Annotated in this window: 98 protein-coding genes and 3 tRNA genes (2 of these 101 only partly in view); 57 read left to right on the top strand and 44 right to left on the bottom strand. The window is 67.2% G+C overall.

The window, feature by feature from the left end; genetic code table 11:
* Together BM115_RS01845 and BM115_RS27430 are read left to right on the top strand one after the other, a co-directional pair.
* Positions 1-275 carry the 3' portion of a hypothetical protein gene (locus BM115_RS01845; RefSeq protein WP_092289945.1) on the top strand. Its footprint begins 271 nt before the window's first position, so the window shows 275 of its 546 coding nt (coding positions 272-546); its start codon lies beyond the left edge, outside the window; the stop codon is at positions 273-275.
* Positions 276-297: 22 nt separating this feature from the next.
* Positions 298-426, top strand: a complete 129-nt coding sequence (locus tag BM115_RS27430) for a hypothetical protein (protein ID WP_255370660.1) — start codon at positions 298-300, stop codon at positions 424-426.
* Between the two features lie 11 nt (positions 427-437).
* On the opposite strand, the gene BM115_RS01840 is transcribed toward BM115_RS27430, so the two are convergent.
* The 14 genes from BM115_RS01840 to bcsB all read right to left on the bottom strand — a co-directional run bounded on the left by BM115_RS01840 (position 438) and on the right by bcsB (position 18,465).
* Positions 438-671 carry a hypothetical protein gene (locus BM115_RS01840; RefSeq protein WP_092289943.1) on the bottom strand — a complete coding sequence of 78 codons (234 nt, stop codon included), beginning with the start codon at positions 669-671 and terminating at the stop codon, positions 438-440.
* 167 nt (positions 672-838) lie between these two features.
* Positions 839-1,552: a GGDEF domain-containing protein gene (locus BM115_RS01835; protein WP_092290843.1), complete on the bottom strand. Its 714-nt coding sequence runs from the start codon at positions 1,550-1,552 to the stop codon at positions 839-841.
* Positions 1,553-1,569: 17 nt separating this feature from the next.
* The gene (locus BM115_RS01830) at positions 1,570-1,959 is read right to left on the bottom strand and encodes a DUF1987 domain-containing protein (RefSeq protein ID WP_092289941.1); all 390 of its coding nucleotides are present in this window, start codon (positions 1,957-1,959) and stop codon (positions 1,570-1,572) included.
* A gap of 22 nt (positions 1,960-1,981) precedes the next feature.
* Positions 1,982-2,566, bottom strand: coding sequence for a SiaB family protein kinase (locus BM115_RS01825; protein WP_092289939.1), 585 nt, complete (start codon positions 2,564-2,566; stop codon positions 1,982-1,984).
* A gap of 43 nt (positions 2,567-2,609) precedes the next feature.
* A complete protein-coding gene (locus BM115_RS01820; protein WP_092289937.1) occupies positions 2,610-3,875 on the bottom strand; it encodes a SpoIIE family protein phosphatase in 1,266 nt (421 codons plus the stop codon).
* Between the two features lie 118 nt (positions 3,876-3,993).
* A complete protein-coding gene (bcsR, locus tag BM115_RS01815; RefSeq protein WP_092445137.1) occupies positions 3,994-4,263 on the bottom strand; it encodes a BcsR/BcsP family cellulose biosynthesis protein in 270 nt (89 codons plus the stop codon).
* Positions 4,260-5,822, bottom strand: coding sequence for a cellulose biosynthesis protein BcsG (gene bcsG, locus BM115_RS01810; RefSeq protein WP_092289933.1), 1,563 nt, complete (start codon positions 5,820-5,822; stop codon positions 4,260-4,262). The genes bcsR and bcsG overlap by 4 nt, the downstream gene beginning before the upstream one ends.
* Positions 5,823-5,869: 47 nt before the next feature.
* Entirely contained in the window at positions 5,870-8,443 is a 2,574-nt protein-coding gene (bcsA, locus tag BM115_RS01805) for a UDP-forming cellulose synthase catalytic subunit (RefSeq protein ID WP_092289931.1), read from the bottom strand.
* Positions 8,440-9,213, bottom strand: a complete 774-nt coding sequence (gene bcsQ, locus BM115_RS01800) for a cellulose biosynthesis protein BcsQ (protein ID WP_092289930.1) — start codon at positions 9,211-9,213, stop codon at positions 8,440-8,442. The genes bcsA and bcsQ overlap by 4 nt, the downstream gene beginning before the upstream one ends.
* A complete protein-coding gene (locus BM115_RS01795; protein ID WP_092289928.1) occupies positions 9,210-9,410 on the bottom strand; it encodes a hypothetical protein in 201 nt (66 codons plus the stop codon). The genes bcsQ and BM115_RS01795 overlap by 4 nt, the downstream gene beginning before the upstream one ends.
* 6 nt (positions 9,411-9,416) lie before the next feature.
* On the bottom strand, positions 9,417-11,195 hold the full coding sequence (gene bcsE, locus BM115_RS01790) for a cellulose biosynthesis protein BcsE (RefSeq protein ID WP_092289926.1): 1,779 nt from the start codon (positions 11,193-11,195) through the stop codon (positions 9,417-9,419).
* A gap of 10 nt (positions 11,196-11,205) precedes the next feature.
* Positions 11,206-15,033 (bottom strand): cellulose synthase subunit BcsC-related outer membrane protein, encoded by a 3,828-nt coding sequence (locus tag BM115_RS01785; protein ID WP_255370659.1) that lies wholly within the window; start codon positions 15,031-15,033, stop codon positions 11,206-11,208.
* Positions 15,003-16,178, bottom strand: a complete 1,176-nt coding sequence (gene bcsZ, locus BM115_RS01780; protein WP_092289922.1) for a cellulose synthase complex periplasmic endoglucanase BcsZ — start codon at positions 16,176-16,178, stop codon at positions 15,003-15,005. Before bcsZ ends, BM115_RS01785 begins: the two co-directional genes overlap by 31 nt.
* A gap of 1 nt (position 16,179) precedes the next feature.
* Positions 16,180-18,465: a cellulose biosynthesis cyclic di-GMP-binding regulatory protein BcsB gene (bcsB, locus tag BM115_RS01775; protein WP_092289920.1), complete on the bottom strand. Its 2,286-nt coding sequence runs from the start codon at positions 18,463-18,465 to the stop codon at positions 16,180-16,182.
* A 338-nt stretch (positions 18,466-18,803) separates the two neighbouring features.
* Here bcsB and BM115_RS01770 point away from each other — a divergent pair, with 338 nt between their 5' ends.
* Both BM115_RS01770 and BM115_RS01765 read left to right on the top strand, forming a co-directional pair.
* Entirely contained in the window at positions 18,804-19,655 is an 852-nt protein-coding gene (locus BM115_RS01770) for a D-amino acid aminotransferase (protein WP_092289907.1), read from the top strand.
* 57 nt (positions 19,656-19,712) lie between these two features.
* Positions 19,713-19,988: a hypothetical protein gene (locus BM115_RS01765; RefSeq protein ID WP_092289905.1), complete on the top strand. Its 276-nt coding sequence runs from the start codon at positions 19,713-19,715 to the stop codon at positions 19,986-19,988.
* A 26-nt stretch (positions 19,989-20,014) separates the two neighbouring features.
* On the opposite strand, the gene BM115_RS01760 is transcribed toward BM115_RS01765, so the two are convergent.
* Positions 20,015-21,253 carry a diguanylate cyclase DgcN/YfiN gene (locus tag BM115_RS01760; RefSeq protein ID WP_092289903.1) on the bottom strand — a complete coding sequence of 413 codons (1,239 nt, stop codon included), beginning with the start codon at positions 21,251-21,253 and terminating at the stop codon, positions 20,015-20,017.
* Positions 21,250-21,771 carry a regulatory sequestration protein YfiR gene (locus BM115_RS01755; protein ID WP_092289901.1) on the bottom strand — a complete coding sequence of 174 codons (522 nt, stop codon included), beginning with the start codon at positions 21,769-21,771 and terminating at the stop codon, positions 21,250-21,252. The genes BM115_RS01760 and BM115_RS01755 overlap by 4 nt, the downstream gene beginning before the upstream one ends.
* A 177-nt stretch (positions 21,772-21,948) precedes the next feature.
* Between BM115_RS01755 and BM115_RS01750 the strand changes: the two genes are divergently transcribed.
* The 4 genes from BM115_RS01750 to BM115_RS01735 all read left to right on the top strand — a co-directional run bounded on the left by BM115_RS01750 (position 21,949) and on the right by BM115_RS01735 (position 23,381).
* The gene (locus tag BM115_RS01750) at positions 21,949-22,164 is read left to right on the top strand and encodes a hypothetical protein (RefSeq protein WP_092289892.1); all 216 of its coding nucleotides are present in this window, start codon (positions 21,949-21,951) and stop codon (positions 22,162-22,164) included.
* 139 nt (positions 22,165-22,303) lie between these two features.
* The gene (locus BM115_RS01745) at positions 22,304-22,726 is read left to right on the top strand and encodes a YXWGXW repeat-containing protein (RefSeq protein WP_092289890.1); all 423 of its coding nucleotides are present in this window, start codon (positions 22,304-22,306) and stop codon (positions 22,724-22,726) included.
* 87 nt (positions 22,727-22,813) lie between these two features.
* A complete protein-coding gene (locus BM115_RS01740; RefSeq protein ID WP_092289888.1) occupies positions 22,814-23,038 on the top strand; it encodes a hypothetical protein in 225 nt (74 codons plus the stop codon).
* Between the two features lie 64 nt (positions 23,039-23,102).
* Positions 23,103-23,381 carry a hypothetical protein gene (locus BM115_RS01735; RefSeq protein WP_092289887.1) on the top strand — a complete coding sequence of 93 codons (279 nt, stop codon included), beginning with the start codon at positions 23,103-23,105 and terminating at the stop codon, positions 23,379-23,381.
* Positions 23,382-23,426: 45 nt separating this feature from the next.
* On the opposite strand, the gene BM115_RS01730 is transcribed toward BM115_RS01735, so the two are convergent.
* The 3 genes from BM115_RS01730 to glpK all read right to left on the bottom strand — a co-directional run bounded on the left by BM115_RS01730 (position 23,427) and on the right by glpK (position 27,098).
* Positions 23,427-23,810, bottom strand: a complete 384-nt coding sequence (locus BM115_RS01730; RefSeq protein WP_092289886.1) for a hypothetical protein — start codon at positions 23,808-23,810, stop codon at positions 23,427-23,429.
* Positions 23,811-23,870: 60 nt separating this feature from the next.
* Entirely contained in the window at positions 23,871-25,499 is a 1,629-nt protein-coding gene (locus tag BM115_RS01725) for a glycerol-3-phosphate dehydrogenase/oxidase (RefSeq protein WP_092289884.1), read from the bottom strand.
* A gap of 66 nt (positions 25,500-25,565) precedes the next feature.
* The gene (gene glpK, locus BM115_RS01720; RefSeq protein WP_369823366.1) at positions 25,566-27,098 is read right to left on the bottom strand and encodes a glycerol kinase GlpK; all 1,533 of its coding nucleotides are present in this window, start codon (positions 27,096-27,098) and stop codon (positions 25,566-25,568) included.
* A 54-nt stretch (positions 27,099-27,152) separates the two neighbouring features.
* On the opposite strand from glpK, the gene BM115_RS01715 reads away from it, so the two are divergent.
* Positions 27,153-28,007, top strand: coding sequence for an NUDIX hydrolase (locus tag BM115_RS01715; RefSeq protein WP_092289880.1), 855 nt, complete (start codon positions 27,153-27,155; stop codon positions 28,005-28,007).
* A gap of 68 nt (positions 28,008-28,075) precedes the next feature.
* Complete coding sequence (gene purU / locus BM115_RS01710) at positions 28,076-28,942, top strand: formyltetrahydrofolate deformylase (protein ID WP_092289875.1); 867 nt, start codon at positions 28,076-28,078, stop codon at positions 28,940-28,942.
* A 172-nt stretch (positions 28,943-29,114) separates the two neighbouring features.
* Here purU and BM115_RS01705 read toward each other — a convergent pair whose 3' ends face one another.
* On the bottom strand, positions 29,115-29,885 hold the full coding sequence (locus BM115_RS01705) for a DeoR/GlpR family DNA-binding transcription regulator (RefSeq protein WP_177219831.1): 771 nt from the start codon (positions 29,883-29,885) through the stop codon (positions 29,115-29,117).
* 181 nt (positions 29,886-30,066) lie between these two features.
* Between BM115_RS01705 and BM115_RS01700 the strand changes: the two genes are divergently transcribed.
* The 6 genes from BM115_RS01700 to BM115_RS01675 all read left to right on the top strand — a co-directional run bounded on the left by BM115_RS01700 (position 30,067) and on the right by BM115_RS01675 (position 36,139).
* The gene (locus BM115_RS01700; protein ID WP_092289872.1) at positions 30,067-31,185 is read left to right on the top strand and encodes an ABC transporter ATP-binding protein; all 1,119 of its coding nucleotides are present in this window, start codon (positions 30,067-30,069) and stop codon (positions 31,183-31,185) included.
* Position 31,186: 1 nt separating this feature from the next.
* Complete coding sequence (locus BM115_RS01695) at positions 31,187-32,296, top strand: ABC transporter ATP-binding protein (protein WP_092289870.1); 1,110 nt, start codon at positions 31,187-31,189, stop codon at positions 32,294-32,296.
* Entirely contained in the window at positions 32,293-33,177 is an 885-nt protein-coding gene (locus tag BM115_RS01690) for a carbohydrate ABC transporter permease (protein WP_092289868.1), read from the top strand. Before BM115_RS01695 ends, BM115_RS01690 begins: the two co-directional genes overlap by 4 nt.
* Positions 33,170-33,997, top strand: a complete 828-nt coding sequence (locus BM115_RS01685) for a carbohydrate ABC transporter permease (protein WP_092289866.1) — start codon at positions 33,170-33,172, stop codon at positions 33,995-33,997. Before BM115_RS01690 ends, BM115_RS01685 begins: the two co-directional genes overlap by 8 nt.
* A gap of 31 nt (positions 33,998-34,028) precedes the next feature.
* The gene (locus BM115_RS01680) at positions 34,029-34,337 is read left to right on the top strand and encodes a DUF2160 domain-containing protein (RefSeq protein WP_092289864.1); all 309 of its coding nucleotides are present in this window, start codon (positions 34,029-34,031) and stop codon (positions 34,335-34,337) included.
* A 74-nt stretch (positions 34,338-34,411) separates the two neighbouring features.
* Positions 34,412-36,139 (top strand): ABC transporter substrate-binding protein, encoded by a 1,728-nt coding sequence (locus tag BM115_RS01675; protein ID WP_092290841.1) that lies wholly within the window; start codon positions 34,412-34,414, stop codon positions 36,137-36,139.
* Between the two features lie 65 nt (positions 36,140-36,204).
* On the opposite strand, the gene BM115_RS01670 is transcribed toward BM115_RS01675, so the two are convergent.
* Both BM115_RS01670 and BM115_RS01665 read right to left on the bottom strand, forming a co-directional pair.
* On the bottom strand, positions 36,205-38,211 hold the full coding sequence (locus BM115_RS01670) for a diguanylate cyclase domain-containing protein (protein ID WP_255370658.1): 2,007 nt from the start codon (positions 38,209-38,211) through the stop codon (positions 36,205-36,207).
* 227 nt (positions 38,212-38,438) lie between these two features.
* Entirely contained in the window at positions 38,439-39,287 is an 849-nt protein-coding gene (locus BM115_RS01665; protein ID WP_092289860.1) for a LysR family transcriptional regulator, read from the bottom strand.
* Positions 39,288-39,369: 82 nt separating this feature from the next.
* On the opposite strand from BM115_RS01665, the gene BM115_RS01660 reads away from it, so the two are divergent.
* Complete coding sequence (locus BM115_RS01660; RefSeq protein ID WP_092289858.1) at positions 39,370-39,969, top strand: cysteine hydrolase family protein; 600 nt, start codon at positions 39,370-39,372, stop codon at positions 39,967-39,969.
* A gap of 159 nt (positions 39,970-40,128) precedes the next feature.
* Positions 40,129-41,163, top strand: a complete 1,035-nt coding sequence (waaC, locus tag BM115_RS01655; RefSeq protein ID WP_092289856.1) for a lipopolysaccharide heptosyltransferase I — start codon at positions 40,129-40,131, stop codon at positions 41,161-41,163.
* Here the strand turns inward: waaC and BM115_RS01650 are convergent.
* The 6 genes from BM115_RS01650 to BM115_RS01625 form a co-directional block, all read right to left on the bottom strand.
* On the bottom strand, positions 41,136-41,807 hold the full coding sequence (locus tag BM115_RS01650) for a hypothetical protein (RefSeq protein WP_255370657.1): 672 nt from the start codon (positions 41,805-41,807) through the stop codon (positions 41,136-41,138). The genes waaC and BM115_RS01650 overlap by 28 nt on opposite strands.
* 93 nt (positions 41,808-41,900) lie before the next feature.
* Positions 41,901-43,079, bottom strand: a complete 1,179-nt coding sequence (locus BM115_RS01645) for a c-type cytochrome (RefSeq protein WP_092289854.1) — start codon at positions 43,077-43,079, stop codon at positions 41,901-41,903.
* Positions 43,079-43,891, bottom strand: coding sequence for an ABC transporter ATP-binding protein (locus BM115_RS01640; RefSeq protein ID WP_092289852.1), 813 nt, complete (start codon positions 43,889-43,891; stop codon positions 43,079-43,081). The genes BM115_RS01645 and BM115_RS01640 overlap by 1 nt, the downstream gene beginning before the upstream one ends.
* Entirely contained in the window at positions 43,885-44,937 is a 1,053-nt protein-coding gene (locus tag BM115_RS01635; protein WP_092289851.1) for an ABC transporter permease, read from the bottom strand. The genes BM115_RS01640 and BM115_RS01635 overlap by 7 nt, the downstream gene beginning before the upstream one ends.
* A gap of 4 nt (positions 44,938-44,941) precedes the next feature.
* Positions 44,942-45,976, bottom strand: a complete 1,035-nt coding sequence (locus BM115_RS01630) for an ABC transporter substrate-binding protein (protein WP_092289849.1) — start codon at positions 45,974-45,976, stop codon at positions 44,942-44,944.
* A gap of 61 nt (positions 45,977-46,037) precedes the next feature.
* The gene (locus BM115_RS01625; protein ID WP_092289847.1) at positions 46,038-47,129 is read right to left on the bottom strand and encodes an LLM class flavin-dependent oxidoreductase; all 1,092 of its coding nucleotides are present in this window, start codon (positions 47,127-47,129) and stop codon (positions 46,038-46,040) included.
* Positions 47,130-47,330: 201 nt separating this feature from the next.
* Between BM115_RS01625 and BM115_RS01620 the strand changes: the two genes are divergently transcribed.
* From BM115_RS01620 to BM115_RS01610, 3 genes are all read left to right on the top strand, one after another.
* The gene (locus tag BM115_RS01620; protein ID WP_092289845.1) at positions 47,331-48,551 is read left to right on the top strand and encodes an acyl-CoA dehydrogenase family protein; all 1,221 of its coding nucleotides are present in this window, start codon (positions 47,331-47,333) and stop codon (positions 48,549-48,551) included.
* A 128-nt stretch (positions 48,552-48,679) separates the two neighbouring features.
* The gene (locus BM115_RS01615; RefSeq protein ID WP_092289844.1) at positions 48,680-49,312 is read left to right on the top strand and encodes a cysteine dioxygenase family protein; all 633 of its coding nucleotides are present in this window, start codon (positions 48,680-48,682) and stop codon (positions 49,310-49,312) included.
* Positions 49,309-50,934 (top strand): rhodanese-related sulfurtransferase, encoded by a 1,626-nt coding sequence (locus tag BM115_RS01610; protein ID WP_092289842.1) that lies wholly within the window; start codon positions 49,309-49,311, stop codon positions 50,932-50,934. The genes BM115_RS01615 and BM115_RS01610 overlap by 4 nt, the downstream gene beginning before the upstream one ends.
* Positions 50,935-50,941: 7 nt before the next feature.
* On the opposite strand, the gene BM115_RS01605 is transcribed toward BM115_RS01610, so the two are convergent.
* The 5 genes from BM115_RS01605 to BM115_RS01585 all read right to left on the bottom strand — a co-directional run bounded on the left by BM115_RS01605 (position 50,942) and on the right by BM115_RS01585 (position 53,584).
* Complete coding sequence (locus tag BM115_RS01605) at positions 50,942-51,265, bottom strand: YnfA family protein (protein ID WP_092289840.1); 324 nt, start codon at positions 51,263-51,265, stop codon at positions 50,942-50,944.
* Between the two features lie 125 nt (positions 51,266-51,390).
* A tRNA-Val gene (locus tag BM115_RS01600) sits at positions 51,391-51,465 on the bottom strand.
* A gap of 116 nt (positions 51,466-51,581) precedes the next feature.
* Positions 51,582-52,307 carry a DNA polymerase III subunit epsilon gene (dnaQ, locus tag BM115_RS01595; RefSeq protein ID WP_092290837.1) on the bottom strand — a complete coding sequence of 242 codons (726 nt, stop codon included), beginning with the start codon at positions 52,305-52,307 and terminating at the stop codon, positions 51,582-51,584.
* A gap of 28 nt (positions 52,308-52,335) precedes the next feature.
* Positions 52,336-52,773 carry a ribonuclease HI gene (rnhA, locus tag BM115_RS01590; protein WP_092289838.1) on the bottom strand — a complete coding sequence of 146 codons (438 nt, stop codon included), beginning with the start codon at positions 52,771-52,773 and terminating at the stop codon, positions 52,336-52,338.
* Positions 52,774-52,789: 16 nt separating this feature from the next.
* Positions 52,790-53,584: a class I SAM-dependent methyltransferase gene (locus BM115_RS01585; RefSeq protein WP_092289837.1), complete on the bottom strand. Its 795-nt coding sequence runs from the start codon at positions 53,582-53,584 to the stop codon at positions 52,790-52,792.
* 10 nt (positions 53,585-53,594) lie between these two features.
* Here BM115_RS01585 and gloB point away from each other — a divergent pair, with 10 nt between their 5' ends.
* The 15 genes from gloB to BM115_RS01510 all read left to right on the top strand — a co-directional run bounded on the left by gloB (position 53,595) and on the right by BM115_RS01510 (position 73,036).
* Positions 53,595-54,395, top strand: a complete 801-nt coding sequence (gene gloB / locus BM115_RS01580) for a hydroxyacylglutathione hydrolase (protein WP_092289835.1) — start codon at positions 53,595-53,597, stop codon at positions 54,393-54,395.
* 154 nt (positions 54,396-54,549) lie between these two features.
* Positions 54,550-56,256, top strand: a complete 1,707-nt coding sequence (locus BM115_RS01575; RefSeq protein WP_092289833.1) for a transglycosylase SLT domain-containing protein — start codon at positions 54,550-54,552, stop codon at positions 56,254-56,256.
* Between the two features lie 185 nt (positions 56,257-56,441).
* Entirely contained in the window at positions 56,442-58,334 is a 1,893-nt protein-coding gene (locus BM115_RS01570; RefSeq protein ID WP_092289831.1) for a propionate--CoA ligase, read from the top strand.
* 140 nt (positions 58,335-58,474) lie between these two features.
* Positions 58,475-60,853 carry a bifunctional salicylyl-CoA 5-hydroxylase/oxidoreductase gene (locus BM115_RS01565; RefSeq protein ID WP_092289829.1) on the top strand — a complete coding sequence of 793 codons (2,379 nt, stop codon included), beginning with the start codon at positions 58,475-58,477 and terminating at the stop codon, positions 60,851-60,853.
* Positions 60,854-60,855: 2 nt separating this feature from the next.
* The gene (locus BM115_RS01560; protein WP_092289827.1) at positions 60,856-61,662 is read left to right on the top strand and encodes an SDR family NAD(P)-dependent oxidoreductase; all 807 of its coding nucleotides are present in this window, start codon (positions 60,856-60,858) and stop codon (positions 61,660-61,662) included.
* A gap of 46 nt (positions 61,663-61,708) precedes the next feature.
* Positions 61,709-62,560: an enoyl-CoA hydratase family protein gene (locus tag BM115_RS01555; protein WP_092289825.1), complete on the top strand. Its 852-nt coding sequence runs from the start codon at positions 61,709-61,711 to the stop codon at positions 62,558-62,560.
* A 25-nt stretch (positions 62,561-62,585) separates the two neighbouring features.
* On the top strand, positions 62,586-63,767 hold the full coding sequence (locus BM115_RS01550) for an acyl-CoA dehydrogenase family protein (protein WP_092289823.1): 1,182 nt from the start codon (positions 62,586-62,588) through the stop codon (positions 63,765-63,767).
* A gap of 25 nt (positions 63,768-63,792) precedes the next feature.
* Positions 63,793-65,517 (top strand): AMP-binding protein, encoded by a 1,725-nt coding sequence (locus BM115_RS01545; RefSeq protein ID WP_092289821.1) that lies wholly within the window; start codon positions 63,793-63,795, stop codon positions 65,515-65,517.
* Positions 65,514-65,939, top strand: a complete 426-nt coding sequence (locus BM115_RS01540) for an acyl-CoA thioesterase (RefSeq protein WP_092289819.1) — start codon at positions 65,514-65,516, stop codon at positions 65,937-65,939. Before BM115_RS01545 ends, BM115_RS01540 begins: the two co-directional genes overlap by 4 nt.
* Before the next feature lie 12 nt (positions 65,940-65,951).
* Positions 65,952-66,374 (top strand): RidA family protein, encoded by a 423-nt coding sequence (locus BM115_RS01535; RefSeq protein WP_092289817.1) that lies wholly within the window; start codon positions 65,952-65,954, stop codon positions 66,372-66,374.
* A 295-nt stretch (positions 66,375-66,669) separates the two neighbouring features.
* Positions 66,670-67,806: a glutamine-hydrolyzing carbamoyl-phosphate synthase small subunit gene (gene carA / locus BM115_RS01530; protein WP_092289815.1), complete on the top strand. Its 1,137-nt coding sequence runs from the start codon at positions 66,670-66,672 to the stop codon at positions 67,804-67,806.
* Between the two features lie 37 nt (positions 67,807-67,843).
* Positions 67,844-68,521 carry a leucine efflux protein LeuE gene (gene leuE, locus BM115_RS01525; RefSeq protein WP_092289813.1) on the top strand — a complete coding sequence of 226 codons (678 nt, stop codon included), beginning with the start codon at positions 67,844-67,846 and terminating at the stop codon, positions 68,519-68,521.
* Positions 68,522-68,599: 78 nt separating this feature from the next.
* Positions 68,600-71,848 carry a carbamoyl-phosphate synthase large subunit gene (carB, locus tag BM115_RS01520; RefSeq protein WP_092289811.1) on the top strand — a complete coding sequence of 1,083 codons (3,249 nt, stop codon included), beginning with the start codon at positions 68,600-68,602 and terminating at the stop codon, positions 71,846-71,848.
* 194 nt (positions 71,849-72,042) lie between these two features.
* Entirely contained in the window at positions 72,043-72,519 is a 477-nt protein-coding gene (gene greA, locus BM115_RS01515) for a transcription elongation factor GreA (protein WP_092289809.1), read from the top strand.
* Between the two features lie 13 nt (positions 72,520-72,532).
* Positions 72,533-73,036, top strand: a complete 504-nt coding sequence (locus BM115_RS01510) for a DUF4149 domain-containing protein (protein WP_092289807.1) — start codon at positions 72,533-72,535, stop codon at positions 73,034-73,036.
* Positions 73,037-73,090: 54 nt separating this feature from the next.
* Here BM115_RS01510 and BM115_RS01505 read toward each other — a convergent pair whose 3' ends face one another.
* Positions 73,091-73,597: a YhbY family RNA-binding protein gene (locus BM115_RS01505; RefSeq protein WP_092289805.1), complete on the bottom strand. Its 507-nt coding sequence runs from the start codon at positions 73,595-73,597 to the stop codon at positions 73,091-73,093.
* 73 nt (positions 73,598-73,670) lie between these two features.
* Between BM115_RS01505 and BM115_RS01500 the strand changes: the two genes are divergently transcribed.
* From BM115_RS01500 to phoR, 11 genes are all read left to right on the top strand, one after another.
* Positions 73,671-74,336: an RlmE family RNA methyltransferase gene (locus BM115_RS01500; RefSeq protein WP_092289803.1), complete on the top strand. Its 666-nt coding sequence runs from the start codon at positions 73,671-73,673 to the stop codon at positions 74,334-74,336.
* A gap of 153 nt (positions 74,337-74,489) precedes the next feature.
* Positions 74,490-76,373, top strand: a complete 1,884-nt coding sequence (gene ftsH, locus BM115_RS01495; protein ID WP_092289801.1) for an ATP-dependent zinc metalloprotease FtsH — start codon at positions 74,490-74,492, stop codon at positions 76,371-76,373.
* Positions 76,374-76,457: 84 nt separating this feature from the next.
* Entirely contained in the window at positions 76,458-77,336 is an 879-nt protein-coding gene (folP, locus tag BM115_RS01490) for a dihydropteroate synthase (protein WP_092289799.1), read from the top strand.
* Between the two features lie 5 nt (positions 77,337-77,341).
* Positions 77,342-78,685 carry a phosphoglucosamine mutase gene (gene glmM / locus BM115_RS01485; protein WP_092289797.1) on the top strand — a complete coding sequence of 448 codons (1,344 nt, stop codon included), beginning with the start codon at positions 77,342-77,344 and terminating at the stop codon, positions 78,683-78,685.
* A 202-nt stretch (positions 78,686-78,887) separates the two neighbouring features.
* Positions 78,888-79,919 (top strand): phosphate ABC transporter substrate-binding protein PstS, encoded by a 1,032-nt coding sequence (gene pstS / locus BM115_RS01480; protein WP_092289795.1) that lies wholly within the window; start codon positions 78,888-78,890, stop codon positions 79,917-79,919.
* Between the two features lie 139 nt (positions 79,920-80,058).
* Entirely contained in the window at positions 80,059-81,024 is a 966-nt protein-coding gene (gene pstC, locus BM115_RS01475; RefSeq protein ID WP_092289793.1) for a phosphate ABC transporter permease PstC, read from the top strand.
* Positions 81,021-81,923 (top strand): phosphate ABC transporter permease PstA, encoded by a 903-nt coding sequence (pstA, locus tag BM115_RS01470; RefSeq protein ID WP_092289791.1) that lies wholly within the window; start codon positions 81,021-81,023, stop codon positions 81,921-81,923. The genes pstC and pstA overlap by 4 nt, the downstream gene beginning before the upstream one ends.
* A gap of 46 nt (positions 81,924-81,969) precedes the next feature.
* A complete protein-coding gene (pstB, locus tag BM115_RS01465; RefSeq protein ID WP_092289789.1) occupies positions 81,970-82,758 on the top strand; it encodes a phosphate ABC transporter ATP-binding protein PstB in 789 nt (262 codons plus the stop codon).
* Positions 82,759-82,793: 35 nt separating this feature from the next.
* Positions 82,794-83,498: a phosphate signaling complex protein PhoU gene (phoU, locus tag BM115_RS01460; protein ID WP_092289787.1), complete on the top strand. Its 705-nt coding sequence runs from the start codon at positions 82,794-82,796 to the stop codon at positions 83,496-83,498.
* A gap of 36 nt (positions 83,499-83,534) precedes the next feature.
* Entirely contained in the window at positions 83,535-84,242 is a 708-nt protein-coding gene (gene phoB / locus BM115_RS01455) for a phosphate regulon transcriptional regulator PhoB (RefSeq protein WP_066735924.1), read from the top strand.
* Between the two features lie 154 nt (positions 84,243-84,396).
* The gene (gene phoR / locus BM115_RS01450) at positions 84,397-85,743 is read left to right on the top strand and encodes a phosphate regulon sensor histidine kinase PhoR (RefSeq protein ID WP_092289785.1); all 1,347 of its coding nucleotides are present in this window, start codon (positions 84,397-84,399) and stop codon (positions 85,741-85,743) included.
* Between the two features lie 60 nt (positions 85,744-85,803).
* Here phoR and ppk1 read toward each other — a convergent pair whose 3' ends face one another.
* Positions 85,804-87,924, bottom strand: a complete 2,121-nt coding sequence (gene ppk1, locus BM115_RS01445) for a polyphosphate kinase 1 (RefSeq protein WP_092289783.1) — start codon at positions 87,922-87,924, stop codon at positions 85,804-85,806.
* A 132-nt stretch (positions 87,925-88,056) separates the two neighbouring features.
* On the opposite strand from ppk1, the gene ppx reads away from it, so the two are divergent.
* Entirely contained in the window at positions 88,057-89,589 is a 1,533-nt protein-coding gene (ppx, locus tag BM115_RS01440) for an exopolyphosphatase (RefSeq protein WP_092289781.1), read from the top strand.
* A 117-nt stretch (positions 89,590-89,706) separates the two neighbouring features.
* Here the strand turns inward: ppx and BM115_RS01435 are convergent, their stop codons facing one another.
* The 4 genes from BM115_RS01435 to BM115_RS01420 all read right to left on the bottom strand — a co-directional run bounded on the left by BM115_RS01435 (position 89,707) and on the right by BM115_RS01420 (position 92,132).
* Positions 89,707-90,558 carry a GNAT family N-acetyltransferase gene (locus tag BM115_RS01435; protein WP_092289779.1) on the bottom strand — a complete coding sequence of 284 codons (852 nt, stop codon included), beginning with the start codon at positions 90,556-90,558 and terminating at the stop codon, positions 89,707-89,709.
* A 234-nt stretch (positions 90,559-90,792) separates the two neighbouring features.
* On the bottom strand, positions 90,793-91,269 hold the full coding sequence (locus BM115_RS01430; protein ID WP_092289777.1) for a SixA phosphatase family protein: 477 nt from the start codon (positions 91,267-91,269) through the stop codon (positions 90,793-90,795).
* A gap of 179 nt (positions 91,270-91,448) precedes the next feature.
* Positions 91,449-91,670 (bottom strand): translation initiation factor IF-1, encoded by a 222-nt coding sequence (gene infA, locus BM115_RS01425; RefSeq protein ID WP_008641674.1) that lies wholly within the window; start codon positions 91,668-91,670, stop codon positions 91,449-91,451.
* Positions 91,671-92,055: 385 nt separating this feature from the next.
* Positions 92,056-92,132, bottom strand: a tRNA-Pro gene (locus BM115_RS01420).
* A 438-nt stretch (positions 92,133-92,570) separates the two neighbouring features.
* Between BM115_RS01420 and BM115_RS01415 the strand changes: the two genes are divergently transcribed.
* Both BM115_RS01415 and BM115_RS01410 read left to right on the top strand, forming a co-directional pair.
* Positions 92,571-93,818: a sensor domain-containing diguanylate cyclase gene (locus BM115_RS01415; protein ID WP_092289775.1), complete on the top strand. Its 1,248-nt coding sequence runs from the start codon at positions 92,571-92,573 to the stop codon at positions 93,816-93,818.
* Between the two features lie 64 nt (positions 93,819-93,882).
* A tRNA-Arg gene (locus tag BM115_RS01410) sits at positions 93,883-93,959 on the top strand.
* A 19-nt stretch (positions 93,960-93,978) separates the two neighbouring features.
* Here the strand turns inward: BM115_RS01410 and BM115_RS01405 are convergent.
* Both BM115_RS01405 and BM115_RS01400 read right to left on the bottom strand, forming a co-directional pair.
* Positions 93,979-94,290 (bottom strand): hypothetical protein, encoded by a 312-nt coding sequence (locus BM115_RS01405; RefSeq protein WP_255370656.1) that lies wholly within the window; start codon positions 94,288-94,290, stop codon positions 93,979-93,981.
* 5 nt (positions 94,291-94,295) lie between these two features.
* Positions 94,296-95,951, bottom strand: a complete 1,656-nt coding sequence (locus BM115_RS01400; protein WP_255370655.1) for a M30 family zinc metallopeptidase — start codon at positions 95,949-95,951, stop codon at positions 94,296-94,298.
* A gap of 279 nt (positions 95,952-96,230) precedes the next feature.
* On the opposite strand from BM115_RS01400, the gene BM115_RS01395 reads away from it, so the two are divergent.
* Positions 96,231-101,744, top strand: coding sequence for a trifunctional serine/threonine-protein kinase/ATP-binding protein/sensor histidine kinase (locus BM115_RS01395; protein ID WP_092289771.1), 5,514 nt, complete (start codon positions 96,231-96,233; stop codon positions 101,742-101,744).
* Between the two features lie 35 nt (positions 101,745-101,779).
* Here BM115_RS01395 and BM115_RS01390 read toward each other — a convergent pair whose 3' ends face one another.
* Positions 101,780-103,441: an ABC-F family ATP-binding cassette domain-containing protein gene (locus BM115_RS01390; protein ID WP_092289769.1), complete on the bottom strand. Its 1,662-nt coding sequence runs from the start codon at positions 103,439-103,441 to the stop codon at positions 101,780-101,782.
* 165 nt (positions 103,442-103,606) lie between these two features.
* Positions 103,607-104,392 (bottom strand): enoyl-ACP reductase FabI, encoded by a 786-nt coding sequence (gene fabI / locus BM115_RS01385; RefSeq protein WP_092289767.1) that lies wholly within the window; start codon positions 104,390-104,392, stop codon positions 103,607-103,609.
* A gap of 217 nt (positions 104,393-104,609) precedes the next feature.
* Between fabI and BM115_RS01380 the strand changes: the two genes are divergently transcribed.
* The 5 genes from BM115_RS01380 (at position 104,610) to BM115_RS01360 (ending at position 111,408) form a co-directional block, all read left to right on the top strand.
* Positions 104,610-106,514: an extracellular solute-binding protein gene (locus tag BM115_RS01380; protein WP_092289765.1), complete on the top strand. Its 1,905-nt coding sequence runs from the start codon at positions 104,610-104,612 to the stop codon at positions 106,512-106,514.
* A gap of 25 nt (positions 106,515-106,539) precedes the next feature.
* On the top strand, positions 106,540-107,589 hold the full coding sequence (locus BM115_RS01375) for a microcin C ABC transporter permease YejB (RefSeq protein WP_092289763.1): 1,050 nt from the start codon (positions 106,540-106,542) through the stop codon (positions 107,587-107,589).
* The gene (locus tag BM115_RS01370; protein WP_092289762.1) at positions 107,586-108,716 is read left to right on the top strand and encodes an ABC transporter permease; all 1,131 of its coding nucleotides are present in this window, start codon (positions 107,586-107,588) and stop codon (positions 108,714-108,716) included. The genes BM115_RS01375 and BM115_RS01370 overlap by 4 nt, the downstream gene beginning before the upstream one ends.
* Positions 108,717-108,772: 56 nt before the next feature.
* On the top strand, positions 108,773-110,362 hold the full coding sequence (locus tag BM115_RS01365) for an ABC transporter ATP-binding protein (protein WP_369823372.1): 1,590 nt from the start codon (positions 108,773-108,775) through the stop codon (positions 110,360-110,362).
* A 359-nt stretch (positions 110,363-110,721) separates the two neighbouring features.
* Entirely contained in the window at positions 110,722-111,408 is a 687-nt protein-coding gene (locus BM115_RS01360; RefSeq protein ID WP_092289758.1) for a C40 family peptidase, read from the top strand.
* Positions 111,409-111,578: 170 nt separating this feature from the next.
* On the opposite strand, the gene BM115_RS01355 is transcribed toward BM115_RS01360, so the two are convergent.
* Positions 111,579-112,529, bottom strand: a complete 951-nt coding sequence (locus BM115_RS01355; RefSeq protein WP_092289756.1) for a patatin-like phospholipase family protein — start codon at positions 112,527-112,529, stop codon at positions 111,579-111,581.
* A 193-nt stretch (positions 112,530-112,722) separates the two neighbouring features.
* Here BM115_RS01355 and gltX point away from each other — a divergent pair, with 193 nt between their 5' ends.
* On the top strand, positions 112,723-114,042 hold the 5' portion of the coding sequence (gene gltX, locus BM115_RS01350) for a glutamate--tRNA ligase (RefSeq protein WP_092289754.1). 78 nt of this gene lie beyond the right edge of the window; 1,320 of the gene's 1,398 nt are visible here — the first part of the coding sequence; its start codon is at positions 112,723-112,725; its stop codon lies off the right edge, out of view.

Genomic DNA, 114,042 nt, shown 5'->3' with positions numbered 1-114,042 from the left:
CGCGTCGCCGCTTGCAATGGCTGTCCGCCAACCTGCCGGCGTGGCGGCAGAGCACGTTGTGGGTGACGGTGTGGCAGCGTTGGGTGCTGGTGCAGGGCTGCGTGGCGCCGGGATTTCCGCTGGCGTCGTTCATGGCTGCGATGCGGGAGGTGCCCGATGTCGAGCGCCTGATCGACCAGACCACGGCGCATACAGAGCGCGGCGTGCCCTATGCGCGCTTCCACCCGGCGACGTCGGGTCAGCAGCCGGCGCCAGGCCGGGCTACCATACCGTGACCATTCGTCCGAGGAGTCCCGCATGTCCAAGGAAAAATCCGGCGTCGCCTTTCCCACGCTGATCGCCTTTGCCGTGGCCGGCATGGCGTTCACCGCGTCAGTCATCCTCGCGTACTACGCGACCCATCCCCAGCGCATCACGAAGTCATAGCCCGCGCGGGCTCAGGTTCGCTGGGCCTTCCGTTTCTGCACCTTGGCCGCCACCGGCATGACCGGGGCGCGCCGCGTGACGACTTCCACCAGCAGGAAGCCGTCCATCTCGGTTTCGTAGACGGTGCGCCCGCAGATGGGGCAGGGTGCGTGTTCCTTGCGTGGGGTCCTCACAAGGCCCAGCCGGTATTCGCGGATGTGGAGCGTCGCGCCGCAGACGCATTCCACTGGCTCGATGTGGTGCATGCCTCTCCTTGTCCTGGCCGGCGAGGTGACCTGCGCCGTCCTGATATCAGGGATCACTCTGGATAGTAGTCAAGGCTTGCCTTATCGGAAACGTTTGGCTTCGCGAGGGCAAACCACCGTATTCCAGATGACAGTGTCCGACCAGTCAATGGATCAGCAAAACAGGGTCATGCGGCGGCTTGCATCACGCGGTTGCGGCCGTTGCGCTTGGCGTCGTAGAGCGCCTCGTCGGCGCGGCCATATGCGTGCTCGAAGGTGCGGCCCTGGGCGGACCAGCTCACGCCGAAGCTCGCCGTGACCGGGCAGTCCACGGGGGAGGGGAAGCGATGCGTGGCGATGGCATGGCGCATGTCCTCGGCCAGCGCCAGCGCGTCTTCGAGCGGCACGCCTGGCAGCAGCGCGGTGAACTCCTCGCCGCCCACGCGCCCGATGGCGCCCTCGGCATCCACCGTGTCCTTGAGGCAGGCGGTCACGCCGCAGATCACCGCGTCGCCCACCGGATGGCCATAGGCATCGTTGAGCCGCTTGAAATGGTCGATGTCGAGCACGATCATCGAGAGGCTCCCGCGCGCCAGCGCCGCCGTGGCGCGGTCGATCACGGCGCCACGGTTGAGCGCGCCAGTCAGCGTGTCGTGCGTGGCGCGGTATTCGAGTTCCTGAGCCAGTTCCTGGAGCCGGTGGTTAAGCCGGTTCATTTCCAGTTCCTCACGGTCGCTGCGGCGGATCAGCCGGCGCGTCTCGCGCATCAGCCGCTCGTAGTAGCTGATGAGCTGCCCCAGCGTATGCCGATACGATTCCTCGCCGGCATCGACATCGCAGAACACGGCCTTGGCATGCGCCAGGACGCTGTTCTCCGATTCGAACAGGTCGGGCTCGGACATGATGGCGGCGGGCGGGTTCAACTGCCGGTGGTCGCTACGTCGTGGAACGCAATCGCAGGGAAGTCGTCGTGCAGTTCCTGGCCGAATTCGAGGATGGTGTCGTCGTCCTCGTCATGGAACCAGTGCAGTTCGATGCGGTTGCCGCGCTCGGCGGCGTCGTTCAGCGCGTCGAAGATGCTGAACAGCATCTTGGTGCTCGAGCTGTTGAAATAAGTCAGCGCCACGTTGACCGTGACCGAGACCCCGTCGCACGCCGCCAGGTACTTGCGCAGGCGGGCGATGGCCTCGCCGTAGAACACGGCAGCGTTCTCGGGGTAGGACTCGCCCTTGAGCGAGAGGATGTGCCGCTCGAAGTCGAAGCTCACCTCGGGCGAGGAGGGCGTGGCGGCGATAAACAGGTTTTCCATGGCAGAGGCTCTTCCCGATAGGTCAGATCGTGGCGACGAGCTGGAACATCGTCGATCCCGGATCCGTGTCGATCGGTTGAAAGTTGTATTCGAGGGGCGCGCTGGCATCGCGCGCCATCGTCAGGAAGCCGAGCCCGGCGCCCTTGCTGCCCTCCGGCGCCTCCGCGCGCAGGGTCTGCTTGTAGGCTTGCTTGATCTGGTCCAGCGTCATCGTGCGTAGCGGCTCCAGCGTGGCGCGCAGCTGGTGCACACGCACCGTCGCCACCGGATTGGAACACATCAGGCGGTAGTGCTCGTCCACCATGCTGATGCACACCGAGCCATGGCGCAACTGGCCGCGCTGCTGCTCGCTCTCCGGCGTGGGTGCGGTCAGGGCGTCCGAGGAGTAGTGGACGATGTTCTGCGCCATTTCCACGAAGGACGAGAACAGCTTGCGCCGCGTGGTGCCATCGACCCCGCTTACGGCGAGCTGCAGGCGCACCGCGTCGGACATGGCGGCGATGATGTTCTGCGAAAAGTAGCCGACGTAGTAGAAGATCACGTTGCGTTCCCGAGCCATCGCGAAAAACGGCTCATATTCCTTGTCAATCGATTGTGCGGCGTTCATGTGTCGTGCGGCCGGTGGGGCGCTGTAAGAGTCTGGCGCGGTGTTATCGGGCGCGGAAGCAGAAGAAGGTCAGGTCGTCGCGGCGCCGGTGCTGGCCCTGCCAGGCGCGATGCACCTCGAGCACCGCCTGGCTGATCTGCGCCGCCGATGCCGCGCGGCTGGCGCAGATGGCTTCGCGCATGCGGCGCTTGCCGAACGAGATCTCGCGCGGGCCGCCGATCTGGTCGATCAGCCCGTCCGTGGTCACGAAGGCCACCGTGTCGGGCGGCATCGGCACGGCCGCGTTCTGCCACGCGTAGTCCATGCCGGTGTCGACGTAGCCGACGCCCATGCGGGCGCCGTTGATCATCTGGCCCTCGGTGTCACCGGGCTGCAGCACGAACAGCGCGCACTTGGCGCCCGCGAAGGTCAGCGTGCGCGTGGCGTTGTCGAACCAGAAGAAGGCAGCGTCCATGCCGTCGTCGGATTCGGCGATGCCGCGCTCGCCCCGCTGGCCGTCCTGCCCGTCGATGTGGCCGTCGATCTGCCCAAGCATCTGCTTGATGCCGCGATTGACGGCCGCCAGCAGCGCGCCGGGGTCGCGCGGGCCTTGCTGCTCGATGGCCTGCGTCAGCAGCGACGAGGCAATCAGCGTCATGAACGCGCCCGGCACGCCATGGCCGGTGCAATCGGCCAGCGCGGCGAACCAGCCGTCGTCGAATGCTGCGAAGTGATAGAAGTCGCCGCCCACCACGTCGCGCGGCTCCCAGACCAGTGCGGCGTCCGGCAGCGTGGCGGCCAGCGTCTGGCGTGAGGTGCGCAGCATCGCCCGCTGGATCGTGCTGGCGTAGTCGATGCTCTGCATGATCTGCCGATTGCGCTCGGCCTGCATGTCGGCCACCACGCGCATCAGCTGCAGGCCGTGTCCCAGACCGATGAACTTGCCGTCGCGGGCGATGATGAAGCCTTCCGCCAGCGCCTTCTCGCCATACTCGACCGCGCGGAACGTCAGCGCGTCGATGCTCATGGCGGCGTCCACGATCAGCGGCTCCTTGTCCATGAACGCGATGCAGCTTTTGCGGTTGTAGAGTTCCTGGTGGTACGGCTTGCTCATCTGCGACAGGAAGATCGACCGGTTGATCAGGCCGATGGGCTTGTCGCGCTCGGTCACGGGCAGGCAGTTGAGGTCGCGGTGTAGCGCAAAGACCTCGAGCACGTCCTGATTCGTGTGGTCGGTCGTCACGGAAGGCGTGATGACGGCCAGATCCTCGGCACAGGGCTGCCGGAAGCGCAGGCGGGCAGCGGAGGGATCAACCAGGACGCCAGACATGACCGAAGGAACCAGGGTGGGGAAAGTGGCCCAGAGTCTACGGCGGATGCATGTCGGCTATGTGACGGTTTTCCTTGTAAATCAATGGTTAAAGCCCCACTCGAGTGGGGTGGCGGCATTAGCGCTCGGCGCTGGTCGACGGGCCGTCCGCGTCGGTCGCCGCGTGCCCAAGCGTGTGCCCCAATGTGTGCCCCAGCGCGCGCCCCAGCAGCGGCCAGCGCTGCGCCGCCGCCCGGGTCTGCACCGCGTCCTGCTGGTCGAAGTATTGCCGCGCGTCGAAGCCCTCGACATGCCGGTCCAGGGCGTCGATGTCGCTGTAGGCGCCAGGGGTGCCGCGCGGCACCGGCGGGGTTTTCTGGGGTTTTGGGGACTTCGGGGGCTGGCTCATTTCTGCTCCACCCAGACGCCATCTGGCGTATGAATCACATAACCCTTGCTCAGCTTCATGGTCACGGTGCCTTCGTTCTCGCCGACCATCATCGTCTGCGGCAAGTTCTCGCTGTAGCTGGCGGTGGGCGGCGCGCCCTGGCGGAACGGGCTGTCTGCCACGAGGTTGAACAGCAGCTGCGACAGCGCCAGGAAGCTGGACGGCGCGTCGATCGTCACCATGCCGCCCGTGGCTGTGGTCGGCAGGCCCACCAGCTTCACGCCCACCGGCACGTGGACGATGCGCGGCGTGGGAATCTCGCGCAGCCCGGAGATCTGGTTTTCGTCGCCCCGCAGCGCCGCGCCATGCTCGGGCACGAACACCACCACCGCCTTGCGGCCGGACTTGCTGATGGTCTCGATGATCCGGTCGACGTCCTCGAGCAGCTTGGCCAGCCGCAGCGGATAGGACTCCAGGCTGGTCAGCCGCTTGCCCGGCAGCCGGTTGCCGTCGTGCAGCGTCACCGTGTTGTAGTAGAGCGCCACGGGGCCGCTGTTCTGCTGGAGGCGGCGCTTGTACCAGTGGTCGAAGGTGTCGTAGTCGCCCAGCACCGGGGAGTCGTCGAAGGCGCGCATCGCCACGGGCACGCCTTCGTTGGACTCGGGCTGGATGCCCGCCACGCCCACTTCCTTGTCGACAAAGCTCCGGAAATTGTCGAAGCGGCCATCGTGGTTCAGCAGCACGTGGGGGCCGAAGCCGGCCTGGGCGAGTGCCTCGAACAGATGGCATTCGGCCGGCGCCGGCGAGTACAGGCTGGCGTGGGGTTCCTGGCCGCACGAGGCGCGCAGCAGCCGGATGGCCGCCGGCCCGCTGTAGCTCGCGGCGGAGCTGAAATTCTTGAACAGGTAGTCGAAGCGCGTGAACAGCGGGTGGTTGCTGGCCTTGGCGGCGTCCATGTCGTCCCAGGACAGCGAGCAGATGTGCAGCACGATGATGTCGAACTGCGCGTCGGGCGTGGCCGTCAGCGGCTGGGCGGTGGCCGAGCGGGTCGATTCCTGCTCGCGGAAGGCGGCCAGCTGGGCATCGTAGCCGCCGCGCACCGCGAAGTCGGCGCGTGGGGTGTCTGCCGCGCGCGCGGTCATCTGGTTGAGCCGCGTCGGCGGGTTGCCGTCGCCGGTGCCGTGCCAGAACGGGATGGCGATCAGCGCCAGCAGCACGAAGGTGGTCACCCGCACCCAGCGGTTGATGATCAGGTAGAGCAGCACCGCCAGCGCGATCGCCACCACCATCTGCAGGGAGACGATGCGCTGCGCCAGTTCGAGCAGGTACTCGGGCGTGAAGGCGCTCACGTTCGAGAACTGCGACACCACGCGCGCGAACGGCGGCAGCGTCGATTCCCGGTAGGCCAGCATCGCCCCGACCACGATGGCGATGAGCTGGCGCAGCACCCGCAGCGGCCGCGACTCCATCGGCACCGCCAGGAACAGCGCGAACACCAGGTTCGTCAGCCAGTGCGGCTGGAGGTGGCCCGTGTGAAACAGCCAGAGCTTGGCGAGGAAGTAGAGGTTCCAGATTCCCATGGCGATGTGTGGTTCGGCTCCTGCGGCGTGATGGCCGGCGTGATGAATTAAGGCTGGCGGGGGCGGCGGCGCCCGATCAGCAGGTCGACCGCTTCCGCGCAGGCGTCGTAGAGGCGCAGCAGGCCCTGGTAGCCCATCTCGATCACCTCCTTGAGGCTGCGCAGCGGGGCGTCGGCGTGTTCGTCGTCCAGCCAGTCGATCCAGGCGTCGGCGCGGCCGAAGGTGCACTGGATCAGTTCGATCTCGCGCTCGGCCGTCAGCCCCTCCATGCGCACGCCGAGGTGGCGGTTGACGTTGCGCGTGACCAGGCCGGGGAAGTGGTAGGTGCGCGTGCCGCGCGCCAGGCAGACGCCCACGCGCGCGCCTTCGTCCAGCATCACCTCCACCGGCAGCAGCAGGCCGAGGCCGCCCATCGAGTAGTTCTCGGTGCGGCAGGCGAGCGTGGCGCCGTCCGGCAGCAGCAGCGTGGCCGGCACGCGCATCGGAATGCGGTGGGAGACCCGCACCTGCCGCGCCTCCCGCGCCACGCCCACGGCGGCGCCAAGCATGATCAGGTTGGCCAGCGCCCAGCCCATGTTCATCAGCACCGTGGCCGGCTCGTCGGTGCTGCCGAACAGCAGGTGGCCGACGCCAACCGCCAGCCCGATCACGTTGAGCGCCAGCAGCACCAGGTAGGGCTTGGAGATGGTCCAGTCGAGGTAGTCGTCGGCAATCTGCCCGCCCTTGGCGGTGACGTTGAACTTGCCCAGGCGCGGGTTGATGAAGGCCACCGTGGTCGGCAGCACGATGTACCAGGCCAGCACCGATTCGTAGACTTCGGCCCAGAACGAATGGCGGTAGCGGCCCTGGAGCCGCGAGTTGGTCACGTTGGCCACGAACAGGTAGGGCAGCACGTAGGCCATGATCAGCAGCGCCGAGGTGTTGATCACGTGCAGGCCGAAGTACAGGTAGGCGATCGGCATGGTCAGGAAGATCAGCCGGGGAATGCCGTAGAAGAAGTGCAGCATCGCGTTGCTGTAGCAGATGCGCTGGAACAGGTGCAGCCCGCGCCCGAGCAGCGGGTTGTCGATGCGGAAGATCTGCGCCATGCCGCGCGCCCAGCGGATGCGCTGCCCGATATGGCCGGACAGGCTCTCGGTGGCCAGCCCGGCCGCCTGCACCGTGCGCAGGTAGGCGCTGTTGTAGCCGAGCCGGTGCAGCTTGAGCGCCGTGTGGGCGTCCTCGGTGACGGTCTCCACGGCAATCCCGCCGATCTCCAGCAGCGGCGCGCGCTTGATGACCGCGCAGGAGCCGCAGAAGAAGGTGGCGTTCCAGAAGTCGTTGCCGTCCTGGATCAGGCCGTAGAACAGGCTGCCCTCGTTCGGCACGCGCCGGAAGGTGTCGAAGTTGCGCTCGAACGGGTCTGGAGAGAAGAAGTGGTGCGGCGTCTGCACCAGCGCGCACTTCGGGTCGGCCAGGAACTCGCCCATGGTCATCTGCAGGAAGGAGCGCGTGGGGATGTGGTCGCAGTCGAAGATGGCGATGTACTCGCCGTCCGTCTTCGCCAGCGCCTTGTTGATGTTGCCGGCCTTGGCGTGGAAATTGTCTTCCCGCGTGAGGTAGCCCACCCCGGCCGCCGCCGCGAACTCCCGCATCGCGGGCCGCCGGCCATCGTCGAGGATGAACACGCGCAGCTTGTGCGCCGGCCAGTCCATGCTCAGCGCCGCGTACACGGTGGGTTGCAGCACAGCCAGCGACTCGTTGTAGGTGGGGATGTAGACGTCCACCGTCGGCCATGCCTCCGGGTCGGCCGGCAGCGCCTTGGGCTGGCGGTTCAGCGGCCACGCCGTTTGCAGGTAGCCCAGCCCCAGCACGATCCAGGTGTAGACCTCGGCCGCATAGAGGAGGTAGCCCACGGCGGCCTCGGTGGCCGTGGCGAACTGCAACGTCTGCGTGGAGCGCCACCAGATATAGCGGCCCGCCATCAGCGCGGAGAGCACCATCATCGCCAGCGTCGGCAGCCGGCCGGGAATGCGCCGCAGCACCATTAACCCGATCCAGACGATGGCGAACAGCAGTAGCTGGCTCGAGAACGTCAGCGGCGTGGTGCTGATGACCGCGCCGGCCAGGCAGGCGAGCACCAACGAGGTGGGCACCGCGAACGGGATGCGGCCCACGCGCGTGGCGACGGCCTCCACGCCATCGCCCACGCGCGCCCAGTCCACGCGGGGCAGCCGCGCGGCAATGCGGCGCCGCATGCGCGTCACCGCGTAGTAGATCGGCCCGAGCAGGCGGTCCAGCCAGCGCCGGAACGGTGTGACCCCCGGCGGCGCGGCAACCTGGCGACGCTTGCGGAGGTCGGCGGCCAGCCGGTAGCGCGGACGAGGCGGGCGGATGAACAGCCGCCACAGCCACGCGGCGGGGTCGCGGCGGCGGCCCATGCCGAGCCGGGCCAGCGCGCGCCGGTACAGCAGCGCGGCCCATTCCGCAGGAATATCGGGCTTGCCGGGGCGGGGCGGCTGAAACACGGCGCGCAGCACCCAGATGCCGCCGTGCGCCGGCGCGGTGACGCCAAGGTGGCGCGCCAGCCGGTCGCGCGCGATGGCCAGCCAGCGGTGGAGTCGGGCGGGCTTGTCGCTCATCGTTCGCGCTCCTGTGGCGGGGCGCCGATCCAGTGGGACACCCACGACGCCAGCCCTTGCAGGTCGTGCGCCGCCTGCGAGTGTGGCGCGCTGCGGCAGAAGTTCTCGCTGCGCGCGAAGGCTTCCGGAATGCCGCTGTCCTCGTGGACGGGGCAGGCCAGCATCGCATTGCCGAGCGTGGCGCGCAGCAGCGTGACGATATCGGCATGCAGCCGCCGTGCCGGCTGGAGTCGCGTGGCCACGTAGCAGGCGGTGTGGCCGCGCCGCGCCAGCGCATCGGTCAGCCGGCCCAGCCCGACGCAGACTTCGGGCTGCGGCGGCAGCAGCACCAGCACGAGGTCGGCCGCGGCGATGGCCTGGCCCGCGTGCGGCGAGGGCCAGGGCGGCGTGTCGATCAGCACCGCGCCGTGCGCCGGCATGGCCACCTGGGCGATCAGCCCGCGCAGCCAGTGCGGCCCCGCGCGCAGCAGCTTGCCGGCCTGGATGTCATCGTCGTCGCTGTCCTGCTCGCCCCAGGGCACGAACAGCACGCCATCGTCGCTGCGCAGCCCGGCCTGCGCCCACGCGGTGGGCGATCCGTCGGCCAGGCAGCCGGACAGCCCCGCGCGCGCCGCGTCGCGCAGGCCGAAGTGGTAGCCCAGCAGATTGCGCGGATCGCATTCGAGCGCCAGCACCGGGTGCCCGCGCCCGGCCAGCAGCGAGGCCAGCGAGGCCGTCACCATGGTGCGTCCGGCGCCGCCGGCGGGGGAGACGATGGCGATGGTCTTCATCGCGGCGGCTCGCGGTCCGGGCGGCGCTTGCCGCGAATCACCATGCCGTGCAGTTGCGGCGGCAGGCGTACGGTGCGGCGTGGGCGCGGCGTGGTCCATTGCGGGAACCAGCGCAGCAGGTCGAAGCGCCAGATCACGAACGCCAGCGGCGCCGCCAGAATCAGTCCCCAGATGAAGTAGCCAAGGAAGATGGACATGTCGCGTCAGTCCTGTCGAAGCAGCGGCACGGGGTGCGGCTGCGGCATGGCACGCGGCTGCGCGGGCGGGGTGTCGCGCAACGGCAGCGTGGGGATCTCCGCCACCGGCGGGGCGTCGCCGCCGTCATGCGCAACCAGCGCGGCGGTGGTGTCAGGCATCGGCGCCGGGCGGGGCGCCTCTTGCTGGCGCGCGAGCCAGCTGCTGTAGTCGGGCGGCGGCACCTCGGCGATCTCGGCCTCGAAGCGGCCCAGCGTGGCGCCGATGGACTCCAGGTCGCCATTGCGCACGTCGCCATGGAACAGCTCGCCCAGCGGCTGCTGGAACACGCGCCGGCACACGGCATCCACGTCGTCCATGCGGCAGGCGAAGAAGAAGGCGTAGAGGCTGTCGCTGCCGGCCGTGCAGAGATCGCCTGCGCGGTTCATGCGGCAGGCGCGCAGCGCCTCGACATGGGCCACTTCGGGCAGCAGCGGCAGTTGCAGCAGCACGTGGGGCAGCCGGATCATGCGGCTGCGCTCCACGGCGTCGCGCACCAGCGAGACGAACTCGGCGGGCGGCACGTAGCCGCTGGTCGAGGTGGTCAGCACGGCGGACAGCGCGTTGCGGTAGTCGGCAAGAATCGGCCGCGAGAACACCTGCCCCTGCAGGCCCTCGATCATGGCCTGCACCCGGGCGAACGGCGTGCGCTGGGCGATGACGAGATTGGCGCCGAGGTTGAGCATCAGCAGCTCGTAGTGCTGGCGCATGGCCTCCTTGTCCTCGCGCACGGCAATCTTCAGCGCGCGCCCGGCGCTGCGCCGCAGCCGGTGCACCTGCTCGGCCAGCGCCTCGAGTTCGCGCCCGCCGCCGTAGTGCAGCAGGACCGTGGCCGCCACCGCGCGGGCGGCGCTGGCCACGGCGGCTTCGTTGCTGTCCACTACACGCCAGTGCTCGGGGATGTAGCGCTCGCGCAGCACCGCGTCGCGGCTGACGATCACGCGCTGCTCGTCCGGCGCGAGCATGCCGGCTTCCTCGATCGTGTCGGTGAAGGTCTGCGCGGCCACCATCAGCCGGTGCTCGTGCGGCGCAAAGCGCAGCGGCACGATCTCGCCTGCCACCACGGCCTGGTTGTCGCGCCAGAACGCCACCTCCCAGGTGTACTGCCCCTGCTGCTGCGAGAGCTGCACCGCGCCGGCAAAGCGGCCGTGGAAGCCCTGCAGGTCTGGCGCCGGCTGGCCCGGCTCCGGCGCGGGCGGCCCCATCACCAGCAGCACCGCGCAGCGGTGGCGCGCGCACCATTCGCCCAGGCGCTGGCCTTCCTGAGCCAGCCGCCCCGCATCGTGCCAGGCGAAGAACCCCTCCGCCCCTTCGATCAGCATCATGCTGCCCTGCGCCCCGCACTGGTCCACCAGCGCCTGGAGTGCCTCCATCAACCCGTCGATGGCGGGCCGGCTGGCGTCCGTGGGCGGGCGCAGCGCGCACAGGTTGGCGCGGCCGTGGAGGGCGCGGTTGGCGTCGATGTCGAGCCCATGGGCACGTAGCTGGGCGGCGATGTCGGCGGCGTCGCGCGTGGAGAGTACCGTGGCCGGCGCGCGTAGCGCCGTGGCGGCGGTCTGCCAGAACAGCGCGTCGCGGGCGGGCGAGGGCTCGGCATAGACCACGTGCGCGCGGGCCGGCGTGAGCGTGGCCAGCGCCGTCGACAGGCCGTCGATGGCCAGCCCCGTGCGCGCCTGGAAGCGCGCGCGCAGGCCCGGCAGGGCCGTGGCGGGGATGGCGGGGGCAGCAGTGCGGTCGGTGTGCTTCATCGATCCCCCATCAATAGGCCGAGTACGGCCGCACCGGGTTCGGCGGGAACGGCACCGGGTCGCGGCGACGATCGAACAGGTAGCGCAGCCAGACCATCGCCCGGTTCGGCGCGTAGTCGCGCGAGCGGTCGATCTGGAAGCCTGCGCCGGCCACCCAGTGCGGTGCGAAGGTGTATTCCACCGTGGCGCCGAGCGTGTAGCTGAAGCCGCCGCCCGAACCGCCCGTGTAGATCGGATTGCCGGCGAGCTGTTGCAGGTCGGGACGGGTGGGGAAGTAGGGCGCGTCGTCCTCGTAGGTGAACGACCAGCCGGCTGAGCCCTGCAGCCGCCACGACCAGCGCGCGTAGCGCCCGGTCCAGTCGAGCGGGATGCCGAACGAGAGGTAGCGCTGCGGGCTGTAGTAGCCGCCATGGCCGAACGAGTAGAAGCGCTGGTTGTCGCTGTAGCGCCAGTAGTTCAGCACCAGCCCGCTGGTCACGCGCTGGTCGCGCTGGGCGTAGACGGGCAGGTCGAAGCCGGTGCGGACCGTGAACTCGCGGTTCGTCACCACGTTGTGGCCGGTGTAGAGCCCGGCGCCCACGTCGCCGAATACGCTTACGCGGCCGATGTCACGCGCGTAGCGCAGGTGGATGCCGTTGCGCACCACGCCGCCCCAGGTCTCGCCGGTGACGGGGTCGGTGGCGCCGCCGTAGGAGATCAGCGAACTGGTCACGGCCCGCCGCGAGACATCGACGGAGGCGGACGAGACGCCCAGATCCGCCCGATAGCGGAAGCCGCCCACCACGGTCTGTTCGGTAAAGCCGAGCGGCGTGGTACCGAGGTCCGCCCGCCAGCTGTTGTCGGCGCCATCGAACTCGTAGCCGGCGGCCAGCGCCACGCCACGGTCGGTCTGGCCGATGGTGCCGAGGCCCGTGTTGCCGAGCGCGGCGATCTTGCCGAACTCGGACGCCTTCGAGAAGTTGCTCGCCTGCAGCGTGCCGGCGTCGAGCAGCACGGTGTCCGCATGGAAGAACATGTGGCCGGTGTAGCCCTGCGGAATGCGCACGAACAGCGGGATCTCGGTGGCGTGCAGCCGCGAGATGCCGGCATCGCCGGATTTGTTCGACTGCATCACGGCGGTCGCCACCTCACCCTGGCGGCGCGCCTCCAGCCCGGCCAGGGCGCGGCCGGCCGGCGTGCCTTCGGGGCCAGCCAGGACGCCTTCGCGCTGCTCCAGCCCCTGTGCGGTGCGATAGTGCGCCGCCGCGTCGTTGAAGTCGCCACGCGCCTGGGCGATGCGGCCCTGCTGCACGGTGATGTCGGCGCGGTCCGGGTAGCGTTGGGCGAGGTCGTCGACCACAGCGCTGGCCTCGTCCGTGCGCCGCATCGCCGTGAAGCGCCGCGCCACCGAGAGCCGGGTGTCGATGTCGTCGTCGGGGGTATCGGCCAGCACCGCGCGCACGATCTCCAGCGCCTGCGCCTCCTTGCCCTGCCGTTCGAGCATGCGCGCGAGCGTGAGCCGCGCGTCGGCATCCTTGGGATCTTTGGCGAGCACCGCCTGCGCGGCCTCCGCCGCACCCCGGTAGTCGCCGCCGGCCTCGCGCAGATCGGCCAGCGTCAGCAGCCAGCGGCGGTCGGCCTGCTGGGCCTCGGGCACGGCGTACAGCGTCTGCCGTGCCCGCGTCAGGTCGCCGTCGGCCATGAGCCGGTCGGTGCGGCGCAGCGCCAGCCGCAGTGACTGATCGTCGAACGATGCCTGCTGCTCGGCGGTGATGCCGGGCAGGGCGCGCGATTCGGCGATCCACGCCTGCAGCGCGTCGTCGCGGTCGGCGGCGGCCAGCAGTTCGCCGTAGCGCAGGCGGATGTCGAGGTGGGGATCCTCGGGGTGCGCGGCCAGCCAGTCGCTGACCAGCCGCAGGCCCTTGTCGGTCTCGCCCAGTCCGATCCATTCACGGCCGATGGAGGCGAGCATGTGCGGTTCGTCGCGCGCCGCGATGGCGGCCTGGTCGAGCAGCGCCCGGGCCTCGTCGTCGCGGCCTTCGGCCAGCCGCAGTCGTGCCTCGCGCAGCAGCTTTTGCGCCGCGAGGTTGCTGGCGAGCCCGCGCATGCCTTCGCTGCGTTCGGCCTCGGGCACCGCCGCCAGCACGGCTGTGGCGGCGTCGATGTCGTCCACGGCATTGAGATAGAGCGCCGTGGCGTAGCGCATCTCGGCGGTGGGCGCGGCGGCGACCCCATCTTCCATGACGCTGCGGCCCAGCACCGGCAGGTTGAGGTCGCGATAGAGACGGGCCAGCGTGTAGCGTGTCCACGCGGCATCGGGCGCCAGCCGGATGGCATCTTCGAGCCGCTGCAGCGCCGGGCTGCGCTTCTTCTGCGCGATGAGCTGGTCGGCCTGCACGGACAGCAGGTCAGCCCGCAGCGCGCGCAGTTCCGACTCGGAGCCCTGCATGCGGTGCGACGCGTCCGCGATCAGCGGGCCGATCTCGTCTTGCCGCTGCTGCGTCTGGAGCAGGGCGACGAGGCTGCGCAGCGCGCCCATGTCCGGCTTCGGCCGGGCCAGCATCTGGCGCAGCAGCGTCTCGGCCTCGGCATCCTTGTGCTGGGCGATTAGCGCGTCGGCCAGAATCGCCTGCGCGTTCTCATTGCCGGGCTGCAGGGCCAGCGCCTCGCGCGCCAGCGCTTCGGCCTGCACCGGCTTGCCCTGGGCGTTGGCCTCGCGCGCACGCGCCACGGTGCCCCAGAACGTGGCCGTGTCCCGCAGGCTGCGCCATTTATTGCGATTGTCCGGATCGAGCGTCATCGCCCGGGAAAACAGTTCGCGGGCTTCATCGTGGCGGCCTTCGCGCAGCCGCACCAGGCCGAGCCCGCCGACCACCTCGCCGTCCTGCCGGCGCTTCTGGTACGCCTTCTGGAGGGCGATGTCGGCCTCGTTGAGCTGCCCGCGCTCCAGCTGGGCCAGCCCGCGCTGCCGCGCCTGCCAGGCGGGATCGGCTTCGAGCTTGCGCTGGGCTTCGCGCTGGGTGCCGAGGCTGGCGAGCGTCTGCTTGGCGGCCTCGTCGTCGGGCACTTCCTTGAGGTAGCGCTCGAACCACACGTAGTAGGCCGGATCTTCGTTGACGCTGTACAGCGTGCGCCGCCAGATGTCGAGCGCGCTCTTGCGGTCGCCATCGGGCCGCTGGGTGAGGTCGTAGAGGATGGCGAGCCCTTCCTGCCGGGTGGCCTCGCGGTCGGTCAGCAGGCTGCCCAGCGCCAGCGCGAGGCGCGAATCGTCCGGCTCCTGCTTCACACGGCGGCGCAACTCGGCAATCGCGCGCGGGCGGCCGGCGGTGGTGCCGGCCAGGATGCGGTAGTAGTCCACCGCCAGCTCGCCGCCCGGCGCGCCGCGCGGGAACAGCGCCTGCAGCCGTGTGGCGGCTTCCTCGGACTTGCCGCTGCGGGCGAGCAGCCGCACCTGCGCCATCTCGCGCTTGTCGCGCGTGGCGATGCGGTAGGCGTCTTCGAGGTCGCGCGTGGCGGCGCTGTCTGGCGCCACCTCGCGCATGCGCCGCAGCACCTTGTCGGCTTCGGCGGGGCGATTGGAACGGATTTCGATCAAGCCCAGCATCTTGAGCGCCTCCGGTTGGCGCGGATCGATCAACAACGCCTTCTCCAGCACGCCGCGCGCCATGTCCGCACGGTTGCGTGCCTCCCACATGCGTGCCGATGCCAGCAACTGCGCCATCTCCCGGCGCGTGGTGGCGCTGGCGGCGGCTGGGGCCGATGCGGCGTCGGCAGCCGCTGCCTCCCCCGGCAGCGCGGCGCTGGCCAGCAGCAGCCACAGCGTGGGAGCTAGCGCCTTGCCGGGCATGCGGTGTTCCACGCCGGCACCAGCTTGCCGTCCGCCTCGAACCGGTACAGGCCATCCACATGCCCCAGCCCGAACAGCGTCAGCACCTGACTGTAGTAGCCGGAGGGCGACTGCGCGGCCAGCGTGCGCGTGCGGTGGGCCTGGGTGCGCGCGGCGTCCGGCTGGCCCTGCGCCAGCATGAACGGTGCGATGGCCGCGGAGAAGCCCGCATTGCCCGCGTTCGGCCCGAACGTGCCCGCCTGCGTGTCCGCCCGCTCGGGCGGGTGGCCGTTGGCGAGCACGTAGTCGGCCATCGGATGCAACGTACGCAGCACACCGGCGCGCAGCGGGTCGCCCGCAGCGGTCATGCCGGCCCACAGGTAGACCCGGATCGAATCATAGGAGCCCGTGGCCTGCGTGTCCGTATCGGGCCGGAAGCCGGCGCCTTTCTGATACAGCACCCAGTCGGGCGAGAAGCCGCGCGGCGCGGTGTCCACGATCAGCCGCCCCGCGCTCTCGACCATGGCCTGCCAGCCGCGGTCCTCGGTCAGCACGGCGGCCAGCCGGCGCATCACCGGCAGCGGCACGTAGCTCGGGTTCAGCCGCCAGCTATCCGGGGTGGGATGAAAGCCGACCGGGCCCGGCAGCAGCGTGCGGCCCAGTCCGGGCAGCACGGCCGATTCCTCGCGCAGCGCGCGCCGGGCGACCAGCGTGCCCAGCGCCGTGAAGCGGCGTTCGCGCCAGAGCCGGCCGGCTTCGAGCAGCGTGTAGGCGATCCACAGGTCGGCGTCGCTGGCCGCGTTGGTGTCGATCATGCCCCAGGTGCCGGCCTCGGGGCCGCTGTCGCGCTTGCCCCAGATCCACGCGGGCAGGTGGGCGCTCAGGTCGCCGCGCGCCAGGTTGTTCTCGGTCCAGCCGAGCAGTTTGTCGAAGGTGGCGCGGTCGTTGGCCACGAGCGCGAAGAACAGCGCGTAGGCCTGCCCTTCGGAGACCGTGGCCTGGCGCTCGGTGCTGGCATCGACCACGCGGCCGTCCGGGCTAATGGTGTCGCGCCGGAAGGCATCCCAGTCCGGCCACGGGCAGGTGGCCGCCAGGCTGGCGAGCGATAGCCCCGCCAGCGTGGCCGTCACCATGCCGCGAGCGATCTGCCTGAGCCAGCGGGGCAGCGCACGCCGCATGTCACCCTCCGTTGCGGCGTGCCGCGATCCGGCCCAGCGCCCAGAACAGGGTCAGCGCCACCAGCAGCCCGGCGACGAGGCCGGCGATGGCCAGCAGCGCCGGGTGGTCCGCCATGCGCACCCACACGCGCGCGTACCAGGGCAGGGTGCCGACGTAGTAGCGCTCGCCCAGGCGCAGCCCCTCCACCTCGCGCTGGCGGACCACGGTGAGGTCGCCGCGGATCTGGGCGACCTTGCCGGCGTCCTCGAGCACATCGAGCACATCGCGCACGTTCTCCGGCGCGGTGGCGGTCACGGCGACCACGCTGCGCTGCGCCGCGTACGGTGACTCGAAGCCGATCAGCGCCGCCAGCGGACCATCGGCCGAGAGGATGGCGCGCCCGGCGGGTGACACGTTGTGGTCTGCCTCGCCACTGAGCCAGTTGGTCCACGCCCCGCCGCGCTGGTCGCGCAGCGTGATTTCGGTGCGGCCCTGCTGGACCAGGATCGGCAGGGACTTGCCCCACTGCGCCAGGATCTCGCCGGCGCTGCCCGTGCCCACCATCAGCAGGTTGCGGTCCTTCACGGTGTCGATGGCCTTGGCCGGCGCCACCGCCACGCGCAGCGCCGGCAGGCCGGTCCACTTGCCCATGTGGCCGAGCAGCGTCAGCATCGCCTCCTGGTCGAGTGCGCTCGGGGCGTCCGGCATGACCACGGCGGTATCGGCCAGGTCCGCCAGCCGGGTGAACGGATAGCCGCTGTTGGCGAAGAAGGCGAGGTTGGGCAGCGCGGCGTAGTGGGAGAAGCCGCTGAAGTCGATCGACGAATCGGGGTCGACCGCCGCGCGCGCCACGTTGGCCGCCGTGGACGCGCACAGGCCGGTCTTCTGCGAGTCCATGTGGAAGCGGAACTGCATCTGGTTGTTGCTGCCCACGCGGAAGGCCGGGATCAGGATTTCGTTGCTGACGGACGCGCTGCCGCCCGAGATCAGCGGCACGCTGACCAGGCTCTCGTCGTTCTGCGCGGTCAGCGGCTTGAGCCGGTACGAGCGCACGAGCTGCTCGTTGATATCGACGCTGAGCACCGAGTCGTTGTAGGTGGACGGCGCGGTGTAGCGGTACCTCACGTTCATCGGCACGGCGCGGTCGTTCCAGCCGTACAGGTCAGCCGGCACGCGCAGGTTCACCCGGATCGGCTCGGGGCTGGCGCCGCCTACCTGGAGCTGCTGCGGGTCCGTGACGAGTTCCTTGAACAGCACGGGGCGGTCCACCGGCGCCCAGGCCGGCGCGTCGTAGGGCTTGCGCGGTTTGCCGAGTTCCACCGACTGCACGCCGGCGCGGTTGCCCGCCATGGCAGCCTTGCCAAGCACCAGCGCATTGGCCGCCACCTGCAGTTCCTGCGGATTGCGGCCGGCGAGCACCAGCAGCTTGCGCGCCGGGTTCGACGGATTCGGCATCACGCTGACCGAGGCGCCCTGGATCTCGGGCAACTGGAGGCCCGCCGGGCTGGCGTTCGGCATCGCAAAGACAACGGCGTGGGCATCGGCGGGCGGCTGGCTGCGTGACGGGAAGCGCAGCTCCCGATAGCTGGCCAGCGCGCCGAGCCAGGACGACACCACGCCGGCGGCCTGCAGCGTGGCCGCATCGGCATTGGCTGGCAGCACGAAGGGCACGGTGACGCGGCTGTTGTCACGGCGGTCGAAAAACGGGGCGGGCAGCAGCGCGAGGTTGTCCGGCAGCGTGACGGGCAGCTTGGTCAGCGTCAGCGTGGTGGCCGGGCTGATGTCCGCCCAGAGGCTGGAGTGGTAGGGGTCCTCGCAGTGATCGACCGTGTAGTGGGCGATCATCTGCACGTTCAGGCGATTGAAGTCCGTGAAGTAGCGCGGGTCGAGGTCGATCTCGCGCGTGATCTGCTGGCCCGCCTGCTCCTTCTCCAGCGGCAGGGTGGCCACGACTTCGTCGTTGAGGCGGATCTTCAGGTGGGAGAGCGGATAGACCAGCGAGGGCGAATACGTGAAGACCAGCTTGAGCCTGGCGGCCGTGACCACTTCATCGAGGCGCACGCCGATGTTCAGTGTGCGGTCGGGGTCCACGCCGCGCAGCGGGATGGGCTGGTTGGCGCCCATCTGGGCCAGCGTGAGCACCTGGGTGCGGCCCGGGGCCGGTGCAGCGGCTGCCGGGCTCGAAGCTGCCGTTGCCGCAGGGGCCGGGGCTGGCGTTTGCGCCATCGCGGACGCGGCACCTGCGGCCATGCACAGCATGGCGAGCCGTTTGCCGCCACAGCGCAGGTCTGACACGAGAAGAGTCATATCGAGTGCCCTGTGAAGGTGGCGCAGCCGCACCATCAAAGAAGACCGAAGCGCCGCGCTCACGGGACTGCGTGACGAATATAGCACGCAGTTTTCGGCGAATTACGAGGTGGTGCGGGGCGTGGATCGTGAATTAAAAAGAATTCAATTCACATCGCCGTATTCGGGCAAAAGATTGAATTCAGTGGCTCCTGTTTGCGCGAACGGGTCAAGCGTTTGGCGTCACACGGGCGCGGATTGGCGAGAAATGGTGCAGCGTCGATGCACAATTTGCATAAGGGGAGGAAGCGCCATGTGGAAGAATGACAATCTCCTACCCTCATCGCCGTCATCGCGCCATGTCCGAAGCCATCGTCTACCTGAACGGGGACCTGCTCCCGTTGTCCGAAGCCCGCATTCCCGTCCTCGACCGCGGGTTCATCTTTGGCGACGGCATCTATGAAGTGATCCCGCTCTACAACGGCAAGCCGTTCCGGGGCGCGCAGCATCTGGCGCGTTTGAAGCGCAGCCTGGCGGCCATCGGCATCGACGATCCCTATACCGAAGCCGAATGGCTCGCGCTGATCGGCCGCGTGGTCCAGGCCAACGGCCTGTCGGACCAGATGGTCTACATGCAGGTCACGCGCGGCGTGGCGAAGCGGGCACATGCGTTCCCGAAGGAAGCGGTCACGCCGACCGTGCTGATCATGACCAACCCGATGGCGCTGCCACCGGCGTCGGCGGTGGAGCAGGGCGTGGCCTGCGTGACGATGGAAGACCGCCGCTGGCTGAACTGCCAGATCAAGTCCACCTCGCTGCTCGGCAACGTGCTGGCTGCGCAGGAAGCCGCCGCCAACGGCGTGACCGAGGCGATCCAGTTCCGCGACGGCCAGCTCACCGAGGCCTCGGCGTCGAACGTGTGGCTGGTGCAGCAGGGCCGCGTGGTGGCCCCGCCGAAGGACAACCTGATCCTGGAAGGCATCCGCTACGGCCTGATGGAGGAACTCTGCGCCGCCATGGACATCTCGTTCACCTCGCGCCGCATCTCGCGCGACGAGGTTTTCGCGGCGGACGAAGTCATGCTGTCGTCGGCCAGCAAGGAGCTGCTGCCGGTGGTCACGCTCGACGGCCGCGCCATCGGCAACGGCAAGCCCGGCCCGGTGTTCCAGCGCCTCTACGCGGCCTACCAGGCGGCCAAGGCAGCGCTATAACGCACGGCGTGCCCGTGCTAGGATGGCCGCGGACGAACCACCGAGAGGAGGCCAGTCATGGCCAAGCGCGAGCGCAGCCGGCGCGTCATCATGGAAGAGGTGAGCCGGCGGGTCCAGCAGATCGACGAGATTGCCGACGAAGGCCGACACATCCAGGTGCCGGACCCGCAGCCGCACCCGCGCGATGTGCGCGGCCGGAACTGGGACATGGCCCGCTTCGGCAATGCACGCGGCTTCGAAGCCGCCATCCGCAATGTCGTGGATGACGTCCGGGACGAGTTCGACCTGACCGACGAGCCGGTCTCCACCGTGCCGAACCCGTTCGGCGACTAAGGATTGTGGATGGCGGATGGTGCGGCTCAGGCCGGCGCCACCGCCTCTGCGTAGCGCCAGGTGGCGCCGGACTGGCGCTTGGCGCCGTACATCGCGGCGTCCGCCGCATGCAGCAGCGCGGTACCGCCGCGCGCGTGCACCGGATAGACCGCCACCCCGATACTGAGCGTCGCCCCGATGCTCGCCCCGCCCGCCACGCCGAACGGCTCGGTCATCGCCGCCAGGATGCGCTGGGCGGTCAGCACGGCGTCGTCGGCCTCCCGCAAGGTTCCCAGCAGCACCGCGAACTCATCGCCGCCCAGCCGGGCCGCGCGGTCGGTCTCGCGCAGGCAGGCCCGGATGCGCTGGGCGATGCCCACCAGCACCGTGTCCCCCACGGCATGGCCGTGGCGGTCGTTGATGCCCTTGAAATCGTCACTGTCCAGATAGAGCACGGCCACGCGCTGGCCCAGCGCCGCCGCGCTGCGCACGGCCTGGTCGAGTGCCTCGGTGAAGGCGGCGCGGTTCAGCAGGCCGGTCAGGCTGTCGTGCGTGGCGCGATGTGCCAGCGAGCGGTTCTCGTGCTGCAACTGTCCCTGCCAGGCCTCCAGTTCGTCGAGCAGCACGTTGAAATCCTCGCCCAGCGCATTGAGTTCGTCGATGCGCGCCGGCGGCACGCGCTGGCCGAACGCGCGTTCGGATCGCACCGCATGGGCCACGCGCATCAGGCTGCGCACCGGATCGATGATGTGCACGAGCATGCGGCTGGACAGGTAGTGCGCGCCCACCGCCGTCAGCAGCAGGCAGGCCATCAACCCGAGCATGCCTTTGAGCAGGAAGTGGAGCAGCGCCACGGGGTCGCCGACCACGCGCACGCTGCCCACCTGCTGGGATTCGTGGAAGACCGGCTGGTCCACCGGGCCCGAGGTCAGCAGGTCCCGGGCGAACTGGTGCAGGTCTGGGAAGCGCGCCGAACCATGGCGATGCCAGCTGGCCACCGGCTGGCTGTCCCGATCGAAAATCCAGGCCGCGGTCACGTCTTCGCTGGCGGCGATCATCGCCAGGGTCTCGGCGGCGGCGGCTTCATCGCGGAACACGATCGGCGCCTCCACCGTATAGGCGATGGAGCGCGCCACCAGCCGCAGGTTGTGGTCGGCATAGTCGCGCAGCGCGGTCAGGCCCAGGCCGGTGAGCGTGGTGCCGGCCGTGAAGACAGCGATCAGCGCCACGCTCAGGTGGAAGCGGCGCAGGGTGCCATAGAGCGACGGCCGGGCGGCGCGGGTCATGATGCCGGCGCCTTGCGGCGACCCAGTTGCAGCACGCCGGGGTGGACGTGGATGCCGCTGCGGCCGAGGGCATCGAGGTTGACGCGGAACGAGACCTGCCGCTCGCGGACATTGAGGCAAAACATGCTGCCTGCGTCACATTCGAAGTCTTCCTCGGCGATGATCAGTACCGGGCGGCCGGTCAGGTCGGCCGAGATCTTCTCGCGACGCGGGGCGGACATCGCGCCGACATAGAGCGCGTCGCAGTCGGGCGCCGGGTTGCTGGCCATCGGATCGAGCTGCCGCGTGGCCACCAGCCGGCCTGTGGAGAGCGCGCCGCCCTCCATCAGCTTGCCGGCATAGCGCGCGAGGGGGTCCACGCAGAGCCGCAGGGTGTCGCGCTCCACGGGCCAGCGCGCGTAGCCGAGCAGGGACATGACCACGCGCGCCACGGCCTCCGGGCGCGGCAGCGCCGGGGCGGCCGGTGCCAGGTCGTGCGCGGCCAGCCGGGGCGTGGCCAGCAGCAGCGCGGCGAGCATCGGCAAGGCGGGCAGCAGGAGGGACAGAGACTTGGCGCGCGGCACGGGCAGGGGTGGGGGTGGGGGCCAGTAGGGTGGGGTCCATTGGGATGTCGGCACCGGGCCGGCAAACTGTAGCGGGCGCGCCCATGTGGATGTGCTAGAGTCGTTTGAACGCGTTTGTCCACGGAGGGCACCATGGCAACCGAATCCCAATCGCAACAAAAAGGGCAAGTGAAGGCGTTCGTGCAGACCGCGCCGCAGGCAGGGCGCTATGTCTGGATCATTGCGCTGGTGGACTTCAGCGCCCAGCAGGTCCGGCGCACCATTGTGTCCGACGACACATTCACCACGGCCGACGCCGCGCGCGTGGCCGGCGACGCCCAGCTCAAGGCGATGGCCGCCGATCACTGACGGTCGCTCATCCGGCGTGCCCGGTGACTGTCACGCCACCTCGTTTCCCGATATCCTTTCGCAAGGCGGGCCCCATCGGTCCGTGCCCGCTGCTGCCTGTTTGCCATCGAAAACCCGAAGACAGATAGAAGGAGAAGGAATGCCCAGGCTTCAAGACCAGGTCCAACGCCATCTCGTCCGCGCCATGACAGGCGCGACGCTGCTCGCAGCCACCCTGGCGTTCGCGCCGGCGGCGATGGCGCAGGTCAATATCAATATCGGCATCGGCACCCCGCCGCCGGCCCCGATCTACGAGGCCGTGCCCGCGCCGCGCCCCGGCTATGTCTGGCAGCCCGGCTACTGGGCCTGGGACGACCACGGTCACAAGCACAAGTGGAAGCAGGGCAAGTGGGCCAAGGATCGGCCGGGCTATGTCTACGAGTCGCCGCGCTGGGTGGAGGCGAGCAATGGCTGGGTGATGCAGCCGGAGCGCTGGAACCAGGGGCCGGGCGACCACGGCAAGCACAAGGACAAGGGCGGCAAGGGCTGCCCGCCGGGCCACGCCAAGAAAGGCGAGTGCTGAGTCACGGTCTTCTCATCATGCGGTAACTGCCGCGCGGGGCGCCATGCTAGGATTTCCGCGAGATGATTCCACCCGGAGGCATGAGACATGGCAAAGCAGGTCTTCTCGCGTGCGCAGTATCTCGACATCCTCAACGACAGCCTGCGTCGGCATCCGGGCTGGCAGCCCGGCATGGCGTTTGTGTTCCTGCCCCCGGGCGCGGATGCGGGCCAGGCCTCGGGCGTAGGCTGCACGGGGCCGCTGGAGGCGCTGCCGGTCTATTGCGAGATCGAACGCGTGGCGTCGGGCCTGATCACGGTGCAGCCGGAATAAACCGGCCACCCGGCCCGCCCCGGTACAATGGCGCCCTTACTTAATTCCCCTCGGACAAATTCCCGTGAAGAAGACGGACCTGGAAAAGAACAAAGGCCTCAAGATCGCCCATGAGATGAAGCACGCTGCGGCGGTGCGTGGCGGTGGCGCGGGTCAGGCGGCAACGCTCGCCCGGCGCGAGCAGCGCAAGCTCGACCAGCAGGCCGGCCTGGTGCCGTTTGCATGCAAACTGGAAGGGAAACTGGCGACGCGCCTGCAGGAACTCGCCAAGGAGCACCCGGGCGGCATGAACGGCCTGATGGCCGAAGTGCTGGAAAAGGGGCTGGCGGGCGTGACCGCCTGAAGCTGGGATGGCCCCTCTCCCTGTGGAAGAGGGGCGCTGAAGGCTTTAGCCTTCGTCTTCCTCGTCGTCGAGGAAATCGCGGCGCAGCAGCCAGTTGGTGATGGCTTCGTCGCAGACCTTCTTGAGCTTGCCTTTCTCGGGCAAGCTGTCAAACAGCTGGAAGTTCACCAGCGCCAGCCCGGCGTCGGTGATGTAGAACAGGCGGTCCGGCTCGTCGTAATGCACGAGGCGGCCGTCGATGCCGGACTCCTCGCTGTCCGCCGGCATGTCCTCCAGCTCCACCACACGGCACGTGAAGCGCGGGCTGCGCGTGTGGGTCAAATATTCAAATTCGTCATGCATGATCTCGCCGCCCTTGCCGGCGATGACAGCGAAGCCCCAGATGAACCGGGGCATCGGCAGATCGGACAGATCGTCAATCTCGTCCATGGTGTTCTCCCTGATGCGATACCCGGCATTATCGCCCAAGTCTTGGCGCCAGCTGCGCCTTTATAGCAGGTACCCCTTCGCCAGCGCGCCAAAGCTCTCCAGTTCGCGCGCCTGCCAGGCCGCGTCGTGCCCGAGTTCCTCGGCCAGGATGGCGGCCACGCGCGGGGCGCCGGCCAGTGCTGCGCGGGCGTCCAGGAACAGCGCGCGGTTGCGGCGGGCCAGCACGTCTTCCACGCGCCGGGCCAGTTCGTGGCGGGCGGCAAAGCGTACGTGGGCCTCGGTCAGGCCGGTTTCGGGCACCACCAGGACGTCGGCGCCGGGCAGCGCGTGCACCAGCGGCAGGTCGGCGCCGTAGTAGCGGTCTGGCGACCCGGAGCCCGGCGCGGGCAGGTCCGCCGGCAGGCCGGTGGCGCCGTGCAGCGGCAGATCGGCCGTGCGGCCCGGTGCCGCGGGCAGTAGCTGGCGCTGGATCGCCGTTTCCACCACGTCCTCGGCCATCTTGCGATAGGTGGTCCACTTGCCGCCGGTGACCGTGATCAGGCCAGCCTTCGACACCAAAATCGTATGTTCGCGCGACAGCGAGGCCGTGGACGCCTCGCCAGTCGCCTTGACCAGCGGCCGCAGGCCGGCCCAGACGCTGGTCACGTCGGCGCGCGTGGGGTCGCGGGACAGGTAGCGCGCCGCCGTCTCCAGGATGAAATCGACGTCATCGGCGCCCGCGCGGGGCTCCAGCGGCAGGTCGTGGCGCGGCGTGTCGGTGGTACCGACGATGGTGTGGCCGTTCCAGGGCACGACGAACAGCACCCGGCCGTCATCGGTCTTCGGAATCAGGATCGCGCGGTCGCCGGGCAGGAAGCTGCGCGGGATGGTCAGGTGCACGCCCTGGCTCGGCGCCACCATGGTCCGCGCCTGCCCGTCCTCCATCTGCCGCACGGCATCGACCCACACCCCCGTGGCATTGATCACGCAGTCCGCGCGCAGCGGGAAGGTCTCGCTGCCTTCGCCGTTGCCATTGCCATTGCCATCGAGGGCATCCTGCGCGGTCACGCCGGTGATCACGCCGTTTTTCTGCGAGAGCCCGGTCACGCGCATGTAGTTGACCGCCGTGCCGCCCACGTCGAACAGCGTGCGCATCAGCGCCACGGCCAGCCGTGCATCGTCGAACTGGCCGTCGAAGTAGAGGTTGCCGCCGCGCAGCGGCCGGCCGCCGACGTGTTCGGCCAGCGTGGGCGCGGCCTCCAGCGTCTCCCGATGGTTCAGCCAGCGGCTGCCGGACAGGTTCAGGCTGCCCGCCAGCATGTCGTACACCTTGAGGCCGATGCCGTAGAACGGCTGGTCGAACATCTGGTAGGCCGGCACCACGAAGCCCAGCGGCCAGACCAGGTGCGGCGCGTTGCGGGCCAGCAGGCCGCGCTCGTGCAGCGCCTCGCGTACCAGGCTGATGTTGCCCTGGGCCAGGTAGCGCACGCCGCCGTGCACGAGCTTGGTGGCCTTGCTTGATGTGCCCTTGGCGAAGTCGGCCGCCTCCAGCAGCAGGGTGCGATAGCCGCGCGACGCGGCGTCCACGGCCGTGCCGAGCCCGGTGGCGCCGCCGCCGATGACGATGACGTCCCAGCGGGCCTCGCGCCGCAGGGTGTCGAGCAGGGCGGCGCGCGAGGGGGGCTGGATGGGGAGGGCGGGTGTGGGCATGGTGGTTCGGTGCAAATCGATCGTATGTCGGCGAAGTTTGGCGATGGGTCGCGTGGTGAGGCGCGGTCAGGCGGCCGGCGCGTCGTCGCGCGCCCAGTCACGGGCGCGGTCCACGGCGCGGTGCCAGCGGCCCAGCCGCTGCGCGCGCTCATCGGCGGAGAGGCGTGGCTCGAAGCGGTGCTCCACCTGCCACTGGCGCGCAATCTCTTCGGTATCGGCCCAGTAGCCGGTGGCCAGCCCGGCCAGATAGGCGGCGCCCAGCGCGGTGGTCTCGGTCACGCGGGGGCGCACCACCGGCGTGCCGAGCAGGTCGGCCTGCATCTGCATCAGCAGGTCGCTGCGCGAGGCGCCGCCATCCACCCGCAGCTCGGCCAGCGCGATGCCGGCGTCCTTCTGCATCGCGTCGAGTACATCCACGCTTTGCAGGGCGATCGATTCCAGCGCGGCACGGGCGATATGCGGCCCGCCGGTGCCCCGCGTGATGCCGACGATGGTGCCACGCGCGAAGGGGTCCCAGTGTGGCGCGCCGAGCCCGGCGAAGGCCGGCACCAGCACCACGCCGCCGGTGTCCTCGCACTGCCGCGCGAGCGGCTCCACCTCGGGCGCGCTCTGGATCAGCTTCAGGCCGTCGCGCAGCCACTGGATCGTGGCGCCGCCCATGAACACGCCGCCTTCGAGGCAATATTGCGTGTCGTTGCCGATCTGCCAGCCAATCGTCGTCAGCAGCCGGTTGCGCGAGGTCACGGGCTGACTTCCGGCGTTCATCAGGATGAAGCAGCCGGTGCCGTAGGTGTTCTTCGCCATGCCGGGCGAGAAGCAGACCTGACCGAAGGTGGCCGCCTGCTGGTCTCCGGCGATGCCTGCGATGGGGATCTCGGTGCCGAACAGCCGGGCCGAGGTGCGCGCCACCTCGCCGCTGGAGGGCGCCACCTCCGGCAGCAGGCTGCGCGGAATGTCGAGCAGGCCGAGCAGTTCGTCGTCCCAGCGGAAATCGTGGATGTTGAACAGCAGCGTGCGTGATGCATTCGACACATCCGTCACGTGGCGCTTGCCATCGGTCAATTGCCAGATCAGCCAGCTATCGACAGTGCCGAAGGCCAGTTCGCCGCGTTCGGCGCGGGCACGGGCGCCTTCGTAGTGGTCGAGCATCCAGCGCAGCTTGGTGCCCGAGAAATAGGCGTCGATGATCAGGCCGGTCTTTTGCTGGAAGGTGTCGCCGTGGCCCTCGGCCTGCAAGGCTTCGCACATCGGCGCGGTGCGGCGGTCCTGCCAGACCAGCGCGCGGCCCACCGGCTCGCCGGTCTTGCGGTCCCACAGCACGGTGGTCTCGCGTTGGTTGGTGATGCCGATGGCGCGGATCTGGGTGCCGCTGACGCCGGCATCGCCCAATACCTCGTGGGCCACGGCCAGCTGCGACTGCCAGATTTCATAGGGATCGTGCTCGACGTGCCCGGGATGCGGATAATATTGCCGGAACTCGCGCTGGGCGATCCGCACCACATTGCCGGCGTGATCGAACAGGATGGCGCGCGAGCTGCTGGTGCCCTGGTCGAGGGCCAGCACGTACTGGGGCTGCTGCGATGAAGGCGTCGGGGTCATGCGTTCCATCCGGAATTGAATTGCGGCCGGGTTTGCCGGCCAGACATCGCTGCCATGGCCGAATCCTTGTTCCAACCGTCAGATATCGTGAGTGTGGTGCGCGCCGGCGTGACCGCGCGCAGCCCGTTCGAGCCCGCCGCCCACTTGCGGCTGACCGTGGCCGGACAGCAGGTGGGGTGGATGCCCCGCGTCCATGCGGAACTGTTGCGGCGCATCCCCGGCATGCTGGGCGATGGCCCCGCGGGCGAGCCGGACGCCGTGACGCTGCTCCCCGCCTGCACCACCTTCGAGACCCGCAGCGCGGCGCTGGCCACGCTGGCACGGCAACTGGCCGACGCCGGCCACGTGCGCGGCTGGCGCAACGAGTTGTTCGCGATCACCCCGGCCCTCGCCGCGCCGGCGTTCGCCGTGGTGGAGCGCGCTGCAGCGCGCTTCCTCGGGCTGCTGACCTTCGCCTCGCACATGAACGGGATCATCGCCGGCGAGCGGGCGATGTGGATTTCCCGCCGCAGCGAGAGCAAATCGGTCGACCCCGGCATGTGGGACAACCTCGTGGCCGGCGGCATGCCCCACGGCAGCCATCCGCTCGAAACGCTGATCCGGGAATGCGACGAGGAATCCGGCATTCCGCCCGATCTGGCGGGCCGGGCCGCGCCCCACGGCGTGATCGAGGTACTGCGCGAGATCCCCGAGGGTGTGCAGTGGGAGCACGTATACATATATGACCTGACGCTGCCGCCGGACTTCGTGCCGGTGAACCGCGACGGGGAGGTGGCCGAGCACCGGCGTATCGAGCCGGGCGCATTGCTTGCTATCATGGCGGACCGCGCCATGACCGTGGATGCCACGCTGGTGACGCTGGATACGCTTATCCGGCGCGGCTGGACGCCCAGCGCGCCCCCAGCCTGACCCGCCCCAGCCTCGCTGCGCATCACGGTGCCGGCCTGCCACATGATGATTTGCCCGATTTGCCTACGATGAGCGCCACCGGATTTATCCTTACCCTTTCGTGCCCGGACCAGCCGGGCATTGTTCATGCTGTTTCCGGCCTGCTGTTCCAGCACGGCTGCAATATTGTCGATTCCGACCAGTACGGCGACGAATTCACGGGCCGTTTCTTCATGCGCGTGCATTTCATGCCCGCCCCCGGCGGCCCGGACCTCGCCGCGCTGCGCCAGGCCTTCGCGCCGGTCGGCGACCAGTTCGGCATGCAGTGGGATGTATTCGACGCCACCGTGAAGCCGCGCGTGATGATTATGGTGTCCAAGATCGGCCACTGCCTGAACGACCTGCTGTTCCGCGCCAAGGCGGGCGGGCTGCCGGTGGAGATCGCCGCGATCGTCTCGAACCATCGTGACTTCTACCAGCTCGCCGCGTCGTACGACGTGCCGTTCTTCCACCTGCCGCTGATGAACGCGTCCGCCGAGCAGAAGTCCGCGCAGGAAGCGCGCGTGTTCGAGGTGGTGCGTGACCAGAACATCGATCTGGTGGTGCTGGCGCGCTACATGCAGGTGTTGTCCGACGACCTGTGCCGCAAGCTGGCCGGCCGCGCGATCAACATCCACCATTCCTTCCTGCCGAGCTTCAAGGGCGCCAAGCCGTACTACCAGGCGCACGACCGGGGCGTGAAGCTGATCGGCGCCACGGCGCACTATGTGACGGCCGACCTCGACGAAGGCCCGATCATCGAGCAGGAAATCGAGCGCGTGGACCACAGCATGGACCCCGAGCAACTGACCGCCGTCGGCCGCGACGTGGAATGCGTGGCGCTGGCCCGCGCGGTCAAGTGGCATGCCGAACACCGCATCCTGGTGAACGGGCACAAGACCGTCGTCTTCAAGTAAACGGACGGTATCGCACCAAGGGGCGCTGACGCTCTCCCCCGGCCCCTCTCCCGCAAGCGGGAGAGAGGAGCAAACCGGCAGCGCGTGACAGGCCGAGGGTGTTCCTCCCCTCTCCCTCCGGGAGAGGGGTCGGGGGAGAGGGACGGCGCCGGTCAAGGACACCGCCCCCGCTTCATTCCCCGTCCGCCACCACACAATTCACTCCACTGTCCGCCAGCATCTGCACAAACGGCGGCCGTAGCGGCTCGTCCGTGAACAGGCGGTCGATGCTGGAGAGTGGCGCCAGTTCCACCATCGCCTGACGGTTGAACTTGCTGGCATCGGCCGCGAGCCACACCTCGCGCGAGTGCTCCATGATCGTGCGCGCCACCTTCACTTCGCGGAAATCGTAGTCACGCAGCGTGCCGTCGGTCTCGATGCCCGAGATGCCGATCAGGCCGATATCGACCTTGAACTGGCGGATGAACTCCACCGTGGCCTCGCCGATGATGCCCCGGTCGCGCGAGCGCAGCACGCCGCCGGCCACGATGACCTCGCAATCGGGGTTGTCGGCCAGGATATTGGCCACGTGCAGGTTGTTGGTGATGACGCGCAGCCCGCGGTGATGCATCAGCGCGCGGGCAATTTCCTCCACCGTCGTGCCGATGTTCAGGATCAGCGAGCAGCCTTCCGGCACCGCCGCCGCCACGGCCCGCGCGATGCGCACCTTGCCCTCGGCATGCAGCACCTGCCGCTGCCGGTAGGCGATGTTCTCGGTGGTGGACCCATCCATCCGCACGCCGCCATGAAAACGCGCGAGCATGCCGTTTTCCGCCAGCAGATTCACATCGCGCCGCACGGTTTGCAGCGTCACGCCGAACTTGCGCGCGAGTTCGTCGATGGAGGCAAAGCCCTGGTTGCGGACTTCCTCGAGCAGGGCGGTCTGGCGGGGATTGAGCGTCATGTGCCGCATTCTAGTTCAAACACAAACGAAAACAAATGATGCACTGCACGATTGTTTTGTGTTCGTTTATTTGCTAAAACGAGCGGGATGCCATGAATAGTGCCCCTCGGTCACGGTTCTGAATGTGATCGAACAAGCACGCCAATGCAGTTCGAACACGAATCGAACCGATGGAGACCGGATGCAACTGAGCCTGGACGGCGTTGCGCAGCAGGTGGGATCGCAAGCCTATCTTTATCCGATGTCACTGGCGCCTGTACGCGGGGCCGTGACCATTCTCCTTGGGGCCACCCAGGCGGGCAAGACCTCGCTGATGCGGGTCATGGCGGGGCTGGACAAGCCCAGCGCGGGCCGGGTACTGGCCGACGGGACCGACGTGACCGGCGTGCCGGTGCGCGAGCGCAATGTCTCGATGGTCTACCAGCAGTTCATCAACTACCCCTCGCTTACCGTCTTCGACAACATCGCCTCGCCGCTGCGGCTGCGCAACGTGCGCGGGCCGGAGCTGGACACCCAGGTCCGCGCAATCGCCGGCCGGCTGCGCATCGACCACCTGCTGGCGCGCTACCCGGCGGAGTTGTCCGGCGGCCAGCAGCAGCGCGTGGCGCTGGCCCGGGCGCTGGCCAAGAACGCGCCGCTGATGCTGCTGGACGAGCCGCTGGTCAACCTCGACTACAAGCTGCGCGAGGAATTGCGCGAGGAGCTGACCCAGCTGTTCGCCCATGGCGACGCCACGGTCATCTACGCCACCACCGAACCGGCCGAGGCGCTGCTGCTCGGCGGCTACACGGCGGTGCTCGATGCCGGCGAACTGCTCCAGTACGGTCCGACCCCCGAGGTCTTCCACTATCCCGCCTCGCTGCGCGTGGCGCGGGCGTTCAGCGATCCGCCGATGAACCTCGTCGAAGGCCGGCTGGAAGCGGGCCGCGTAACGCTGGCCGGGAACATCGTGATTCCGCTCCCCGACGTGCAGGCGCCCGATGGCCCGGTCACGGTGGGCGTGCGCGCCGCCGCGCTGCGGCTGGCCGCCGTGCCCGGCGCGGTGGCGGTGCCGGGCAAGGTGGCGCTGGCCGAACTGTCCGGCTCCGACACCTTCGTCCACCTCGATACGGCGATGGGCAACCTCGTGGCGCAGTTCGCCGGGGTGCTCGATCTGAAACTCGGCGCGCCGCTCTCGCTGCATCTGGAGCCGGCCCATCTCTACCTGTTCGACGCCGCCGGCCTGCGCATCCATGCGCCCCAGCGGCCCGGCGCGCTGGCCGATGTGGTCAGCACGCCCATCACCGAGACGGGTGGCTGAGATGGCCAGGATCGACCTCGACCTCGCCCATTCCTACGTCGCCGAACCCAAGACCGATGAGGACTACGCGCTGCTGCCGCTGCGCTTCACCTTCGAGGATGGCGGCGCCTACGCGCTGCTCGGGCCCTCCGGCTGCGGCAAGACCACGCTGCTGAATTGCGTGTCCGGCCTGCTGCGGCCCTCGCAGGGCACGATCCAGTTCGATGGCCAGGACGTGACCGCCGCCACGCCGCAGGCGCGCAACATCGCCCAGGTGTTCCAGTTTCCGGTGATCTACGACACGATGACTGTCGGCGAGAACCTGGCCTTTCCGCTGCGCAATCGCGGTGTGCCGGCGGCCCAGGTCAAGGAGCGGGTGGGCAAAGTCGCCGAAATGCTAGACCTGTCGGCTTCGCTGGACCGCCGCGCGAGCGGGCTGGCGGCGGACGCCAAGCAAAAGATCTCGCTCGGGCGCGGGCTGGTGCGGCAGGACGTCTCGGCCATCCTGTTCGACGAGCCGCTGACCGTGATCGATCCGCACCTGAAATGGCAGTTGCGGCGCAAGCTCAAGGAAATCCATCACGAATTCCGGCTGACGCTGATCTACGTGACGCACGACCAGACCGAGGCGCTGACCTTCGCCGATCAGGTGGTGGTGATGTCGCGCGGCAAGGCGGTGCAGGTGGGCGCCGCCGATGCGCTGTTCGAGCGGCCCGCGCATACCTTTGTCGGCAATTTCATCGGCTCGCCGGGCATGAACTTCCTGCCGGGGACGTGGCGCAACGGCGCCATCGAGGTGGCCGGGCGCCGCTACATGCCGGAGCTGCCGGCGGGCATCGGCGCCGCGCTGGAGGGCGCCGGCACCTTCAAGGTGGGGGTGCGGCCCGAGTACCTGCAACTGGCCGCCGCCGACGACCCCCAGGCCATGCCGATGCGCGTGACGCGCGCGCAGGACATCGGCACGTACTGGCTCGTCACCGGCACGGTGGCGGGGGAGGGCGATCAGGCCGGCGGCATCCTGCGCGCCCGGCTCGGCACCGAGGCGGCCACCCTGGCCCCCGGGGACACGGCGTGGCTCACGGTGTTCAATCGCCACACCTGCTTCTATATCAACGAGGAACTGGTCCAATGAAGCCCGTCAACCAGAAGGCCTGGCTGCTGGTGCTGCCCGTGGTGCTGTGCGTGGCGTTCTCCGCCATCCTGCCGCTGATGACCATCGTCAATTATTCGGTGCAGGACATCATCTCGCCGGAGCGCCGCGTGTTCGTCGGCACGGAATGGTTCCGCACCGTGCTGCGCGATGCCGAACTGCACGACGCCCTGATCCGCCAGCTCGGCTTCTCGCTGGCCGTGCTGCTGGTGGAGATCCCGCTCGGCATCCTGCTGGCGCTGGCCATGCCGGCCAAGGGCTGGCGGGCGTCGGCGGTGCTGGTCATCATCGCGCTGTCGCTGCTGATTCCATGGAACGTGGTCGGCACGATCTGGCAGATCTTCGGCCGCACCGACATCGGCCTGCTCGGCGCCGCCCTGGAGGCGATGGGATTCGACTATAACTACACGGGCAGCGCGGTGGATGCCTGGGTCACGGTGCTGGTGATGGATGTCTGGCACTGGACCCCGCTGGTGGCGCTGCTCTGCTACGCCGGGCTGCGCGCGATTCCGGACGCCTACTACCAGGCGGCCCAGATCGACGGGGCGAGCCGCTTCGCCGTCTTCCGCTACATCCAGCTCCCCAAGCTGCGCGGCGTGCTGATGATTGCCGTGCTGCTGCGCTTCATGGACAGCTTCATGATCTATACCGAGCCCTTCGTGCTGACCGGCGGCGGGCCGGGCAACGCCACCACCTTCCTTTCCCAGTACCTGACCCAGAAGGCGGTGGGCCAGTTCGACCTGGGGCCGGCGGCGGCGTTCTCGATTGTCTACTTCCTGATCATCCTGCTGACCTGTTTCATCCTCTATAACTGGATGCAGCGCGCCGGCACGTCCGGCGGGGAGGAGGTGCCCCATGGCTAGTCAACACGCCAGCAACCGGGCCGGCGCATGGCGGCCGGTGTTCCTGGTGGTCTACCTGTTGTTCGCCATCGTGCCGATCTACTGGATGGTCAACATGTCGTTCAAGACCAACGAGGAGATCCTGACCACGCTGTCGCTGTGGCCGGCATCGTTCACGCTCGAGCACTACCGGACCATCTTCACCGATGCCTCCTGGTACTCCGGCTACATCAACTCGCTGATCTACGTCGCCCTGAACACGGTGATCTCGATCAGCGTGGCGCTGCCGGCGGCCTACGCGTTCTCGCGCTACCAGTTCATCGGCGACAAGCACGTGTTCTTCTGGCTGCTGACCAACCGCATGACGCCCCCGGCGGTGTTCCTGCTGCCGTTCTTCCAGCTCTACACCACCATCGGGCTGATGGACACCCACCTCGGCGTGGCGCTGGCGCATCTGGTCTTCAACGTGCCGCTGGCGGTCTGGATCCTGGAAGGCTTCATGTCCGGCGTGCCGCGCGAGATCGACGAAACCGCCTATGTGGACGGCTACTCGTTCCCGCGCTTCTTCCTGACCATCTTCCTGCCGCTGATCAAGGCCGGGGTGGGCGTGGCGGCGTTCTTCTGCTTCATGTTCAGCTGGGTGGAGCTGCTGCTGGCGCGGACCTTGACCTCGGTCAATGCCAAGCCGATCGTGGCCACCATGACCCGCACGGTGTCGGCCTCCGGCATGGACTGGGGCGTGCTGGCCGCCGCCGGCGTGCTGACCATCGTGCCGGGCGCCATCGTGATCTGGTTCGTGCGGCACTACATCGCCAAGGGCTTCGCCATGGGCCGCGTGTAGCGCGCCCCGGTCAAAGAGAGGAGTTCGTCACATGTTGAGCTGGATGGTCTGGACCACCCCGGTGGCGGTGTTCTTCGCGCTGGTGGTGATGATGTTGATCGGCATGACGGTCTGGGAGGCGCGCTCCCCCACGGTCATGCGCAAGGGCTTCCTGCCGATTGCCACCACGCGCGGCGACCGGCTGTTCATCGGGCTGATGTTCGCCGCGTGGATCAACCTGGCCTGGGTAGGGCTGGGCGAGAAGATGCAGACCTGGTTCGGGCTGGCGGAGGAACCGTCGATCTGGATCAGCGCGGCCATCGCGGCCGTGGTGCTGCTTGTGGTCATGCGCCGTGGCTGACGCCCGCCGGCGCGCGCAGTCGTTGCCGTTCCATCATTCCATTATTCCAATAGGAGACACTGATGAAAGTGCACGTGAAGTTGGGGATGTCGGCCCTGGCCATGGCGGCCACGCTGGCATGCGGCGGGGCGCGAGCCGACGAGGCCGCCGCGAAGAAGTGGGTGGACAACGAGTTCCAGCCGTCGTCGCTGGCCAAGGACAAGCAGATGGCCGAGATGAAGTGGTTCATCGACGCCGCCGCCAAGCTCAAGGCCAAGGGTGTGACGCAGATCAATGTGGTGTCGGAGACCATCACCACGCATGAATACGAGTCCAAGACGCTGGCCAAGGCGTTCGAGGAAATCACCGGCATCAAGGTCAACCACGACCTGATCCAGGAAGGCGACGTGGTGGAGAAGCTCCAGACGTCGATGCAGTCCGGCAAGTCGATCTACGACGGCTGGATCTCCGATTCGGACCTGATCGGCACCCACTACCGTTATGGCGCGATCCTGCCGCTGACCGACTATATGAACGGCGCCGGCAAGGAATTCACCAATCCCGGCCTCGACGTGAAGGACTTCATCGGCACCAAGTTCACCACGGCGCCGGACGGCAAGCTGTACCAGCTGCCCGACCAGCAGTTCGCCAATCTGTACTGGTTCCGCGCCGACTGGTTCGCCCGCAAGGACCTGCAGGACAAGTTCAAGGCCAAGTACGGCTATGACCTCGGCGTGCCGACCAACTGGTCGGCCTACGAGGACATCGCCAACTTCTTCACCAACGATGTGAAGGAGCTGGACGGCAAGAAGGTCTACGGCCACATGGACTACGGCAAGAAGGACCCCTCGCTCGGCTGGCGCTTCACGGACGCCTGGCTGTCGATGGCCGGCACCGCCGACAAGGGCCTGCCCAACGGCATACCGGTGGACGAGTGGGGCATCCGCGTGGCGGAGGACAAGTGCACGCCGGTAGGCGCCTCGGTCTCACGCGGCGGCGCCACCAACAGCCCGGCGGCGGTCTACGCGCTGACCAAGTACATCGAATGGATGAAGAAGTTCTCCCCGCAGCAGGCCATGGGCATGACCTTCTCCGAAGCCGGCCCTGTGCCCGCGCAGGGCCAGATCGCCCAGCAGATCTTCTGGTACACGGCCTTCACGGCGGACATGACCAAGAAGGGCCTGCCGGTGGTGAATGCCGATGGCTCGCCCAAGTGGCGCATGGCGCCGTCGCCATATGGGCCGTACTGGAAGCAGGGCATGCAGAACGGCTACCAGGACGTGGGCTCCTGGACCTTCTTCAAGAACACCGACCCCAACCGCCTGGCGGGCGCGTGGCTCTACGCCCAGTTCGTGACGGCCAAGTCGGTCTCGCTGAAGAAGTCGCTGATGGGCCTGACCTTTATCCGCGAGAGCGACATCAACACCGACTACCTGACCAAGAACGCGGCCAAGTACGGCGGCCTGATCGAGTTCTATCGCAGCCCGGCCCGCGTGGCCTGGACGCCGACCGGTACCAACGTGCCCGACTACCCGAAGCTGGCCCAGCTCTGGTGGAAGAACGTGGCTACGGCGGTGACGGGCGAGAAGACCCCGCAGGCGGCCATGGACAACCTGGCCGAGGAGATGGATCAGGTGATGGCGCGGCTCCAGCGCGCCGGCATGACCAACTGTGCGCCCAAGCTGAACCCCAAGAGCGACCCGGCCAAGTGGCTGAGCACCGAGCACGCGCCTTGGAAGAAGCTGGACAACGAGAAGCCGAAGGGCGAGACCATCGCCTATGACAAGCTGCTCCAGGCGTGGAAGGAAGGCCGCGTGCGGTGATGCACCGGTGAGTCGGTAGGGGGGAGGGACGGTGGCGCCAGCGGTTGGGGCGCCACCGTTCCGTTTCAGGTTCCGGACATCGCGCCGGCGGGGGCGGTTGGGGCACCAACCGGCGCGCAATTCGGCGCGGCATGGCGGGCCTTGCCGTGGCGCTTGGCCTCGTAGAGCGCCATGTCGGCCCGCATGAACAACTCGCTGACCGACGAGCCGGTATCCGGTCGATGGATGGCGCTGCCCACGCTGGCCGTGGAGACGAGCGTCAGGCCATCCACGGGGAAGGGCCGCAGCGCGGCCTGCACCACGGTCTGGGCAATCCGTTCCACGGTGGCCGGGTTCGATACGTTGTCCAGGATGATGGCGAACTCGTCGCCGCCGATGCGGGCCACCGCGTCGCCCTTGCGCACGCAGGTGGCGAGCCGTTCGGCGAAGGACACCAGCAGGCGGTCGCCCACCGGGTGGCCGTAGGTGTCGTTCACCGCCTTGAAGTCGTCCAGGTCCACCAGCAGCAGCGCCGCGCGGTGGCCGCCGGCATCGGCGCGGGCCATGGTCTCGTTGAGCCGGCGATCGAAGCCCTTGCGGTTGAGCAGGCCGGTCAGGTGGTCGGACAGGGTCTGTGCCTCCAGCGAGCGCAGCTTCTGGCGCTCCCCGGTCACGTCGCGCGCGAACATGTGCAGGCCGGACACCGTGTCTTGGGCGTCGTTCCACGCCGGCTGGTAGGTGACCTCCCACGCCAGCCCATCGGCCGACTCGCGGGTAAAGGTGGTCACGCGTCCGGCGCGGGCCTCTTCAAGATAGGGCGCATTCGCCACATATTCCGGCGTGCCCCACAGCTCACGCAGCGACAGCCCGGCCACCTGATCGGCAGGGAGGCCGAAGTGGCGCGCGTAGGCCTGGTTCACGAAGGCGAAGCGTTCGTTGACGTCGATGAAGGCGACGAAGTCCGGCACATGGTTGGCAATCGCCTCGATCCGCTTCTCGCTGGCGGCGGCACGGTCCTTGGCGGCCTTCAGCGCGGCCTCTCGCTCGGAAAGCTGGTGCAGCACCTCGGCGAATGAGCCGGCCAGTTCGCCGATCTCGTCGTCGCGCCGCACCGGCAGGTCCGAGACGGCGGCGGGCTGCATCGCCAGTTGGCGCACCGTGCGGTGCAGGTGCTCGAGCGGGGCAAGCAGGCGGCGAATCACCAGCCACATCAGCGCGGCGGTAATCAGCAGGGAAAAGAAGCCGATCACGACCGTGCGCTGGCGGACGTCGATCAGCGGGGCATAGGCTTCCTCCGCCGGAAGCACCGCTACCACCTCCCAGCCATTCGACGACAGCAGGTAGCGCGACACGATGGGCTGAGTGGGCCAGAAGACTTCCCAGTCGGACTCGGCCTGCTCGGCGCCGCACATTTCGCCGAGGGCATGGGCCGGCGCCAGCACGCGGTCCGCCTCGGGGTGCAGCGCGTAGCGCGGATTGGCGCCGGCGGAGACCAGGCAGTAGTAGCCGGTCACGCCCACGCGGCTGTGCGCCAGTTCGCGCAGGAAGTTGTTGGCCGACAGGTTCAGCACGCCGCCCACCACGGCGCGCAGCTTGCCGTCCGTATCGCGCATCGGCACGGCGAGGATGACGCCCGGCGCGGCAGAGTGCTTGCCCTGCAGCAGGTCCGACACGGCGAACGAGGCGCCACGTTCGATGGCGCGGAAATAGTCGCGCTCGCCCACGGTCATCTTTACGCCTTCCGGCACGGCGGTGCTGAACGAGAGCGTGCCGTCCGGGCGGGCCAGGAACACGGCGTTGAAGCTCTCGGGCATATCGACAGCGTCGGTAGCCAGGGCCGACTGCTGGCGCGGGGTCTCGTCCAGATGGGGCGCAAGTGTGCGCGCGAGGCGGCGCAGTACCACCTCACGGGATTCGAGTTTTTCGTCGAGTTGGCCGGCGACCAGTTTGACCAGTGTGTCCTGCTGCGCCTGAAGCAGCGTCTTCAGGCTTTCATAGGCATAGAACTGGGCGTAGCAAGCGCGCGTCACGAGAATGACCGTGACCACGCCGGCTGCGGCGATCGCCATCCGGTACTTCAAGGAGTGCCGCATGAATCTCTTCTTGGTATTTGCACTGAACCCGTTTTATCGGCTGCCGGGCTTTGATCCACAACCCCCGCCCCTTGGCTGGCAACCGATTCGTAGCGTAGCAGACCGCAGGGCCGCGCCGGACGGCCTTTTCGGCAATCTGGTGCGGCATGCCACACGAGGTGGCGCATGCGCCGCGTGGGTCGTGCCGATGCAACAGGCGATGGTGGACCGGGGTGCGCGTTGTTGCGTTAAGGGCAGTCGGCGAGGGTGTCCGCCAGCCAGTCGATCACGGGCCGGAAGCGGGAGGCGCCCCGGAATTCGGCAGGGTAGGCGAGCCAGACCTCGCGTATCACCTCGGGCACCTCGCGCACCAGTTGCAACGCCGGATCGTCGTGGGCCAGGAAGTGGGGCAGCAGGGCGATGCCGAGCCCGGCGCGCACGGCGGCGCGCACCCCAAGCAGGCTGTTGGACTGGAACGAGAACGGCCGGCCGAGGGACTGCGGCCACGCCACTTCGGGGAGCGTGAAGCCTTCGTCGAGCAGGCCGCATAGCGGCGCGTCGTCGGCCACCGGCCCGCGTGCGGAGGCATAGAGCCCGAAGCGCAGCGTGCCGGCGCGCTGGGCCACCAGTTCGCCCTCGTGCGGGCGGTTCAGCCGCACGGCGATATGGGCGCGGCGCCGGGCGAGGCTGGTGACGCGGTTGTCCACCTCGAGCCGGACTTCCATATCGGGGTTCTGCGCGTAGAGCGACGGCAGCCGGGGCGTCAGGAAGTCGCTGCCGAGCGCCGCCGTGGTCGCCACACGGACCACGCCAGACACCCCCGCGCTCGCGCCTTCCATCTCGCGCAGCAGGCGGTCGGCCGATTGCTCCATTTGCCGCGCCGCCGTCAGCGCATTGCGGCCCACGCTGGTCAGCACGAAGGTGCCGTCGGTGCGCGTGGCCACGGGTTTGCCGAGCGCCGCCTCCAGCCGGCGGATGCGTCGGATCGCCGTGGCGTGGGTAATGTCCAGTTCCCGCGCGCAGGCCGAATAGCTGCCGGCCCGGATCAGCGTGGAGAGCGTGAGCAGGTCGTCCCAGGAGATTGTGCTTTTTTGCACAGTGAGTGTGAGTTCGTGGCGAATTGGCGCACAGCATAGCCTGCCCTACGCTGCGTGCATACCCAACCAGGAGAACCGCCCCATGTCCGCGCCCTTCACGCTGCTCGACGCCGCCGGTGCCAGCCGCACCCCTGCCGCCTGGGAAGCCGCCGTGCTGGTCCTGATCGACCATCAGCGCGAATACATCGATGGCAAGCTGCCGCTGACCGGCATGCCCGAGGCCGTGGCGGCCTGCGCCGACCTGCTGGCGCGCGCCCGTGCCCACGGCACGCCGGTGATCCATGTGGTGCATCACGGCAAGGCCGGCGGCGCGTTCGACCCGGCCGGCCCGTATGCCGCGATCATCGAGGGGCTCCAGCCCGCGCCTGGCGAGGAAACCGTGGTCAAGCAGCTGCCGAACAGCTTCGCCGGCACCGAGCTGGACGCCCGGCTGGCCGCGCTGGGTAAAAAGGAACTGATCGTGGCCGGCTTCCAGACCCATATGTGCGTCAGCGCCACCGTGCGGTCGGCGCTCGACCATGGCTACCGCGTCACGCTGGTGGCCAGCGCCTGCGCCACGCGGGATTTGCCCGATCCGCTCGGCGGGGAGCCGCTGGCAGCTGCCGAACTGCACCGGGTTACGCTGGCGGCGCTGAATGACCGGTTCGCCACGGTGGTGCCGGACGCCTCGGTCTGGCAATAGGGGGGAGCCGGGCTGGGCGAACTGGCCCTGTGACGCCCCGGGCGCGTAGGGGGTGTGGATGGCAGGTCCGACCGCGGCCCGCCCGGGCGGCTCAGGCATACTAGCGCCTTCGCGCCCCGGGCCCCATCGCCCGCGCGCCCATCCGCTGCCCCCGATTTCATGAAGCGAATCCTGCTGATCAAGATCACCTCGCTCGGTGACATGGTGCATACGCTGCCGCTGGTGTCCGACCTGCGCCGCGCCTATCCCGACGCCGCCATCGACTGGGTGGCCGACGCCTCGTGCGCGGACATTCCGCGCTGGGCCATCGGCGTAGACCGGGTGATTGCGCCGCCGCTGCGGCAGTTCAAGAAGAACGGCAAGAAGTGGAAGGACCTGCGCGGCATCCTGCGCGCCGTGCGTGAGTTGCGCCGCGAGAAGTACGACGTCGTGGTGGACGTGCATGGCGTCTACAAGAGCGCGATCGTCGCCCGGCTGGCCCGCTCGCCGCGCCGCTTCGGCTACGCCGCCGAATTCCTGGGGGAGGCGAAGGCCGAATTCGCCTACACCGACATTTTCGGCCCGCATGGCAACGCCACCTGCCGCGAAAAGATGCGGCTGGTGACGGCCAACGCGTTGGGCTACACCTATCCCGAAGCCGAGACCAACGCGCTGCGCATACCGGCCCCGGCCACCCCGCTGAACACGGACGGCGTGCCGCGCGCGATGCTGTTCCATGCCACCTCCGCCGAAATCAAGAAATGGCCGCAGGCCCATTGGATTGCGGTGGGCCAGTCGCTGGCGGCGCGCGGGTTCCGCGTGCAGCTGCCGTGGGGCTCGGAGAAGGAGCACGAGGAGTCCCGCGCGCTGGCCGCCGCGATTCCGGACGCCGAGGTGCTGCCGCGCATGTCGATCACCGAGGTGGCGCAGCGTCTGGACGCCGCCGCGCTGGTCGTCGGCATGGACACCGGCTTTGTCCATCTGGCCGACGCGCTCGGCAAGCCCACGGTGATGATCTTCACGGCCACTTCGTGCGAGCACTTCGGCGTGCAGAAGCCGGGCCAGTCGGTGTCGATCGGCGACCAGGGCAAGCCGCCCTCGGTGGAGGCCGTGCTGGCCGCCATCGACTCCGTGGCGCCCAAGCTGCCGGGTCAGGCGGGTCAGGCGGGTCAGTCGGGTCCGTCGCATCAGGCCGCCGGCAACGTGTCCGCGTAGGACCAGTACTCGAACTGGACGATCGTGGCGTTGCCATGGGTCGTCACCACATCCAGCATGCAGGGCCGCCGCCGGATCGCCATCCGGGCCAGGTAGCGCGCCGCGCCGGGCACACCGGGCGGCGGCTGGATGCGGTCCCCGTGGCGCATGGCCAGCCGCAGGATATGCACCGGCACGAAGCGGTGCGCATCGTTCATCGTGGTGTGCGCGGCGGCCGTGAACAGCAGCGGTGCGGCCGCCAGCCCGGAAAAGCGCTTGCGCAGCAGGGCCAGCGTGGTCGGGGCCATGGCCGAGCCGATGCCGGGCAGCGCCAGCGCGGTCAGGCCGCGCACATTGGCCGCCCACAGGCCGCCCACCACCAGCATGGGGTCGCGCTTCTCCACCGGCACCGTGTCCCGCAGCCCCTCCCAGATCGCCGTCATGTCGCCGTTCAGGTCGTACAACTGATAGCAGCCGCCAAAGCTGCGCTGGTAGCCGATGATGCAGTCAAGATCCTCGTCGAACACGGGGCGCGCGTCGCGCGGAATACGGGGCGGCCGGATCTCGAACAGGCCGGCGGACACGGCGTAGTGGCCGGTCCACGTCAGCGTCCGGCCGGAGACGGCCTGCAGGGTGATTTCATCGGGAAGGACATCGAGGGACATGCGCGGCGCTTTGTGGTGGGACGGAACCCCCACGGTAAGCACGGCGCCCGCTGCTGTCTTTGAGACGATTCTGAAAGTGCAAAAGCCCCCGGGCTAATGGACGAAGCCGCCCTTGATGAAGCGGACCGGCTCGGCGTCCATGCGCAGCAGCAGGGCGGTCAGGCCATCGACGGGGGCATCGACCGATGGATCCGGAGACTGGCGCGGTCCCCCGGACGTGCACAGCAGGTCCGATTCGCGCCACGCGGCCTGCCCCGGCGCCCCTCGGGCCCGCAGCCAGCCCTGGCGGTCGCTCAGCAGGGCGGTGCCCGGCAAGGCCGCCGGGGACACGCCGGCAATGCGCGCCATCACCGCCCACGCCTCGGACGCGGCGGCGACGCAGCCGGCCCGGAACTGCGGCACCTCGGCGGGCGCGTGGCCATCCGGCGTCACCAGCAGGGTCAGGAAGCGCGGGTCCTCCATCGGCAGCGCCGCGCGGCTATCCACGGCCACCAGCCGCACCCGCTGCGTCCCGCGCCAGTCGGCCAGCGAGCGGGGCGCCGCGCCTTCGCATTGCACGGGCATGTCCGGCAGGGCCAGCGCCGTGGGCCACGTCCCCTGCAGGCGCGCGCCGGTGCCGGCGGACAGCGCCTTCATATAGTCGATGACGGCCCAGACATCGGCGTCGCTCAGCGTGGCGCCGAACGTGGGCATGGTCGGCTGGCCGTCGCGGCCCCGCATGCCGGCCACGATATGCCAGAACAGTTCGCCATCGGCGCGGCGGCCCAGCAGCGGGCCGGCGAGCGTCGGCGGCCAGCGCGACAGCGACGCCGCCAGCGGCCCCTCGCCCCGGCCATCGTCGCCATGGCAGGCCGCGCAGTGCTGGGTATAGACCCGTTCACCCCGCGCGATGGAGGCCACGGCGAAGCGGGTAGGACTGACGTGGAAGCTGGTGGGGGCGGCGGGGCCGAGGACGAGGTCGGGCGCCGGCCATGGAGCGAGGATCAGGGCGAGCGCGCCGGCGCCGAACGAGGCCAGCCGGCCCCGTCGCCATGCCAGCGCCAACATCAGCGCGAGCAGCGCGAATGCCATCGCCACGAGGCTCCACGCCAGTTGCCGGGCCAGCCCGGGATCGATCAGCAGCGTCTCGCCGGCAATGCGCCGTGCCCACGGCCACGCCGGCTGGCCGTGGCTATCGCCCGTCAGGCCCAGCGCGTGGCAGAGCCGCAGCAGCGCAAGCTGCGCCGCCTGCAGCCCCGCCAGCAGGTTGTTGAGCCAGACCGAAGCACCCATCACCAGCTGGCATCGAGCCCCAGATGGCGCAGCGCTTCATGCCGCAGCGCAGTCAGGCGCGGATCGCCGCGATGGCGCGGGTAGGGCAGGTCCACCACGATCTCCGCCGTGATGCGCGCCGGCCGCTGGCTGAAGACGATCACGCGCTGGGCCAGGAACAGCGCCTCCTCCACATCGTGCGTGACCAGCAGGGCCGAGAACCGCGCGCGCTGCCACAGTTCGACGAGATCGCTCTGCATGGTCAGGCGCGTCAGGGAGTCCAGCTTGCCGAGCGGTTCGTCGAGCACGAGCAGGCGCGGGTCGTTGACCAGCGCGCGGGCCAGCGCCACGCGCTGCGCCATGCCACCGGAGAGCTGGTGCGGAAACGCGCGGTCGAAGGCTTCCAGCCCCACGCGCCGCAGCGCCTCGTCCACGCGATGCCCCTCCTGCCGGGCGATGCCGCGTGCCTGCAGGCCGAGCGCCACGTTGGCGCGCACGCGGCGCCACGGGAAGAGCGTGGGGTCCTGGAAGACCACGATGCGCGACGGATCGGGCTCGGTGATCGGCGTGCCGTCCTGCAGGATCTGGCCGGACGTGGGCGCATCCAGCCCCGCCACCAGCCGCAGCAGCGTGGACTTGCCGCAGCCGCTCGGCCCCAGCAGCGCCACGAACTCGCCGGGCGCCACGCTCAGGTTCACGTTGTCCAATACGGGCAGGCGCTGGCCGGCATCGCCAAAGTCATGGCTGACGTTGCGGATGTCGATGCGGGCCCCGGCGCTGGCCTGGGCCGCCGGTGCTTCCGCCACGGGTTCACGTTCCAGCACGGCTACCATTTCACAGTTCCTTTCTGCCACGAGAGCGCGCGGTCGCGCACGGCGAACAACAGCGTGATGACGCTCGAGAACAGCAGCGCCATCACGATCAGCGCGGCGTACATGTTCACGTACGAAGCCCAGCCCTGCGCCCAGGTGAGGTACCAGCCCAGCCCGGACTTCACGCCCATCATCTCGGCCGTTACCAGCACCGAGAACGACGCGCCCAGCCCCATGAACAGGCCGACGAAGACCTGCGGCAGCGCGGCCGGAATCGCCACGCGCAGCACCAGGAACCAGCCGGAGGCGCCCAGCGTGCGCGCCACGTCGTAATAGCTCTTGTTGACGCTCGCCACGCCGGACCATGTGAGCACCGCCACGGGGAACGCGGTGGCCAGCGCAATCAGGAACACGGCGGCCGAGTAGCTCGACGGGAAGAAGTAGAAGGTCAGCGGCAGCAGGGCGGTGGAGGGCAGCGGACCCAGCACGCGCAGCACCGGGTGCACCCAGTAGCCGATGCGCCGCGACCAGCCAATCGACACGCCGATCAGGAAGCCCGCCACGCCGCCATAGGCCACGCCCAGCCCCAGCAGGCGGATGGTGTTGAGGACACTGTCGCCCAGGCGGCGCCAGTCATCCACATAGACCTCGATCAGGGCCTGCGGCGGCGCGAAGAACGGCGTGGGCAGCAGCGCGGCCTTGGCGGTGAGAATTTCCCAGCCGAGGAAGCCGAGCGGCAACGCCACCAGCCACGGCCCGGTGGGGCGCAGGGTGGCCAGCGTGCGGTGCAGCGGGGGGAGGCGCGATCCCGCCAGCGCCAGCCCGGCCAGCGCGGCAGCGACCACCAGCGCGGCGATGCCGAGTTCCTCGGTGTAGGCCCAGTCGGTGAAGCCGGCCACCTTGTTCGGCCAGCGCCAGGTGATGGCGCCGAACGCGGCCCAGGCCAGCGCGGCCAGGAGGCCGGTGGGCCAGAGGCGGCCCGGCCGGGCCACGGCGGCCTGGCGTGGCGCGTTAGCGGCGAGCGAGGCATGCCGGGTGTCGAGCGTGGAGGGACTCGTTGTGGTCATCGCATCATCCCAGTACGTTGGCGTAGACGTGCTGCGCCAGCCGCTTCGCGTCGGTGGACTTCTTCAGCACGCCGATCTTGCGGAAGTCGTCGGCATAGAAGGCGATTTCCTCCTGCAGGTCCACGCCGGTGGGGTGGTGGGTGTAGGTCAGCGTGGCGTAGAGCTTGCGCAGATCGTCCGGGCTGATCTTGGGCGAGTACTTGGCGAAGATCTTCGCGGCCTCGTTCGGGTTCTCGTTGACGAAATCCGTGGCCTGCACGATGGACCGCGCGAGTGCGGCGGCGGCCGGCTTGTCGTTGCGGACCAGATCGCCCCGGGCGCCGACCACGCAGCAGACCTTGCGCGCGTACTCGCCGGTCAGGTTGGTGGCCAGCTCCACGTAGGCGCCGTTGGTGCGTTTCTCCAGCAGGTAGAGATTGGGGTCGCCATCGGCAATCGCCTGGATCTCGCCCTTGTCGACGGCCACGCCGAGCAGGTCGGCCGGGTACTGGCGCCAGGTGATGTCGCGGTCGGGGTCGATGCCATTCTTGGCCAGCAGGATCGTGAAGAAGTGCTTGCCCGGCGCGGCCAGGTCGCTCACGCCCACGGTCTTGCCCTTGAGCGCCTGGAGGTTGGTCACCCCCGCCGCCTTGGCCCCCACCAGCCGCACGCAGCCGCCGTGGGAGCTACCGATGATCTTGACGTCGAAGCCGGCTTCCAGCGGCTTGAGCCAGCGGTGGATCATGCCCACCGCCGCATCCGCCTTGCCGGTGGCAATCGACTCCAGCAGCTGGTCCGTGGAGCCGCTGTAGTTGATCAGATCCACCTGCAGGCCGTTCTTCTCGAAGAAGCCGCGCTCCTGCGCCACCACGATGGGCGTCAGGCAGAACGAATTCTGGTTCCACGCGAAGGTGAGCTTGCGCGGCGCCGACCACGCCTGCCGGCCCAGGATCAGCGCCGGGGCGGCGAGGGCGGCACTGCCGGCCAGCCGCAGCACGCCGCGTCGGCGGGTGTTGGGCTGTGGCAGGTTGGGCGGATTCGATTCGTTGGATTGGCTCATGGTGTGGAAACTCCCCGTTTTCGTTGTTGTTGGGCGCAGGCGCAGGTGGCCTCAGGCGGCCTCAGGCGGCCTTGCGGCTGGCTTCCGCATCGCGGCGTGCCACCAGCTCCCGTACGCGTGGAATCAGCTCGCGGCCGTAGTCGATGGCGTCCTCCAGCGGGTCGAAGCCGCGGATCAGGAAGGTGGTCACGCCGACGTCGTAGTAAGCCAGCAGGGCCTCCGCCACCTGTTCGGGCGTGCCGACCAGCCCGGTGGAGTTGGAGCGGCCGCCGGTCTCGCGGGCGATGGCGGTCCAGAGGCGCTGGTCCACGCGATCGCCCTGTTCGGCGGCGGCCAGCAGGCGGCGCGCGCCTTCGCTCTGCTGCGGGCCGCCCCGGCTGTAGCCGGCCTGCACGCGCAGCGCGCGGGTCCGTTCGAGGATGCTGTCGGCACGCGCCCACGCTTTCTCTTCGGTCTCCGCCAGCACCGGGCGGAACGACACCGAGAAGCGCACCTCGCGCCCGTGCTTGGCGGCTTCCGCCCGCACGCGGGTAGTCAGTTCGCGCACCTGGTCGAGCGATTCGCCCCACAGCGCGTAGACATCGGCATGCTTGCCCGCCACGGTCAGCGCCGCCTCGGACGCGCCGCCGAAGTAGATCGGCACATGCGGTTTCTGGGCCGGCTTGACCTCCGAGAAGCCCTGCGTGAAGCGGTAGAACTCGCCGTCGTGGTCGAACGGCTTGTCCTCGGTCCAGATGCGCCGCAGGATGCCCAGGTACTCGTCCGTGCGCGCGTAGCGCTGGTCGTGATCGAGGAAATCGCCGTCGCGCGCCTGCTCGCTGTCGGAGCCGCCCGAGATGAAGTGCACCCCCAGCCGGCCGCCGCTGAACTGGTCGAGCGTGGCGATCTGGCGCGCCGCCAGCGTCGGCGCCGTGAAACCGGGGCGGTGCGCCAGCATGAAGTGGATGCGCTCGGTCACGGCCGCCGCGTAGGCAATCGTCAGCGTGGCCGACGGGCCGGTGGAGTGGTGCGGCACCAGGACGCGGTCGAACCCGGCCTGCTCATGGGCCTGGGCGAACGCGCGCACATAGTCGCGGTCGATCACGGGGCCCGAGGGCGGATGGATCTCGGACTGCTTCTGGCTCTGGATCATGCCGATGAAATCGACGCTCATGGCGCGGGCCTCCTTGCGGGCGGTGTCAGGAATGACGAGCAAAGTACGCCCGGCGGGCGGTGGCCCCAAACGAATAAAAACGCGGCTCGATATGCGGCAGAAACCGTCGCTCGATATGCGATATGCGTCGTTATCGGCGCGGCGGGCGCGCGGTACGCTATGCGGCACTCATCGCACGATGCTTTCCCGAGATCCCCCATCATGGCTTCGACTTCCCCGCGTACCACCCTGCGCCGCCTGCCTGCGAGCGAGCCCCGGCTGGCCGAGTTGCTGGCGACGCTGACCGCCCGGCTGGCTACCACCGCCGCGCGCCATGACGCAGACGGCAGCTTCCCGCACGCGAACTTCGAGCTGCTGCACGAACATGGCCTGATCGCCCAGGTGGTGCCGCGCGACTACGGCGGTGGTGGGGCGGGGCTGGCGGAGGCACGCCGGATCATCGCGGCCGTGGCGGCCGGCGACCCGGCCACGGCGCTTGTCCTGACCATGACCTATCTCCAGCATCGCGCCATCGGCCGGGCCGATTCGCGCTGGCCCGAGGTGGTGCGCCGCGAGGTCTTCGCCAGCGCGGTGGAAGAGGGCGCGCTGATCAACTCGCTGCGCGTGGAGCCGGAACTCGGCTCGCCGGCGCGCGGCGGCCTGCCGGGCACCGTCGCCACGCGCGTTGGCGACCGCTGGCGCATTCGCGGCCACAAGCTCTACACCACCGGCATTCCGGCGCTGCGCTGGCTGGCCGTGTGGGGCCGCACGCACGAGCCGGAGCCGCGCGTGGGCATCTTCCTGGTGCCGAAGCCATCGGCCGACACGCCGGGCATCCGCGTGGTGGAGAGCTGGAATCACCTCGGCCTGCGCGCGTCCGGCAGCCATGAAACCGTGTTCGAGGACGTGTGGATTCCGCTCGACCATGCGGTGGACATCCGCCGGCCCGAGGCCTGGGCGCCAGCCGGGGCCAGCCAGGCCGACGTGGATGCCAATGCCGACCAGCAGGCGTGGATGGTGGGCCTGCTCGGCACGCTCTACGACGCCGTGGCGCGGGCCGGCTTCGACTGGATCCGCAGCTTCGTGCAGGACCGTGCGCCGGGCAGCCTGGGTGCGCCGCTCGCCACCCTGCCGCGCGTGCAGGAGACCATCGGCGAGATCGCCGCGCTGCTCCGTACCAACCAGGTGTTGCTCGACGATGCCGCCGCGCGGGCCGATGCCGGCACGCCGGCCTCGGCGACGGACAGCGGGCTGCTGAAGTACACCGTCACCGGCAATGCGATCCGGGCGGTGGAGCTGGCGCTGCAGCTGTCGGGCAATCACGGCCTGAGCCGCAACAATCCGCTCGAACGGCACTATCGCGATGTGCTTTGCAGCCGCATCCACACGCCGCAGAACGACGCCATCCTGACCGCCGCCGGCCGCGCCGCGCTGGCCGGTTGACCCATATCGGAACGATGGCTTCGTGCTATGTTTAAGGCCGCTGTTCGAGACAGGGCCGCAGCGATCGTCGCCATCCACAGACGGCCCACCGAACGGGATCACCGCGCGGACCACCGAGGAGACACGGGATGCACGACGCCCTGACACACCCCACGCACCCAGCGCGTACGCTCACGCCGCTGCGCGAGTTCATCACCGGCCTCTCGGCGCTGCTCGACCAGCAGCCCGATGAGCCCCGCATCCTGGCCGAAGGCGGCGCGCTGCTTGCCACGCTGGTGGCGCGCGACGACTGGCTGCCCGACGCCTTCGCCCAGCCGCACCCTGAGTACTACCAGCAGGTCCTGCTCCATTGCGATTCCGCCGAGCGGTTCTCGATCGTCAGCTTTGTCTGGGGGCCGGGGCAGCGCACGCCCATCCACGACCACACGGTCTGGGGGCTGATCGGCATGCTGCGCGGGGCCGAGTATTCGCAGCCGTACCGGATCGATGCCGAAGGCCGCCCGCAGTTGGACGGCGCGGCCACGCGGCTGGAGCCGGGCCACGTGGAGGCGGTGTCGCCCACGGTGGGGGACATCCACCGTGTGCACAACGCCTACGAGGACCGCGTCTCCATCAGCATCCACGTGTACGGCGCCAATATCGGCGCGGTGCGGCGGCACGTCTACCCGGAGGCGGGCGAGCGCAAGCCGTTTATCTCCGGCTATTCCAATTCCACCCTGCCCAATCCCTGGGATCGATCGAAGGAACCCGTTTCGTCATGACCGCTTTGCCCTCCGTCATTCCCGCCGTGTTTCCCGCCGTCTCCAGCCTGTCCGTGCGGCAGGCGCTGCTCGGCCGCGCCGAGATCGCGCTGATCGACGTGCGCGAGGAAGACCCCTACGCCCAGGAGCATCCGCTCTGGGCGGCGAACTTCCCGCTCTCGAAGCTCGAACTGGAAGCGTGGCGACGGATTCCGCGCCGCGACACGCGGATCGTCGTCTATGGCGAGCATGCCGGTGAGGATCTGGCGCCGCGCGCGGCGGCGGTGCTGCACGGGTTGGGCTATACGGATGTGTCGCGGCTGGACGGCGGGCTGGCGGCCTGGATCGCCGCCGGCGGCGAGGTGTTCCGCGACGTGAATGTGCCGAGCAAGTCGTTCGGCGAGCTGGTGGAGGCGAAGCGCCATACGCCGTCACTGGCCGCGCAGGAAGTGCAGGCGCTCATCGACGAACGTGCCGATGTGGTCATCGTGGACGCGCGCCGCTTCGACGAATACCAGACCATGAGCATCCCCACGGCCACCAGCCTGCCCGGCGCGGAACTGGTGTTGCGCGTGCGGGAACTGGCGCCGGACCCGCAGACGCGGGTCATCGTGAACTGCGCGGGCCGGACGCGCAGCATCATCGGCACGCAATCCTTGATCAATGCCGGCCTGCCGAACCCGGTGGCGGCGCTGCGCAACGGCACCATCGGCTGGACGCTGGCGGGGCAGACCCTCGACCACGGCGCCAGCCGGCGCGCGCCGGTGGCGGTGGACGCCGCCCACCGCGAGCGGGCCCGTAGCGGCGCCCGGGCGATTGCCGACAAGGCCGGCGTGCAACGGATTGCCCACGACGCCGTGGCGACGCTGGCCCAGCCGGGGCGGACGCTGTACCGCTTCGACGTCCGCACGCCCGAGGAATACGCCGATGGCCACCTGCCGGGCTTCGCCAGCGCGCCGGGCGGCCAGCTGGTGCAGGAAACCGACCACAGCGCCCCGGTGCGCGGCGCACGGATCGTGCTGGCCGACGACGACCACGGCGTGCGCGCCGACATGACGGCTTCGTGGCTGGCGCAGATGGGCTGGGAAGTATTCGTGGTGGAGCCGGCGGGCGAACATGCTCGCAGCGAGCGCGGCACGTCGGCGGCGCCGGTGCCGGAAGCGGATGCCGTCGATTCCGTCTCGCCAGCCGAACTCGCGAAATGGCTAGAGGATGCGAGCGAGGGCGACATCGCCGTGCTCGACGTGACGGCCAGCGCCAATTACGTCAAGCGCCATATCCCAGGCGCCTGGTTTGCCATCCGCGCCCAACTGGCGCAGGCGCTGGCGACGATCCCTCCGGCAAAACGCTATGTGCTGACCTGCGGCACCAGCCAGCTCGCCCGCTTTGCGGCGGCGGACCTGAAGCGGCTCACATCGGCGCAGGTGGTGGTGCTGGAAGGTGGCACCACGGCCTGGATCGACGCTGGCCTGCCGCTGGAATCCGGCGAAACCCGCCTCGCCGTGCCGAGAACCGACCGCTACCGCCGCCCGTACGAAGGCACCGACAACGCATCGGCCGCCATGCAGGCCTACCTCGACTGGGAATTCGGCCTCATCGCCCAACTCGACCGCGACGGCACGCACTTCTTCGAGGTGGTTTGACGACGGGCTAAGCCCGCGGCTGCAACGCAATCAACGCCATGCCGGCAAGGCACACCACCGCGCCGGCCACATCCCAACTCGTCAGCCGCACCCCATCCACCACCCGCAACCACACCAGCGCCACGACGATATACATGCCGCCATAGGCGGCATACGTCCGCCCGGCAGCGGTGGGGTGGAGGGTTAGCAGCCAGGCGAACAGGGCGAGGGAAATTGCGGCAGGGATTAGCAGCAGCGCGCTCTTCCCCTGCTTGAGCACCAGCCACGGTAGGTAGCAACCGACGATCTCGGCAACAGCGGTGATGGCGAAGAGAAGGGTGAGGCGGAGCATTTAGGGAGGGAAAGCGGACGGGATGGCGCGATTGTGCCAGAGGGCACCGTGCATCAACTTCGGCGGCGCCCCAAAGCAAAAAGGACCTGGGCTTTCGCCTCAGATCCTTTTTGGTCACCGTATTCTGGTGGGTGGTACAGGGATTGAACCTGTGACCCCTGCCGTGTGAAGGCAGTGCTCTACCGCTGAGCTAACCACCCCTTGCTGCGTCGGCGTCGTTGTTGCGTGACGTCGTGCAGTGGAGAAACGAGATTATGCAGATGCCGCAGTATCTTGTAAAGCCCTTTTTTCGGCATTCCGCGAAAAACTTCGCGGGTTACTGCAGCGTCGGCGTCGCTTCGGCGGCGTCCTGCCAGACGGTCTTGCCGCCGCTGGCCTTGTCGAGCTCCTTCAGCACGCCCATGTGGGCGGTGACTTCGTCGTCGGTGGCCAGCAGCACGGGCAGGGTCAGGGCGGAGAGGTCCGCCGCGGCCTGGGCGCCGGCGCCGTGGGGGCCGGCGTCGAGCATGTCGATGACCAGCGAGTTCTGGCCGCGCGTCATGGCCAGGTAGACCTCGGCGAGCAGTTCCGCGTCCAGCAAGGCGCCGTGCAGGGTGCGGTGGGCGTTGCTGATGCCGAGGCGGTCGCACAGAGCATCGAGCGAATTCCGCTTGCCCGGGAACATCTGGCGCGCCTCGCGCAGCGTATCGATCACGTTGGCGGCGTGCGAGCGGAAGGGCTGGTGGCCCAGCCGCTGGAATTCCATGTCGAGGAAGCCCAGGTCGAACGCCGCGTTGTGGATGATCAACTCGGCGTCCTGCACGAATTCGCGGATGTCGTGGACGACTTCGGCGAATTTCGGCTTGTCGGCCAGGAAATCGAGCGTGATGCCGTGGACGGCGATGGCGTCCTCGTGGATGTCGCGCTCGGGGTTGACGTAGTAGTGCAGGTGGCGGCCGGTCAGGCGCCGGTTCACCAGTTCCACGCAGCCAATTTCGATCAGGCGATCGCCGGTGGCGTGGTTCAGGCCGGTGGTTTCGGTGTCGAGAACGATCTGTCGCATGGCGGGCATTCTAACGGAGACGGGGTGGTTACACGGCGATGGACGCCACGCCGCGATTCGCCAGCGCGTCGGCCCGCTCGTTGCCCGGGTGGCCATTGTGGCCGCGCACCCAGTGCCAGGAGATGGTGTGCGGCTGGCGCGCTTCGTCGAGTTGCTGCCACAGGTCGGCGTTCTTCACCGGCTTCTTGTCGGCCGTCTTCCAGCCGCGCGCCTTCCAGCCGGTGATCCACTCGCTGATGCCTTTCTGGACGTATTGCGAGTCCGTATAGACCTGGACCACGCACGGACGCTTCAGGGAGCGCAGCGCCTCGATCACGGCCATCAGCTCCATGCGGTTGTTGGTGGTCGGGTTCTCGCCGCCGAACAGTTCTTTCTCATGGGTGCCCGCGATGAGCACGGCGCCCCAGCCGCCGGGGCCGGGGTTGCCCTTGCAGGCACCGTCGGAGTAAATCGTAACTTCTTGCATGGCGTGGTCGATGGGTTCAGCGATGGTCGCGCGGCGTCTTGCCGTGCGTGCCGGTGGGCGTGGCCACCGGGGCGGAGACTGGCGCCAGCGCGGATTTCGGACTTTTCCAGGCCGGGCCGACGAGTCGGATGTTCTTCACCCGCTTGACCGCCGAGATCATGTAGACGGCGCCGAAGATGGGCCACCAGCGGTCGCCGGCCTTCTCCATGAACGCGCTGCGTTGCAGCCAGCGCTCGGTGCGGTAGGGCGGGCAGTAGCAGCCAAAGCGGCCGCGAATGATATCGAACCCGAGCAGCTTGAGCCAGTCCTTGATGCGAACGAAACCCATGGTCTGGGCGTCGCTGGGCAGGAAGGGCAGGGCGCCGAGCCGGTTCAGGCCCTGGCGGGCGCCCCACAGGCTCATCGGGTTGAAGCAGGTCACCACGATGCGGCCTTCGGGCATCAGCACGCGGGAGACCTCGCGCAGCACTTCGTGCGGATCTTCCGAGAATTCCAGGATGTGGGGCAGGGTGACGAGGTCGATGCTCTGGGTGTCGAACGGCAGCTCGTCGAAGCGGCACAACAGTTGGCGGGCGTCCGGATGGGCGTCGCGCGGGCCGTGGGGGCCGGCGCGGCCGTCCAGCGCCAGTGCCGAGAACGGCATACGGTTCTCGCGCAGCGTGTCGATGGCGGGCAGGCCCATCTGCACGGCGTGATAGCCGAAGATGTCCGCCACGACCTGGTCGTACTGGCGCGACTCCCATTCCAGCACGTACTGGCCGGGCGGCGAGGCGAGCCATTCTTCCCAATCTATAATCGGTCGGTTGGACATAGGAGCACTCATGTTGAAAGTGGAGCCAATCCCCGCATTCCAGGACAACTATATCTGGGCGATCCATGACGGGCATAGCGCCGCCATCGTCGACCCCGGCGAGGCTGCGCCCGTGGCGCGATTCCTGGCCGAGCGCGGGCTGGCACTGGGCGCTATTGTAATCACCCATCACCATGGCGATCACCAGGGTGGGGTGGCGGACCTGCTGGCGGACCATCCCAAGGGGCCCGATGGCGCCCCGGTGCCGGTGGTCGGGCCGGCCGGCGAACGTATCGGCCACCGCACCCAGGCGGTGCGCGAGGGCGACACGGTGACGCTGCGCCATCCGGCTGCCACCTTCCGGGTGATCGACGTACCGGGGCACACCGCCGGCCATGTGGCCTATGCGGGCGACCTGCCCGGCGCCGGCCCGGTGGTCTTCTGCGGCGACACCCTGTTCGCCAGCGGCTGCGGGCGGCTGTTCGAGGGCACGCCGGCGCAGATGCTGGCCTCGCTGGACAAGCTCGCCGCGCTGCCGGGCGACACCCGCGTCTACTGTGCCCACGAGTACACGCGCAGCAATGTGCGCTTTGCGCAGGCGGTGGAGCCGGCCAATGCGGACCTCGCCGCCTGGGCGGCCCGCGTGGATGCGCTGCGCGAAGCTGGCACGCCCACCGTGCCGACTACCGTGGCGCACGAGCGCGCGGTCAATCCGTTCCTGCGCTCGCGCGAGCCGGCAGTGCGCCGGGCCGTCCAGGCCCAGGGGGCGGATATGAGTACCGACGCGGCGGCTTTCGGCGCGCTGCGCGGCTGGAAGGACAACTTCCGCTGACCCCGGGCCGGCGCGCGGGGAGGGATCGAAAAGGACATCGAATTTGTCCGAAACAGGCCGGCAGATCGGCCGATCGCGGGAAAATCTCATTGACGCCAACGGGGCTTTTCCATAGGATCGGGCCACCTTTTTTGGCGTCACTTCAGAGAAATTCATGCAATTTGGTCGATTTCTGGCGGTAGTTGCGTGTGCGGCGCTGGTTGCAGCCTGCGCCAGCACACCCACCCCGCCCGCCGGCGAGATGGCCGGCACGACGACCGCCCTCGAATCCGGTCCGCCCAAGGACCCGCTCAATACGCTCAACAGCACCGGCAGGGCCGGCTCGCTGGCCAGCACCACCGTGGTCAACGTGGACCAGGTCAGCCTCGACTGGCTGCGCGGCCCGTCGAACGATATCTGGGACCGCATTCGCCGTGGCTTTGCCATGCAGGACCTCGAGGGCACGCTGGTCGACGACCGCACCCAGTGGTACGCGGCACGCCCTGACTATATGGAGCGGATGGTGGGGCGGTCGAGCCGCTACCTGTACCACATCGTGGAAGAGTTGGAGCGGCGCAAGATGCCCACGGAACTGGCCCTGCTGCCGTTCGTGGAGAGCGCGTTCAATCCGCAGGCGGAATCCACGGCCAAGGCGGCCGGCATGTGGCAGTTCATCCCGAGCACGGGCAAGTCCTACAACCTCAAGCAGAACATGTTCCGCGACGAGCGGCGCGATGTGCTGGCTTCCACGGATGCCGCGCTCGACTATCTCTCGCGCCTGTACGACATGTTCGGCGACTGGCACCTGGCCCTGGCCGCGTATAACTGGGGCGAGGGCGCCGTGTCGCGGGCCATCGCGCGCAACCAGGCGCGCGGGCTGCCCACGGACTACGCCAGCCTGACCATGCCGAACGAGACGCGCTACTACGTGCCCAAGCTGCAGGCGGTGAAGAACATCATCGCCAACCCGGCCGCGTACGGCGTGAAGCTGCCCGAGATCCCCGATCACCCGTATTTCGTCACGGTGACCACCTCGCGGGACATCGACGTGGCGCTGGCCGCCAAGCTCGCCAACATGCCGCTGGACGAGTTCAAGGCGCTGAACCCCTCGTTCAACCGCCCGGTGATCCTCGGCGCGGCCAATCCGCAGATCCTGCTGCCGTTCGATAACGCCGAGCGCTTCCAGTTCAACCTCAATACGTACCGGGGCGGGCTGTCGAGCTGGACGGCGGTGACCGTGGACAGCCGCGAGCGCGTGGAGTCGCTGGCCGCGCGGCTCAATGTCGATGCGGACACGCTGCGTGAGATCAACCGCATTCCCAAGGGCATGCGCCTGAAGGCCGGCTCGACGGTGATGATTCCGCGCTCGGAGCGGCATGACCAGGACATCAGCGCCTCGCTGGTGGACACGGCGATGCTGTCCGTGGAGCCGGATGTGCCCGATGCCAAGCGCATCGTCGTGCGGGCCAGCCGGCGCGATACGGTGGTGTCGGTGGCGCGCCGCTACGGTGTTTCGCCGCGCCAGGTGCAGTCGTGGAACAAGCTGTCGGGCAGCAAGCTTGTGGCGGGCCAGAGCCTCGTGCTGATGGTGCGGCCCAACTCGCCGGCCGCCGCCCGCGCCGCGCGTGACGACGATGACGACACCCCGGTGCGTGCCGCCACCCGTGGCAAGCCGGAGCCCAAGGGCCACACCGTCAACAAGTCCGCCAAGGCGGAAAAGACCGAGAAGGCCGAGCCGCGCAAGCGCGTGGTGGTGGAAGCCACCCCGCGCAAGGGCGCGGCCAAGCCCGCATCCAAGGCCGCGCCGGCCAAGGTCGTGCGCGAGGCCAAGCCGTCGCCGGCGCCCAAGGCCAGCGCCAGCAGCAAGAGCAAGGTCCACTGAGACCGGGAGACGCCGCGCCCCTTCCATGGCGGCGCGGCGTCTCTTTCCCCGCCGTCTTCGCCCCGAGTTTCACCCCCAGCTTCACCCCGAGCTTCACCCCATTTCCCCCGATAGACCGGCGCCGCACGCGCTGGCACACTGGTCGTCGACCAAAGACACGCCGGATAAGGCGGAGGAGACACACCATGACGGCAAGCCGTGCCCTGCATGCGCGATCGCTGTCCGACCCGGCGGGGTTCTGGGCGGAACAGGCGAAGCGGATCGACTGGGAAACGCCCTTCGAAACGGTACTCGACGACAGCCGGCCGCCCTTCGCCCGGTGGTTCGTCGGCGGGCGCACCAACCTCTGCCACAACGCCATCGACCGCCATCTGGCGGACCGCGCCGGCCAGCGCGCGCTGATCTACGTGTCGACGGAGACGGACCAGCAGCGCGTCTACACCTACGCCCAGCTCCATGACGAAGTGCAGCGCATGGCCGCCATCCTGCAGGGGCTCGGCGTGGGCAAGGGCGACCGCGTGCTGGTGTACATGCCGATGATTCCCGAGGCGATGTTCGCGATGCTGGCCTGCGCCCGCATCGGCGCCGTGCATTCGGTGGTCTTCGGCGGGTTTGCCTCGGTGAGCCTCGCCGCGCGCATCGACGATGCCAAGCCGAGCGTGATCGTCAGCGCCGACGCGGGCTCCCGCGCCGGCAAGGTGGTGCCCTACAAGCCGTTGCTGGACGAGGCGATCCGGCTGGCCGGCCATCATCCCGACAAGGTCCTGCTGGTCAATCGTGGCCTCGCGGACATGCCGGTCACCGCTGGCCGCGACGAGGACTACGCCGCCTGGCGCGAGCGCGTGGCCGGGCAGGTGGTGCCCTGCGCGTGGCTGGAGTCGAGCGAGCCTTCGTACGTGCTCTACACCTCCGGCACCACCGGCAAGCCGAAGGGCGTGCAGCGCGACACCGGCGGCTATGCGGTGGCGCTGGCCACGTCGATGGAATACATCTTCTGCGGCAAGCCCGGCGACACGATGTTCACGGCATCGGATATCGGCTGGGTGGTGGGGCACAGCTACATCGTCTACGCGCCGCTGCTGGCGGGCATGGCCACGGTCATGTACGAAGGCACGCCGATCCGGCCCGATGGCGGCATCCTCTGGCAGATCGTGGCGGAGCACGGCGTGAACATCATGTTCAGCGCGCCCACGGCGATCCGCGTGCTCAAGAAGCAGGACCCGGCGCTGCTGCGGCGCAACGACCTGTCCAGCCTGCGGCTGCTGTTCCTGGCCGGCGAGCCGCTGGACGAACCTACCGCGCGCTGGATCCAGGACGGCATCGGCAAGCCCGTGGTGGACAACTACTGGCAGACCGAGTCCGGCTGGCCGATCATCGCCATCCAGCGCGGCGTGGAGCCGCTGCCGCCCAAGCTCGGCTCCCCCGGCGTACCGGCCTATGGCTACGACCTGCGCATCGTGGATGAGGTGACCGGCGAGGAATGCGCGCCGAACCAGAAGGGCGTGGTGGCCATCGACTATCCGCTGCCGCCGGGCTGCATGAGCACGATCTGGGGCGACGACGCGCGCTTCGTGAAGACCTACTGGTCCGCCGTGCCGAATCGCCAGTGCTACTCGACCTTCGACTGGGGCGTGCGCGACGAAGACGGCTACGTCTTTATCCTGGGCCGCACCGACGATGTGATCAACGTGGCGGGGCACCGGCTGGGCACGCGCGAGATCGAGGAAAGCCTGTCCTCGCACGCCGGCGTGGCCGAGGTGGCCGTGGTGGGCGTGCAGGACGCGCTCAAGGGGCAGGTGGCGATGGCGTTCTGCATCGCCCGTGACGCGGCGCGCACCGCTACGCCGGCGGACTGCCAGGCGCTGGAGGGCGAGCTGATGAAGACGGTGGACCAGCAACTGGGCGCGGTGGCGCGGCCGGCGCGGGTCTATTTCGTCAACGCACTGCCCAAGACGCGTTCCGGCAAGTTGCTGCGCCGCGCGATCCAGGCCGTGGCCGAGGGCCGCGACCCCGGCGACCTGACCACAATTGAGGATCCCACAGCACTTGAGCAGGTCAAGACCGCCATGGCGGGCTGACTGTCTATATATATAGGGGCGAAGTCTGCACGGCTCGGGGAGGCATCCTTCGACCGCGCAGATTTCGCTTGCCACGACTTCCCATGCGGCCTAATATTTTAAGCATCAAATATTTAACCATGATGTAGTGAGGCGACCCTATGCGCGTGCTTTGCATTGGTGGTGGGCCATCGGGCCTGTATTTCGGGCTGCTGATGAAGCTGCAGGACCCCGCCAACGACGTAGTGGTGGTGGAGCGCAACCGGCCGTACGACACGTTCGGCTGGGGCGTGGTGTTCTCCGATGCCACGCTCGAGAACCTGCGCCAGGCCGACCCCGTGAGTGCGCGCGAGATCGACGCCGCGTTCAACCACTGGGACGACATCGACATCCACATCGGCGGCCGCACCATCCGCTCGGGCGGCCACGGCTTTATCGGCATCGGCCGCAAGCGGCTGCTGAACATCCTCCAGGCGCGCTGCGAGGCGCTGGGCGTGCGGCTCGTGTTCGAGACCGATGTGGCCGATGACCAGGCGCTGGCGCGCCAGTACGGCGCCGATCTGGTGATTGCCTGCGATGGGATCAACAGCCGCATCCGCACGCGTTACGCCGAGACCTTCGCACCGGACATCGACACCCGCCAGTGCCGCTTCGTCTGGCTCGGCACGCACAAGCTGTTCGACGCCTTCACGTTCGCGTTCGAGAAGACCGAGCACGGCTGGTTCCAGGCTCACGCGTACCGCTTCGACGACACCACGTCCACGTTTATCGTCGAAGCCCCGGAGCGCGTCTGGCGCGACGCTGGCATCGAGCAGATGAGCCAGGAAGAGGGCGTGGCCTTCTGCGAGCGCCTGTTCGCGCGCCATCTGGACCGCCATCCGCTCATCAGCAACGCCACCCATCTGCGCGGCTCGGCCAACTGGATTCGCTTCCCGCGTGTGATCTGCCATCGCTGGGTGCACTGGAACACGCTGGACGATGGGCGCCGGGTGCCGGTCGTGCTGATGGGCGACGCGGCGCATACGGCGCATTTCTCGATCGGCTCGGGGACCAAGCTGGCGCTGGAGGATGCAATCGACCTCGCCAACGCCATCGGACGCGCGCACGGCGGCATCGACGGCCTGCCCGAGGCGTTGACGCACTATGAGGCCACTCGCAGCGTGGAGGTGCTCAAGATCCAGAACGCCGCGCGCAACTCCACGGAATGGTTCGAGAACGTGGAGCGCTACGCGGACAGCCTCGCGCCGGAGCAGTTCGCCTACTCCTTGCTCACCCGCTCGCAGCGCATCTCCCACGAGAACCTGCGCGTGCGCGATGCCGGCTACGTGGCGGACTTCGAACAATGGCTGGCCGCCCAGGCCGGCGTGCCGCCCGAGACGCTGCACCTGCGCGCCGCCGATCCCCAACACGGCCTGCCGCCGATGTTCACGCCGTACCGCGTGCGCGGCGTCACCCTCAAAAACCGCGTGGTGGTCAGCCCGATGGCGATGTATTCGTCGGTCGATGGCGTGCCGGGCGATTTCCACCTCGTGCACCTGGGCGCGCGGGCGCTGGGCGGGGCGGGCATGGTCGTGGCCGAGATGACCTGCGTGTCCCCGGACGCGCGGATCACGCCGGGCTGCCCCGGGCTGTGGAACGACACTCAGCGCGATGCGTGGCGCCGGATCGTCGATTTCGTCCACGCCAACAGCGACGCGAAGATCGCCATCCAGCTGGGCCATGCGGGCCGCAAGGGCTCGACCCAACTGGGCTGGGAGAAGATGGACTATCCGCTGGCCGAGGGCAACTGGCCGCTGATCTCCGCGTCGCCGCTGCCCTATCTGCCCGGGATCTCGCAGATGCCGCGCGAGATGACGCCCGCCGACATGGCGCAGGTGCGCGATGACTTCGTGGCCAACGCGCGCCGCGCGGCGGAGGCGGGCTTCGACTGGCTGGAGTTGCACTGCGCCCACGGCTACCTGCTCTCCAGCTTCATCTCGCCGCTGACCAACCTGCGCACCGATGCCTATGGCGGCACGCTGGCGAACCGGCTGCGCTTTCCGCTCGAAGTCTTTACCGCCGTGCGCGCGGTCTGGCCGGCGGAGCGGCCGATGTCGGTGCGGATTTCCGCGCACGACTGGGTGGAGGGCGGCATTACCGCCGACGACGCGGTGGCCATCGCGCGCGCGTTCAAGGCGGCCGGCGCGGACATGATCGACTGCTCTTCCGGGCAGGTCAGCCCCGATCAGGCGCCCGTCTATGGCCGGATGTACCAGACGCCGTTCGCGGACCGCATCCGCAACGAGGCTGGCATTGCGACGATTGCCGTCGGCGCCATCTTCGAGGCCGACCATGTGGACAGCATCGTCGCAGCGGGCCGGGCCGACCTGTGCGCGATTGCCCGCCCGCATCTGGCCGACCCGGCCTGGACGCTGCACGAGGCCGCGCGGCTCGGCTTCCGCGACGTAACCTGGCCGAAGCAGTACGTGGCCGGCAAGCGCCAGCTCGAAACCAATATGGAGCGCGCGGCGGCCACGGCCGGCGTGCCGCCGGGGAAGTGACCATGAGCCTATCCCCATCGCCATCATTGACTGGCAAGCACGCGCTCGTCACCGGCGGCGGACGCGGCATCGGGGCCGCCATCGCGCGTCAGTTACTGGGCGAAGGGGCCAGCGTGACGCTGCTGGGCCGCGACGCTGCCACGCTCGACGCCACCGTCACCGCGCTGCAGGCGCACCGGCTCGGCGACGCCTCGGTGGGCGCCGTGTGCGCCGACATCGCCGAGCCCGCCAGCGTGGAAGCCGCCTTTGCCGCCGCCACCGAGGCGCGCGGCGCCATCACCGTGCTGGTCAACAACGCCGGGCAGGCGCACAGCGCGCCGTTCGGCAAGACTGATCTCGCGCTGTGGCAGCGCATGCTCGACGTCAACCTGACCGGCACCTTCCTGTGCACGCAGGCCGCGCTGCCGGCGATGCTGGACGCGGGCTGGGGGCGCATCGTCAACGTGGCGAGCACGGCAGGGCTGATCGGCTACGGCTACGTCAGCGCCTACTGCGCGGCCAAGCACGGCGTGATCGGCCTCACGCGGGCGCTGGCGCTGGAGCTGGCCGCCAAGGGGATCACCGTCAACGCGGTCTGCCCCGGCTACACCGAAACCGACATCGTGCGCGACGCGGTGGCGAATATCGTCGGCAAGACCGGCCGCACCGAGGCCGAGGCCCGGGCCGAACTGGCCGCACGCAATCCGCAGCGCCGGCTGGTGCAGCCGGACGAGGTGGCCGATGCCGTGGCGTGGCTGTGCCGCCCCTCGGCGTCCGCCATCACCGGGCAGGCCGTGCCCGTGGCGGGCGGCGAGGTCATGGCCGGCTGACATCGAACAAATTCGAGAACAAATTCGAGAGCGAGAGAGACAACCCATGAGCGAGATTGCACTGCACATGCACCACCACAAGCGCCCGTTTGCCGACTACCAGCCCAGGCACTTCCTGTGGACGGTGTCCGGCGACGGCAAGGTGGCCACCATCACGCTGAACCGGCCAGAGCGCAAGAACCCGCTGACCTTCGATTCGTACGCGGAGCTGCGCGACCTGTTCCGCGGTCTCTGCTACGCCACCGACATCAAGGCCGTGGTGGTGACCGGCGCGGGCGGCAATTTCTGCTCGGGCGGCGATGTGCACGAGATCATCGGCCCGCTCACCAAGATGAGCATGCCCGAGCTGCTCGATTTCACCCGCATGACAGGCGACCTGGTCAAGGCGATGCGCGCCTGCCCGCAGCCGGTGATCAGCGCCATCGACGGCATCTGCGCCGGGGCCGGGGCGATGATGGCGCTGGCCTCGGATCTGCGCCTCGGCACCCCGCAGGCGAAGACGGCCTTCCTGTTCGTGCGCGTGGGGCTGGCCGGCGCGGACATGGGCGCGTGCTCGCTGCTGCCGCGCGTGATCGGACAGGGCCGGGCGAGCGAGCTGCTCTACACGGGCCGCGCGATGACCGCCGAGGAAGGCCAGCAATGGGGCTTCTTCAACGCGCTGCACGCGCCGGACGCCGTGCTGGCCGCTGCCCAGACGCTGGCCGCCCAGATCGCGGCGGGGCCGACCTTTGCCCATGGCGTGACCAAGAAGCTGCTGCATCAGGAATGGAACATGGGGCTGGACGAAGCCATCGAGGCCGAGGCCGAGGCGCAGGCCATCTGCATGCAGACGAAGGACTTCCGCCGCGCCTACGACGCCTTCGTGGCGAAGCAGAAGCCGGTATTCGAGGGCGATTGAGGCTGATTGAGGCCGGGGAGCATCCATGAGCGACAAGACCTACATCGACCTGCCGTTTTTCGACGATGCGCACCGGACGCTGGAGCGCGACCTGGACGCGTGGTGCGGCACCGCGCTGGCCCACGTCGATCACACCGATACGGACGCCGCCTGCCGCGCGCTGGTGCGGCAACTCGGCGACGCCGGCTGGCTGCGCTACTGCGTGCCGGCCGCCCATGGCGGCGCGCTGCCGGCGCTGGACTCGCGCGCGCTGTGCCTGCTGCGCGAAACGCTGGCCCGCCACGATGGGCTGGCCGACTTCGCCTTCGCGATGCAGGGACTGGGCTCGGGCGCGATCACGCTGGCCGGCAGCGACGCCGTGCGCGCCCACTACCTGCCGCGCGTGGCCCGCGGCGAGGCCATCGCCGCGTTCGCGCTGTCGGAGCCCGAAGCCGGCTCCGATGTGGCGGCGATGCAATGCAGCGCGCGGTTGTCCGAGGACGGCAGCCACTACGCGCTGAACGGCAGCAAGACGTGGATATCGAACGGCGGCATCGCCGATTTCTACTGCGTGTTCGCCCGTACCGGCGAGGCGCCGGGCGCGCGCGGCATCACCGCCTTCGTGGTGGATGCCGACACGCCGGGCCTGCGCATCGCCGAGCGGATCGACGTGATCGCCCCGCATCCGCTGGCCACGCTGCAATTCGACGATTGCCGCGTGCCCGTGGGCCAGCGGCTGGGCGAGGCGGGGCAGGGCTTCAAGGTGGCGATGATGACGCTCGACATCTTCCGCGCCTCGGTGGCGGCGGCCGCGCTGGGCTTCGGCCGGGCCGCGCTGGACGATGCGCTGGCGCGCGCCACCAGCCGCCCGATGTTCGGCGGCGTGCTGGCGGACCTGCAACTGACGCAGGCCGCCATCGGCGACATGGCCACGGCGGTGGATGCCGCCGCGCTGCTCACCTACCGTGCCGCGTGGCTGCGCGACGTGCGCGGCGTGCGCACCACCCGGGAGGCAGCCATGGCCAAGATGGTGGCCACCGAGAACGCCCAGCAGGTCATCGACCGTGCCGTGCAGATGTTCGGCGGGCTCGGGGTGAAGGTCGGCACGCGCGTGGAAAGCCTGTATCGCGAGATCCGCTCGCTGCGGATCTACGAGGGCGCCACCGAGGTGCAGAAGCTGATCATCGCGCGCGAGACGCTGGCCGCGGCCGAGCGCAGCCGGTCGTAAATCGACGAAAACAGGAGAGACAAGCATGGTCGCCCCCGCCCCTGCCACCGCCGCTTCCACTTCCACTTCCACTTCCACGCGCGATACCGTGGTCGACACCTTCGCTCGCGACCGCCTGCCGCCGCCCGAGCAATGGCCCGAATTCCGCTTCAACGCCGACACCACCTATCCGGCGCGGCTGAACGCCGCCGAGGCGCTGGTGGACCACCACGTGGCAGCCGGGCAGGGCGCCCGCGTGGCCATTCGGCACGAGCGCGACGGCCGCATCGAGACCGTGACCTATGCCGAACTGGCCGCGCTGGTCAGCCGCATTGCCCATGTGCTGGTGGAAGACATGGCGCTGGTGCCCGGCAACCGCGTGCTGCTGCGCGGGCCGAACAACCTGATGATGGCGGCCTGCTGGCTGGCCACGCTCAAGGCCGGGCTGATCGCCGTGCCGACCATGCCGCTGCTGCGCGCGAAGGAGCTGAAGCAGGTCATCGACAAAGCCGAGGTGGGCGCGGCGCTCTGCGATGCCCGGCTTCAGGCCGAACTCGACGCTAACCGGCTGGCCGGCGGAGAGCACTTCTGCCCCAGCCTGAAGACGGTGCGCTACTTCAACGGCACCGGCCCGGACGCGCTGGAGACGGCGCTGGCCAGCAAGCCCGACACCTTCACCGCCTGCGACACCGCTGCCGACGACACCTGCCTGATCGCCTTCACCAGCGGCACCACCGGCCAGCCCAAGGGCACGATGCACTTCCACCGCGACGTGCTGGCGATGTGCGACCTGTTCCCGCGCCATGTGCTCAAGCCCACGGCGGACGACATCTTCTGCGGCACGCCGCCGCTGGCGTTCACCTTTGGGCTGGGTGGGATGCTGTGCTTTCCGCTGCGGATCGGGGCGAGCACGGCGCTGGCCGAGAAGCTCACGCCCGAGACGCTGCTGCAGCTGATCCAGGACCATCGCGCCACCATTGTCTTCACGGCGCCGACCTTCTATCGCCAGATGGCGACGCTGGCGCCCCAGTTCGACCTGTCCAGCCTGAAGAAAAGCGTCTCCGCCGGCGAGGCACTGCCGGACGCCACGCGCCAGGCGTGGAAGGCGGCCACCGGCATCGAGATGACCGATGGGCTGGGCGGCACCGAGATGATGCACATCTTCATCTCCAGCGCCGGCGCCGACGTGCGCCCCGGCGCGGTGGGCCGCGTGGTGCCGGGCTACGAGGCCCGCATCGTCGATGAAGCCATGCAGCCGGTGCCGCCGGGCACGGTCGGCAAGCTGGCCGTGCGCGGGCCCACGGGCTGCCGCTACCTGGACGACCCGCGCCAGACCAACTACGTGCGCGATGGCTGGAACCTGCCGGGCGACACCTTCCTGGCCGACGCCGATGGCTACTACTTCTATCAGGCGCGCTCGGACGACATGATCATCTCGGCCGGCTACAACATCGCCGGACCCGAGGTGGAAGGCACGCTGATGCGCCACGAGGCCGTGGCCGAGTGCGGCGTGGTGGGCGCGCCGGACCCGGAGCGCGGGCAGGTGGTGATGGCCTACGTGGTGCTGCGCCCCGGCGTGGAGCCCGGCGACGCCATGCGCGCCGCGCTGCAGGCCTACGTGAAGCGCGAGATCGCGCCCTATAAATACCCGCGCCGGATCGAGTTCGTGGCCGCGCTGCCGCGCACCGAGACGGGCAAGCTGCAACGGTTCCGGCTGCGCCAGCTGGCGACCGAGACCGCCGAGACCGGCGCGGAAGGCACCAAGCCATGAGTGACGTGTTCCGCAACACGGTGCGGGTGCGCTTCAAGCACTGCGACACGGCCGGCATCGTGTTCTATCCGCGCTACTTCGAGATGCTCAACGACTTCATCGAAGACTGGTTCGCCGATGGGCTCGACTGGCCGTTCGACGCCATGCACCTCGCCGGCCACGCCGGCGTGCCGACCGCCGAACTGCAATGCCGCTTTACCGCGCCGAGCCGGCTGGGCGAACTGCTGACCCGCGAGTTGCGTGTGACGCACATCGGACGGACCAGCTTCGCCATCGACACCCGCTTCGCCGGGCCGGCCGCCGAGACGCGCCTGACCGTGGGCCAGCGGCTCGTCTGCGTCGATACCCAAACCATGACGCCAACGCCGCTGCCCGACCGGGTACGCATCGCGATGGCGCGTTTCCTTCATCCCCACGCATAACCGGATCGTCATATGTTGAAAACGCTGCAACCGCCCGACTGGGCACCGCCCCGGGGCTACGCCAACGGCATCCTCGCCGAGATGACGGTAGGCAGCCGCCTGATCTTCGTCGGCGGTCAGATCGGCTGGAATGCCCAGTGCGAGTTCGAGACCGACGACTTCGCGCTGCAGGTCGCGCAGACCCTGCGCAATATCGTTGCGGTGCTGGCGGCGGGCGGGGCTCGCCCCGAGCACATCGCGCGCATGACCTGGTACGTGAAGGACAAGGCCGCGTACGTGGGCGCGTACAAGGACATCGGTCAGCACTATCGGGAAATCATCGGCCGGCACTTCCCGGCGATGACGGCGGTGGAGGTGGCGGACCTCGTGGAGCCGCGCGCCCAGGTGGAGATCGAGGTCACGGCGGTGGTGCCGGCGGACATGTCGGCAGGTTAGTGGCGGCGCTGTATATAACCGATCACGGCAGGGCTTGCCATCGCAAGTCCTTGAAAACTTGAGAAATTGGGCACGGCGGGATATAATTCGAAAGTTTCGCTTTCAGAACCCTTCACCCTAGCGCCTACCGTATTCCACCTTCCGCCGCCCCATCCGCGCGCGCCGTTCGTGCACTACAAAAAGTGACGAATGAGACGCAGCCGGCCGGTCCCTCGCCCATGCGCGCGAGGCGCCGCCCCGGGGCACGAGGCGTTGAGCAGGTCGGTCACGGGGTGAGTCCAGCAGGAGCCTACCCGTGTTACCGTCTTTTCCGTCCGCCATTCTCGCGCTTGCAGACGGCACGGTCTTTCGTGGCTATTCCATCGGCGCTTCCGGCCATACCATCGGCGAAGTGGTGTTCAACACCGCTCTCACCGGTTACCAGGAAATCCTCACCGACCCGAGCTATTCCCGGCAGATCGTCACGCTGACGTATCCGCATATCGGCAATGTCGGGGTGAATCGTGAGGACGTCGAAGCCACGAAAGTCCATGCCGCCGGCCTGATCATCAAGGATCTGCCGATTCTGGCCTCGAGCTTCCGCAAGGAACACACGCTCGCCCACTACCTCAAGCAGGAAAAGGTGGTGGCCATTGCCGGCATCGATACCCGCAAGCTGACCCGTATCCTGCGCGAGAAGGGTGCCCAGAACGGCTGCATCCTGGCTGGCGAGGACAACGTCCAGCGCGCCATCGACCTGGCCCGCTCGTTCCCCGGCCTGGCCGGCATGGACCTGGCCAAGGTGGTGTCGGTCAAGGAACCGTACGAGTGGACCCAGAACGAGTGGAAGCTCGGCGAGGGCTACGGCAAGCTGGACAAGCCGCAGTTCCACGTGGTGGCCTATGACTACGGCGTCAAGTTCAACATCCTGCGCATGCTGGCCGAGCGCGGCTGCAAGGTCACGGTGCTGCCGGCCCAGGCCAGCGCCGCCGATGCCCTGGCGCTGAATCCGGACGGCATCTTCCTGTCCAACGGCCCCGGCGACCCCGAGCCGTGTGACTACGCCGTGGCTGCCACGCGTGAGTTCATCGCCCGTGGCATTCCCACCTTCGGCATCTGCCTGGGTCACCAGATCATGGCCCTGGCCGTGGGCGCCAAGACCCTCAAGATGAAGTTCGGCCACCATGGCGCGAACCATCCGGTCAAGGACATGGACGATGGTCGTGTGGTGATTACGTCGCAAAATCACGGTTTTGCCGTGGATGCCGACACGCTGCCGGCCAACGTGCGCGTCACGCATACGTCGCTGTTCGACGGCTCGCTGCAGGGCTTCGCGCTGACGGACAAGCCGGCGTTCTGCTTCCAGGGTCACCCGGAAGCATCGCCCGGCCCGCACGACGTGGCCTACCTGTTCGACCGCTTCATCAAGCTGATGAAGGACGCGAAGCAGTAAGCCGCCGCGAACGAGAACAAGGACACAGCGAGAAACCATGAACGCGTTCATGCACGCCAGCCTGGGCATTACCGATTTCTGGACCTTTGTGCTTGGCACGATCTTCATCGTGCTGCTGCCGGGGCCGAACTCGATGTACGTGCTGTCGGTGGCCGCCCAGCGCGGTGTGCGCGCCGGCTACCGGGGCGCGTGCGGCGTATTCCTGGGCGACCTGATCCTGATGGTGCTGTCGGCCGCGGGCGTGGCGTCGCTGCTCAAGGCCAGCCCGGCGCTGTTCTACGTGGTCAAGACCATCGGCGCGGCCTACCTGGCCTGGATCGGCTTCCAGATGCTGCGCGGCGCGCTGCGCAGCTGGTCCCAGCGGGGCGAGGCCGGACAGCCGGCGGCGGTCGAAGTGCCGGTCGAGCGCACCACGGACCCGTTCCGCAAGGCGCTGGTCATCAGCCTGCTGAACCCGAAGGCCATCCTGTTCTTCATCTCGTTCTTTATCCAGTTCGTGGACCCGCAGTTCGCGCGCCCGGTGCTGTCGTTCGTGGCGCTGGGGCTGGTCTGCCAGATCTGCAGCTTCGTCTACCTGACCACCATCATCCTTGTGGGCGCGCGGCTTGCCGAAGCGTTCCGCCGGCGCCGCAGGCTGTCGGCAGGCATGGCGAGCGGTGTGGGGGCCATGTTCATCGGCTTCGGCGCGAAGCTGGCGACGGCCACGCTGAACTGATCCGGCGAGTCGAAATAACCTGAATATCCGGCGCGGCGCGCGAGACTTTCGCGCACCGGCCACCAAAGAGAGCGTGCAATGCCAAAACGCACAGACATCAAGAGCATCCTCATCATCGGCGCGGGCCCCATCATCATCGGGCAGGCGTGCGAATTCGACTACTCCGGCGCCCAGGCCTGCAAGGCCCTGCGCGAAGAGGGCTACAAGGTCATCCTGGTCAATTCGAACCCGGCGACCATCATGACGGACCCGAACACGGCCGACGTGACCTACATCGAGCCCATCACCTGGGAAGTGGTCGAGCGCATCATCGAGCGTGAGCGTCCCGATGCGATCCTGCCGACCATGGGCGGCCAGACCGCGCTGAACTGCGCGCTGGACCTGCATCGCCATGGCGTGCTGGACAAGTACAAGGTGGAGCTGATCGGCGCGTCGCCGGAAGCCATCGACAAGGCCGAGGACCGCCAGAAGTTCAAGGACGCGATGACCAAGATCGGTCTCGGTTCGGCAAAGTCTGGTATCGCGCACTCGATGGACGAGGCCGTGGCCGTGCAGTCGCGCATCGCCGCGGACACCGGCACGGCGGGCTACCCGATCGTGATCCGCCCGTCGTTCACGCTGGGCGGCTCGGGCGGCGGCATCGCCTACAACCGCGAGGAATTCGAGGAAATCTGCAAGCGCGGCCTGGACCTGTCGCCGACGCGCGAGCTGCTGATCGAGGAATCGCTGCTGGGCTGGAAGGAATACGAGATGGAAGTGGTCCGCGACAAGGCGGACAACTGCATCATCATCTGCTCGATCGAGAACCTGGACCCGATGGGCATCCACACCGGCGACTCGATCACCGTGGCCCCGGCGCAGACGCTGACCGACAAGGAATACCAGATCCTGCGTAACGCCTCGCTGGCCGTGCTGCGCGAGATCGGCGTGGATACGGGCGGCTCGAACGTGCAGTTCTCGATCAACCCGGCCGATGGCCGCATGATCGTGATCGAGATGAACCCGCGCGTGTCGCGTTCGTCGGCGCTGGCCTCGAAGGCCACCGGCTTCCCGATCGCCAAGGTGGCGGCCAAGCTGGCCGTGGGCTACACGCTGGACGAGCTGAAGAACGAGATCACCGGCGGCCAGACCCCGGCGTCGTTCGAGCCGTCGATCGACTACGTGGTCACCAAGGTGCCGCGTTTCGCCTTCGAGAAGTTCCCGCAGGCCGACAGCCACCTGACTACGCAGATGAAGTCCGTGGGCGAGGTGATGGCGATGGGCCGCACCTTCCAGGAATCGTTCCAGAAGGCACTGCGCGGCCTGGAAGTGGGCGTGGATGGCCTGGACGAGAAGTCGACCGACCGCGACGAGGTGGTGGAAGAGATCGGCGAAGCCGGCCCGGACCGTATCTGGTACGTGGGCGACGCGTTCCGCCTGGGCATGTCGCTCGAGGAAGTGCATGCCGAGACCGCCATCGACCCGTGGTTCTTGGCCCAGATCGAAGACATCGTGAAGACCGAGTCCATCGTGCGCAACCGCACGCTGGCCAGCCTCTCGACGCCCGAACTGCGCCTGCTCAAGCAGAAGGGTTTCTCGGACCGCCGCCTGGCGAAGCTGCTCAAGACCGACGCCAAGTCGGTGCGCGAGGCGCGTATCGCCCAGAACGTGCGCCCGGTCTACAAGCGCGTGGACACCTGCGCGGCCGAGTTCGCCACCAACACCGCCTACATGTACGGCACGTACGAAGCCGAACACGGCGAGTGCGAGGCCGAGCCGACCGCCAACAAGAAGATCATGGTGCTGGGCGGTGGCCCGAACCGGATCGGCCAGGGCATCGAGTTCGACTATTGCTGCGTGCACGCCGCGCTGGCGCTGCGCGAAGACGGGTACGAGACCATCATGGTCAACTGCAACCCGGAAACCGTGTCGACCGACTATGACACCTCGGACCGCCTGTACTTCGAGCCGCTGACGCTGGAAGACGTGCTGGAAATCGTCGACAAGGAAAAGCCGGTCGGCGTGATCGTCCAGTACGGCGGCCAGACCCCGCTGAAGCTGGCGCTGGACCTGGAAGCCAACGGCGTGCCCATCATCGGCACCAGCCCGGACATGATCGACGCCGCGGAAGACCGCGAGCGCTTCCAGAAGCTGCTGCAGGAACTGGGCCTGCGCCAGCCGCCGAACCGCACCGCGCGGGCCGAGGACGAGGCGCTGCGCCTGGCCGAGGAAATCGGCTACCCGCTGGTGGTGCGCCCGTCGTACGTGCTGGGTGGCCGCGCGATGGAAATCGTGCACGAGCCGCGCGACCTCGAGCGCTATATGCGCGAGGCCGTGAAGGTGTCGCACGACTCCCCGGTGCTGCTGGACCGTTTCCTGAACGACGCGATCGAATGCGACGTGGACGCCCTGAGCGACGGCCAGCGCGTGTTCATCGGCGGCGTGATGGAGCACATCGAGCAGGCTGGCGTGCACTCGGGCGACTCGGCTTGCTCGCTGCCGCCGTACTCGCTCTCGCAAGCCACCGTGGACGAGCTGAAGCGCCAGACCGCCGCCATGGCGAAGGCCCTGAACGTGATCGGCCTGATGAACGTGCAGTTCGCGATCCAGCAGCACAACGGCGAAGATACCGTGTACGTGCTGGAAGTGAACCCGCGCGCCTCGCGGACCGTGCCGTATGTGTCGAAGGCTACCGGCCTGTCGCTGGCGAAGATCGCCGCACGCTGCATGGCCGGCCAGTCGCTGGACTCGCAGGGCATCGGCGAAGAGGTGATACCGCCGTACTTCAGCGTCAAGGAAGCCGTGTTCCCGTTCAACAAGTTCCCGGGCGTGGACCCGGTGCTTGGACCTGAGATGCGCTCCACCGGTGAGGTGATGGGCGTGGGCAAGGTGTTCGGCGAGGCCCTGTTCAAGAGCCAGCTGGCCGCCGGTTCGCGCCTGCCCGAGAAGGGCACCGTGCTGATCACCGTCAAGGACAGCGACAAGCCGCGTGCCGTGGGCGTGGCCCGCATGCTGCACGACCTGGGCTACCCGATCGTCGCCACGCGCGGCACGGCGTCGGCCATCGAGGCAGCGGGGATCCCGGTGCGCGTGGTCAACAAGGTCAAGGACGGCCGTCCGCACATCGTGGACATGATCAAGAACGGCGAACTGGCGCTGGTGTTCACCACGGTGGACGAGACGCGTACGGCCATCGCCGATTCGCGTTCGATCCGTATCGCCGCGCTGGCCGGCCGGGTGCCTTACTACACCACCATTGCCGGCGCCCGCGCCGCAGTGGAGGGCCTGAAGCACATGCAAAGCCTGGAGGTCTACGACCTGCAGAGCCTGCACAAGCAGCTGGCCTGATTGCTGCACCGCCAGACCCGCCGGGTTGATACCGGCGGGCTTTCTGGCCTACACTACGTCGAATTCGTCGATTGAACGGCCTACGGGCCGTTCGGTCCTATCCGAAAGCCGCGGTCGAGCGGAAGTGCTTCCGGCAACCTTGCCGGGAGCATGGCTCCAGCTCCGCTGCGGCTCATTTTTTTGTTGAACGAGATATGAGCACCATTCCGATTACCAAGCGTGGCGCCGAACTCCTGAAGGAAGAACTGCAGCGCCTCAAGGCCGTCGAACGTCCCGCGGTGATCACTGCCATCGCCGAAGCGCGCGCGCAGGGTGACCTGTCGGAAAACGCCGAGTACGACGCCGCCAAGGAAAAGCAGGCCTTTATCGAAGGCCGCATCCTGGACGTGGAGTCGAAGCTGTCGGCTGCCCAGATCATCGATCCGACCCAGCTCGACACGGACGGCCGCATCGTCTTTGGCGCCACCGTGGACCTGGAAGACCTGCAATCGGGCAAGCCCGTGAGCTACCAGATCGTCGGCGACGACGAAGCCGACCTCGACAGCGGCAAGATTTCGGTCAGCTCGCCCATCGCCCGGGCCCTGATCGGCAAGTTCGAAGGCGACGTGGCGATCGTGCTGGCCCCGGGTGGCGAGCGCGAATACGAAGTGATCACCGTCCGCTACGTCTGACGGGCGCCCACACGTGTTCTCTTCCTCGTATTCGAACCTGCCGCCGCTGCCCCACCGGATTTTCCTGCTGCTGACCGTTGTTTGGGCCGGCAGTTTGTGGACAGTAGGTTACATGGTGGCACCGACGCTGTTTTCGGTGCTGCCGAACCGTGAGATGGCAGGCATGATCGCCGGCCACCTGTTCCGGACCGAGGCGATCCTCGGCATCACGGTGGGCGTGCTGCAGTTGGTACTGTGCAATGTGATGATCCGCCGCGGTGCCAAGCGCTATCGCACGCTGCGCTGGATCGTGCTGGCCATGCTGGTTTGCGTGCTGGCCGGCTACTTCGGCGTGCAGCCGTTCATGGAAGGCCTCAAGGTCCGTGCGCAGGCGCTGAACCTGGGTGTCTCCGAGTCGCCGTTCAAGGGCCAGTTCGGCATGCTGCACGGCGTGTCGAGCGTCATCTACCTCGTGCACAGCATACTGGCGCTAGTGCTGGTGTGGCGCGCAGCAGCGCCGCGTTCGGCCGGGGAATAAAAAACGCCCGCACAAGCGGGCGTTCTTCAGGCCAGGAAGGCAGGGCAGGGCGGATCAGCCCAGCGCCTTCTTCTTCTGGCTGCTGGGGCGGGCGCGCAGGCGCTTGACGTTGCCACCCTGGGTCACGCGCTCGTTGCCGAGTACGGTCACTTCCTTGCGGGTGGGCCGACGGTTCGGCGCGGCGCTGGGCTTGCGGACCGTCACGGTGCGCGGCGCGGTGCCAGTGGTCGGGCGGCGCGGGGCCATGCGACCCAGTTCCTCGGGCCGGTTCTCTTCCAGACGGGCCGGACCCGGACGCCAGATCACGAGCAGCTTGCCGATATGCTGGATGGGCGCGGCGTCGAGTTCGTCGCAGATGGCTTCATAAATGGCGATGCGCGTGTCGCGCTCGTCGCCGAATACACGGATCTTGATCAGATCGTGAGCCGCCAGGCTCCGGTCGATCTCGGCCAGGACCGCGCGGGTCAGGCCTTCCGCACCGACCATGACCACAGGGTTCAGACCGTGGGCGCGGGCGCGGAGGGAGGAGCGTTGGGCAGGTATCAGTTCTAGTGCGGGCATGTCAGGGCGCAAAGCGGAATGGCGCGTATTATCCGCCAAAATGACGCCGGCAGGCGGTAAAGATCAGCAAAAAATGGCAAAGAACAAGTTTAATCACGCGTGGTTGCATGACCACATCAACGATCCCTACGTGAAAATGGCGCAGCGCGAGGGCTATCGCGCCCGTGCGGCCTACAAGCTCAAGGAGATCGACGAGCAGGACAAGCTGATCCAGCCGGGCCACGTCATCGTCGACCTCGGCGCCGCCCCGGGCAGCTGGAGCCAGTACGCCCGCAACCGGCTGGCGGCCTCGCCGCGCGCCAAGGATGGCAAGATCGATGGAGCGGTGATCGCCATCGACCTGTTGCCGATGGAACCTGTCGCCGACGTCACTTTTATTCTGGGTGACTTCCGCGAGGAATCGGTATTCCGGGAATTCGAGGAGGTGGTCCTGGCCGCGTCTGGCGGCACCCGGATCGACCTTGTTATCTCGGACATGGCCCCCAATTTGTCCGGTGTGTCTTCGGCCGATTCGGCAAGGATCGAGTATTTATGCGATCTGGCGCTCGAGTTCGCCCAGGCGCACTTGAAACCCGAGGGATCGTTGCTGGTAAAGTGTTTCCACGGCAGCGGGTATAGCCAGATCGTGGAGAAATTCAAGCGCCAGTTCAAGGTAGTCGCGAAGCGCAAGCCCAAGGCGTCGCGCGACAAGTCTTCAGAAACCTTTATTCTTGGGCGTTACCTGAAGTCGGTGGACTGAAACGTGCGCCGGACACCCCGGGCGGCTTGCCGCCATGGGGCGCCTCGGGCACTATCGGGACCATAGATTCAGAGATTCCCTGCGGGGGCGGGGGCTGCATTACAATGCAATGCAGCTATCCCGTTGGCAAGGCAATTGCAAAGGAGTTCGGCCTTGAATAACAACCTGTTTCAAAAGGCGGCAATCTGGCTCGTAATCGCGCTGGTATTGTTCACCGTCTTCAAGCAGTTCGACAAACCACGTGCCCAGGACGGTGTCACCTATTCGCAGTTCATGGATGACGCCAAGAACGGCAAGGTGAGCCGCGTCGACGTGCAGGGCCGTAATCTCGTGGTTTCGCCCAAAGAGGGCGCCAAGTACACGATCATCTCGCCGGGCGACATCTGGATGGTCGGCGACCTGATGAAGTACGGCGTCCAGGTCACCGGCAAGGCCGACGACGAGCCGAACGTGCTGGTCCAGGCCCTGTACTACCTCGGGCCAACCTTGCTGATCATCGTCTTCTGGTTCTACATGATGCGGCAGATGCAGGGCGGCGGGAAAGGCGGTGCCTTCTCGTTCGGCAAGTCCCGTGCACGCCTGATCGACGAGAACCAGAACGCCGTCACGTTCTCGGACGTGGCCGGCTGCGACGAGGCCAAGGAGGAAGTGGTCGAACTGGTCGACTTCCTCAAGGATCCGCAGAAATTCCAGAAGCTGGGCGGCCGTATTCCGCGCGGCGTGCTGCTGGTTGGCCCTCCGGGTACCGGTAAGACGCTGCTGGCACGCGCCATCGCCGGCGAGGCCAAGGTGCCTTTCTTCAGCATTTCCGGTTCGGACTTCGTCGAAATGTTCGTCGGCGTGGGCGCGGCCCGTGTGCGCGACATGTTCGAGAACGCCAAGAAGCAGGCGCCTTGCATCGTGTTCATCGATGAAATCGACGCGGTCGGTCGTCATCGTGGCGCCGGCATGGGCGGCGGCAACGACGAGCGCGAGCAGACGCTGAACCAGATGCTGGTCGAGATGGACGGCTTCGAGGCCAACTCGGGCGTCATCGTGATCGCCGCGACCAACCGTGCCGACGTGCTGGACAAGGCGCTGCTGCGTCCGGGTCGTTTCGACCGCCAGGTCTACGTGGGCCTGCCGGACATCCGCGGCCGCGAGCAGATCCTGAAGGTGCATATGCGCAAGGTGCCGATCGGCAACGACGTGGACGCGTCGGTGATCGGTCGTGGTACCCCGGGCTTCTCGGGTGCCGACCTGGCCAACCTGGTCAACGAGGCCGCGCTGTTCGCCGCCCGCCGCAACAAGCGCGTGGTGGACATGCAGGACTTCGAGGACGCCAAGGACAAGATCTTCATGGGCCCGGAGCGCAAGTCGACGGTCATGCGCGAAGAAGAGCGCAAGGCCACGGCTTACCACGAGTCCGGCCATGCGGTGGTGGCCAAGCTGCTGCCGAAGGCCGATCCGGTGCACAAGGTTACGATCATGCCGCGCGGCTGGGCACTGGGCGTGACCTGGCAGCTGCCGGAGCATGACAAGTATTCGAAGTACAAGGACAACATGCTCGACGAGATCGCGATTCTCTTCGGCGGCCGTGCGGCGGAGGAGGTCTTCCTCAACGCCATGAGCACGGGGGCGTCCAACGACTTCGAGCGCGCCACCAAGATCGCCCGCGACATGGTGACCCGTTTCGGCATGAGCGATTCGCTCGGCGCCATGGTCTATGTCGATACGGAGCAGGACGGCATGTTCGGCAAGCTCTCGTCGAAGACTGTGTCCGAGGCCACCCAGCAGAAGGTTGACGGCGAGATCCGTCGCATCATCGACGAGCAATATGCGCTGGCGAAGCACCTGCTCGAAGATCACCGCGACAAGGTCGAGGCGATGACCAGCGCCCTGATGGAGTGGGAAACGATCGACGCCGATCAGGTGAACGACATCATGGCTGGCAAGCCGCCGCGTCCGCCGCGTAACGTGTCGGGCCAGAACGGTGGTGGTAACACGCCTTCGGGCGGTTCGCCGGTGGCGCCGACCAACGCGCCTGCCACGGCCTGATCGCGATTGCCCTGCCTTCGCAGGCAGGCAGTTCAGAAGCCGGTGCCCTGCGCACCGGCTTTTTCCATTCCAGGACAGCAGATCTTGTCGACCGAGTTCTTCCAGTGCGGGCGCTACCGTTTCGCCCGCAACCGCCGCCCACTGGTGATGGGCATCCTCAACGTCACACCCGATTCGTTTTCCGACGGTGGCCAGCATGCGGGCCGCGATGCGGCCTTGCGCCACGCGGAGCAGATGATTGCCGAAGGCGTGGACATCATCGACATTGGCGGGGAATCGAGCCGTCCGGGCTCAGCGGCGCTGCCGCTGGATCAGGAACTGGCCCGGGTGATGCCGATCGTCGAGGCCCTGGCGCCGTGTGGCAAACCGTTGTCGATCGACACCTACAAGCCCGAAGTCATGCGTGCGGCACTGGCGGGCGGAGCGGATCTGATCAACGATATCTGGGGCTTCCGCATGCCGGGCGCGGTGGAAGCCGTGAGCGGCGCGGCGGCGGGACAGGCGGGCCTGTGCGTGATGCACATGCAGCGTGACCCGCAGACGATGCAGGAAGACCCGCAGTATGTCGACGTGGTGGCCGAGGTGGAGGGGTTCCTGCGCGAACGGGTGTCAACCCTGCGTGCGGCGGGCGTGGACGACGCACGTATTTCGCTCGATCCGGGGTTTGGATTTGGCAAGACGCCGGATCATAATCTCCGTCTGCTCGGCCAAATGCCGCGACTTGCCGTGGACGGCCTGCCGATCCTGGCCGGGCTCTCGCGCAAGTCGACGCTTGGCGCCATTCTCGGCGGCAGACCGCCGCAGCAGCGCGTGGCGGCCAGCCTGGCCGCGGCCGTGTGCGCGGTGGAGCGGGGCGCATTTATCGTGCGGGTGCACGACGTGGAACAGACGGTGGACGCCATCAAGACCTGGTGGGCGATTCGCCATGAATCAGTTGCCGGTACAGGGCAATCGGGAGAATGAAACAGATGACGCGCAAGTATTTCGGGACAGATGGCGTGCGGGGTCGGGTTGGTGAAGCACCGATCACGCCGGATTTTGTGATGCGGCTCGGCTACGCCGCCGGCAAGGTGCTGGCGCTGGGCCAGAAAACCAGCCAGGGCCGGCCGACCGTGCTGATCGGCAAGGACACGCGGATCTCGGGTTATATGCTCGAAGCCGCGCTGGAAGCCGGTTTCACGGCTGCCGGCGTGCACGTGCTGCTGACCGGTCCGCTGCCGACGCCGGGCGTGGCCTACCTGACCCGCGCGCTGCGGCTGGCGGCGGGCGTGGTCATTTCCGCGAGCCACAATCCGTACTACGACAACGGCATCAAGTTCTTCTCGTCGACGGGCGACAAGCTGCCGGACGAGACGGAGCTGAAGATCGAGGCCCAGCTCGAAGAGCCGATGGCCTGCGTGCGTTCGGACGACCTCGGCCGCGCGCGCCGCATCGACGATGCGGCTGGCCGCTACATCGAGTTCTGCAAGAGCACATTCCCGTATGAGCAGGACCTGCACGGGCTCAAGCTCGTGGTGGACTGCGCCCACGGGGCGGCGTACCACATCGCCCCGCACGTGTTCCACGAACTCGGTGCCGAGGTGATCTCCATCGGCAACCAGCCGGACGGCCGCAACATCAACGCCGGCTACGGCGCCACGGCGCCTGAGCGGTTGATCGAATCCGTCAAGGCGCACGGCGCGCACCTGGGCCTGGCCTTCGACGGCGATGCCGACCGCCTGCAGGTGGTGGACGCCGATGGCCGGCTCTACAACGGCGACGAACTGCTGTACCTGATCGTGCGGGACCGGCAGGCTGCTGGCCACCGCGTCGATGGCGCGGTGGGCACGCTGATGACGAACATGGCCGTCGAGCTGGCGCTGAAGCGCCTTGGCGTCGAATTCGTTCGCGCCAAGGTGGGCGACCGCTACGTGCTGGAAGAACTCAACAAGCGCAAGTGGACGCTCGGCGGCGAAGGCTCCGGCCATCTTTTGTGCCTGGATCGGCACACGACGGGCGATGGCATCGTGTCGGCACTCCAGGTGCTGGCTGCACTGCGCCGGAGCGGCAAGACGCTGGCGCAGTTGCTGGAAGGCGTGAAGTTGTTCCCGCAGACCCTGATCAACGTGCGCGTGGAGAAGGGTTTCGACTGGCAGACCCATGCCGGGTTGCAGGCGGCGCGCGCCAAGATCGAGCCGGAACTCGAAGGCCGTGGGCGGGTGCTGATCCGCGCCTCGGGCACCGAGCCGGTGGTCCGTGTGATGGTGGAGGCCGAACAGGTCGAGACCGCCGAACGCGCGGCCCAGGCCTTGGCTGACTCGCTGCGCGCCTGACCGTTCCTGTAGTGACCGAAAATGACGCCAGCGTGATGCTGGCGTCATTTTTTATGCCTTTTTCTCCACATATACGAGTTAACTAGCCATCACAAAAGGCCGCTTTAAGAACATCTCGTGTTGTCACGGATCTGTCATATAGAAAGCATAAAGTTCGGATGTCAAAAATTTGTCATTCCCAACCATGTTCTCTGGAGGACATATGAAGCTGGTCAAGACTGCCGTGGCAGGCATCGTTTCGATGGTAGTGATGGGTACTGCGTTCGCGGCGGAAATTACCGGTGCAGGCGCCTCGTTCCCGGCGCCCGTGTATTCCAAATGGGCAGACGCCTACCAAAAAGCTACGGGTAACAAGGTCAACTATCAATCCATCGGTTCGTCGGGCGGCATCAAGCAGATTGGCGCCAAGACGGTCGATTTCGGCGCATCGGACGCCCCGCTAAAGGACGAGGAACTGGCCAAGCAAGGCCTGGTGCAGTTCCCGACGGTGATCGGCGGCGTGGTGCCGGTGATCAACCTGCAAGGCGTGAAGCCGGGCGACCTCACCATCACCGGTGAACTGCTCGCCAACATCTACCTGGGCAAGATCAAGAAGTGGGACGATCCCGCCATCAAGGCCCTGAACCCGAAGGTCCAGCTGCCGAACCAGGACATCCTGCCGGTCCGTCGCGCCGATGGCTCGGGCACCACGTTCATCTTCACGAACTACCTGTCGAAGGTCAGCGCTGACTGGAAGAGCACGGTGGGCGAAGGCACCACGGTCAACTGGCCGGGCGGCGGCACGGGCGGCAAGGGTAACGAAGGCGTGGCCGCTTTCGTGCAGCGCCTGAACGGTGCCATTGGCTACGTGGAGTACGCGTACGCCAAGCAAAACAAGATGACCCACCTGAACATGAAGAACGCCTCGGGTGAAGTGGTGCAGCCGGGCGACGACGCCTTCAAGGCCGCCGCCGCCGGTGCGGACTGGAGCAAGACGTACTACCAGATCCTGACCAACCAGCAAGGCAAGACCGCATGGCCGATCGCTGGCGCCACGTTCATCCTGGTGCACAAGAGCCAGGAAAAGGCAGCGCAAGGCGCGGAAGTGCTGAAGTTCTTCGACTGGGCCTACAAGAGCGGCGCCAACATGGCCGCTGACCTGGACTACGTGCCGCTGCCGGAATCGGTCGTGAACCAGATCCGCACGACGTGGAAGACCAGCGTCAAGGACTCGTCGGGCAAGTCGCTGTACTAAGCTGCTGTACTGACGGCACGGGCAGGGCGCGAGGATCTACCGGATCACGTGCCTTGTCATCCGCAGGGCTGGCCGGCCCGCCCAGGTAAGTCACCGAGGCGGGCCGTGCCGCTTGCATCCACGCACTCCATATCCCACCATGGCCACTACGCCCGATCTCCCCGCCGTCCGGCCCCCCAGCCGCATGGGCGACATCCTGTTCGGCGGCCTGACGCGCGGCGCCGCCATCGTGACGCTGCTGCTGCTGGGCGGCATCATCGTTTCCCTGGCATTCAGCGCCTGGCCCTCGATCCAGAAATTCGGCATCTCGTTCCTGTGGAACGCCGAATGGGATCCGCCTGCCGACGTCTACGGCGCCCTGGTCCCCATCTACGGCACGCTGATCACCTCGATCATCGCGCTTATCATCGCCGTGCCGGTCAGTTTCGGCATCGCCCTGTTCCTGACCGAGCTGTCGCCCGCCTGGCTGCGCCGGCCGCTCGGCACTGCCATCGAGCTGCTTGCTGCCGTGCCGTCCATCGTCTACGGCATGTGGGGCCTGCTCGTGTTCTCGCCGATCTTCGGCGAGTACTTCCAGAGGCCGCTGGCCAACACGATTGGCCAGGTGCCCGTGATCGGCAAGCTGTTCCAGGGCGCGCCGCTGGGCATCGGCCTGCTGTGCGCCGGCGTGATCCTGGCGATCATGATCATCCCGTACATCGCTTCGGTGATGCGCGACGTGTTCGAAGTAACCCCGGTGCTGCTGAAGGAATCGGCGTACGGCGTGGGCTGCACCACCTGGGAGGTGATGTGGCGCGTGGTGCTGCCGTACACCCGGGCCGGTGTGATCGGCGGCGTGATGCTTGGCCTGGGCCGCGCGCTCGGCGAGACCATGGCCGTGACGTTCGTGATCGGCAACACCAACCTGCTGGACAACGTCTCGCTGTTTTCGCCCGGCAACTCCATCACCTCGGCGCTGGCGAACGAATTCGCCGAAGCCGGTGCCGGCCTGCACACCGCCGCGCTGATGGAACTGGGCCTGATCCTGTTCTTCATTACCTTCGTGGTGCTGGCGCTGTCCAAAGTGCTGCTGCTGCGCCTTGCCAAGAATGAGGGGGGCAAATGAACCAAGCCAGCCAAACCGTATCTGCCACGCAGATCCCGGCCGTTCGCCCCGATGCGGACGCCGTGCGCACCCGGCTGCAGGCGTCCCGCCGGCGCATGAACGTCTACGCGCTGACCGCCTCGCTCGCGGCCATGGTCTTCGGCCTGTTCTGGCTCGCGTGGATCCTCTGGACTACCATTTCGCTGGGCGTGGGCGGCCTGTCGCTCGACCTGTTCACGCAGATGACCCCGGCGCCCAACACCGCCGGCGGCGGTCTGGCCAATGCCATCTTCGGCAGCTTCGTGATGGTGGGCGTGGCCACGCTGATTGGCACGCCGCTGGGCATCCTGGCCGGCATCTACCTGGCCGAGTATGGTCAGAAGTCGCCGCTGGCCAGCCTGATCCGCTTTATCAACGACATCTTGCTGTCGGCGCCGTCCATCGTGATCGGCCTGTTCGTCTATGCGCTGGTGGTCACGCGGATGGGGCACTTCTCGGGCTGGGCCGGCATCTGCGCGCTGGCACTGCTGCAGGTTCCCATCGTGGTGCGTACCACCGAGAACATGCTGAACCTGGTGCCGAACGCGCTGCGCGAGGCTGCCGTGGCCCTGGGCACGCCGAAGTGGAAGATGGTGATGTCGATCACGGTCAAGTCGTCGTATGCGGGCATCGTTACCGGCGTGCTGCTGGCCGTGGCCCGTATCGCCGGCGAGACCGCGCCGCTGCTGTTCACGGCGCTGTCCAACCAGTTCTGGACCAGCGACCTGAACAAGCCGATGGCCAACCTGCCGGTGACGATCTTCCGCTTCGCGATGAGCCCGTTCACCGAATGGCAGCAGCTGGCCTGGGCCGGTGTGTTCCTCATTACCGTCGGTGTGCTCGCGCTGAATATCGTCGCGCGCATGCTGTTCAAGAAATAAGCCGGCGCCACGTGCCCCGATCATCGAATTCCAGCGAGACACGAGCATGACCTCTACCGTCATCGACATTCCCGACACCGTGCGCGCCAAGATCGACGTGCGGAACCTGAACTTCTATTACGGTCAGTTCCACGCGCTGAAGCACATCAACATGTCCATCCCGGACCGCAAGGTGACTGCGTTCATCGGCCCGTCCGGTTGCGGCAAGTCCACGCTGCTGCGCACCTTCAACAAGATGTTCGCGCTGTACCCGGAGCAACGGGCCGAGGGCGAGATCAACATGGACGGCGAGAACCTGCTGGCCAGCAAGCAGGACATCGCGCTGCTGCGCGCCAAGGTGGGCATGGTGTTCCAGAAGCCCACGCCGTTCCCGATGTCGATCTATGACAACATCGCCTTTGGCGTGCGTCTGTTCGAAAAGCTCTCGCGCTCCGAAATGGACGACCGCGTGGAGTGGGCGCTCTCGAAGGCCGCCCTGTGGAACGAGGCCAAGGACAAGCTGCACCAGTCGGGCTACGGCCTGTCGGGCGGCCAGCAGCAGCGTCTGTGCATCGCGCGCGGCATCGCCATCCGTCCGGAAGTGCTGCTGCTCGACGAACCGTGCTCGGCGCTGGACCCGATCTCCACCGGTCGCATCGAGGAACTGATTGCCGAACTCAAGGACGAGTACACGGTGGTCATCGTCACCCACAACATGCAGCAGGCCGCGCGCTGCTCGGACTACACCGCCTACATGTACCTGGGCGAGCTGATCGAATTCGGCGAGACCGAGAAGATCTTCATCAAGCCGCACCGCAAGGAAACCGAGGATTACATCACCGGCCGCTTCGGCTGATCGCAGACCTTCCACGCCCCGGCCAGGAGAACATCATGACTGACAAGCACCTGTCGACCCAGTTCGACGCCGACCTCAACGCGATCAACACCAAGCTGCTGCAGATGGGCGGGCTTGTCGAGTCGCAGATCGAGCTCGCCATGCGCGCGCTGGCCGACTTCGACGCCGACCTGGCGGACCAGGTCATCACCCGCGAACAGCAACTCAATGCGCTGGAAGTGGAAATCGACGCGGACTGCAACAACATCATCGCGCGCCGCCAACCCACCGCGCGTGACCTGCGCCTGGTGATGGCGATCTCGAAGACCATCACCAACCTCGAGCGCGCCGGCGACGAGGCCGAGAAAGTGGCCAAGCGCACCAAGCACATCATGGAAGACGCGGCGGCGCACAACATCAACTACTCCGAGGTGAAGCTGTCGGGGGAGATGGCCATCACGCTGCTGCGCCAGGCGCTGGACGCCTTCGCCCGGCTCGACACCGTGGCGGCTGCGCGCATCGTCAAAGATGACAAGGCCATCGACGATGAATTCCGCGCCTTCGTGCGCAAGTTGATCACCTACATGATGGAAGACCCGCGCTCGATTTCGGTAGCGCTGGACTTCCTGTTCATCGCCAAGGCGATCGAACGAATCGGCGATCATGCCAAGAATATTGCAGAATTCATCATCTACATCGTCAAGGGCACGGACGTGCGCCATACCTCGCGCGAAGATATGGAGCGCGAAGCGCTGAGCTGACCCTGGCGGCAAGACTGAGAAGCGGAGAAAACATACATGCCAAGCAGTATTCTCGTTGTCGAAGACGAACCGGCGATTGCAGAACTGATCGCCGTCAACCTGCAGCACGCGGGGCACTATCCAATCCGAGCGTATAACGCCGAACAGGCGCTGTCCCTCATGAGCGATGTCCTGCCAGACCTCGTGTTGCTGGACTGGATGCTTCCGGGCAAGTCGGGCGCGACCTTCGCCAAGGAACTGCGTACCAACGACCGCACCAAGCAGATTCCCATCATCATGCTCACCGCCCGCAGCGAGGAGCAGGACAAGGTGATGGGGCTCGAGGCTGGCGCGGATGATTACGTCACCAAGCCGTTCTCGCCCAAGGAACTGCTGGCCCGCATCAAGGCCGTGCTGCGCCGTCGTGCGCCGCAGCTGACCGACGACGTGGTGGCCATCAACGGCCTGCGGCTGGACCCGGCCACGCACCGCGTGACCGGCCAGGATGACTCCGGCCCGATCAAGCTGGACCTTGGTCCTACCGAATTCCGTTTGCTGCACTTCCTGATGACTCATCCGGAACGTGTGCATAGTCGATCACAATTGCTCGATCAGGTCTGGGGTGATCACGTGTTCGTGGAAGAGCGGACAGTGGACGTGCACATCAAGCGTCTGCGCGCCGCGCTGACGCCCGGGGGCTACAGCAATATGATCGAAACGGTACGTGGCAGCGGGTATCGGTTGGCGCGCTCGCCGAGCCACTGATCCGCCGATCGCCAGATCCTGGCAAGTCCGGCGCGGAGCAGCAGTAAGAGGGGCCGCGCCGGCACCATCGCCACGGCGGATTCGTGGCACACTCCGTCGCAACGACTGCGGTCGACCCGGCCTCCGGCCGGCCGCCTGACTCCACATCCCTCTCATGAATGTCATTTGGGCCCGATCCGCGGCCATCCTCGTCAGCCTGGCAGTTATCGCCGCCGGTCTGTACGTTTTTGTGGGGCCGGTTGCCGGCCTGACCTTCCTTTGCATCGCGCTGTTCCTGCAGCTTTGCTACTACCTGTTCCAGATCAACCGGCTGTGGAAGGTGCTCGACGCGCCCGCCTATGGCGAAATCCCGAGCGCGCTCGGGCTGTGGGGCGAGGTCTATTACCGCCTGCACCGGCTGGTCAAGCGCTGGCGCACGCAGGTGCTCCAGGTGGAGCAGCAGCACACGCGCTTTATCCAGGCCATCCAGGCGTCGCCTTACGGCGTGCTGATGCTTGACGATGCTGACCAGATCGAATGGTGCAACGGCGTGGCCGAGCAGCATTTCGGCCTGAACGCGCGGCGCGATGTGCGCCAGCGCATTACGCACCTGATCCGCCGCCCCGAGTTCATTCAGTACCTGACCCGCGAGCGCTACGACGAACCGCTGGTCATGCGCGACATGGGCGAGCACAAGCGCAACATCACCTCTGTCCAGATCCTTCCTTACGGCGAAAACCGCAAGCTCGTGCTGACGCAGGACATCACCAAGGTGGAAAACACCGAAGCCATGCGCCGCGATTTCGTGGCCAATGTGTCGCATGAACTGAAGACGCCACTGACCGTGCTCACCGGCTTCCTGGAAACCGTGCGCGACTTGCCGGTGTCCGAAGAGGACCGCAGGCGCTACGTGGACCTGATGCTGGTGCAGTCGATGCGTATGCAGCGGATCGTCGAAGACCTGCTGGCGCTGGCCAAGCTCGAGAGCGATGTGCAGCCGCCGACGCAGGATCGCGTGAATGTGGGCGCCCTGGCGGCCCACCTTGTCCACGATGCAGAGGCGCTCTCGCAGGACCGCCACCAGATCGCCGCCGAGATCGACACAGGCGTGGTACTGCGCGGGGCGGAGAGCGAGTTGCTGTCGGCGCTGGGTAACCTGGTGTCGAACGCAGTGCGCTACACGCCGGACGGCGGGCGGATTGCGATCCGGCTGAGTTTTACGGATGGACACTCGGTGTTTTCGGTCAGCGATACGGGGCTGGGCATTGCACCCGAGCACATCCCGCGCCTGACCGAGCGGTTCTACCGCGTGGACCGCAGCCGCTCGCGCGACACCGGCGGCACCGGCTTGGGGCTGGCCATCGTCAAGCATGTCCTGTCGCGCCACCATGCCGACCTGCGCGTGACCAGCGAGGTCGGGCGCGGCAGCACCTTCCGGATCGTCTTCCCGACGGATCGCAGTGGCTATGAGCCGGCGGCCGTTGCATCGCACCTGCCGGACCCGCGCCGCCACGCGGCGTAACACCGGGTCGCGGCAAATCGCCCCCTCCCGCACGCGGGAAGGGGCGAATCGGCGAATCCATCAGTTCCCGAATATCCTCAGCAGTTCCGCCTGACTCACCAGCTGCCGCTTGGCCGCCGAGCGCTTGCGCACGTACTGGCCATCCGGCTGCATCAGCCATGCGGACGCGTTGTCGCGCAGGTGCACCTGCAGGCTTTCCTTGATCACACGCGCCTTGAGCTTGCGATCCAGCACCGGGAAGGCCACCTCCACGCGGCGGAACAGGTTGCGATCCATCCAGTCGGCGCTCGACAGGTAGAGCACATCCTCGCCATCGGCACGGAAGTAGTAGACCCGATGGTGCTCCAGGAAGCGGCCCACCACCGAACGCACGGTGATGTTGTCCGACATCCCCGGCACGCCCGGGCGCAGCGCGCACACGCCACGCACGATCAGGTCGATCTTCACCCCCGCGCGCGACGCCTTGTAGAGTTCGTCGATGATCGACGGCTCCAGCAGCGCGTTCATCTTGGCGATGATGCGCGCCCGCTTGCCCGCCCGCGCATTGCGCGCCTCGGCGCGGATATGCTCGACGAGGTTGCTGTGCATGGTGAACGGCGACTGCCACAGGTGGTTCAGCCGGATCGTCCCGGCCGTGCCGGTCAGCAGCTGGAACACGTGGTGCACGTCCTCGCAGACTTTCTCGTCGGCCGTCAACAGGCCGAAGTCGGTGTACAGCCGGGCCGTGCGCGGGTGGTAGTTGCCGGTGCCCAGGTGCGCATAGCGGCGCAGGGTGACCTGCTTCACCTTCGGGCCGGCTGCCTCGCGCCGCACGATCAGCAGCATCTTGGCGTGGCACTTGTGGCCCACCACGCCGTAGACCACGTGGGCGCCGGCGGACTCGAGCCGCTCGGCCCAGTTGATATTGGTTTCCTCGTCGAAGCGCGCCAGCAACTCCACCACCACCGTGACTTCCTTGCCGTTGCGCGCCGCAGTCATCAGCGCCTCCATGACCGCCGACTCATTGCCGGTGCGGTACACGGTCTGCTTGATGGCCACCACGTTCGGGTCGGCCGCGGCGAGTTGCAGCAGGTCGAGCACGGAGGTGAAGCTCTCGTACGGATGGTGCAGCAGCACGTCCTGCTGGCGGATCACGTCGAACATGCCAAGCCCGGTCAGGAGCGGCTTGACCGGTGCCGGCACGTGCGGCGGATACTTGAGGGCAGGGCGGTCGACCAGATCGGGAATCTGCATCAACCGCACCAGGTTCACCGGGCCGCTCACGCGGTACAGGTCCTGCTCGGTCAGGCCCGATTCCAGCAGCAGCCGGCGCGAGAGCGCGGGCGGGGTATCGGACGAGACCTCGAGCCGCACCGTATCGCCGAAATGCCGGGCCGGCAGTTCGCCCTGGAGCGCCTCGCGCAGGTCGGTGATGTCGTCTTCGGAGACGAACAGGTCGGAATTGCGGGTGACGCGGAACTGGTAGCAGCCCTCCACGTCGATGGCGGGGAACAGTTCATGCACGAACGCCTGCATGAACGAGGACAGCATCACGAAGCCATACGGATAGCCGGACAGCTTCTCCGGCATGCGCACCACGCGCGGCAATGCGCGGGGGGCCTGCACGATGGCGAGGTCGGCGTCGCGGCCGAAGGCGTCCTTGCCGGACAGTTCGACGACGAAGTTCAGGCTCTTGTTGAGCACGCGCGGGAACGGGTGCGCCGGATCGAGCGCGATCGGCGTCAGCACCGGACCCAGCTCGCGCGTGAAGAAATCGCGCGCCCATCGGCGCTGATCGTCGGTCCAGGTGTTCGTCAGGTGAAAAAACACGCCTTCCTGTTCGAGGGCGGGGAAGATCACGTTCTGCAGCATGTCATACTGCGAGGCCACGAGCCGCTGTGTGCGCTCCGTGACGAGCTGATAGGTCTGGAGGACGGAGAGACCATCGGGCGTCAGGCCCGATGCGTTATCACGCATCTGCTCCTTCAGCCCCGCCATGCGGATTTCAAAAAACTCGTCCAGATTGCTGGAGACGATGCAGATGAACTTCAGCCTTTCCAGCAGCGGTACGTTCGGGTCGGCAGCCTGCGCCAGCACGCGCGCATTGAATTCCAGAATGCCAAGCTCGCGGTTCAGCAGCGTGCCGGGCGGCGTCGTCATCATGTGTAGAACCTTATTTTGGCGATGTGGCGACTTTTTCATAGAATCGTGTCAATTTGATGACACTTTGATTTTGTCATGATGCAGACATGACAAGGACATAATCTTACGCGTTTGGCGGGGTTGTACGTATCTTGCCAAACTTGCACCGATCCTGCGCTACTTACGCACGCAATGACACAGAATCCCCGCCTGCTGGCCGCCGTCGACATGGGTTCCAATAGCTTCCGCCTGATGATCGGGCGGGTGGACGAGACGCCCACGGCCTCCGGCCCTGCCAGCCAGATCTTCCAGGTGGATGCCCTGCGCGAGCCGGTACGACTTGCCGCCGGTCTGACGCCTGACAAATACTTGGACCAACCCGCGCGACGACGCGGCATCGACGCGCTGCGCCGCTTTGGCGACCGCCTGCGCGATTTCTCGCCAGAACACGTGCGTGCGGTGGCCACCAACACGCTGCGCGTGGCCAAGAATGCTTCCGAATTCCTGATCGAGGCAGAAAGTGCGCTCGGCTTCCCGATCGAAGTGATCGCCGGGCGCGAAGAGGCGCGGCTGATCTATCTCGGCGCCTCGCACGATGCGCCAGCCTGCCAGGGCAACCGGCTCGTGGTCGACATCGGCGGCGGCTCCACCGAGTTCATCATTGGCAGCGGCTATCAGTCGAAGCTGATGGAAAGCTTGTATATCGGATGCGTGTCGCACAGCCGTCATTTCTTTCCGAGCGGCAACGTGGATGAATACGCGTTCAAGCAGGCCGAACTGGCCGCGCGGCGCGAGATCCAGGTGCTGGTGCGCCAGTACCGCGCGGCGGGCTGGCAGCAGGCAGTGGGCTCGTCGGGCACGGCACGCGCGCTGGCCGAGCTGATCGAGCTGAACGGCATGAACGACAACCCGGCCGAGCACGGCATCACGCGCGAGGGCCTGGAGCGGCTCAAGCGCGCGCTGATCAAGGCCGAGAACGCCAATCGTGTGAAGCTCGCGGGCCTCAAGGCCGACCGCATCCCGGTGCTGCCAGGCGGCCTGTCGATCATGCTGGGCGTGTTCGCCGAACTCGACGTGGACCGCATGGACGTGACCGACGGCGCGCTGCGGTTGGGCGTGCTGTACGACCTGCTCGGTCGTAGCCACCACGAGGACATGCGCACGGTCACCGTCGACCAGTTCATGCGCCGCTACGCCGTGGACCGCGCGCAGGCGAGCCGGGTAGGGCAGGCCGCGCGCGATCTGCTCGCCCAGTTCCCCGATCCGCCCAACGAGCGCCGCGACGACAACCTCGCGCTACTGGGCTGGGCCGCGAGCCTGCACGAGATCGGCATGTCGATCTCGCATAGCGGCTATCACAAGCATTCGGCCTATATCGCCACACACGCGGACATGCCGGGCTTCTCGAAGACCGACCAGGCGCGGCTGGCGACGCTGCTGCTGGGCCATGCGGGCAAGCTGGGCAAGCTCTCTGGCAGCGGCAAGTTCGTCGACTGGCGCATGCTGTTCAGCCTGCGTCTGGCTTTTGTCCTGTGCCGGCGCCGTGCGGACGTGAAGCTGCCCCAGATCGAGGTCAGCCAGCGGTCGGATGCTCTCGATGAGGGTTTCGAAGTGCGGCTGCCTAAGGTGTGGATCGATGAGAACCCGCTCGTCGAGTACAGCCTGGCGCAGGAGTCCGACGAATGGGAGCGCGTGGGCAAGCGCTACAAGGTGGTGTACGTCTGATTCGGCAGTCTTCCGAGCGGCCAGTTAAAAAGGCGACCCCGTTCCCGGAGTCGCCTTTTTTCATGCCGATGAAATGTGCCGTTTCGATCGGGGAGCCGACAGGCTTCGGTCGCGGACTCAGCCGCGGTTGAGGCCTAGGAAATGGCGGGCGTAGCGCGGGTTCATGTCGCTCACGCGCAGCAGCGTCAGGAAGTCGGCTACGTTGAAGTCGGGATCCCATGCCGGCTCGCCGCAGATCTTCGCGCCCAGGCGCAGATAGCCCTTGATCAGCGCCGGCGGTTCCACGTCGAGCGCCTGGTTCAGGTTTTCCACCGGCAGGCGAGTGCGCGGGAAGGCGTGGTACTCGATCGGTGCCAGGAACTTCTCGGAGAACAGACGATGGAGGCTGGCCGCGTAGTGGCCGCCGTCGCTCATCGGCACGCTGGCGCAGCCGAGCATCGACTCGAGGTTGTAGCGTTGCAGGTATTCGCCCAGCCCGGCCCAGAGCGCCATGATGACGCTGCCCGAGCGGTAGTCGCGGTGCACGCACGAGCGGCCCAGTTCCAGCATCTTGGGGCGCAGGTGCGCCAGGCGCACGAGGTCGAATTCGGATTCGGCGTAGAGGCAGCCGACGCGCTTGGCCTGGTGCGGCGGCAGTACGCGGTAGGTGCCCACCACGCGCAGCGTTTCCTGGTCGCGTACGATCAGGTGGTCGCAATAGGCGTCGAACATGTCGACATCGGTGCCATTGGACGACGACTGGAGCCGTGCGCCCATTTCTTCGGCGAAGACCTTGTAGCGCAGGCGCTGCGCCTCGGCTACTTCGTCCTGGTGACGTGCCCACGCCACACTGAAAGCAGGCGCTGGAGCTTGTGCATGGGTTTGGTGCTGTGCTGGCTGACGAGGAAGACAGCTCCGCGCCGACTGGCCGGAGCGGCCAGTGGGCAAAGCGTCAAACAGCGGCTGGGTAGGCGTCGGAAGGTCGCGCATGTATGTCCTTTCGGTGACGAAACGGCTTCGAAACAATGTAGAGAGGGCTGGTGACAGTGCCGTGAAGCAGTGATGACGCTTCCATGACGTCCCTCTGTTGGGCGGCGCACCGGCGACTCTAGCCAGCGGCCTCCCGTGTTTCCATCGTCGTTATCCGAAAAAAGGACCGGTATTGCAGTTTGAAAACCTTGCCTCGGAATTGAGGCAGATCCGTCGCGAATCTGCCGCATCGTCCTAGAGGAAATCGGGACCCGTGACGGCGCGCAGGACGACCTGGGCCTCGGTGTCGCGCGTGCGTGCGGACAGCCACCAGATGCCGCTCTTCTTCACGCTCCAGCTGATTTCGTGGCCCGCCAGCAACAGGCTGGCCAGGCGGCCGATCCATGGCTGGTGGCCCACGACCACGGTGTGCTCGTGGCCTTGCGGCCAGTCGATGGCGGCGAGGATGGCGCTGACATCGGCGCCGGGCGCGAGGTCGGGCAGGACTTCCACCTTGCTACTGAGTGCGCCAGCGGTCTCGCGCGTGCGCAGGGCCGGGCTGCAGACTACGCGATGATCGGCGGGCAGATGGGCGCGCAACCATGCGGCGGATGCCTCGGCCTGCTTGCGGCCACGCCGCGTGAGGGGGCGTTGCAGGTCAGCGCTGCGCGAGAGGCTGAGGGGGTCAGGCAAGTCCTCGGCTTCGGCGTGGCGCCACAAGATCAGATTCATGTTGGCAGGTATTCGTTGTGCCTTGAGTATGGTAAAGCGGGTAGCCCAAGGCAAGACGCGGGGCGCGCGTCGTCAAACGAATCGCCAGAAACAAAACGGGCCGCCCGAAGGCAGCCCGTCAGTGTCGGCGGGGGCGATGTCAGCCGCGTGACAGCGGCGCTCGCCCGATCGGCGCGAACTCAGGATTTGTGGCGGAAATTGATGCGGCCCTTGGTCAGGTCGTAGGGCGACATTTCGAGGGTCACGCGGTCACCGGCCAGAATGCGGATACGGTGCTTCTGCATCTTGCCCGAGGCGTATGCCCAGATTTCCACGCCGTTTTCCAGCGTGACGCGATAACGGTTGTCGGGCAGGGCTTCCGACACCACGCCGCCAAATTCAATGAGTTCTTCCTTAGCCAATCTGTTTTCCTTTGCGGCAGCCCCGAGAGCTGCGTAAGTTTTTAGGGAATACGTGTGAAGCGCCCGATGGATCATCGGGCTGGACCGTGCCATGGCGCGGTCCTGTGCGTCTCGGGACAGGCGGGCAAGGTGTTTCCGGGTCTGGCCGGCCGCGACATACCCCGAATCTGGGGGTGCGGCGCCGAAAAATCCAGTGTGCCTGGCAGCACGGACCCGGTTACAGGGCATGCTCAGATACCCCGGAACTGACGCGGGATTATAGCACGTTCGGCGGTGCAGCATGCCCTGCGGCCGTCGGCCGGGCGCCATGAAAAAAGGGCCTACGCCGAAGACGTAAGCCCTTGATTCCACCACTTGTTCTACTGCCTAAAACTGCTTGCAAAACTGGTCGGAGCGATAGGATTCGAACCTACGACCCTCTGATCCCAAATCAGATGCGCTACCAGGCTGCGCTACGCTCCGAAGCCGGCGATTCTAGCCCGGGACGGCTCGTGCGGTCAATCACGGCGTGCAATAAGCATTCCTGATGCCAAAATGTGACGTCATCGCCGCTGCGCCCAACACCCCGCTTCAGCGGGGCGCTTTAGGCTTGACTTGGTTCCGGGCGCTGACATAATCCGCACACCGCAAAGGTCCGACCGGCGCACGTCGCCGGGTTGCTGTTCCCATCCGGACCCGGTCCCGACTATCACAACAATGGTGCGCCAGCCGCCGCGAGCGACGCGAGCGGCGCGGCAGTGCCTGAGCCACGCCCCACCGGTGCCCTTGCGGCCACCGGCTGCCCAGGGCGCCCGGAACCTGCGGAAATAAAACAGGACGGCCATCGCAGGCCGCAAACAGAAGGTGGTTTCCCAGTGCCGCGCGGAGCACTTGGCGATGCCTTTGTGAACGGGAAGGAAGATGTTTCAGTCGCAGGTGGTAGTGCTGATCGCAGGCCTGTTTGCGCTGCAGATGGCGGTCGTCTGTGCCGTGTTGCGGCGCGCGCCGGGCATGGAGCGCAGCGGGCTGACCTCATGGGCGCTGGGGGACCTGATTGTCACGCTCGCGGTGGTGCTGCTGGCGGCCCATGCGTGGCGTCCCGAATGGCCACTCCATGGCCTGCCCGAGCTGGCGTTGAGCGTGGGATTGTCGATGATGGTCTACGGTACGCGCCATTTCGTCGGCAAGCCGGGCCGGGGCAGGGTGCTGGCCATCGCCAACCTGCCGGCCCTGGTCGCGGTGGGGGCCCATGCGGCCAGCCACCTCGCGCCGGCCACGCTGCCGGAGTCGGCGGCGTTCGGGGTGTCGCTCTCGCTGGCGGCCGCCTGTATTCAAATACTGTTGTCGATCGAGATCATCCGCATCACGGCGCCGTGCGTGGCGGAGAAGCGGGGCACCGGGCGGCTGGCCGCGCTGTGCCTCTGCTTCGTGGCGCTGGCCTGTGCCGCCCTGGCAGCCATGCAGGCGCTGCCGATGCTGGAGGCGCTGGGCCAGGTTCGCCCGCACGCGCCGGTCGATGCCGATGGCGGCGTCACAGTCTGGTTCGTGTTCGGCGTAGTGGGGTTGTCGGTCAGCTTCGCGCTGATGGCACACGACCGGCTGCGCCGCATGCTGGAGCGCCGTGCGCGGCACGACGACCTGACCGACGTGCTCTCGCGCGGCGCGTTCTGGGAGGAACTCGAGCTGGCCTGCAAGCAGGCGGAACGCACGCGCCAGTCGTTCACCGTGGCGTTCATCGACCTCGATCACTTCAAGGCCATCAACGACCTCTACGGCCATCTGGCCGGCGACAGCGTGCTGCGCCACTTCGCCGGCCTGCTGCGCAAGGCAGCGCCGGCGGGTGCGGTGCTGGGGCGACTGGGCGGCGAGGAGTTCGCCATCGTCCTGCCCGATACCGCGATGGAGGCGGGCCGCGCCGTGAGCCTGCGCCTGAACGCGATCGTGCGCGGCGCGCCGTGCCCCTCGGAACCGGACCCGATTGCCTACACCGTCAGTATTGGCATGGCCGAGCGGCAGGCGGGCGAGAATGCCGATGCCGTCATGCGTCGGGCCGACCGCGCGCTGTACGACGCCAAGCAGATGGGCCGCAACTGCGTGTCGTCGCACGACAGCGGCGAGCCGGTCGGCATGCCGCGCCGGCCCCGTGTGCGCGAACGCGAATCCAACTGATTTCGCGCGCGCGGTGGAGTAGAATGCTGGCCTTGCCGCCACGGCAAGGCTCGTGGCGCCCCGGCCGCCCTTAGCTCAGTTGGATAGAGCACTCGCCTTCTAAGCGAGCGGTCAGAGGTTCGAATCCTCTAGGGCGGGCCAAGTCTTCACGCGGAAGGGTTCACGGCGGCGCCGTGCTTTCCACCTCCAGGGCGGGCATCCAGCTACCGGGTGCCGGCGCCCGCCGTACCGTCCCTCTTACCGTTGCCCGTCGGCCCACCAGTGGCCGCGCCAGCGCGACGCTGATCCCGGTCAATTCCCATACCGTCTGATCGTCCACCTGCAGCACAGCCATGGGGTGGGGCGCATTGCCGATGATCCGAACCTCGCCCGTGAGCGCGATGCGCGCGCCCACCGCCGGAGGCGGCGTCGCCCCGACGCAGGCGGCGAGGCAACCGGCGGCCGCCATCACCAGAAGGCCGCGCTTCGTCACCCCCCTCATTGGATGACCACCGACAGCGCGGTGCCGGGCGGCACGCTCACCCGTTCGCTATAGATCCCATGCATCGCCGGCCGGACGATGGGAATGCTCGCATACGGCTGCAGCTGCGTCGGCACGGTTTGCGTCAGCGCGCGGAGTCCGGCCAGGTTCTGCGGATCGATCACCGGCAGTCGCAGCGCGCCGTCGATGCGCGCCGGAAAGCCGTAGCCAGGGGGGCTGTCGGCAGCTCGCATCAGCGCTCCGGCGGTCGCCGAGAAGCGGCGAAGCTGCTCGCCGAGTCCCGCGCCGGTAGCTTCGGCCCGGATCGCCGCATCAAGGACTTCCAGTGACTTCTCGCTGCTCACGTCGCGCAACAGCCGCGAGAAGAACCCAGCGCCAAGCTGGCGATTGAGAAACCCGCCCAGCGAGCCCGACACCGAATAGCTCTCGCACGTCTCCCCGAACGGCTCCCACGTGGTCAGGCTGCAGTTGTACATGCCGTTGCGGATCCTGACGTAGTCGCGGAACCGGACATCGCGAATATCGTTGACGGCCGGGTCGATGGCGTGCCCGGCGAAGTCCTCCATCATCATCGCGGTGGCTTCGTCGAGCCAGGTATCGAACAGATACTTCGGGCCGTGGCCAGCGCCCCGGCGGTAGAAGTTCTGCAAGTGCATGCCTTCGTGGGCCATGGTGCTGGCAGCCTGCTTCAGCGCGGCGTCGCCCGCCGCGTACAGCGATTCCGAATTCAGGAAGAAGCCCACCGCTTCGTTGCTATGAGGGAGTCCGGCGCTGCGCCGGATCACGTCGCGCGAATAGAAATAGCCCATCAGCCGCGCGGACGGGTTGTCGCTCGTCAGCTTGAGGATGACGATATCGAGCGGCTGGCCGGCACCCGGGATCAACTCCGCATACCCATGCGCGCCCCAGAGCGGCCCGCCGACGTGCGTCAGCAGGTCATAGACCTTGCCCGGCCCCAGGAAACTGGCGGCAAGCGCGTCGATGGTGGCGTCACTGACTTTTGCAGGACCGCGCTCGGCATCCTCGATCCAGAAATTGACGACCGTGCCGTCGCTGGCCTGTGACTGGCGCAACAGCGTCGCCATATGCGGCTGGTCTTCCGCGTCATGCCAGGTGCGGGACTCGTTGAGCACGACCTGCCGCGGGGCGATCCGAGCTTCCCGCGCCTCCAGCGCTGCCAGCGGGCGCGTGGCTGCCAGCCGGGCCCAGCCATGGGCGTTGAATTCGCCGACGCGCCGCATGACGGCGCTGTCCTCTCCATCGAGACGCCACGTCTTGCCGACCGCCGACGCGGATGCCTTGGGCACCAGCGGGAGGGCCGGCATCGCCTGCGGCTCGGCGCCCTGATTGGTGAAGACCAGCGTGACGTCGTGTCCGGAGAGCCCCCGGATATTGACCGGCACATCGACCGGGGCGGCCGTGGCGTTCACATGCCGCCAGACCCCCACGCTGGTTCCGGCATACGTATTGGCGTCCAGCGCGCCACAGCCGGTGCACGCCACCGACAGCAGGTCACCCGGAGGTTGGGGCGCCGTCGGGGCAGGTGGGGTGGGTGGGATGGGCGGCGCAGTGGGGTGGTCGGACCCGCCATCACCCCCGCATGCGGCAAGGCCGCCAACCATGCAGCACGCCAAGGCCAGCTTCTTCATCATGACTCCTTTCCTCTTCGTATGGGAAAGGAAGCTTTTTCCATGGACCGCCGGCTAGGCGCTTGATCTGAATCAGCGGGCCGCAGAGATTCGCAATTGTTCTATCCGAAGGCCCCCGCGAGACATTGCGGGTTGGAACATTTCCCACTTTTTCGCCTATTCTTGGGAGGCGCTTGATGCTCCGCATTGATGCCAATGTGACGCCCTATTGGCAGGACTCTCGGCAGGATGATTGGTAGGCAGCAGCGCGCAAGATCAACCCCTCACCCGGTTTCGGCGCTCATGGGTAACAGCCAAAGCCCTCAAATCCTGTGGCAGGACGGCGAGCACGTTTTCTGTCGAGGCCAGCGCCCGGGCAATGACGGCGCCGACATCGTCCTGATCGTCCGGCCCGCCGCCGACTATCCATCGTCCGCCAGTCTCGACCGCCTTGCTCACGAATTCAGGCTGAAGGATGAACTCGACAGCGCGTGGGCGGTGCGGCCGCTCGAGCTTCTGCGCGAGGATGGCCGGACCTCGCTGGTGCTGGAAGACCCGGGCGGCGAGCCGCTCGAGCTGCTGCTCGGCGCGCCCATGGAGACGGGCAGGGTCTTGCGCTTCGCTGCCGGCATCGCGGCGGCGCTGGGCCAGTTCCATCAGCGCGGCCTGGTCCATAAGGACTTCAAGCCTGCCCATGTTCTCGTGAATGGCACGGACGGACGCGCGCGACTCACCGGCTTCGGCATCGCCTCGCGGCTGCCGCGCGAGCATCAGGCACCCGAGCCGCCCGAAACGATCGCCGGCACGCTCGCCTACATGGCGCCCGAGCAGACCGGTCGGATGAATCGCTCCATCGATTCGCGCAGCGACCTTTATTCGCTCGGTGTGGTGATCTACCAGATGCTCACCGGTGTCCTGCCGTTTTCGGCGAGCGAGCCGATGGAATGGGTGCACTGCCACATCGCCCGAAAGCCGATGCCGCCCAGCGAGCGCCTGACGTCGATACCGGCCCCGCTTTGCCAGATCGTCATGAAGCTGCTCGCCAAGACGGCGGAAGAGCGCTACCAGACTGCGGCCGGTGTCGAGCAGGATCTGCGACGCTGCCTGGCTGCCTGGGAGAGCCATCGCCAGATCGATGGTTTCCCGCTTGGCGAGCACGACACGCCCGACCGTCTGGTGATTCCCGAGAAGCTGTACGGCAGGGAGCGCGAAGTCAACAGGTTGCTGGCGGCCTTCAACCGCGTGATCACGCGCGGCGCACCGGAACTTGTGCTGGTCTCGGGATACTCCGGCATCGGCAAGACCGCCGTCGTCAACGAGTTGCACAAGGTACTGGTGCCGCCACGGGGGCTCTTTGCCGCAGGCAAGTTCGACCAGTACAAGCGCGACATTCCTTATTCGACCTTGGTGCAGGCGTTCCAGAGTCTGGTGCGGCCGCTGCTTGGTAAGCGGGACGCCGAACTGGCGAGCTGGCGCGCCGCGCTGCTGGAAGCCCTGGAGCCGAATGCACGGCTCATGACCGACCTCATCCCCGAGCTGAAGCTCATCATCGGCGAACAACCGCCGGTGCCGGAGCTTGAGCCGCAGCAGGCGCAACGCCGCTTTCAACTGGTCTTACGCCGATTCATCGGTGTCTTCGCCCGGCCGGAACACCCGCTGGCACTCTTCCTCGATGATCTGCAATGGCTGGACACGGCAACGCTCGACTTGCTGGAGGATGTGCTGGCGCGGTCGGACTTGCAGCACCTGATGGTGATCGGCGCCTATCGGGACAATGAGGTGGATGCCGCCCATCCCCTGACGCACAAGTTGCAGGCGATCCGGAGCGCTCGCGGAACGGTGGAGGAGATCACCCTGGCGCCGCTTGGCCGTGAACACCTCGGGCAGCTGATTGCCGATGCCGTGTGCTGCGACACGACGCGCGTGGCATCGCTGGCGCAGCTGGTGCATGAGAAGACGGCCGGCAATCCGTTCTTCGTGATTCAGTTTCTCTACGCGCTGGCCGAGGAGCGCTTGTTCCACTTCGACCATGACACGAAGGGCTGGTCCTGGCATCTCGATCGCATTCATGCCAAGGGCTACACCGACAATGTCGTGGATCTGATGGTGGGCAAACTGAGCCGTCTGCCGAGCGAGACACAGCAGGCGTTGCAGCAGCTGGCCTGCCTCGGCAACATCGCCGAGATCACGATGTTGTCCACCGTGCTGGTGATTCCGGAGAAGGAGGTCCATGCGGTGCTCTGGGAGGCCGTCCGCCTGGAACTGGTCGAGCGGCTGGAGGGCGCTTACCGGTTTATCCATGACCGCGTGCAGGAAGCCGCCTATTCGCTGATCCCGAAAGCGATGCGCGCCGAGGTGCATCTGCGGATCGGCCGCTTGCTGGTCGCCCGAACGCCCATCGGGCAGCAGGAGGCCGCGATCTTCGAGATCGTCAATCAGCTCAACCGCGGCGCTGCGCTGATCACGGCGCAAGCGGAGCGGGACCAGCTCGCCGGGCTCAACCTGATGGCGGGGAAGCGTGCCAAGGGTTCTACCGCCTATGCCTCGGCGCTCACCTATCTCAATATCGGCGTGGCGCTGTTGGGGGAGGATAGCTGGGAGCGCCAGCACGAGATGCTCTTCGCGCTGGAGCTGAACCGGGCCGAATGCACCTTCCTGACCGGTGAACTCTCGGTTGCGGATGAGGAATTGGCGGCACTGTCAGGTCACGCCGCGACGACGGTCGAACAAGCCATCGTGGCCTGCCTGCACATGGATGTCTGCCTGGTGCTCGATCAGAGCAGCCGCGCGATCAATGTCGGCCTCAATTGCCTCCGACATTTCGGCATCGATTGGTCACCCCATCCGGACGGCGACGAGGTACGGCGCGAATACGGGCGCATCGGGTCGGCGCTTGAGGATCGGGAAATCGAGGCGCTTATCGACATGCCGCTGATGGAGGACCCTGCCTCCCTGGCCACCGTCGATGTGCTGATGAAGCTCTGGACGCCGGCCTTGTACACCGATGAAAACCTGGCTTCGCTGACGATCTGCAAGGCGGTCGGCCTGAGCCTGGAGCACGGAAATTGCGATGCTTCGTGCTTCGCCTACGTCATCCTCATCCGCATTGCAGGGCCGCATTTCGGCGACTACAAGACGGGGTTCCGGTTCGGTCAGCTTGGCTACGACCTCGTGGAGCGGCGCGGGCTCAAGCGCCTCGAGGCGAGAACCTTTGTTTGCTTCGCGCTGTTTGTCGTGCCCTGGATGAAGCACGTGGGGGCTTGCCGTGATCTGCAACGCCGCGCCTTCGATGCGGCAAACCGCGTCGGGGATCTCCAGTATGCAACCTACACGCGCAACGATCTGAACTCGAACCTGATCTTCTCCGGCGAGTCGCTGTGCGACGCGCTGGCCGAAGCCGAGCACGGCCTGGCGTTCGCCGAGAAATCGCGGTTCGGTCTCGCCATCGACATCATCGCCACGCAAGTCGCGCTGATGCGCACGCTGCGGGGGCTCACGCCCAAGTTTGGTTGCCTCGACGACGCGCAGTTTGATGAGGCGCGGATCGAGCGGCGTTTCTCGGAGAACCCGGATCTGGCGATTGCGGCGTGCTGGTACTGGATCCGGAAGCTACAGGCGCGCTGTATCGCCGGCGACCACGCGGCGGCCATGGACGCCGCTGCGAAGGCAAAAGGACTGCTCTGGACCACGGCCTCGTTTTTCGAGGAAGCCGAATACTATTTCTATGGGGCGCTGTCGCACGCCGCCTGCGCCGATGCCACATCCGGCGATGCGCGGCAAGCGCACCTGACGGCGCTGGCTGGGCATCACGGGCAACTGACGGTCTGGGCGGAGCATTGCCCGGAAAATTTCGAGAATCGCGCCGCGCTGGTGGGCGCGGAGATCGCCCGGATTGAAGGCCGCGAACTTGATGCGATGCGGCTCTACGAACTGGCGATCCGCTCGGCGCGCGCCAACGGTTTCGTGCACGTGGAAGCGCTCGCCAACGAGCTTGCCGCGCGATTCTACGCGGCGCGTGAGTTCGCGGTCATCGCCGAGACCTACTTGCGCCATGCGCACTACAGCTACCTGCGCTGGCGAGCCGATGGGAAGGCGCGGCAACTTGAGCAGATGCACCCGCACCTCAGAACGGAAGCGTTTGCCCCCGGCCCGACGGGCACGATCACGACGCCCGTCGAACACCTTGATCTCTCGACCGTGATCAAGGTGTCGCAGATGGTCTCCGGTGTGATCGTCCTGGAAAAGCTGATCGAGATGGTCATGCGTACGGCGATTGAGCAGGCGGGCGCCGAACGCGGGGTATTGATCCTTCCGGATGCCGGTGAACAGCGGATCACTGCGGAGGCAACGATCGACGGGGAGATGGTCGCCGTGCATCTCCACGACCAGCCCATGACCGATGCGGTGCTGCCGGAGTCTGTTCTTAACTACGTCCTGCGGACGCGGGAGAGCGTCATCCTCGACGATGCCGTGGCGGATCCCACATTTGCGGCCGATCCTTACATCGCACAGCATCGCGCCCGTTCCATTCTCTGCTTGCCGCTGATGAATCAGGCGAGGCTCACTGGCGCGCTCTATCTCGAAAACCATCTCACGACCCATGTGTTCACTCCCGCCCGCATTGCGATCCTGAGGCTGGTGGCCTCGCAGGCCGCGATTGCGTTGGAAAATGCCCATCTCTACCGCGAACTTGTGGAGCGTGAGGCGAAGATTCGGCGCCTTGTCGACGCCGACATCATCGGGATCGTCGTCTGGACTGTGGAGGGCGACGTTCTCGAGGCCAATGATGCGTTTCTTCGCATGGTGGGATACGCGCGCGACGATCTCATCGCAGGTAGCGTGCGCTGGACGGACCTGACACCACCGGAATGGCGCGAGGGCGACGAGCGCGTGCTGCAAGAGATCAGGGAGATGGGAAGCGCGCCGCCGTTCGAGAAGGAGTTTGTCAGGAAGGACGGCAGCCGCGTGCCCGTCTTGATCGGTGCAGCCACATTCGAAACCGGCCGAAGGGAGGGCGTCGCTTTCGTGCTCGACCTGAGCGAGCGCAAGCAGGCGGAGGAAAGTATCCGGGAGGGCGAGCGACGCTATCGCGAGGCGCAGACGGAACTGGCCCATGCGAACCGCGTTGCCACAATCGGGCATCTCGGGGCCTCGATTGCGCACGAAATCAAGCAGCCGGTCGCTGCGACAGTGACCAATGCGCACGCAGCCGTGCGGTGGCTGAGGGCCGAGCCGCCCAACATCGACGAGGTCAGCGAGATACTGGGTCGCATCATCAAGGATGGCAATCGGGCGGTGGACATCATTGGCCGCATCCGTGAACTGGTGAAGAAGGCGCCGCCCCGGAAGGAGCCGCTGGACATCAACCAGGCGATCCGCGAGGTGGTCGAACTTACCCGTGCCGAAGCACGGAAGCACGACACGCTGGTGCAGACGCACCTCGCGGACCCGTTGCCGCTTGTGCAGGGAGATCGGGTCCAGTTGCAGCAAGTCCTCCTCAATCTGCTCATCAACGCCATGGAAGCGATGAGCGGCGCGAGCGACGGCGCGCGGGACTTGCTGATCAGTACGGAGAAAGCGGAGGGGAACTGCGTGCGCGTGGCGGTGAGTGATTCAGGGCCCGGCTTTGCGCCAGACGACCCCGAGCGCATCTTCGCTCCCTTCTACACGACCAAGTCCGCCGGGCTGGGGATGGGGCTGTCCATCTGCCGTTCGATCATCGACGCCCATGAGGGTCGAATGTGGGCGAGTGCGAACGTGCCCCACGGTGCGGTCTTTCAGTTCACGGTGCCCACGGAGCCGGGCACGTCATTGTGATCCCCCGAACGGGTATCTCAGGCGATGACCGTCGGCTATGCGGCAGCCTCCTCGCGCAGGCGACGGGCTTCGTCGCGCAGGAATTGCTGGTAGTCGTCCAGATCGCCGTCGAAAGGCTCGACGCCGCCCTTGGTGACCAGCCAGAACTCATCGCATACAGCGCGCAGCAGGGCCCGGTCGTGACTTACCAGCATCACCGTGCCTTCGAATTCGTTGAGTGCCATGCCGAGCGCTTCGCGTGTGGCCAGGTCGAGGTGGTTGGTCGGCTCGTCGAGCAGCAGCAGGTTGGGGCGCTGCCACACGATCATGCACAACACGAGCCGCGCCTTTTCGCCGCCGCTCATCGTGTGCACCGCCTGATGCACCATGTCGCCACTGAAACTGAAGGTGCCGAGGAAGGTGCGCAGGGATTGCTCGGTGCCACTCTGGCCGGGGGCGCGCATGTGCGGCGGCGTGTCCTTGGCAAGGCGGATCATGTGCTCCATCGGCGTGTCGAGCGGGCGCAGCACGTCGAGTTCCTGCTGTGCGAAGTAGCCGATGTTCAGGCCCTTGCCTTCGCTGATTTCACCGGCAACCGGCGCCAGCGCGTGCGCCACCGTCTTCACCAGCGTGGACTTGCCCTGGCCGTTCGCACCGAGAATGCCGATGCGCTGCCCCGCCAGCACGGAACGGTTGATGCCCTTCACGATGACCGTGGGCGGCGTGCCCGGGAGTGCGTCGGTCGGCGCCGGGTAGCCGAAGCTCGCGTCCAGCATCGACAACAGCGGGTTCGGGACGTTGAGAGGCTCCTTGAACTCGAACGTGAATTCCGCATCGGCAAGCACAGGGGCGATCTTCTCCATGCGTTCGAGCGCCTTGACCCGGCTCTGCGCCTGCTTCGCCTTCGAGGCCTTGGCCTTGAAACGGTCGATGAATTTCTGCAGGTGGGCGATCTTGTCGGCCTGCCTGGCCACCGCGGCCTGCTGCAATAGAAGCTGCTCGGCGCGCATGTCTTCGAACTTGCTGTAGTTGCCGCCGTAACGCACGAGCTTGGCGTTGTCGACGTGCACCGTCACCTGCGTCACGGCGTCGAGGAACTCGCGGTCGTGGCTGATCACCACCATGGTGCCCTGATAGCGCTTGAGCCAGGCTTCCAGCCAGACCAGTGCGTCGAGGTCCAAGTGATTGGTCGGTTCGTCGAGCAGCAGCAGGTCGGACGGGCACATCAGCGCGCGCGCCAGTTGCAGGCGCATGCGCCAGCCGCCGGAGAAGCTGTTGACCGGCTGGCTAAGCTGCGCACCACTGAAGCCAAGGCCCAGGATCAGCGCCTGGGCACGTGCGGGGGCATCGTGTGCACCAGCGTCGTGCAGGGCCATATAGGCGTGCGCCATGCGCATGCCATCGTCGCTGGCCTCGGCGGCGTCGACTTCGGCCTGCGCGGCCAACAGCACGGTGTCACCCTCGACGACAAAGTCGGTAGCGCTCTGCTCGGTCTCCGGCATCTCCTGCGCAACCTGGCCCATCCTCCACGCAGCAGGAATCGAGAACTCGCCGCTGTCTTCGTGCAGCGTGCCGTTGAGAAGGGCGAAGAAGGACGACTTGCCGGCGCCATTGCGGCCGACAAGACCGATCTTTTCGCCGGGGTTGAATGTGACGGACGCGCGGTCGAGCACGACATTGACGCCGCGACGCAGCGTGACATTACGAACGGAAATCATGGGGAGCCACTTCGGAGAGGATTGCCATGATAGCCGACCGGGCGTGTGACGGTTGTTATTTGTTGCGGTGCAACAATGGCAATCGGCGGAAAATCGACGATGAACGCCCAAAAAAAAAGCGCCCCAACTGGGGCGCTCTTGATGGCCGCGGGCCGCGCGCCGGGATTACGCCCCCACGCCCCCCGCGCCGACGATGTTGAAGCCACCGTCGACGTAGGTGATCTCGCCCGTCACGCCGCTGGACAGATCGGACAGCAGGAAGGCGGCCACGTTGCCGACTTCGTCGATCGTCACGTTGCGGCGCAGCGGGGCGGCTTCCTCGAAATGCCTGAGGAGCTTGCCGAAGTCCTTGATGCCGGACGCAGCCAGCGTCTTGATCGGGCCTGCCGAGATGCCGTTGGCGCGGATCCCGCGCTCGCCCACGGCTTCGGCCAGGTAGCGCACGCTCGCCTCGAGCGACGCCTTGGCCAAGCCCATCGTGTTGTAGTTCGGAACCACGCGTTCGGCGCCGAGATAGGTCAGCGTGAGCAGCGATGCCTTGTCGGACAGCAGCGGCAGCGCAGCCTTGGCCAGTGCCGGGAAGCTGTAGGCCGAGATGTCATGCGCGATGCGGAAGCCTTCGCGCGACAGCCCGTCCAGGAAATTGCCGGCGATGGCTTCGCGCGGCGCAAAGCCGATCGAATGCACCAAACCGTCGAATTTTTCCCAGCGCTGCCCCAGAGCGGCGAAAGTCGCGGTAATCTGCTCATCGCTGCCCACGTCGCACTCATAGATCATGTCGGAGCCGAATTCCTTGGCGAAGTCGCTGATGCGGTCCTTGAAGCGTTCGCCGACATAGGTGAAAGCCAGCTCGGCGCCCTCGCGCTTGCACGCGGAGGCGATGCCATAGGCGATCGAGCGGTTGGACAGCAAGCCGGTGATCAGGATCCGCTTACCTGCCAGAAATCCCATAAATTCTCCAAGATATGTGAGGGTGGGGCGGGCATGTTTCATGCTCGGCCCCCGGGGCCGGTGCACGACGGGTAAAGTTCCCCGCAGTTTGTTGCGCCGCGCAGAGGGAATGTCCGGATGGCTGGGGGCCACCCGGACGCATGTAAAATTGTCGCACAACTTCGCCCGGCCACAAGACGCCGGGCATGTCCAGGTCAGAGTGGAGGTCTGCAACGGGATGCCTATTCGCGCACGTTGGCCGCTTCAGGCGGCAGGGCAGTGCTTTCGTCGTGGCGCGGTGCTGCAGAAGGTGCGGGGGCTGGCGCCATTGGCGCTTTGGATATGCGTGCTGGCCTCGGGTTTTCCCGCATTGGCGCATGCCGCGCACGGGATTGCCCTGCACGGCGACCTCAAGTATCCGGCCGATTTCAAGCAATTCGACTACGTCAACCCCGATGCGCCCCAGGGCGGCACGCTGACGCTGGCCAACCCGGACCGGCGCACGAGCTTCGACAAGTTCAATCCGTTCACGCTCAAGGGCACCTCGGCGCCCGGCCTGACCGCGCTGATGTTCGAATCGCTGTTGATCAGTAGCGCGGACGAAACCGCCAGCGCCTATGGCCTGCTGGCCGACGACGTCACCGTGGCGCCCGACGCGCTGTCCGTGACCTTCCGCATCCGACCGGAGGCGCGCTTCACCAATGGCGACCCGGTCATGGCCTCGGACGTCAAGTACTCGTACGACATGCTCATGAGCAAGTCGGCCAGCCCCGGCTACCGGAGCATGTGTACCGACGTGAAGGCCGTGGTCGTGACCGGCGAGCGCACCGTCCGCTTCGACTTCAAGCAGCGCAACACGGAATTGCCGCTGATCGTCGGTTCACTGCCCGTGTTCTCGAAGAAATGGACCGCCAAGGTGCCGTTCGACAAGCTGACCTTCGAGGAACCGATCACCAGCGGCCCCTACGTCATCGACCGCTACGACGCCGGTCGCGGCATCATTTTCAAGCGAAACCCGAGCTATTGGGGCAAGGATCTGGCGGTACGGCGCGGCACGTTCAACTTCGGCCGCGTGGTCTACCGGCTCTATAAGGACGAGACGGCCAAGCTGGAGGCGTTCAAGGCCGGCGAATTCGATGCCATTGTCGAATATCGGTCGAAAAACTGGGCGAAGAGCTATGTCGGCACGCGCTTCCGCAAAGGCGAGCTGATCAAGACCGAATTCCCGCACCGCAACGGCGCCGGCATGCAGGGTTTCGTGATGAACATGCGCAAACCGGTGTTCCAGGATGTACGCGTCCGCCGCGCGCTGATCCTGGCGCTGGACTTCGAATGGCTGAACCGCCAGCTGTTCTACGGCGCGTACAAGCGGCTGGACAGCTGGTTCTCGAACAGCGAGCTGGCCGCCAGCGCGACGTTCGACAGCCGCCCGGGTCCGGGCGAGATGGCGCTGCTGGAGCCGCTGCGCGCCCAGCTGCCGGCGGAAGTGTTCGGCCTCGATGTGGTGCAGCCCACCACCAACGCACCGCGCTCGCTGCGCGACAACCTGCGCGAAGCCCGCCGCCTGCTGGCCCAGGCCGGCTGGACCTACGAGGACGGCGCGCTGCGCAACGCCAAGCGCGAGCCGCTGGTGTTCGAATTCCTCGATGACGGCGGGGCGATGAGCCGGGTGATCACCACCTATGTGCGCAACCTGGAGAAGCTTGGCATCGAGGTGCATCAGCGCACCACCGACTTTGCGCTGTATCAAAAGCGTCTCGAGGATTTCGACTTCGACATGGTGTCGATCCGCTTCCCGGACTCGCAAAGCCCCGGCAACGAGCTGCGCGACCGCTTCACGACCGAGGCCGCGACCACGCCCGGCTCGGACAACCTGTTCGGCGTGAAATCGCCTGCCATCGACAAGCTCGTGGACCACGTGCTGCACGCGCACACGCGCGACGAACTCGTCACGGCGGGCCGCGCGCTGGACCGCGTGCTGATGCACGGGTACTACATCGTGCCGAACTGGTACAGTGCCTCGCATCGCGTGGCCTATCGCAATACGATGTCCTACCCGACCCGCCTGCCGTACTTCTATACGGCGGAGGGCTGGGTCCTCTCCAACTGGTGGCGGAACGATCTGACGCCGAAGACCCAATGACGGCACTGACGGAACCCGGACGCGCATGATTGCCTACCTGCTCAAACGCATCCTGCTGATGATTCCGACCCTGATCGGGGTCATTACGCTGACTTTCGTCGTGATCCAGTTCGTGCCGGGCGGCCCGGTCGAGCAGATGATGCTCGAACTCAAGGGGCGCGGCGGTGGCGGGGAGGCCAGCGGTGGCGGGGCGGAATACCGCGGCCGGCGCGGCGTGGACCCGGACAAAATCAAGGAAATCCAGGCGCTCTATGGCTTCGACAAGCCGCCAATCGAGCGCTATTTCATGATGCTGAAGCGCTTCGCCCAGTTCGACCTGGGCCAGAGCTACTTCCAGCACCGCAGCGTCTGGGAGCTGGTGAAGTCGAAACTGCCGGTGTCGATCAGTCTCGGGCTCTGGACGTTTTTTCTGACTTATCTGATATCGGTCCCGCTCGGGATCTCGAAAGCGATCCGGGCGGGCAGCCGCTTCGATGTGATCAGCAGCATGATCGTGCTGGTGGGCTACGCGATTCCGGGCTTCGTGCTCGGGGTGCTGCTGCTGGTGCTGTTCGGTGGTGGCACGTTCGTCCAGTGGTTCCCGCTGCGCGGGCTGACGTCCGACAATTGGGACCAGCTCACGCTGATGGGCAAGGTCATGGACTACCTCTGGCACCTGGTGCTGCCGATCACGGCGTCGGTGGTGGGCAGCTTCGCCGTCATCACCATGCTGACCAAGAACGCGTTCCTGGAAGAAATCCGCAAGCAGTACGTGCTGACCGCGCGGGCCAAGGGCCTGGCGGAGCGGCGCGTGCTCTGGAAACACGTGTTCCGCAACGCGCTGATCCCGCTCGTCACCGGCTTCCCGGCGGCGTTCATCGGCGCGTTCTTCACCGGCTCGCTGCTGATCGAGACACTGTTCTCGCTCGACGGGCTGGGCCTGTTGTCCTATGAAGCCGTGCTGCGCCGTGACTACCCGGTCGTGCTCGGCACGCTCTACCTGTTCACGCTGATCGGGCTGGTGACGCGCCTGATTTCGGATGTCTGCTACGTGATGGTCGACCCGCGCATTCACTTCGAGGGCATGCACCGATGAGCATTCTCTCCCACGGCGCGGTGCCCAACGGGCTGCCACACTCGCCGTCGCCGCGCCAGCGCGCGTGGCAACGCTTCCGCCGCAACCGGCTGGGCTACTGGAGCCTGATCCTGTTCGTGGTGATCTTCGTCCTGAGCCTGTGTGCCGAGGTGCTGTCGAGCGACCGCCCGCTGGTGGTGCGCTACAAGGGCGAGTACTACTTCCCGATCGTCAAGGTCTACCCGGAAACCACGTTCGACGGCGATTTCCCGACCCGTACCGACTACCTCGATCCCTTCATCCGCGAACGGATCACCACGCACGGCAATTTCGCGGTGTTCCCGGTGAATCAGTATTCCTACGATTCGCTGAACTACTTCGCCAAGGAGCCGAATCCGGCGCCCCCCTCGTCCGAGAACTGGCTGGGCACCGACGATCGCGGCCGGGACGTGCTGGCGCGCCTGATCTACGGCTTTCGCGTGTCCGTGCTGTTCGGCATGGCGCTGACGATCATCGGCGTACTGGTCGGCACGCTTACCGGGGCGCTGATGGGCTTTTTTGGTGGGCGTTTCGACCTGTTCTCGCAGCGCGCCATCGAGATCTGGAGCTCGATGCCCGAGCTGTACCTGCTGATTATCTTCGCGTCGATCTTCGAGCCGAGCCTGGCGCTGCTGATCATCCTGCTGTCGCTGTTCGGCTGGATGGGACTGTCCGACTACGTGCGGGCCGAGTTCTACCGCAACCGCTCGCTCGACTATGTGAAGGCGGCGCGCGCGCTGGGCCTGTCCAATGTCCAGATCATGTGGCGCCATATCCTGCCGAACAGCCTGACGCCGGTCATCACCTTTCTGCCGTTCCGGATGAGCGCGGCCATCCTGGCGCTGACCAGCCTCGACTTCCTAGGTCTGGGCGTGCCGCCGACGACGCCGAGCCTGGGCGAGCTGCTGGCGCAGGGCAAGGGCAACCTCGATGCCTGGTGGATTTCGCTGTCCACGTTCGCGGTGCTCGTTATCACGTTGTTGCTGCTGACCTTTATGGGCGACGCGCTGCGGGATGCCTTCGATACGCGCCTGGGGCTGGCCCAGTTGCGTGGTCGTGTGGAGCCTAAGGCGCCTGCGGGAAGTCCCGCTGCGGAGGCCGTGCAATGAGCCTCGCCGCAACGTTTCCTGACGCCGTGGCCCCGCCGGCGCCCGGCACGCAATTGATGTGTGTGGACCGACTGTCGGTGACCTTCGGCGAGGGCGAGCACGCCACGCGCGCCGTGCGCGAGGTCAGCTTCGACCTGCGCGCTGGCGAGCGCTACGCGCTGGTGGGTGAGTCCGGCTCGGGCAAGACCGTGACCGCGCTGGCCATGCTCCGGCTGGTTGGCGACGCCCACTACCAGGGCGCCATTCGCTTCGAAGGCCAGGACCTGCTGCGCGTGTCCGGCCGCGAGATGCGGCGCATCCGCGGGTCCGAGATCGCCATGATCTTCCAGGAACCGATGACGGCCCTGAACCCGCTTTACACCATCGGCAACCAGATCGTGGAGACGCTGGCGCTGCACGAGGGCCTGGACCGCCGCGCCGCGCGCGACCGTGCCATCGCGCTGCTCGAGCGAACCGGCATCGGCGACGCCGCCAACCGTTTCAACAGCTTCCCGCATCAGCTTTCGGGCGGCCAGCGCCAGCGCGCGATGATCGCCATGGCCCTGGCCTGCCGGCCCAAGCTGCTGCTGGCCGACGAGCCGACCACGGCGCTCGACGTGACCATCCGCGCTCAGATCCTGGATCTGCTGCGCGACCTCCAGGCCGAGTTCGGCATGGCGGTGATGCTGATCACCCATGACCTGAACCTCGTGCGGGCGTTCGCGCAGCGTGTGGGGGTGATGGAAAAGGGCGTGCTGGTGGAGTCTGGCGAGACGGCCGAGGTGTTCGGCAATCCGCGCCATCCGTACACGCGCAAGCTGATCGACAGTCGCCCGCGCCGCGAGGTGCTGCCGCTGGTGCCACTGGCGCCGGTGCTGCTGGAGACCGATGCGCTCTGCGTCAACTACGCCAAGAAGCGCGCCGGGTTTGCCGGCTGGTTCTCGAAGGAGCAGTTCGCGGCCGTGAAGGACGTGAACCTGCAATTGCGCGAAGGCGAGACTGTCGGCATCGTCGGCGAGTCCGGCTCCGGCAAGACCACGCTGGCTCACGCCGTGCTGGCGCTCCAGCGCCAGAGCAGCGGGGCGATCCGCTTCCTGGGGCGTGCGTTCGACGCCTGCACGCACAAGGAGCGCAGTGCGCTGCGGTCGCGCATGCAGGTGGTATTCCAGGACCCGTTCGGCTCGCTGTCGCCCCGGATGACCATCGAACAGATCGTGGGTGAGGGCCTCGCCCTCCATCAGCCGGGGCTGTCGCCCGAGGCGATGCGCGAGCGCGTGATCGAGGCCCTGCGGGAGGTCGGGATGGACCGGACGGCGCTGGGCCGTTATCCGCACGAGTTCTCTGGCGGACAGCGGCAACGCATCGCCATCGCGCGAGTTTTGATCCTCAAGCCGCAGGTTCTGGTGCTAGATGAGCCGACTTCTGCACTTGACGTCTCGATCCAGCAACAGGTGCTGGCGCTGCTTTCCCAGCTCCAGCACAAGTACAACCTCAGCTATCTGTTCATCAGCCATGATCTAGCGGTGATTCGTGCGATGGCGCACCGCGTCGTCGTGATGAAAAATGGTGAAGTGGTCGAAGCGGGTGAGACGGAAACCGTACTCGGCGCACCGCAGCATCCGTATACGCGCAAGCTGATGGCGGCCGCACAGTTAGGGGTCGTCTGAATGATGTGCGGCGCAGCACGCATGCCGCACTAGCATGACAGCGCGATGTATCACATCGCCGTTATGCGGAATACGAGAAGAAAGATACGTTTTTCACGCTAGCTCATTGATTTGGCTGCGATTTCGGGCGAATTTGTAACCATCTTTGACACGATAATGACAGTCATTTACTATCCCGCGATACCTATTTTTGGGGGTGGTCTGTCGGTCGCATGCTGACCTTTGGGAAGGTCAACCACGCATGCGAATCGTGCACGGTACGCTGGCATATGTCTTGCGTACATACCGCCCTGATGTCTAGCGTTTGTCCGGCAATGTCTGACATGCCGGTCAGATAAGTCCGATTATCAGGAGAACCAATGCAACGAACGGTACTTCATTCCCTGGCGCGCGCCGCTATTGGAATTGCCATTGCATGCGGTGCGACTGTGTCGAATGGAGTGCTGGCGGATACGGTGTTCAAGGACCCGGACGCCCGGATCGATGCCCGCGCGGAACTGAGCGCGGATGCCCATCCGGAAGGCAAGCGTGGCTTGCTGTCGTCGGTGATGAACTCCACCAGCAACGTTGCCAGCAAGGCTGGCGACCTGGTCATGAACGCGCTGGGCCTGATTGGCGTGCGTTACCGCTTCGGCGGTAACAGCCCCGAATCCGGCCTGGACTGCAGCGGCTTCGTCCGCTACGTGTTCAACGACACCTTCGGCTTCGTGTTGCCGCGTCGCTCTGTCGAAATCAGCAAGGTTGGCACCACTGTGGCGGTCAACGAACTGCGTCCGGGTGACCTGGTGTTCTTCAACACCATGCGTCACACGTTCTCGCACGTCGGCATCTATATTGGCGACAACAAGTTCGTGCACGCGCCGTCCACCGGCAGCAAGATCCGCGTGGACGACATGCGTGCCAGCTACTGGGTGACACGCTACAACGGCGCGCGACGCATCGACGATGCCCAGCGCGGCGACGCCGACAACGGCATGGGCAACATGGTCGAGACGCTCAAGCGCTTCGACCCGGCTGCCCAGGGTCGGTCGCTGTACGGCGGCTGAACCGGCTGCTCGCCAAACAAAAAGGACTGCCTCGGCAGTCCTTTTTTATCGGGCTCGACATACAAATAAGACAAATACCCCACCAAAGGGTGACATGATGCGTCACATGAAGTGACACGAATTGTCACGAAGCGAGCCCATGTCCTGACAAGGATTGTCGTTTTACCCCACTATTGGGTGGTAACAATGCCGGTTGGCAGCGGGCGCGTACGGGCGAGAGCGAGCTTGTCGCGCAGGCTCGCCAGCACTGCCGCCGTGGCTTGCTCGCCGGCCAGGATCGCGCGGTTGCGCGCCGTGAAGTCGCTGCCGCTCATGTCGGGCAGGTCAGGGCGGATCACGATGTCCGCGCGCGCCAGCGCCATCTTGTTGATCGACTGACCCATGATGGCCGTGGTCTGCAGCAGCACGCCGCTCTGGCCGCCATTCTTTTGGCTCGACGGATCGGCCGAGATATTCACCGCGATCACGAACTCGGCGCCCATCTCGCGCGCCGCATCCACTGGCACCGGCTCCACCAGCCCGCCATCGACATAGTCATGGCCCTGGATCGACACCGGCTGGAACACGCCCGGCACGCTGCTGGACGCGCGCACGGCCTGGCCGGTATTGCCGCGCCGGAACAGGATCCGCTCGCCGGTCTTGAGATCGGTGGCGACGATGCCCAGCGGCAGCTTCATCTGTTCGATGGTGCGCTGCTTGACCAGCCGGTTCACATAGTTCTGCAGCGCCTCGCCCTTGAGCCAGCCACCGAACTTGGTGCCGAACGGCAGCGCCCAGTCGGCGATGGACGCCTCGTCCATGGTCAGGGCGAGCTTGTTCAGCGTGAAGCCATCCATGCCGGACGCGTAGAGCGCCGCCACCACCGACCCGGCACTGGTACCCGTGACGATATCGGGATGGATACCCTGCGCCTCGAGCGCCTTGATCACGCCGATATGTGCAAAGCCGCGCGCCGCGCCGCCGCCCAGCGCCAGGCCGATGCGCACCGGGCGCGGCGGCAGCGTGGCCACCGGCGGCGTGACGACGGGCTGGGTCGGCAGGGTGGGGGTCGGCTTCGGGCCGGTGGAGCAGGCCGCCAGCAGCATCGCCGCGGAGGCGCCCAGGAAATGGCGTCGTTTCATCGAGGAACGGGAATCTACGGGAAGTGATGCCGGCGCCGTGCGAGGCGGCATCCGAGGTCTCAGACCGGTGGCAGGATAAATGATTCCGGCCGGCGCGTAGCGAAAAAGCGGCGGCGGGCAGGGCGTATAATGCGCCATTCCTCGAATCTGGCCTGCGCGCCGCTGTGCGCGGGCCTTTTTGTTTCTCTCCGCCATGACACAACGCGTCCGCACCCGCTTCGCGCCGAGCCCGACCGGGTTCATCCACCTCGGCAACATCCGCTCCGCGCTCTATCCGTGGGCCTTCGCCCGCCGCATGCAGGGCGATTTCATCCTGCGCATCGAGGATACCGATGTCGAGCGGTCGTCCCAGGAGGCCGTCGACGTGATCCTGGAGTCCATGGCCTGGCTCGACATGGACATCGACGAAGGTCCGTTCTACCAGATGCAGCGCATGGACCGCTATCGCGCGGTGGTGCAGCAGATGATGGAGACCGGCCTCGCGTACCACTGCTACATGAGCACCGAGGAACTGGACGCGCTGCGCGAAGCCCAGCGCGCCGCCGGCGAGAAGCCGCGCTACAACGGCTTCTGGCGCCCCGAGCCGGGCAAGGTCCTGCCCGAGCCGCCGGCCGGCGTGCAACCCGTCGTGCGTTTCAAGAACCCGATCGGCGGCAGCGTGGTCTGGGACGACGCCGTGAAGGGCCGCATCGAGATCTCGAACGACGAGCTGGACGACCTGGTGATCGCCCGTCCCGACGGCACGCCGACATACAACTTCTGCGTCGTGGTCGATGACCTCGACATGAAGATCACCCACGTGATCCGCGGCGACGACCACGTCAACAACACGCCGCGCCAGATCAACATCATTCGTGCGATGGGCGGCCACGTGCCGGTCTACGCGCACCTGCCGACCGTGCTGAACGAGCAGGGCGAGAAGATGAGCAAGCGCCATGGCGCGATGCCCGTGACCGGCTACCGCGACGAGGGCTACCTGCCCGAGGCCGTGCTGAACTACCTCGCGCGCTTGGGCTGGGCGCATGGTGATGCCGAGATCTTCTCGCGCGAGCAGTTCATCGAGTGGTTCGACCTGGAGCACCTGGGCAAGTCGCCGGCGCAGTACAACCCTGAAAAGCTGGCTTGGCTCAACAACCACTACATCAAGATGGGCGATAACGCCCGTCTGGCCGATCTGACGCGCCCCTTCATCGAGGCGCTGGGCGGCAAGGTGGAAGGCGCGAGCCTGGCCGACGTGATCGCGCTGGTCAAGGATCGCGCCAATACGCTGAAGGAAGTGGCCCAGGCCGCGATGCTGTTCTATCGCGGCGAGCCGCAGGCGGATGCCGCGCTGCGCACAGAGCACCTGACCGACGAGATCCGCCCGGCGCTGCAGGCGCTGGCCGCGCAACTGGCCGCGCTGCCTGAGTGGAAGCGCGAGGGCATCAGCGCCACGTTCAAGGCAGTGCTGGCCGAATTCGGCCTGAAGATGCCGAAGCTGGCTATGCCGGTGCGCCTGCTGGTGGCGGGGCAG

This window comes from Cupriavidus sp. OV096 (assembly GCF_900115455.1).
In the GTDB taxonomy this organism is placed as follows: Bacteria; Pseudomonadota; Gammaproteobacteria; order Burkholderiales; family Burkholderiaceae; genus Cupriavidus.
This window is presented reverse-complemented; position numbering and strand designations above follow the sequence as displayed.

Excerpts from the sequence above, each read along its gene's own strand:
- BM115_RS01825 (WP_092289939.1), bottom strand. The coding sequence starts at position 2,566 with ATGAACGCCGCACAATCGATTGACAAGGAATATGAGCCGTTTTTCGCG.
- BM115_RS01715 (WP_092289880.1), top strand. The coding sequence starts at position 27,153 with ATGGCCGAATCCTTGTTCCAACCGTCAGATATCGTGAGTGTGGTGCGC.
- BM115_RS01500 (WP_092289803.1), top strand. The coding sequence starts at position 73,671 with ATGGCAAAGAACAAGTTTAATCACGCGTGGTTGCATGACCACATCAAC.
- BM115_RS01840 (WP_092289943.1), bottom strand. The coding sequence starts at position 671 with ATGCACCACATCGAGCCAGTGGAATGCGTCTGCGGCGCGACGCTCCAC.
- BM115_RS01545 (WP_092289821.1), top strand. The coding sequence starts at position 63,793 with ATGGTCGCCCCCGCCCCTGCCACCGCCGCTTCCACTTCCACTTCCACT.
- BM115_RS01555 (WP_092289825.1), top strand. The coding sequence starts at position 61,709 with ATGAGCGAGATTGCACTGCACATGCACCACCACAAGCGCCCGTTTGCC.
- BM115_RS01430 (WP_092289777.1), bottom strand. The coding sequence starts at position 91,269 with ATGAATCTGATCTTGTGGCGCCACGCCGAAGCCGAGGACTTGCCTGAC.
- rnhA (WP_092289838.1), bottom strand. The coding sequence starts at position 52,773 with ATGCAAGAAGTTACGATTTACTCCGACGGTGCCTGCAAGGGCAACCCC.
- pstS (WP_092289795.1), top strand. The coding sequence starts at position 78,888 with ATGAAGCTGGTCAAGACTGCCGTGGCAGGCATCGTTTCGATGGTAGTG.
- BM115_RS01685 (WP_092289866.1), top strand. The coding sequence starts at position 33,170 with ATGGCTAGTCAACACGCCAGCAACCGGGCCGGCGCATGGCGGCCGGTG.
- greA (WP_092289809.1), top strand. The coding sequence starts at position 72,043 with ATGAGCACCATTCCGATTACCAAGCGTGGCGCCGAACTCCTGAAGGAA.
- BM115_RS01625 (WP_092289847.1), bottom strand. The coding sequence starts at position 47,129 with ATGAGCGTCGATTTCATCGGCATGATCCAGAGCCAGAAGCAGTCCGAG.
- BM115_RS01400 (WP_255370655.1), bottom strand. The coding sequence starts at position 95,951 with ATGATGAAGAAGCTGGCCTTGGCGTGCTGCATGGTTGGCGGCCTTGCC.
- BM115_RS01795 (WP_092289928.1), bottom strand. The coding sequence starts at position 9,410 with ATGTCCATCTTCCTTGGCTACTTCATCTGGGGACTGATTCTGGCGGCG.
- bcsB (WP_092289920.1), bottom strand. The coding sequence starts at position 18,465 with ATGACTCTTCTCGTGTCAGACCTGCGCTGTGGCGGCAAACGGCTCGCC.
- BM115_RS01390 (WP_092289769.1), bottom strand. The coding sequence starts at position 103,441 with ATGATTTCCGTTCGTAATGTCACGCTGCGTCGCGGCGTCAATGTCGTG.
- BM115_RS27430 (WP_255370660.1), top strand. The coding sequence starts at position 298 with ATGTCCAAGGAAAAATCCGGCGTCGCCTTTCCCACGCTGATCGCCTTT.
- pstB (WP_092289789.1), top strand. The coding sequence starts at position 81,970 with ATGACCTCTACCGTCATCGACATTCCCGACACCGTGCGCGCCAAGATC.
- carB (WP_092289811.1), top strand. The coding sequence starts at position 68,600 with ATGCCAAAACGCACAGACATCAAGAGCATCCTCATCATCGGCGCGGGC.
- phoU (WP_092289787.1), top strand. The coding sequence starts at position 82,794 with ATGACTGACAAGCACCTGTCGACCCAGTTCGACGCCGACCTCAACGCG.
- glpK (WP_369823366.1), bottom strand. The coding sequence starts at position 27,098 with ATGACCCCGACGCCTTCATCGCAGCAGCCCCAGTACGTGCTGGCCCTC.
- BM115_RS01635 (WP_092289851.1), bottom strand. The coding sequence starts at position 44,937 with ATGACCACAACGAGTCCCTCCACGCTCGACACCCGGCATGCCTCGCTC.
- BM115_RS01730 (WP_092289886.1), bottom strand. The coding sequence starts at position 23,810 with ATGGACGAGATTGACGATCTGTCCGATCTGCCGATGCCCCGGTTCATC.
- BM115_RS01505 (WP_092289805.1), bottom strand. The coding sequence starts at position 73,597 with ATGCCCGCACTAGAACTGATACCTGCCCAACGCTCCTCCCTCCGCGCC.
- pstC (WP_092289793.1), top strand. The coding sequence starts at position 80,059 with ATGGCCACTACGCCCGATCTCCCCGCCGTCCGGCCCCCCAGCCGCATG.
- BM115_RS01535 (WP_092289817.1), top strand. The coding sequence starts at position 65,952 with ATGTTGAAAACGCTGCAACCGCCCGACTGGGCACCGCCCCGGGGCTAC.
- BM115_RS01615 (WP_092289844.1), top strand. The coding sequence starts at position 48,680 with ATGCACGACGCCCTGACACACCCCACGCACCCAGCGCGTACGCTCACG.
- bcsA (WP_092289931.1), bottom strand. The coding sequence starts at position 8,443 with ATGAGCGACAAGCCCGCCCGACTCCACCGCTGGCTGGCCATCGCGCGC.
- BM115_RS01645 (WP_092289854.1), bottom strand. The coding sequence starts at position 43,079 with ATGGGTGCTTCGGTCTGGCTCAACAACCTGCTGGCGGGGCTGCAGGCG.
- BM115_RS01380 (WP_092289765.1), top strand. The coding sequence starts at position 104,610 with ATGCCTATTCGCGCACGTTGGCCGCTTCAGGCGGCAGGGCAGTGCTTT.
- BM115_RS01650 (WP_255370657.1), bottom strand. The coding sequence starts at position 41,807 with ATGTCCCTCGATGTCCTTCCCGATGAAATCACCCTGCAGGCCGTCTCC.
- BM115_RS01540 (WP_092289819.1), top strand. The coding sequence starts at position 65,514 with ATGAGTGACGTGTTCCGCAACACGGTGCGGGTGCGCTTCAAGCACTGC.
- BM115_RS01690 (WP_092289868.1), top strand. The coding sequence starts at position 32,293 with ATGAAGCCCGTCAACCAGAAGGCCTGGCTGCTGGTGCTGCCCGTGGTG.
- BM115_RS01760 (WP_092289903.1), bottom strand. The coding sequence starts at position 21,253 with ATGACCCGCGCCGCCCGGCCGTCGCTCTATGGCACCCTGCGCCGCTTC.
- BM115_RS01620 (WP_092289845.1), top strand. The coding sequence starts at position 47,331 with ATGGCTTCGACTTCCCCGCGTACCACCCTGCGCCGCCTGCCTGCGAGC.
- fabI (WP_092289767.1), bottom strand. The coding sequence starts at position 104,392 with ATGGGATTTCTGGCAGGTAAGCGGATCCTGATCACCGGCTTGCTGTCC.
- BM115_RS01395 (WP_092289771.1), top strand. The coding sequence starts at position 96,231 with ATGGGTAACAGCCAAAGCCCTCAAATCCTGTGGCAGGACGGCGAGCAC.
- BM115_RS01585 (WP_092289837.1), bottom strand. The coding sequence starts at position 53,584 with ATGTCCAACCGACCGATTATAGATTGGGAAGAATGGCTCGCCTCGCCG.
- BM115_RS01365 (WP_369823372.1), top strand. The coding sequence starts at position 108,773 with ATGTGTGTGGACCGACTGTCGGTGACCTTCGGCGAGGGCGAGCACGCC.
- BM115_RS01610 (WP_092289842.1), top strand. The coding sequence starts at position 49,309 with ATGACCGCTTTGCCCTCCGTCATTCCCGCCGTGTTTCCCGCCGTCTCC.
- BM115_RS01415 (WP_092289775.1), top strand. The coding sequence starts at position 92,571 with ATGTTTCAGTCGCAGGTGGTAGTGCTGATCGCAGGCCTGTTTGCGCTG.
- BM115_RS01820 (WP_092289937.1), bottom strand. The coding sequence starts at position 3,875 with ATGTCTGGCGTCCTGGTTGATCCCTCCGCTGCCCGCCTGCGCTTCCGG.
- ppx (WP_092289781.1), top strand. The coding sequence starts at position 88,057 with ATGACACAGAATCCCCGCCTGCTGGCCGCCGTCGACATGGGTTCCAAT.
- BM115_RS01360 (WP_092289758.1), top strand. The coding sequence starts at position 110,722 with ATGCAACGAACGGTACTTCATTCCCTGGCGCGCGCCGCTATTGGAATT.
- BM115_RS01605 (WP_092289840.1), bottom strand. The coding sequence starts at position 51,265 with ATGCTCCGCCTCACCCTTCTCTTCGCCATCACCGCTGTTGCCGAGATC.
- BM115_RS01740 (WP_092289888.1), top strand. The coding sequence starts at position 22,814 with ATGGCAAAGCAGGTCTTCTCGCGTGCGCAGTATCTCGACATCCTCAAC.
- BM115_RS01670 (WP_255370658.1), bottom strand. The coding sequence starts at position 38,211 with ATGCGGCACTCCTTGAAGTACCGGATGGCGATCGCCGCAGCCGGCGTG.
- bcsR (WP_092445137.1), bottom strand. The coding sequence starts at position 4,263 with ATGAGCCAGCCCCCGAAGTCCCCAAAACCCCAGAAAACCCCGCCGGTG.
- BM115_RS01700 (WP_092289872.1), top strand. The coding sequence starts at position 30,067 with ATGCAACTGAGCCTGGACGGCGTTGCGCAGCAGGTGGGATCGCAAGCC.
- glmM (WP_092289797.1), top strand. The coding sequence starts at position 77,342 with ATGACGCGCAAGTATTTCGGGACAGATGGCGTGCGGGGTCGGGTTGGT.
- BM115_RS01830 (WP_092289941.1), bottom strand. The coding sequence starts at position 1,959 with ATGGAAAACCTGTTTATCGCCGCCACGCCCTCCTCGCCCGAGGTGAGC.
- BM115_RS01680 (WP_092289864.1), top strand. The coding sequence starts at position 34,029 with ATGTTGAGCTGGATGGTCTGGACCACCCCGGTGGCGGTGTTCTTCGCG.
- BM115_RS01755 (WP_092289901.1), bottom strand. The coding sequence starts at position 21,771 with ATGCTCGCCGCGCTGCTGCTGGCCACGCCCCGGCTGGCCGCGCACGAC.
- BM115_RS01570 (WP_092289831.1), top strand. The coding sequence starts at position 56,442 with ATGACGGCAAGCCGTGCCCTGCATGCGCGATCGCTGTCCGACCCGGCG.
- phoB (WP_066735924.1), top strand. The coding sequence starts at position 83,535 with ATGCCAAGCAGTATTCTCGTTGTCGAAGACGAACCGGCGATTGCAGAA.
- leuE (WP_092289813.1), top strand. The coding sequence starts at position 67,844 with ATGAACGCGTTCATGCACGCCAGCCTGGGCATTACCGATTTCTGGACC.
- waaC (WP_092289856.1), top strand. The coding sequence starts at position 40,129 with ATGAAGCGAATCCTGCTGATCAAGATCACCTCGCTCGGTGACATGGTG.
- bcsE (WP_092289926.1), bottom strand. The coding sequence starts at position 11,195 with ATGAAGCACACCGACCGCACTGCTGCCCCCGCCATCCCCGCCACGGCC.
- BM115_RS01575 (WP_092289833.1), top strand. The coding sequence starts at position 54,550 with ATGCAATTTGGTCGATTTCTGGCGGTAGTTGCGTGTGCGGCGCTGGTT.
- bcsZ (WP_092289922.1), bottom strand. The coding sequence starts at position 16,178 with ATGCGGCGTGCGCTGCCCCGCTGGCTCAGGCAGATCGCTCGCGGCATG.
- BM115_RS01705 (WP_177219831.1), bottom strand. The coding sequence starts at position 29,885 with ATGACGCTCAATCCCCGCCAGACCGCCCTGCTCGAGGAAGTCCGCAAC.
- BM115_RS01370 (WP_092289762.1), top strand. The coding sequence starts at position 107,586 with ATGAGCATTCTCTCCCACGGCGCGGTGCCCAACGGGCTGCCACACTCG.
- ppk1 (WP_092289783.1), bottom strand. The coding sequence starts at position 87,924 with ATGAAAAAGTCGCCACATCGCCAAAATAAGGTTCTACACATGATGACG.
- BM115_RS01695 (WP_092289870.1), top strand. The coding sequence starts at position 31,187 with ATGGCCAGGATCGACCTCGACCTCGCCCATTCCTACGTCGCCGAACCC.
- bcsQ (WP_092289930.1), bottom strand. The coding sequence starts at position 9,213 with ATGAAGACCATCGCCATCGTCTCCCCCGCCGGCGGCGCCGGACGCACC.
- BM115_RS01765 (WP_092289905.1), top strand. The coding sequence starts at position 19,713 with ATGGCCAAGCGCGAGCGCAGCCGGCGCGTCATCATGGAAGAGGTGAGC.
- BM115_RS01770 (WP_092289907.1), top strand. The coding sequence starts at position 18,804 with ATGTCCGAAGCCATCGTCTACCTGAACGGGGACCTGCTCCCGTTGTCC.
- BM115_RS01435 (WP_092289779.1), bottom strand. The coding sequence starts at position 90,558 with ATGCGCGACCTTCCGACGCCTACCCAGCCGCTGTTTGACGCTTTGCCC.
- BM115_RS01640 (WP_092289852.1), bottom strand. The coding sequence starts at position 43,891 with ATGGTAGCCGTGCTGGAACGTGAACCCGTGGCGGAAGCACCGGCGGCC.
- BM115_RS01745 (WP_092289890.1), top strand. The coding sequence starts at position 22,304 with ATGCCCAGGCTTCAAGACCAGGTCCAACGCCATCTCGTCCGCGCCATG.
- BM115_RS01725 (WP_092289884.1), bottom strand. The coding sequence starts at position 25,499 with ATGCCCACACCCGCCCTCCCCATCCAGCCCCCCTCGCGCGCCGCCCTG.
- BM115_RS01660 (WP_092289858.1), top strand. The coding sequence starts at position 39,370 with ATGTCCGCGCCCTTCACGCTGCTCGACGCCGCCGGTGCCAGCCGCACC.
- BM115_RS01630 (WP_092289849.1), bottom strand. The coding sequence starts at position 45,976 with ATGAGCCAATCCAACGAATCGAATCCGCCCAACCTGCCACAGCCCAAC.
- BM115_RS01565 (WP_092289829.1), top strand. The coding sequence starts at position 58,475 with ATGCGCGTGCTTTGCATTGGTGGTGGGCCATCGGGCCTGTATTTCGGG.
- gloB (WP_092289835.1), top strand. The coding sequence starts at position 53,595 with ATGTTGAAAGTGGAGCCAATCCCCGCATTCCAGGACAACTATATCTGG.
- purU (WP_092289875.1), top strand. The coding sequence starts at position 28,076 with ATGAGCGCCACCGGATTTATCCTTACCCTTTCGTGCCCGGACCAGCCG.
- BM115_RS01560 (WP_092289827.1), top strand. The coding sequence starts at position 60,856 with ATGAGCCTATCCCCATCGCCATCATTGACTGGCAAGCACGCGCTCGTC.
- pstA (WP_092289791.1), top strand. The coding sequence starts at position 81,021 with ATGAACCAAGCCAGCCAAACCGTATCTGCCACGCAGATCCCGGCCGTT.
- BM115_RS01750 (WP_092289892.1), top strand. The coding sequence starts at position 21,949 with ATGGCAACCGAATCCCAATCGCAACAAAAAGGGCAAGTGAAGGCGTTC.
- BM115_RS01375 (WP_092289763.1), top strand. The coding sequence starts at position 106,540 with ATGATTGCCTACCTGCTCAAACGCATCCTGCTGATGATTCCGACCCTG.
- BM115_RS01550 (WP_092289823.1), top strand. The coding sequence starts at position 62,586 with ATGAGCGACAAGACCTACATCGACCTGCCGTTTTTCGACGATGCGCAC.
- BM115_RS01355 (WP_092289756.1), bottom strand. The coding sequence starts at position 112,529 with ATGAAACGACGCCATTTCCTGGGCGCCTCCGCGGCGATGCTGCTGGCG.
- BM115_RS01835 (WP_092290843.1), bottom strand. The coding sequence starts at position 1,552 with ATGTCCGAGCCCGACCTGTTCGAATCGGAGAACAGCGTCCTGGCGCAT.
- phoR (WP_092289785.1), top strand. The coding sequence starts at position 84,397 with ATGAATGTCATTTGGGCCCGATCCGCGGCCATCCTCGTCAGCCTGGCA.
- dnaQ (WP_092290837.1), bottom strand. The coding sequence starts at position 52,307 with ATGCGACAGATCGTTCTCGACACCGAAACCACCGGCCTGAACCACGCC.
- bcsG (WP_092289933.1), bottom strand. The coding sequence starts at position 5,822 with ATGGGAATCTGGAACCTCTACTTCCTCGCCAAGCTCTGGCTGTTTCAC.